Raw genomic sequence first — 115,343 nt, 5'->3', positions numbered from 1 at the left:
GTAATTGAACCGGATGACGGGATTCTCGCAATAGGGTCGGGAGGGAATTATGCACTGGCTGCCGGAAGGGCATTAATGCGGTTTTCCAGTGACCATTTATCGGCAAAGGAAATCGCTCAATCATCTTTACAAATTGCAGCGGAAATTTGTGTATTTACGAATACGAATATAATCGTGGAAGAGTTGTAAGGAGGAGCGCAAATGTCAAAAAAAGCTAATTTAACACCGAGGCAAATTGTTGAAAAACTGGATCAGTATATCGTAGGGCAGCGTGAGGCAAAACGGGCAGTGGCAGTGGCTCTTCGGAATCGCTACCGACGTTCCCTTCTCTCGGATCAACTTCGTGACGAAGTCGTTCCGAAAAATATATTAATGATTGGACCGACAGGCGTTGGGAAAACAGAAATAGCTCGGAGAATGGCTAAATTGGTAGGTGCTCCTTTTGTAAAAGTTGAAGCAACGAAATTTACGGAAGTCGGGTATGTCGGCCGGGATGTAGAGTCCATGGTTCGTGATTTGGTGGAGACTTCCGTCCGCCTCGTGAAGGAAGAAAAGATGGCTAGTGTAAAGGAACGGGCAGAAGAAAATGCAAATCGCCGTTTAATAGAGCTATTAGTGCCATCAACTAAAAAACAGAGTAATTTCAAGAATCCTCTTGAAGTCTTTTTTGGAGGCAATAACAATCAAGACGAACAGGACCCGGAAGAAAATTCCGAAGATTTAAGTTTGCAGGAAAAAAGAAAAATCGTCGCTGAAAAGCTGGCTAATGGTGAGTTAGAAAGCGAAATGATAACGGTCGAAGTGGAAGAACAAGCTGCTTCGATGTTTGATATGCTCCAAGGTTCGGGAATGGAACAAATGGGGATGAACATGCAGGACGCTTTAGGAAGCTTGATGCCGAAAAAAAGCAAGAAGCGCAAATTGAAAGTAAGTGAAGCGAGAACCGTTTTAACAAATGAAGAAGCGGCTAAATTGATTGATATGGATGAAGTCACTTCCGATGCAGTATACGGGGCTGAGCAAAATGGGATTATCTTCATCGATGAAATAGACAAAATTGCCAGTAAGCAATCTGGAAGTTCATCAGCGGATGTATCAAGAGAGGGTGTCCAAAGGGATATCCTGCCAATTGTTGAAGGTTCGACAGTAGTGACTAAATATGGTTCATTTAAAACGGATCATGTCTTATTCATTGCGGCAGGGGCCTTTCATATGGCTAAGCCATCCGACCTTATCCCTGAATTACAAGGTAGATTCCCAATTCGTGTAGAATTGAACAAACTGACTGTAGATGACTTTGTACGGATTCTTCATGAACCGGATAATGCCTTGTTAAAACAATATGTTGCTTTATTAGAAACTGAAGGTATAGAAATTGAATTTTCTGACGATGCTGTTCGTAAGATAGCTGAAGTGGCCTTCGAAGTAAATCAAAACACAGACAATATTGGTGCAAGAAGACTTCATACCATTTTGGAACGGTTGCTTGAAGACTTATCGTTTGAAGCTCCGGAAATAACGATGGAGAAGATTACAATTACCCCCCAATATGTCGAAGGTAAGCTTGGTTCTATCGCCCGGAACAAAGATTTAAGCCAGTTTATCCTTTAATTAAGAAACAATTTGGCAATGATTTGCCTACGAATGAACATAAAATTACGGAAATACAACTTCATAGTTATTGTGAACCATGGTATTTTTAGGAGGAACAAATCAAATGAACTTATTAGCAAAAACAAGAAAAATCAATGCAATGCTCCAAAAAGCAGCAGGTAAAGCAGTTAACTTCAAGGAAATGGCTGAAAGTTTAAGTGAAGTTATCGAAGCGAATGTTTTCGTCGTCAGCCGCCGCGGGAAATTACTGGGCATAGCGGTAAGTCAGCAAATTGAAAACGAACGCATGTACAAAATGTTGGAAGATAAACAATTCCCTGAAGAGTACACAAAAAACCTGTTCAATATTCCTGAAACCTCTTCGAATCTTGATATCGAAAGCGAATATACTGCTTTCCCAGTCGAAAACAAAGAGCTTTTCGCAACTGGATTAACAACGATCGTACCGATTATGGGTGGGGGAGAACGTTTAGGAACATTGGTACTTGCCCGATTACAAGAAAAGTTTCACGATGATGATTTAATTTTGGCTGAATATGGTGCGACTGTAGTCGGTATGGAAATCCTACGTGAAAAATCAGAAGAGATAGAAGAAGAAGCTCGTAGTAAAGCTGTCGTTCAAATGGCAATTTCCTCGTTATCTTACAGCGAATTGGAAGCAATTGAGCATATCTTTGAGGAGCTTAAAGGTAATGAAGGTCTGCTTGTAGCATCCAAAATTGCAGACCGTGTCGGTATCACCCGTTCCGTTATCGTAAATGCACTAAGGAAACTGGAAAGTGCAGGAGTCATTGAATCACGCTCTCTTGGAATGAAAGGTACTTATATCAAAGTATTGAATGATAAATTCCTTCTTGAATTAGAGAAGCTTAAAAATAACTAACATATAGAAAGGCAGTCCTTGAAAAAGGGCTGCCTTTTTTTTGTGATATTTGGATGTGTTGCTGTCTGGGACTAACAAGCAAATGAGGGTAAAATGGCGGGGATAGAAAGGAAAAAGGGTAATTCGGATTAAATGGAAATGTGAATATAGGCATGTTTTCTATTAGAAGTAGAAAAAATACTGAATATTTCATAAAAAGGGTAATTATATTATTATAACTGTCGAAATGATGAAAATGAACGATGTTGTAACTATTTAATTTTTAAAACCCAATGGATAATGGGTTTCAGCCGTTAGGGAATTTTGTCGAATGGATCAGCGCTTTGAAAAAAAACTTTCATTTTCATATGAATCCTTTATTTTAAAGGGTTAAATCAACTAAAATGAAAAAAGAAAATGAAAATAAATGTGAAAATTAGGATTAAAGTAACGGGTATATGGATTTGTTTTTCGATTTGCTTTAAAAGCAAACCAAAGTAAATTTGGTTAAAATGTAGAATATCACTATAAAATGTAATATAACGTAATATTAATCCTATAATCATACTAATAAAAACGACGAATTTGAGCAAATTGTGACGTTTTTCGACGATAATAGGTCTAAAGTCCTTGTGTTGTTCATGGACATAGTAATAATGTTTCTTTAAAATTAAAACGTAAATGAACTGGGTTAATTTATTGATAAAGTAATTATCTGTTAATTATAGAAAGAGGTGATCGATGTGGAATTATTTTCGAATACTTTTCAATCACTAGAAAAGGCCCTTAATTATTCTAATGCAAAACAAAAAGTCATTTCACAGAACATAGCTAATTCGGATACGCCTAATCATAAAGCTAAAGAGGTCGACAAAACACAATCCTTTAAGGCAGAACTGGAGTCTTCCCTGGAGTCATATCGTACCGATGAACGACATTTTACCTTCAAATCAGAGGGGAGCCTTGTTTCTCACATCGTGACGCAGAAAAATGTCCGATATAACAATAATGGAAATAGCGTGGACGTTGATAAGGAAATGACGGATCTTGCTGCCAATCAGATTTATTATAATGCAGTAACCGACAGGCTTTCAGGTAAGTTTCAATCATTGCAGAATGTAATTAGAGGAGGTAAGTGATGGGAATCTTCCAAAGTATAAACATGACCGGATCTAGCCTGACGAGTCAAAGGGTAAGGATGGATGTAATCTCTGCTAATATGGCTAATGCCGATACGACCAGGGCTGAATATGACGCCGAATCGAAAACATGGAAGCCATACACAAGAAAATCGGTTGTGCTGCAAAGTAAGGAAAACGGTTTTTCGAGTTTCTTAAACGCAGCATCCGGAATAACGGACGAGGTAGGGAATGGAGTGAAGGTGACTGGAATAGTGAAAGATAAAACACCTTTTGAACTGGATTACAATCCCGAACATCCTGATGCCAATGAAGATGGTTATGTTGAAATGCCAAATGTCGATCCGCTTCGGGAAATGGTTGATTTAATGAGTGTCACACGTTCATACGAAGCAAATGTGACAGTTTTAAATGCATCAAAGGGAATGATGATGAAAGCTTTGGAAATCGGAAAATAAAAGTTTGAAAGGAGATTGTTGATATGGAGGGGATTTCTCTTTCTGCTGTGAACAATGCAAGTAATGTACTGAAAAAAAGTCAAAAAAATACTAATACACCATACGAAGTACAGCGAAGTTTTGCGTCGGTATTAAAAGAATCTATGAATAAAGTCAACGAAACACAAGTGGCATCTGATAATCTTACAACCAAATTGGTTAATGGAGAGGATGTTGAGCTTCATTCGGTGATGATCGCTTCACAAAAAGCCAGTGTTACCATGCAGGCTACATTAGAGGTTCGGAATAAGGTTGTGGAAGCCTACCAGGAAATGATGAGAATGAGTATATAGCATTCATTTTTTGACCTCATTATATAGAGAAAAATGACCGGGGGAAAAGAAATCCCTCAATCATAAATTCATAGACTGACCGGGGGATTTAAATGAATGAAGTACTAGTGAATTTTAAAAACAAAATAGCTGCTTATTGGACGAGCCGCAGTAAAAACCAAAAATTCATGATGATTGCTTCAGCGGCATTAATTATCATCATCATTACGGTAGTTTCAATTTTAACCACGCGTACGACGCTGGTGCCCTTATATTCGAACTTAACTCCATCGGAAACGGGGAGCATTAAAGAAAATTTAGACAGTCAAGGGATTATGAATGAAGTTTCTGAAAATGGTAAGACCATAAAAGTTCCTGAAGAAAGACTGGATTCACTTAAAGTGGAACTGGCAGCTGAAGGAATTCCGGAATCAGGCAGTATCGACTATTCCTTTTTTAGTCAAAGTGCTGGTATCGGAATGACTGAAAATGAATTCAATGTCATTAAACTGGACTCGATGCAAACGGAATTGGCCAGTTTAATAAAAAAGATTGATGGAGTAGAAGATGCCAGTGTAATGATCACTCTTCCTGATAAAGGAGTTTTTGTCAGTGATTTAGCTGGGGAAGCGTCAGCATCCATTGTATTGAATACGAAACCCGGTTATAAATTTGAAGAAAGTCAAATCAATTCCCTTTATCATCTGGTCTCAAAAAGTGTTCCGAATCTTCCTACTGATAATATCGTCATTATGAACCAAGAGTTTGAGTACTTCGATCTTGAAAAAGAAAATTCTTCTTTCGCGTCCGCATTTGCTACCCAAAACGAAATAAAAAAAGAAATAGAACGCGATATTCAAAGACAGGTACAAAATATGCTTGGAACGATAATGGGGAGAGACAAAGTGGCTGTTTCAGTCACGACAGACATTGACTTCACTCAAGAAAATCGGGAAGAGAATTTAGTTGAACCGGTCGATGAAGAAAATATGGCTGGAATTGAGATATCAGCGCAAAGGATCAATGAATCATATAGTGGGGACGCAACAGGTGCAGGAGGCGTTCCGCAAAGTGAGGATTCCTCAGATTCATTGGGATCCAGTTACGTTGGAGGTACAAACGGATCCGGTGATTATGAAAAAGCCGATGAAACGATAAATAGTGAAGTGAACCGAATCAAGAAAGAAATAGTCGAAAGCCCTTATAAAGTTAAAGATCTAGGTATTCAAGTCATGGTCGAACCTCCCACAGCTGACGATCCGAATTCTTTATCTCAACAGAGTGTGGATGATATTACTCAAATCCTTGGTACGATAATACGCACGACAATCGAGAAAAAAGCTGAAGGGGAAGAGCTGACGGACGAGGAGCTTAATAATAAAATTGCAATTTCCATTCAGCCGTTTAACGGAAAAATGAAGTTGCAAAAAGATGAAACGAATCCTTCGTTACCAATATGGGCATATATCGTAGGCGGAGTGCTAATACTTGCCATTATCATTCTCTTAATCTTATTCCTCCGTTCCCGAAAGCAAGCTGAAATGGAAGAGGAGTACGTGGTTGAAGAGGAAGAAGTCGTATTCAATGTTCCGGATTTGAACAAAGAAAAGGAAACGGAAGCATCTTTAAAAAGAAAACAACTGGAGAAGCTTGCAAAAGAAAAGCCGGATGAATTTGCAAAATTATTAAGAAGCTGGATAGCAGAAGACTAGGAGGCTGGGAAAGTGACAGATAGAAAAAAAAGGGCCGGATTGACTGGCAAACAGAAAGCTGCCATCCTCCTTATTTCCTTAGGCCCGGATGTTTCTGCATCCGTATATAAACATCTTACTGAAGAGGAAATTGAGAGATTGACCCTTGAAATTTCGGGAGTAAGGAAAGTGGACTCCCAAGATAAAGAAGAAATTCTGGAAGAATTCCATAATATTGCTTTAGCACAGGATTACATCTCCCAGGGCGGGATAGGATATGCGAAGCAGGTACTTGAAAAGGCATTAGGTACTGATCAGGCAACCGCCATCATAAACCGTTTAACATCATCCTTACAGGTACGTCCATTCGACTTTGCACGAAAGGCAGATCCTGCACAGATCTTGAATTTCATCCAGAACGAGCATCCCCAGACCATTGCATTAATCTTGTCTTATCTTGATCCCACACAGGCTGGACAAATATTGTCTGAACTTCCGCAAGAGGTGCAGGCCGATATTGCAAGAAGGATTGCTTTAATGGATAGCACTTCTCCGGAAATCATCAATGAAGTGGAGCAAATACTCGAAAGGAAACTTTCTGCGACTGTAACCCAAGATTATACACAGACTGGTGGAGTGGAAGCTGTTGTAGATGTGTTGAATGGTGTTGACCGCTCAACGGAAAGAACGATTTTGGATGCACTTGAAATCCAAGATCCGGAGCTTGCTGAGGAAATCAAGAAACGAATGTTTGTTTTTGAAGATATCGTGACCCTTGATGGCAGAGCGATTCAGCACGTAGTCAGGGAAGCTGATAACGAAGACCTTAAACTTTCTCTTAAAGTGGCTAGTGATGAAGTGAAGGAAATCGTTTTCCGAAACATGTCAAAACGTATGGTTGAAACGTTCCAGGAAGAAATGGAATATATGGGACCGGTACGTTTGCGTGATGTAGAAGAAGCACAATCAAGAATTGTTGCCGTCATTCGTCACCTGGAAGAAACTGGAGGTATCGTGATTGCCCGCGGGGGAGGGGATGATATCATTGTCTAGGATTATCAAATCCCAGCAGGCTAACCAGGAGAAAAGTAAAAAGATAGCGATAAAAGTTCGCCCTTTTGACTTTCTTCAAAATGATGATGCAGATGAGCGGAAAAACCTTCATTATATTCAATCTGATGAATTTCTCAAAGATGCTAAAGAAGAAGCGGAAACGTTATTGCTCGAAGCTAAACAAAAAGCCCGATCGATTGCTGCTGAAATCCAGCAAAACCGAGAACAATGGGAGAATCAAGAAAAAGCAATGTTTATCGAACAAGCTCAAAAAGAAGGGTATCAACAGGGAGTCGAAGATGGGATCCAAAAGGGTTATAACGAGATTGGAGCGGAAATAGCCTTAGCAAAAGAAGTGGTAGAGTCCTCTAAAAAAGATTATCGGCACCATATCGAATCATCTGAAACCGTTATTTTGAATCTTGCCCTGAAAGTGGCTGAGAAAATTATCGGGCAACAGCTTGAAAAAGATGAAAGGTCTTTTTTATACATAGTCAAAAGAGCCATCAAAGAGGTGAGGGATTACCGTGAAGTGCAATTGCATATCCATCCGATCCAATATCAATCGATTCTTTCTCATAAAGATGAGTTGATGGCAATCTTTCCGAAAGATACTGAGTTGTATATCTTTCCGGATGATGAGCTTGAAGTAAGCAGTTGTATCATTGAATCCGAAAACGGAAGGATGGATGCCAGTGTCGACAGTCAACTGCAGGAAATAAAAGTGAAATTAACTGAATTGCTGGAAGGGGAGTAAAGATGAAAACTAGTGACCTATTGCCCTTAGTTGATGAAGTTGATCCATTCAAACATTATGGTCGGGTCAAACGTGTCGTGGGGTTAATGATAGAATCTCAAGGCCCTGAAAGCTCTGTAGGTGATGTTTGTTATATCTATACAGGTATACAAAAAAAGAAAAATCGAATCTTAGCTGAAGTTGTCGGTTTCCGTGATGAAATGGTTATTTTAATGCCATTTACAGCAGTTAGTGATATTGCACCGGGGTGTATCGTGGAAGGGAGCGGGCGGAGCCTTGAGATAAAGGTGGGAAGGGGGCTAATTGGCATTGTAGTCGATCCATTGGGACATCCCATTGATGACTCACTGCTTCCAAAAGGTCTCGCGACGATTTCTGTGGATCAAGATCCGCCGAATCCGATGAAACGACCTCCCATTAATGAACCGATAGATGTAGGAGTTCGGGTGATTGATAGTTTATTAACAGTTGGAAAAGGACAACGTGTTGGTATCTTTGCAGGGAGCGGTGTCGGGAAAAGCACGTTGCTTGGTATGGTAGCAAGGAATACGACGGCGGAATTAAACGTAATCGGTCTTATTGGAGAACGTGGCCGTGAAGTTCGAGAATTCATTGAGAAAGATCTTGGAGCAGAGGGGCTGGCACGATCAATCGTTGTAGTGGCGACATCTGACCAGCCAGCGTTGATGAGGATAAAGGGTGCTTTGACGGCAACTGCCATCGCGGAATATTTTCGTGATAAGGGATTGAATGTGATGCTGATGATGGATTCGGTCACGAGGGTTGCGATGGCCCAGAGGGAAATTGGGCTAGCTATTGGAGAACCGCCTACGACCAAAGGGTATACGCCATCCGTTTTTGCCATCCTTCCAAGGTTACTCGAAAGAACGGGAACAAATCAGCTGGGTACCATTACAGCTTTTTATACGGTACTCGTCGACGGTGATGATATGAATGAACCGATTGCTGATGCTGTCAGGGGAATTTTGGATGGCCACTTCATACTAGACCGTAACTTGGCCAATAAAGGGCAATTTCCAGCGCTCAATGTATTAAAGAGCATGAGTCGTGTCATGAACAATATTGTTGGTGACAAGCATAAAAACGCCGCAGAAAAATTGCGGGCAAGTTTATCAACCTATATGGAGTCGGAAGATTTAATTAATATAGGAGCTTATAAGAAGGGTTCTTCCAAACAAATTGATGACTCGATTACACGCTATCCGGAAATCATTTCACTTTTGAAGCAAGGAACCCATGAAAAAGCTTCCAAAGATAATAGTATCAACGCCCTTGTCGAATTGATGGAGAAAGGTGATAAATAATGATTTATCAATATAAATTCGAGAAGATCCTGACCATCAAAGAAAAAGAAAAAACTGATGCACTAGCTAAATATAATGCTGCTTTAAAAAAGTTTGAAGAAGTGGCAGAAAAGTTATATAAGCTTTTAAAGAAAAAAGAAGAATTGCTTGAGTTTCAACAGGAAAAGCTGCGAAATGGATTATCCGTTCAGGAAATTCGTCATCATCAGTTATTTATGGACAACTTGGAAAAACTCTTAAGCCACTGTCAACAGGAAGTCATTGAAGCGCGATACAAGATGAATATTCAACGGGATATATTAATGGAAAGAAATATCGAGGTTAAAAAGTACGAGAAAATGAAAGAAAACGATTTCCTTAAATTCCTCGATGTCATTAAGGAAGCTGAGAACAAACAAATGGATGAAATATCTATCCGGCAATTCTTAAGCAAAGGCGTAAGGTGATGGAATGCGTAAAAAAAGTGAATCTAATGGATTGGAAGAATTGGAAGAAAACAAGATAAATAAGTTTCAATGGTTTCTTGTCATCTTCATTCCATTAAACTTTGCGGTAATTGTAGCGTTGATCGTTTTTACAGTTGCAGGGGTGAATGTAGTGGAAAAGGCAAAGGAAATGTCTGCGAAAATACCCTTCATTGAATCGGATCAAAAGGATGAAGAGAAAGGTAAACCAGCCAAGAATGAAGAGAAAGCTTCCATGAAGCTCGAGAAATTAGAAAACGAGATTGAAAACAAGGAAAAAGAGATAGAAAAGCTTGAGGGTATCATTGATACACGTGACAAGGCCATTGCAAAGGCAGTAGCGGAAAAACAGCAGCTTCAAACAGAAATGAATCAACTTAAGGATAGCCAGAAAAGTAGTAAACAAGCGTTCAAAGATATAATCCGTACTTATGAAACGATGGCTCCCAAGAAGGCTGCACCTATCATTATAGAAATGAATGATGAAGATGCAGTGGAGATTCTCTCAAGCATGAAAGCAGCCACTTTAGCTAAGGTTTTGGAGCAAATGACAACGGCTGATGCTGCAAGGTTAACGAAGAAACTAACGGAACAAAGTTCTTAAGTGGAAAGAGTGAGGAAGTGAATATATGAATTCAGCCATTAATTCTTTACTTCCCTTTACATCATTAGGTTTAAAGGTACCAATTATGCCAAATCAGCAAACTAATTCAGGGTTTGGTTCAGTCCTTCAATCAGCCATAGGGGCAGAACCTCCCATTCCATCGGATATGGGTGGCATCACTGAAGGACGAATGTCTGTAATAAAGGATTTGCTTGGTTTTTTGAAACTTGAAAGGTTAAGTGATACAGGGGAAGGGAGTGTTGCCGAAGCCCCTTCAGTAAACCAACAGGACAACGACCTTATTTTACAGATCCTAAAAAATGCATCCGGAAATGATGAGGGTGCCCTTGCTGATTTCTTTGCGAGCATTGAGGATCTGGATTTAGAACAAGAAGTGGATGACTTCAGCCTGAATCCACAAAGTTTGTTATCAGCCAATGTCATGGATCTGTATACCATCCTGAAAAAAATTACTGTATTGAGCGAAGAAAAATGGCATGATCCCCTATTATCTGGTGTGGTGAATCTTTTGAAACTGGTGAAAATTCAAAATCTTCTCTCGGAGAATAAGGATATGACACAAGATGAAGCGGCCATCCAGAAACAAATGAAACACCTGCTTGATGGGATAACGGGGAAGCTGGAGAAATGGCTGTCCAATCAGTCAAGATCAAAATCAGAATCAGAACCTGATCAATCCAACACTTTGGATAAAGGGCAAACTAAACCAATAGAAACATTGAAAAGCGTATTCTCGCAATTATCTGGGAGTGACAAGGTAAATAAAGTGGGGACAGTCAACAGCGGTGTGATTTTGCAAAGTCAAGATAGCGGTAAACATCAAGGGTCTGGTATGCCTTTTCTCATGACAAAGCTGGAGCAATTCGTCTTGGCAGTTACCAAAGGTGAGCAAACTGTCAGTCAAGAAGAGTTTGTTAAACAATTTGAAAATATTTTGAGTAAGGCGAACTTTAGCGGAACGAACGGTATAAATAAACTGTTGATCAGATTGAATCCTGAACATTTAGGGTCCCTAAGAATCGAGTTGATTCAAAAGGATGGTAGGGTGTCAGCCAAGATTATGGCTACTACTGCTCAGGCCAAAGATATGCTGGAGAATCAGATTCATGGGTTAAAACAAGCCTTTAGCGGACAAAACATTCAAATTGAAAGAATTGAAATATCACAAGCCTTCAATGCGTTTAACTCTGAGAAATTCAGCCATAAAGATGCGGATGAACATAATGAACAACAGGAGAGTAAGGAAGAAAGCAATGATGAGACGGAAAGCGAGTTTACGGGATCCCTTGCCGATGCTCTGTTAAATTTGGAAGTGTAGGTGAAAAAATGACGACCATCGATACGTCACTATTATTATCAAAATCTCAAACTGAAAACAGAAAAACCGGGGATGCATTGGGAAAAGATGATTTCTTGAAATTGTTGCTTACCCAGCTTCAAAATCAAGATCCGTCAAGTCCGATGGACAATACGGAATTCATCGCCCAGATGGCCACTTTTTCTTCTCTGGAACAGATGATGAATATGGGAGCCCAAATGGAAGAAATAATCGGGATCAATCAACAAAATAGTTTAATGAACTATAACTCTTTTGTCGGTAAGGAAGTCACTTGGCACAAATTGGATGAAGGCGATGAGGTCCTTGCGATAGAAGAAGGGACGGGTATCGTTAAATCAATCCAATATAAGGGTGATGGTGTTTATTTTCTTTTAGAAGATGGCACAAAGCTTGAACCCGCAAATATTTCTGCAATGAAACAAACGAGTTCTACCTCGAATAGCTTGACGGCGGCAAGTGAATTAATAGGCAAGCGTGTTACCTGGGTGGACGCAAAAAATGGAGAGTCGTCTGCTGTCGTGATCTCGGTATCCATGAGTAATGGCAAGCTGCAAATTGAAGTGGATGATGAAAACAACACCAAGTTTTCATCAGAGCAATTGATAAAAATCGCTGAAGCTTAAGGGGCGGGAATATGAATAAACTTGGTTTTCAAGCAAATACCGCTCTGCTAATGTCACAAACAAATTACCCTTGCGGCAAAGGCAGATGATCCACCAAGGCTTTCAACAGCATTTTAAAGCTGCTGTCACCACAAATGAAAAATAGACCATTAGTAAACATGCTCAATTGCGGATGAGTCAAAGGAATATAGAAATAACACCACAAACCTGGGACAAAATAGCTGATAAAGCCAATGAGGCCAAAAGGATGGGTGTAATAGAATCTCTTATCATTACAGATAATGCGGCACTCATAGTAAGCACGAAAAACAACAAGGTCATCACGGTCATGGACCGGGATGAAGCAACATCACAAATTTTCATGAACATCAATGGAACCATTATTTTAGATAAATAGGCTGGACCTGGAATAGGAAGCCTAGACTGTGGAATGACGGAAGCAGTCGTAATATGAAAGGGGAGCTTTTACATGCTTCGTTCAATGTATTCGGGAATAAGCGGATTAAAAAACTTACAAACAAAATTGGATGTTATCGGTAATAACGTCGCCAATGTCAATACATATGGTTTCAAAAAAAGCCGTGTGACATTCAGCGATGCGATGAACCAAACGGTATCTGGTGCAAGTGCAGCAACAGCCAATAAAGGCGGAACCAATTCTAAACAAATTGGATTGGGCTCCACGATTGCCACAATCGATACGATCCATACACAGTCAAGCCTGCAAACCACCGGCCGCGATCTTGATTTAGGAATATCTGGTGATGGCTATTTCGTCGTCAAGCAAGGCGATTCTCTTTCATATACACGTTCAGGGAATTTTTACCTGGATGATAATGGTACGCTTGTCAACGCGAATGGTTTGAAAGTACAGGCTTACAAGGTTGATGAAAACGGTAAACGGTCAAAAACGATTGGCGACGTTGCAGTTAACGTCAATGCGATTTTACCTGCCATTACCACTACTAAAATATCAGTAAGTGGAAATCTAGCTGCTGACGCAATTGATGGTACCGTATTTAGCCAGCAAATGAAAGTTGTGGATGAAAAGGGTAAAGAACAAACGGCAACTATCTATTTCCAAAAAAACGGTGATGATAAATGGGAGCTTTTTGATGAAGAACCTGCTGCTTTGGGGGATACATCAATAACTCAACCAAAACCGTTCACTTCAGTGAATTTCGATGCTAATGGTCAGATAGTGGCGGCTGATAAAACCCAGACAGGTCAAACCATTAACATTTCAAGCGGCAAAGAGGATGACTTGGATACAGCAGTTGATGAAAGTGTTCAAAAAGTTAATTTGGATTTTGATTTCTCGAACCTTACTCAAGTTAAAGGTTCCACTACTGCTCTTGTCAATCCGAATGGTAATAAAGAAGGAAAACTGGAAAGCTTTAATATTGGTTCATCAGGGGAAATAAATGGCGTATATTCCAACGGTCTTATCACAACCTTAGGCCAACTGGTAGTTGCCAAGTTTTCCAATGCATCAGGCTTGACGAAAACAGGTGGTAACACTTTTCAGGAATCAATCAATTCAGGTACTGCAAACATCAATATCGCAGGTGAGGGACGCGGTGTGATTGCATCAGGTTCATTGGAAATGTCCAATGTGGATTTATCCGAAGAGTTTACTGAAATGATCGTTGCGCAACGTGGTTTCCAATCGAATTCCAGGATCATCACGACATCGGATGAAATTTTACAAGAATTGGTTAACTTGAAACGATAGGTTAAGGGAGGGAGGAGCCAGGTGCTTTTGCTCTGGCTCCAAAATATCATTATCAAAGTTACAAGGCTCAATGGAAAGTGCTTTCATATCAATGCATTGTACATAGACACAGTCGAGTCATTGCCAGATACGACCATTACTTTTACAAATGGTAATAAAATCGTTGTGCTAGAGAAGGAAGAGGAACTGGTTGAAGCTATTATACAATTTTATCGTACCGTTAATATTCTCGGTTTTCGTAAGGATGTGGAGGAAAGTTCATGAAAAAAAATCTATTGACTATCATGTTGATTATACTCGTGGCTATAACGCTTGTAGGTGTCATAGCGGTCGTGGTTGTGACAAATTTATCTGATCCCACATCTGCCGAAGATAAACCTAGCATTGACGAAATTGTCAAATCATCAGTTGAGATTCCTGAAATTACTACGAATCTTGCCAGCAATGATTATATCAAAATCTCATTTATGGTCCAAACAGAAAATAAAAAAGCAAAAGAAGAGTTGGAAAAAAGAAATTTTCAAGTGAAAAATATCATCATTACCGAACTATCCGAAATGAAAGCGGAAGAGTTAACCGGTAAAAAAGGCAAGGAAAAGCTTCAAGAAGCGTTAAAGACTAGAATGAATGAATTAATGGAAGAAGGAAAAGTTGAAAAGGTTTATATAACCTCCTCGATTCTGCAATAAGAACATCCTTGCTTCATTAAATAAGAAGGGGAGCTTTGGAGGTGAGTGTTAATGACCGGGGAAATATTATCGCAAAATGAAATCGATGCTTTGTTATCGGCCATTTCCACAGGTGAAATGGATGCAGATGATTTGAAAAAAGAAGAAGTGGAAAAAAGAGTGAAAGTTTACGACTTTAAAAGAGCGCTTCGGTTTTCAAAGGATCAAATCCGGAGTTTGACTAGGATACACGAGAACTTTGCAAGGTTGCTGACCACATACTTTTCTGCTCAGCTTAGAACATATGTCCAAATATCCGTTGCTTCGGCAGATCAAATACCATACGAAGAGTTTATCAGATCGATTCCGAAAATGACCATCATCAATGTTTTTGAGGTACCGCCCTTGGATGGCCGAATCATTCTTGAGGTCAACCCGAATATCGCCTATTCCATGATGGATCGTGTTTTGGGCGGGCGGGGCATAAGCGTGAATAAGGTAAAGAGTTTAACGGAAATAGAAACGAAAATCATGTCGAATTTATTCGAGAAGGCTTTTGAAAATTTACAGGAGGCTTGGGGAACGATTGTTGAAATCGAACCGGTGATGACAGAGTTCGAGGTGAATCCACAATTTCTACAACTGGTTTCGCCCAACGATACCGTTGTGGTCATTTCCTTGAATACACAAATCGGCGAAACGAGCGGAATGATTAATGTTTGCATTCCTCACGTCGTATTGGAACCGATCATACCAAAGTTATCTGCACATTATTGGATGGAAAATTCCCAAAAGGAAAAAATCCCAGAGGAAATCAAGATTTTGGAAAAATGTATCCGAAACGCAGATCTTCCCATTATTTCCGAACTTGGTTCTACGGATATCACCATCCAGGATTTTTTGCTGCTTGATGTTGGCGATGTCATCGATTTAAATAAGGCAATCGATGAACCTTTGACGATTACAATTGGAGGAATCCCAAAATACAGTGGGCAGCCAGGAAAAGTAGGAAAAAAACATGCTATCCAGATTCTTGATATTTTGAAAGGGGGAGACGAAGATGGTAAGTGATGAAATGCTTTCACAAGACGAGATAGATGCCCTTTTAAAAGGTACAAGTGATATAGAAGATGAGGTGATCCCTCTCTCGATTGACGATTATTTATCTATGATGGAACTGGACGCCCTCGGTGAAATTGGTAATATCTCCTTCGGAAGTTCGGCCACTGCCCTATCCACTTTGTTGAATCAGAAAGTGGATATCACCACCCCTACGGTTACTTTAATTGAAAGGGGACAGATCGCGGAAGAATTCCCGCATCCGTATGTAGCGATTCAAGTGCAATATACAGAAGGTTTTTCAGGTATAAATATGCTGGTAATCAAGCAGAGCGATGCTGCTATCATTGCAGATTTGATGCTTGGCGGAGATGGGGAGAATCCTTCTGGCCTGCTTGGAGAAATTCAATTGAGTGCTGTCCAAGAAGCCATGAACCAAATGATGGGTTCTGCTGCGACATCCATGTCGACCATTTTCAGAAAAAAAGTGGATATTTCTCCACCTAGCATAGATTTACTTAACTTTTTAAATGGTGAAGGTGAAAATGCGATACCGGACGAGGATTTATTTGCAAAAATCTCGTTCCGCCTCCGTGTTGGCAATTTAATTGATTCCAGTATTATGCAATTGTTGCCATTAGAGTTTGCTAAAGGGTTAGTTTCTGGATTATTAAATGGGACGAGCGAAAGCGAACCTACCGATATGAAAACGCAAAAAGTACTAAGTGATCCAGTAACAAACATTCCAACTCAGGAGCCAGCACCATTCCAGGACCGGTCTGATCGATCGGCAAATGAAACGTATGGACAAGGCGAACACCAAACCCAACCTACGAACCAAATACCGAATGTACCACAACATTTTGGAGTTTCATCCGTACCAACAGGACAGCCGGTAAATGTTCAGCCTGCCAGTTTCACTAGTTTTCAGCCTTATCAGCTTCAGGAGTCTGAAACGAAAAATCTCAGCATGCTGATGGATATCCCTTTGCAAGTAACTGTGGAGCTTGGAAGAACGAAACGCTCCGTCAAGGATATTTTGGAGCTGTCCTCCGGATCGATCATCGAATTGGATAAATTAGCAGGAGAGCCAGTGGATATCCTGGTAAACAGCCGCTTGATAGCAAAAGGTGAGGTAGTGGTGATTGATGAAAACTTTGGAGTGCGTGTTACGGATATCATGAGTCAAAGTGACCGATTAAATAAAATAAGATAATTTGGGGGACGAAAATAATGGCTAATAGAATATTAATTGTGGACGATGCAGCATTTATGAGAATGATGATAAAGGATATCCTTTCTAAAAATGGTTTTGAAATAGTCGGGGAAGCTGCAGATGGCGCCCAAGCAGTGGATAAATATAAAGAAAACCTTCCGGATCTTGTAACGATGGATATTACCATGCCCGAAATGGATGGAATTACAGCATTAAAGGAAATTAAAAAGGTGAATCCTCAAGCTAAGGTCATTATGTGTTCAGCGATGGGGCAGCAAGCCATGGTCATTGATGCAATCCAGGCGGGTGCAAAAGACTTTATCGTGAAGCCATTCCAGGCTGACCGGGTATTGGAAGCCATAAATAAAGCATTAAGTTAAGAGGGTGTCTTCATATTGTTTTTAATTAAAAAATGGCTACAGGTCTCACTGATGATAGCAGTATTCTTCTCTGGGGCCATACAGGCCCATGCGGAAGATCTTGAAAAAACAGTGAAGGATATTTATCAACAGCCAGATGATTTAATGGTGGATAAAGATGAATCAAAAGACTCGATATCTACCAAACAGGCTTCGAACCCTGACAAAGTGGGGATAACCTTTTGGGAGTTTCTGAGGATGATATTTGCTACTATTTTTGTAGTGGCACTTCTATATATCCTATTGAAGTTCATCAATAAAAAAAGTAAATCGTATCAAAAGGCGAATTCAGTGGAGAATTTAGGCGGTACGGGCCTTGGTGCAAATCGTTCTGTCCAGCTTGTTAAAGTAGGCGGGCGAATATTGGTGATCGGGGTTGGCGAAAATATTCAGCTCTTGAAAGAAATAGATGATCCCGAGGAGTATGAACAGCTTTTGAAAGATTACAACGATAAGATCGATCAAATGATCCAGCCTGGGGAACTTGCAATGAAGTTGAAAAATAAGTGGTTGAAGAAAAACGGATCCGAAACGGCTAGTTTCTCTGCAGAGTTCAAAAATCAACTTGATCAAATGTCTGATAGCAGGAAAAAGCTGTTTAAGGAGCTTGGTAGGAAAGGAAGAGACAATGAATGAGTTCATGGAGTTTTTTAATAACAGTGATCCCACTAATGTCTCTACTTCCGTCAAACTTGTTCTTCTAATGACTGTCTTATCGCTGGCTCCAAGCATATTGATCTTGATGACCTGTTTTACAAGAATCATCATTGTCCTGAGCTTTGTGAGAACATCGCTAGCTACCCAGCAGATGCCGCCTAATCAGGTGTTGGTCGGCCTGGCACTTTTCATGACATTCTTCATAATGGCACCGACTTTTCAGGAAGTGAATGAAAAGGCATTAACCCCGTTATTTAATGAAGAGATAGATTTAGAAGAGGCATATGTACAGGCCTCGATACCATTTAAGGAATTCATGAGTGGCCATACAAGGCAAAAGGATCTGGCGTTATTCTTGGAGTATGCCAAGGTGGATAAGCCGGAAACGATACAGGACATACCCTTGACTGCCTTTGTACCAGCTTTTGCTATCAGTGAAATCAAAACGGCTTTTCAAATAGGTTTTATGATTTTCATTCCATTTTTGGTTATTGATATGGTCGTTGCAAGTGTCCTGATGTCGATGGGGATGATGATGTTGCCGCCAGTCATGATTTCCCTGCCATTTAAAATCCTCCTTTTCATTCTTGTTGACGGATGGTATTTAGTAGTGAAGTCTTTATTACAGAGTTTTTAGGCAGGTGAGCAAAAAAAATGAGTGCGGAGTTTGTTATTGATATAGCAGAAAAAGGAATTTATATGGTATTGATTATCGCTGGCCCATTGATGGTAATCGCTCTTATTGTAGGACTGTTAGTAAGCATCTTTCAGGCGACTACACAGATTCAGGAACAAACCTTGGCATTTGTTCCAAAAATCGTCGCAGTCTTACTGGGACTCATTTTATTGGCTCCATGGATGCTGAGCCACCTATTATCCTATGCAAATGAAATATTCGGTAACCTGAATCGATTTGTAGGGTAGGGCATGGAGGAATTATTTCCGCACTTTCCCGCCTTTTTATTAATGGTGGTCCGGGTCACTACGTTTTTCGTGGCCATGCCGATTTTTTCGTACCGATCAATACCGGTACAACATCGGGTAGGGCTTGGGATCTTCCTTGCCTGGATTATGTACTACACCATCAATGCTCCGGTTCTGGAATTGGATGTCACATTTTATTTATTGATCATGAAGGAAGCGCTGGTTGGGCTTTTTATCGGGTTTGCAGCTTATATGATTTTATCGGCCGTACAAATCGCTGGCGGATTGATTGATTTTCAAATGGGTTTTTCAATTGCCAATGTCATCGATCCCCAAACGGGGGCACAAAGCCCGTTGATGGGACAATACCTTTATACAATCGCTTTATTATTCCTATTGAGTACTAACGGCCATCATTTGCTTTTGGATGGAATTTTTTATAGTTATCAGTTCATCCCGATTGACCAATTATTTGTACCATTCGGAGATCATACACTGATAGAATATTTGGCCAAAGCTTTCAGTAAAGCTTTCATGATTGCTTTTCAAATGTCCATACCTGTAGTGGGAAGTATATTTTTAGTGGATGTCACGCTAGGGATCCTTGCCAGGACAGTCCCTCAATTAAATGTGTTCGTTGTCGGAATTCCAGTGAAAATCATTGCCGGCTTAGCGGTTATCATACTGATAATGGGGATGATGATGACGGTTGTAACCCAACTCTTCAATTTTTTGCTTTTGACTATGCGTCAACTAATGCAGTTGATTGGAGGCGTTTGATATGGAGAGTTTTCAGCTGGATTTACAATTTTTCGCTGGTGAGAAGACCGAAAAAGCGACTCCAAAAAAACGTCAGGATTCGAAGAAAAAAGGTCAGGTGGCAAAGAGTCAGGATGTAAATACCTCTGTGAATTTAATTGCAGTGTTTTCAGTGCTATTGCTTATGGGACCATACATGTATAATCATCTGCTCGGTCTCATGAAAGAATACCTGCAACATTTTACCTTGACTGGATTCAGCGAGGAGAATATGCAAATTATCATGATTGAGGTTTTAAAGGAGATGGGCCTTATCCTAGGACCCGTTTTCGCAGCAGCGATAGTGGCTGGGATATTGGCTAATGTCATGCAAATCGGGTTTTTGTTTTCGACTGAATCCATTCAGTTCAAACTTGATAAATTGGATCCCATTAAAGGATTCAAACGAATTTTTTCAATGAGGGCCATTGTTGAATTATTGAAATCCATTCTTAAAATATCATTTGTTGGTTTTGTTGCCTTTTATGTACTATGGCAGCGCATGGACGAGATTATGATTTTATCTCAGGTTTCTGTGGAAGAAGCCATGGCAACATTGGCGGATATTACGATTAAAGTAGGGTTTTATGCTGCCTTGGCTTTATTGTTCATTGCTCTATTAGACTATTTGTACCAAAAATATGACTTTGAAAAAAATATCCGGATGTCCAAACAGGATATTAAGGATGAGTATAAAAATTCCGAAGGGGACCCGCTCATCAAAACCAAGATAAAGCAAAAGCAAAGGCAGATGGCCGCTCAAAGAATGATGCAGGAAATTCCCAATGCGGATGTCGTCATCACTAACCCGACGCATTTTGCTATTGCTTTAAAATATGATGAAGAAAAAGCTGAGGCTCCGTATGTAGTGGCAAAGGGCGTTGATTTTGTCGCTCAGAAAATTAAATTCATCGCTAAAGAAAACGATGTGATCATGGTGGAAAATCGGCCTTTGTCCAGATCTTTATATGATCAAGCTGAATTAGGCCAGGCGATACCTGAAGAGTTCTTTAAGGCGGTCGCTGAAATACTGGCCTTTGTATATAAAACCAAAGGTAAACTGTAAAGAAGCAATAGGGTAACCCGCTAGTTAGGAGAGAAAAAACATGCGAGCAAGAGATTTAGTTGTTATATCAAGCGTCATCATGATCGTTGCCATGTTGGTCATTCCATTGCCAACATGGTTGTTAAGTATTTTACTCCTTTTAAATATCTCTCTTGCGCTGCTGGTTCTATTGACTACGATGAATATGAAAGAACCTCTCGAATTTTCAATCTTTCCTTCCTTGCTCCTTTTACTGACATTGTTCAGGCTGGGGTTGAATGTTTCGACGACTCGTGCCATTTTGACATATGGTGATGCTGGAGGAGTTGTAGAAACCTTTGGGTCGTTTGTAGTCGGCGGTAACGTGCTTGTAGGATTGGTTGTATTCATCATTTTGGTCATCATCAATTTCATCGTCATCACGAAAGGTTCCGAACGGGTCTCGGAGGTAGCGGCAAGGTTTACGCTGGACGCGATGCCAGGGAAACAGATGGCCATTGATGCAGATTTAAATGCTGGGATGATCTCCGAAAACGAAGCACGTGCCAGAAGGGAAAAAATTAGTAACGAAGCAGACTTTTATGGATCCATGGATGGAGCGAGTAAGTTTGTTAAAGGGGACGCCATAGCGGGCATCATCATTGTCATCATTAACTTGATTTTCGGTATGATTATTGGCGTCATGCAATTGGACATGAGCTTTGGAGAAGCGGCCGTCCATTTTTCCATGCTATCGGTTGGTGACGGTATCGTGAGTCAGGTACCTGCTTTATTGATTTCTACAGCTACGGGAATAGTCGTAACCCGGGCAGCCTCGAATGGAAACCTCGGAGCGGATATTGTTGAACAGTTATTTCAATTCCCCAAAATGCTTTACCTAACAGCAGCAACCATTTTCCTTTTAGGGTTATTCACTCCCATTTCCGACTTATTCACCATTCCGATCGCTGCCTTATTAGTCGTTGGAGGGTATACAATTTCAAGGATACCAAAGCAGGATGAAAGTGAAATACAAGAAATGGAAGAAGTGCTGGAAAACGATGAAATGAAAAGTCCAGAAAGCGTCGTTAACCTTTTAAGTGTCGACCCGATCGAATTTGAGTTTGGATATGGATTGATTCCGCTTGCGGATGCCAATCAAGGGGGAGACCTACTGGACCGGGTCGTCATGATCCGCAGGCAGCTTGCAATTGAATTGGGGCTCGTGATCCCTGTTGTCAGAATACGCGATAACATTCAGTTGAATCCCAATGAGTATCGGCTGAAGATTAAAGGAAGTGTCATGGCAAAGGGAGAATTGCTCCTTAATCATTTCTTGGCCATGAGTCCGGGGATGGAGGATGATTCAATAGAAGGAATCGATACGATGGAACCGTCTTTCGGTTTACCGGCCAAGTGGATCACGGATGATATGAAAGAACATGCCGAAATGTTGGGTTATACAGTTGTGGACCCGCCAAGTGTTGTATCCACTCACTTGACGGAAGTCATAAAGGCCAATGCGCAGGAATTATTGGGCAGGCAGGAAACGAAACAATTGATCGATCATCTCCACGAAACGGCACCTATACTAGTGGAGGAAGTCACTCCAAATCCCTTGTCTATAGGAGATGTACAAAAGGTATTGGCAAAATTATTGAAGGAAAAAGTTTCAATAAGGAACTTACCGATCATTTTCGAAACACTTGCTGATTATGGCAAGTTATCGACTGACACAGATTTACTTACTGAATATGTAAGGCAGAATTTAGCCAGACAAATAACGAATTCTTTTATTTCGGATGAGAATAGAATAAAAGTCATAACATTATCGGGGAGAGTGGAAAAGACCATCACGGATGGTGTACAGCAAACCGAACATGGTAATTTTTTATCATTGGATCCAACCATATCGCAATCCATATTGGAGGCAATTGCAGCCAAATTGGAAGAGCTGACCCTAATGGATCACCAACCGATCTTACTCTGTTCTCCAGCAGTAAGGATGTATGCCCGGCAATTAACTGAACGGTATTTTCCTAATGTACCGATTCTTTCATACAATGAACTCGAATCTAATGTAGAAGTACAAAGTGTAGGGGTGGTGAATATCGATTGAAGGTAAAGAAATATTTGGCACCATCAATGAACGAGGCAATGAAGCGAATAAGGGAGGAACTAGGCTGCGATGCTGTAATCTTAAGTTCTAAGGCTGTATATACTGGTGGTTTCTTAGGATTATTCAAAAAGAGGAATATTGAAGTCATTGCAGCCATAGACCCCTTGTCCCAGCCTATCCGAACCGTAACCAAACAAAAACCGAAGAAGTTGCCATCAAAGCTGGAAATGGAAAGTCATGCCCCTGAACCTAATGAAGGCAAGAGGGAAAGTGCGGACTTATTAAAAGAAATCGAAGGTTTGAAAGATATGATAAAGAGTTTGCAAATCTATTCACCAGATAGAAAATATCCGGGGAAACTGCAGAAAATCCACGATTACCTAACCGAGCAGGATGTGGATATTTCACTTCGGTCCCAAATCATGGATGAACTACTTGAAAAATGGTTCGTTTTTAAACAACGATCCACTGATGAAGAGGTTCAAGTTTGGTTGGAAGAAGCCATGTTCGGGATTTTGGAAAAGGTCGAAAACGGAAAACCCGGGCTGGGAAAAAAGTATATTAATATTGTTGGCCCAACAGGTGTGGGAAAGACAACGACCTTGGCAAAAGTAGCTGCGGAAACCATGTTGAAGCATGATAAAAAGGTGGCTTTCATTACGACGGATACGTACAGGATTGCTGCAATAGATCAACTTAAGACATATGCCAAGATTTTAAACGTTCCCATTGAAGTCGCTTATAATTTGGAAGACTTCAAAAGGGCGGCTGAACGTTTTTCCCATTATGATTTTGTTTTTATTGATACGGCCGGAAGGAATTTCCGCAACCCGCAATATGTTAAGGATCTTAATGAAATCATCCATTTTACAGATGAGATGGAAACCTATTTAGTGTTGTCATTGACTTCTAAGCAAAAGGATATGGAAGATATTTATCGACAGTTTGCTACCATGCCGATTAAACAGGTCATTTTTACAAAAGCGGACGAGACTTCCACTTTCGGCCCGATATTCAATTTTATGCACACTCATAAATTAGGAGCCGCCTATATAACAGATGGACAGAATGTGCCGGACGATATTGAAATAGCTACATCATCACAGCTATTGAATATGGCTTTTGGGGCTAAAAAATATGAAAGATCAAGCTGAGAATTTACGAAGAAGATTGGAAGCCCGCCAAAATCAATCAATGGCCAAAACGATTGCCGTTTTAAGCGGTAAAGGTGGAGTGGGAAAATCAAACTTTTCTTTGAATTTTTCCATTGCCTTATCCCAAAGAGGCAAAAAAGTACTGTTGTTCGACATGGATATCGGTATGGGGAATATTGATATTTTGATCGGGAAACACTCTCCCTGCAGTATTATTGATTTTTTTGAAAAAGATTGTAGTTTGAAGGATATCATCATGGCAGGACCGGGAAAAATTTCAATCATTACTGGTGGAACAGGGTTGACGAATCTCTTTTCACTTGATGAAGGTAAGTATACCCGGTTTAATGAAGAATTCAGTTTATTGTTGGCGAATTACGATTATATCTTATTTGATATGGGTGCAGGCATCACTCCGGATTCCATGAAATTCCTGTTATGTGTGGATGAATTAGTCGTTATCACGACGCCTGAACCTACTTCTATCATGGATGCATATTCCGCAATGAAATATATCCATTCTGTAAATAAAGAGATTCCATTGTTCCTAGTTGGCAATCGGGTTTTCACGAGTAAGGACGGCAAAGAAACGATTAAGCGGCTCCAAAATGCACTAGTGAAATTTTTGGGAATGGAAACTGTAGCTCTAGGGTACTTGCCAGATGATAGAACCGTACCCAAATCTGTTACCAAACAAATGCCCTTTCTCCTTTTCGATTCTGAAGCCGATGTATCCAAAGCCATTATGGACATTGCTTCGAGATATGCAAATCATTCATTTGGGGAAGAATTGACTTTGCAAAAAAGCCATTTCCTCCAAAATATGAAGAGATATTTTTTTGGAAAGTAGGTCTCCTTATATGGGTAAAGTAAAAGTGCTGATAGTGGACGATTCTGCGTTTATGAGAAAGTTAATTTCAGAGTTTTTAGCAGAAGATAGCAGGGTGGAAGTCATCGGGACTGCCAGGAATGGAAGGGATGCCATATACAAAATAAAGGCTTTAAAACCCGATGTCGTGACTTTGGATGTGGAAATGCCGATTATGGACGGATTGGAAGCATTAAAATGGATCATAAATGAATGTCCAACTGCTGTAGTCATGTTATCAAGCACAACGAAAAAAGGAACGGAAAATACATTTGCCGCCATGAACAGTGGAGCCTTTGACTTTGTGGCTAAACCTTCGGGTGCCATTTCATTGGATTTACATAAAATCAAGAAAGAACTCCATGAAAAAGTTATGGCTGCCAGCAAGACAAATGTTCACAAACTAGAAAAAAATGCGAAATATATTGAAAGAAGCCCATCCGTTTGGGGAAAATATAGTAAAATAGATTCAAAGGAATCGTCAGAAACGGAAAAAAATCAAAAAAAATGGTCCTTTGGGTACAAAAAGATAATAGTCATCGGTACATCAACAGGGGGCCCGAGAGCTTTGCAGACCGTCTTGACAGGACTACCTAAAGAAATTGATGCTCCCATACTCATTGTCCAGCATATGCCCCCCGGTTTCACAAAATCCTTGGCAATACGCCTGAATTCATTATGCAAGATTAAAGTGAAGGAAGCTGAAGAGGGAGAACTGATTCAAAAAGGTGTCGCCTACATCGCACCTGGAGGTTTTCACTTGAAAGTAAGGAAAGTCGGAATGAGCTGGGCAATCCTTTTGGATCAATCCGAAGTTCGTAATGGACATCGCCCGTCGGTTGATGTGCTATTTGAATCGGTAAGTGAAATGAATGATTTTGCGAAAATAGCCGTTATCATGACTGGGATGGGGATGGACGGGTCGATGGGGCTTACCAAGCTTAAAAAAAAGGGGCCTTTAAAAGCGATAGCCGAATCACAGGAGACATCCATCGTTTTTGGTATGCCTAAGGCGGCAATCAATACCAAGTCAATAGATAGCATAGAGGATGTTGAAAAAATAGCTAAAGCGATAATAGGCTATTGTTAACACGTGGAGGTGTGAGATTGTATGGATATGAATCAATATTTAGAGATATTTATAGAAGAAAGTAAAGAACATCTTCAAACGTGCAGCGAACAGTTGCTGGTACTCGAAAAGAACCCGGAAGACCTCTCGATCGTAAACGAAATCTTTCGTTCCGCCCATACCTTAAAAGGGATGTCGGCAACTATGGGCTATGAGGATCTAGCCAATTTAACTCATAAAATGGAGAATGTGTTGGATGCGATCCGAAACAGTCAAATCGTTCTTTCGCCTGAATTGTTTGACGTGATATTTTTAGCGGTTGATGATTTAGAAGCGATGGTCACGTCCATTGCTGAAGGTGGAGATGGAAGAAGAAATGTGAAGGGGGTTGTCGATCTGCTGGAAATGATTGAAAAAGGGGAGTCTCCCGTTTCTTCCACCATTGCAGAGATTTCAGCAGCTTCTGCCGTCCTTGTAAAGGAGGAAATGACTGTTGGAGAATACGATGAATTTGAATGGACAGTACTTCAGCAGTCCAAAGATCAAGGCTTCAACAGCTTCGAAATTTCGATAGGTTTGCGTGAGGACTGTCTTTTAAAAGCTGCCCGGGTGTTTATGGTTTTCGAGGTGCTTGAAAATTCAGGTGAAGTAATTAAGTCACACCCACCCGTCGAACTTTTGGAAGAAGAGCAATTCGATCAGCGATTTACAATCACGATGGTAACAACAGAATCGAGTGATGAGATAAAGAAAAAAATCATGAAGGTTTCCGAAGTGGATCAAGTTGTAGTAAATGCACTTGATCTTGAAGGCATGCGGCATGCAGCCAAGTCTAAAGAGGCTAAAGTCATGGAAATTCCAAAACAAGAGACAAATAATGCCGTGCTTCCAACCGATAATGGTGATAAGAAAAAACAGGCACCCGTTAAGCCGGCATCAAGCAAGACCATTCGGGTGAACATTGAGCGGCTTGATATATTAATGAACTTATTCGAGGAACTAGTAATCGATAGAGGCAGACTTGACCAAATTTCCAGTGATTTGGATAATCAAGAATTGCATGAAACAGTAGAAAGAATGTCCCGTATAACAAGTGATTTACAAACAATTGTATTGAATATGCGGATGGTGCCTGTGGAAACTGTATTCAATCGTTTTCCAAAAATGGTTCGTCAATTGGCAAGGGATTTAAACAAGAAAGTCAATTTGGAAATCAACGGTGCCGAAACGGAACTTGATCGTACAGTCATTGATGAAATCGGTGATCCTCTCGTCCATTTAATAAGAAACGCCATGGATCATGGAATTGAAACACCTGAAGAACGTTTGGAGAAAGGAAAGAATGAAGAAGGTAAAATCCTGTTAAAAGCATATCACAGCGGTAATCATGTTTTCATTGAAATCGAGGATGACGGCACAGGCATCAATAAAGATCGAGTCTTGAACAAGGCGCTATCCAATGGGATATTAACTAAGGAAACTGCCGCCACCCTAACAGATAAGCAAATCTATGAATTGATATTCGCTTCTGGTTTCTCAACAGCGGAAACCATTTCAGATGTATCGGGACGCGGTGTGGGGCTGGATGTGGTTAAAAATACCATTGAGTCCCTCGGTGGATCTGTCACGATCGATTCCAAAGAGAATGAAGGTTCCATCTTCCTTATTCAGCTTCCGCTTACATTGTCCATTATTTCTGTCATGCTGGTTGCAATCCAAAACGAAAAATATGCCATACCGCTTTCTTCCATTATAGAAACAGCAATCATAAAAAAAGCAGATATCATGAATGCCCATAATCAACAAGTTATTGACTTCAGGGGGAAGGTTCTACCGCTTCTGTTCTTGAAAGATATATTTGAAGTGCCTATCAGTCAGGAAGAAGAAGAGTCCCTCTCTGTGGTCATTGTAAGAAAAGGTGACAAATTAGCAGGATTAGTCGTTGATTCATTTATCGGGCAGCTGGAAATCGTTCTGAAATCACTAGGTAATTATTTAACTAGTGCATTTGCAATATCGGGGGCAACGATACTTGGTGATGGTCAAGTTGCTTTAATCATAGATTGCAACACATTGATTCTTGAATGATAGATAAATGGGGCAGGGTAATGGGACGTTGGTTCGACCGTGTCGATTCAGGTTTCATCAAGACTTCACAATCATCATGTGTTTTTTTAAAGGAGGGGAATAGATGTCGGAGGATATGAAAGTAATCGTATTTCAAATTAAGGATAAAGAATATGCAATTCCAGTGGATAAGGTAAATGGTATCGAAAAGCTTCTGCATATTACCAGAGTTCCAAAGGCTGTGAAATTTGTTAAGGGAGTCATAAATTTAAGGGGGGTAATCACTCCGATTATTGATTTACGGGTTCGTTTTGGTTTCGAAGAGGTGGATTACGATGAATCAACAAGGATTATCATCGTCATTCTGGATGATATGGAAGTTGGGTTAATAGTGGACTCTGCCAATGATGTTTTGGATATTCCAGTGGAGAGTATCGAACCTCAGCCTGAAGTTGTGGGACATTTGGCTTCAGAATACATTAGCGGAGTGGCTAAAATTGAAAAGCGACTGTTCGTCCTGATTAATTTGGAGAAGGCCATAAGTCTAGAAATGACTGAAAATATGTTAAGAGAAGGATAATCATATGTCTTTCATTGAGAAAATCAACCCTTTTCAACTCGATATTTTGAAGGAAATCGGTAATATAGGTGCGGGTAACGCTGCAACTGCCCTTTCTGCCATCCTTAATAGGAAAATCGATATGAATGTTCCTAATGTCCGAATCGTTTCCTTTGATGAAATGATGGAAATGGCTGGCGGGGCCGAGCACGTCGTTGCCAGCGTTTTCCTTAGAATGGAAGGTGATGCTTCAGGGAGTATGTTTTTTATCCTTTCGCTACCTGTAGCTGAATACTTGATTCGTAAGATGACTGGTGATGAGACCTTTTTGATAGATTCAGCACCCTATACTGAATGGGCACTTTCTTGCCTTCAGGAATTTGGGAATATTTTATCGGGATCCTATCTCTCTTCCCTCTCTGATTTCACCCGATTGAATATCTATCCATCCGTTCCATCCTTGAGCATCGATATGGTAGGGGCAACGATCAGTTATGGATTATTGGAATTATCTCAAGTAAGTGACACAGCCATCGTCATTGATACTGTACTTGAAAAAGACCAGCTTTTTGCTGACTCCATTAATGGACATTTCTTTCTATTACCTGATCCCGAATTTTTTGATATCATTTTTTCCGCTTTAGGAGTGTCACCTAATGACTGAATTGTTAAAGGTCCAGGTTGTTAAAGTAGGAATAGCGGATATGAATATCATAAAACCTCCCTATACGATTCGTACTTCCGGGTTGGGGTCGTGTGTTGGTGTTGTGATTTATGATGAAAAAAAAGAAATTGCAGGTTTGGCCCATATCATGCTGCCTGACTCTTCACTCGCTAAATCGGGACAGATCAACGTTGCCAAATTTGCAGATACGGCAATAAAGGAATTAGTGCAGATCTTAGTAAAAGAAGGCGCAAGAATGCCATTTCTAAAAGCGAAGCTGGCTGGCGGCGCACAAATGTTTCAATTTGCTTCCGAAGGGGATTTAATGAGAATAGGCCCCCGGAATGTGGATGCTGTCCGTAAAGAGTTATCCGACTTGCGGATTAGAGTCGTTGCCGAAGATGTTGGCGGGAATAGCGGAAGAACGATTGAATTCAATTTAAATGATTGTTTGCTGAATATACGGACCGTTACAAAAGGGACTAAAAACATATAGGACCGGAATTGGCTTTTGAAAAGCCAAAAAGATGACAGGTACACTTGCAACCGAATTATTATTGCATCTATGGCTTTAGGGGCCGTTTTGGTACAAATCATAACAATGTTAGGAGGGTGTCCAATGTCTCATCTGACCATCGAAAATGAGCAGTTATGTTGGAAAAATTGGGTGAATTGCAGAGACCCGCTAGCCGGGGACATTTTGGTAAAGAAATACATACCTCTCGTATCGTATCATGTTCAACGTATTTCAGTAAGTCTTCCTAAAAATGTGAGCCGGGATGATATAAGGAGTTTAGGGATGATGGGGTTATTCGATGCCCTGGAACGTTTTGATACAAAGCGTGACCTGAAGTTTGACACGTATGCTTCATTTAGAATTCGTGGTGCTATTTTAGATGGATTAAGAAAAGAGGATTGGCTTCCACGGAGTGCTAGAGATAAAGCAAAGAAAATTGAATCTGCAATAGAAAAGCTGGAGCAGCAATACTTGAGGAACCTTTCGCCAAATGAGATTGCCGCTGAATTGAATATCCCGGAAGATGAAGTATATGCTGCATTAAATGAGAATTTCTTTGCCAACGTACTATCAATGGACGAAAATCCCCAAGAGGACGATAAAGAAAGCGCGAATTTTCATATTAAAGATGAAAAGGCGGATTTACCTGAGGAACATGTGTTAAGGGAAGAACAGTATGTGGAATTAGCCAAAGTCATAGAAACCCTTAATGAAAAAGAACAGTTGGTTTTACAGCTTTTTTATAAAGAAGAACTAACATTAACCGAAATCGGACAAGTGATGAGCCTATCTACGTCCCGGATATCCCAAATTCACTCGAAAACGATATTTAAATTAAGAAACACGATGCAAGATCAAAAGATTTAATCATGATATTTTGATTGAAGAAGGTTATGAAGTCTTGGAAGCATAAAGATCCCAATTGAACGAAGAAAGCCCCTATTTGTCAACTTGAAAGAATTCGTACGGGTATCCGCATCAATAAATGTCTCGAAATCACAGAATGTTCGAACTATATTTTGGCAAGAAAAGCATAGAGATAGTATTCAAGAAAAAAACAACAGTGAAAAAAGATCCCAATCCGTATTAAGGTAACAGGATTGGCTATTCCGGTTAGTTAGGAGGCAACATGTCAGTATTTTTTATATTTCTGTTGTTTGTATTAAACATATTCACCATTTTTGCCATCATCGTTTTATATCTTCGTCAAAATCGTTTAAGTAGGTTGGAAAAAGACCAAAAAGCCATCATTGGGGAAATGGAACAACTTTTGTCTGGTTATTTAATGGAGATGAAAGAGGACAACGAGACATTGGTAAAGGCATTCACCAATTCGGTGGCAATGAATCCCGAGCATGGACAAAAAGGACAAGAACATGGTTCAATCAAAGAAACAAAGGAAGATAAAGAAGAAAAACAAGAACAAAACATGCTGCTAGAGTATAAAGAGGGAAGCCGTGCCGCCGCTAAAATGCAGGCGATTAAAGCCTATAAAATAATGCCTGAAGAAAATGAGGCCAATGCTTTACCCGTAAAAGTCGAGGACAAATTGGAGCTTTCATCGGCTGCCACTTCCCCTCAAAACGAGGGGAAGCAGGCTGGCATGGAATTTCCGGACATGCTGCAGGCTTCGTTAAATGAACGGTCATTAAATGAAAAAGTGGATATGTTAGCGGATCAAGGGAACTCAGTAGAGGAAATCGCTAAAAAGTTAGGTCGCGGTCAAACGGAGATAGAGCTATTACTAAAGTTTCGCATGAATAGATAAAGTTATCTCTTGATTGTACAGAGCCATTATGATATATTATGAAATGGTGTTAATACACACGCCCCGTGATTCTTGCAGATGGTGCTGTTACGACAGTTTCTGTATGAAAATGATCGGTGCGGAGGAAAAACAAAACCATTTAGGAGGAACTAAAATGTCAGTCATTTCTATGAAACAATTGCTTGAAGCTGGTGTGCATTTCGGACACCAAACACGTCGCTGGAACCCGAAAATGAAGAAATATATCTTCACTGAGCGTAACGGCATCTACATCATCGACCTTCAAAAAACAGTTAAAAAGGTTGAAGAAGCTTATAACTTCGTGAAAGAACTAGCTGCTAACGGTGGTACTGTTCTTTTCGTCGGAACTAAAAAACAAGCTCAAGAATCTGTTAAAGAAGAAGCTATCCGTTCTGGTATGTACTATGTAAACCAACGTTGGTTAGGTGGAACTTTAACAAACTTTGAAACAATCCAAAAACGTATCACTCGTCTTAAAGATATCGAAAAAATGGAAGAAAACGGAACTTTCGAAGTCCTTCCTAAAAAAGAAGTTATCCAACTTAAAAAAGAATGGGATCGCTTAGAGAAATTCTTAGGCGGTATTAAAGATATGAAGACTCTTCCAGATGCGATCTTCGTTATCGACCCTCGCAAAGAGCGTATTGCTGTTGCGGAAGCACACAAATTACACATTCCACTTGTTGGTATCGTTGATACAAACTGTGATCCGGATGAAATCGATGTAGTTATTCCTGCGAATGACGATGCAATCCGTGCTGTTAAATTATTAACAGGTAAAATGGCAGATGCTATCTTAGAAGCTAAACAAGGCGAAGAAACAGCAACTGAAACAACTACTGCTTAATAAGTAAAAAAGGTTGCTTATTGTAAGAAAAAAAGGTGATAAGAGGATAATGCCTTTTATCCCTTTTTTTTGCACTAAATAAGCATACATAAAATCACTGTACGGAATGTCTTTTTTAAAAGGTATGGGCGATTTTTAAGGGATGGGAAATCATCAGCTAGTTTAGTTCCGTCATAATTGACTGAAAAAGTGAATGTTTTTTCAGAAATATTGTCAAGGCTTATTTTCTTTGATGTTAATAAGTATTTTTTGGCAATAATGGGTAAAGATTGAATAAACTGCATTTAATTTGAGGAGGATATATATTATGGCAATCACTGCACAATTAGTTAAAGAATTGCGTGAAAAAACTGGTGCCGGTATGATGGACTGTAAAAAGGCACTTGTACAAACAGAAGGCGATATGGAAAAGGCAATCGATTTCCTACGTGAAAAAGGAATTGCAAAAGCTGCTAATAAAGGCGACCGTATTGCAGCTGAAGGTTTAACTTCAATCGTTGTGGAAGGAAACCAAGCGGTTATTCTTGAAGTGAACTCAGAAACTGATTTCGTTGCTAAAAATGAAGGCTTCCAAACTCTTGTTAAAGAATTGGCTACATTCCTTCTTGCTAACAAACCTGAAAGCGTTGAAGCAGCTCTTGAGCAAACAATGGAAAATGGAGCAAAAGTTGCAGATCATATCAATGCTGCTGTTGCTAAAATCGGGGAAAAATTAACTCTTCGCCGTTTCCAAGTCGTTTCTAAAACAGATAACGACGCATTTGGTGCATACCTTCACATGGGTGGACGCATCAGCGTACTATCAGTTCTTGAAGGTACAACTGACGAAGAGGCAGCTAAAAGCGTTTCAATGCATATCGCTGCAATTAACCCTAAATATATCTCTCGCGACCAAGTGGATGCTAGCGAATTAGAACGCGAACGCGAAGTTCTTACGCAACAAGCGCTTAATGAAGGCAAACCTGAAAAAATCGTTGCGAAAATGGTTGAAGGACGTATCAATAAATTCTACGAAGAAATCTGTGTTAACGAACAAGCTTTCGTTAAAAACCCTGATCAAAAAGTGGGACAATTCGTTGAATCAAAAGGCGGAAAAATCCAATCATTCGTTCGTTATGAAGTAGGGGAAGGTCTTGAAAAACGTCAAGAAAACTTTGCTGAAGAAGTAATGAACCAAGTTAAAAAAGACTAATTGTCCGATAATAATAGGGAACACTCTGGTGTTCCCTATTTTTTGAAATGTCATGAATTTTTGGTAGTATTGCAAGAAAGCATGATGAACGAATGAAAAGATTACATATTTTGGAGGTTCTCATGAGTAACGCTAAATATAAACGTGTGGTTCTAAAACTAAGTGGCGAAGCATTAGCCGGTGAAGAAGGATTTGGAATTAACCCTGCAGTAATTAAATCGATTGCTGAACAAGTCAAGGAAGTGGCTGAGCTTGATGTGGAAGTGGCTGTTGTTGTCGGCGGCGGAAACATTTGGCGCGGGAAAATAGGCAGTGAAATGGGTATGGATCGTGCTAATGCCGATTATATGGGTATGCTGGCGACAGTCATGAACTCATTGGCATTACAAGACAGCCTTGATCAGCTTGGAATTGAAACGCGCGTGCAAACTTCCATTGAGATGAGACAAGTCGCAGAGCCATACATTAGACGCCGTGCAATCAGGCATCTAGAGAAAAAGAGAGTGGTGATTTTTGCAGCTGGTACAGGTAATCCATACTTCTCAACGGATACCACTGCGGCCTTGCGTGCTGCTGAAATTGAAGCTGATGTCATCTTGATGGCAAAGAATAATGTGGATGGCGTATACAATGCAGATCCAGTTAAGGACAAAAATGCAGTGAAGTATGATAAACTTTCCTATCTTGATGTGATTAAAGAAGGGTTAGAAGTAATGGATTCAACTGCGTCCTCACTATGCATGGACAATGATATTCCATTGATCGTCTTCTCGATCATGGAAAAAGGTAATATTAAACGGGCCGTTTTAGGCGAAACGCTTGGAACTATTGTAAGGGGGAAATAAAAGATGCCGAAACAAGTTATTTCGAATGCGAAAACGAAGATGGAAAAAGCCATTGGAGCGTACACACGTGAATTAGCAAGCATCCGTGCCGGAAGGGCAAATGCCTCATTGCTTGATAGAATCTCGATTGATTATTATGGTTCGCCGACACCGGTTAATCAGGTGGCTGGTATTTCTGTCCCGGAAGCTAGACTATTAGTCATTCAACCATATGATAAAACGGTATTGGGTGAAATCGAAAAGGCAATTTTGAAATCAGACTTAGGCTTAAATCCTTCTAATGATGGATCGGTCATCAGGATAGCCATCCCGGCGTTAACTGAAGAGCGCAGAAAAGAGCTTGTGAAAGTTGTGAAAAAAGAAGCGGAAGAAGCGAAAATAGCTGTCCGTAATGTGCGTCGCGATGCTAATGATGATTTGAAAAAGCTTGAAAAAAGTGGTGAAATCACTGAAGATGATTTACGTGGCTATGCTGATGACATCCAAAAGATGACAGATGGCAATATCACGAAAATCGATGAAATTACAAAAGATAAAGAAAAAGAAATTTTGGAAGTATAATTTCCACTGAAGAATTGATTAAATAAAGAGGGCCGAATCCATACTGGGTCATGTCTTGGTTCTAACATATAGGTGTGCTTAAAGGAGAAAACTGTTATAATAAGGTTTCTCCGATAATGATTACTCCTTGAGTTAGTATGTAGCATGCAAACGTTGGAGGTGGTCCTTTTTTTGCATTTTTCAAGGTAATCAAAACCGGTTTTAGAAAAAAAGAAGTAATGATTTCTCCCTTTCTAGCTTCTAATGAAGAAATAATTTTCATAATAATAATATGAGAACCAGTTTTTTTTTGATATTATAATATAGATTCTTTTTAAGCGGCAGAAAGCTTGATATACATAGTGCACGAAAACTTTGCCTTTGTAGAGAGATAAGTACAACCTGATGGGGGACTAACATATGTATTCACTTTGGAAGCGTTTCGTTAAAAAAGATGCTTCTTCCGATGTAACAAATAGGATTCAGCATATTAAACAGTTTGATGTTCCTCAGCATATCGCCATCATTATGGATGGGAACGGCCGTTGGGCCAAAAAACGTGCATTGCCACGTGTGGCGGGTCATCATGAAGGAATGAAAACCGTTCGTAGAATTACGAAAGTTGCCAATAAATTAGGGGTCAAAACTTTGACAGTCTACGCGTTTTCCACTGAAAATTGGAAACGTCCGAAAAGTGAAGTCGACTTTTTGATGAAGCTTCCCCAGGAATTTCTTGGGACATTTTTACCCGAGCTCATTTCCGAAAATGTAAGAGTTGAAACGATTGGGGACTTGTCACTCATTCCGTCACATACTCAAAGTGCCGTTAAACGGGCAATGGAAGACACGAAAGACAATGATGGGATGATTCTGAATTTTGCCCTGAACTATGGAAGCCGTGGGGAGATTGTATCTGCAGTGAATAGCATCATTCAAGATGCAAAGAATGGTATAATGAAGGAAAATGTAACTGAGGAAATGCTATCAAGTTACCTGATGACCAAACATTTGTCGGATCCCGATTTACTGATCCGTACAAGCGGTGAAATCCGTTTAAGTAATTTCATGCTTTGGCAGGCGGCTTATACTGAGCTGTGGTTTACTGAGGTGCTATGGCCGGATTTTAGTGAAGAGCATTTATTGCAGGCAGTTGAGGAGTATCAAAAGCGTTCACGAAGATTCGGTGGCGTTTAATGTAGAAGGCGAGGAAAATGGAATAATGAAACAACGAATTATTACGGCGGTCGTAGTTGCCGCTATCTTCATTCCACTAGTCATTTTAGGGGGCACTCCCTTTTTACTGACGGTTTATCTGTTAGGGTCAATTGGTTTGTATGAACTGATGAAAATGAAAAAGTTACGTGTACTATCTTTTGAAGCAATTCTTTCTCACATATTATTATGGGTGCTTTTATTGCCTAATGAGCATACCGCTTTTTTAGCAGAAATAAATTACGATAAAGTTCAAATCTTCTTAATCGGGGTTTTGCTGCTGTTACTTTATACAGTCGTTTCAAAAAACCGTTTTACTTTTGATGACGCAGGCTTTCTAGTGATTTCAATCCTATACTTGGGGATAGGTTTCTACTACCTATTTGAAACACGTGACTCTTTGGGGTTGGGGCTGATCTATATCCTGCTTACCCTATTTACGATCTGGGCAACCGATTCCGGAGCCTACTTCATTGGTAAATCACTTGGTAAAAGAAAGCTATGGCCAGAAATAAGTCCAAACAAGACGGTGGAAGGATTTATCGGCGGGTTATTTTCCGCTATGGTAGTGGGTGTTCTATTTTACGCCTTCTCCAACCTTGACTACACCTTATTACAATTTTTATTGATTTCATTAATCATTGGGGTATTCGGCCAATTGGGTGATCTCGTCCAATCGGCGTATAAACGTCATTATGGCGTTAAGGATTCAGGGAAGCTGCTCCCGGGACATGGTGGAATTTTGGACAGGCTTGATAGCGTGATATTCATTTTACCGATTTTGCATTTATTGCATGTTTTATAATATAAATATAGGCAAGCGTTATATGAATTAGGAGATGGACAATTTGAAAAATATCAGCCTTTTGGGCGCGACAGGATCGATTGGTCAACAAACAGCGGATGTAGTTAGGTCCCATCCAGATCAATTCAAGATCGTGGCGCTTTCTGCTGGAAAGAATATAGAATTGGTCAGGACTTATATACAAGAGTTTGAACCGAAACTGGTTTCAGTCCAGACGGAAGAAGATTATCATGTTTTGAAAAGTGATTTCTCCAGCCGCAAAGATATCGAGTTCATGTATGGAGATGAGGGATTGACTGCTGTTGCTGTTTATGGTCAGGCGACGATATTGGTCAATGCTGTCATCGGAAGCGTGGGTCTTTATCCGACACTTCAAGCAATAAAGGCTAAAAAAGATATTGCTATCGCCAACAAGGAGACTTTGGTGACGGCAGGTCATTTGGTCATAAGTGAAGCAAAAAAAGCGGGGGTCAGATTGCTGCCGGTTGACAGTGAGCATTCCGCTATTTTTCAGGCATTGCAAGGTGAAAAGGAAAAAAATATAGAACGTCTTGTCATTACTGCTTCAGGAGGCAGTTTTCGAGATCGGACCAGGGAAGAATTGAAGGATGTAACGGTGGAAGAGGCACTGAACCATCCGAACTGGTCAATGGGAGCTAAAATCACGATCGATTCAGCATCAATGATGAATAAAGGATTGGAAGTAATTGAGGCCCACTGGCTATTCGATCTTCCCTACGATAAAATTGATGTATTGCTACATAAGGAGAGCATCATCCATTCCATGGTTGAGTTTCATGACTCCAGCGTGATAGCACAACTGGGGACACCGGATATGCGGGTGCCGATACAATATGCACTTACTTATCCAGACCGTATTCCGCTAGCAGGTCGCAAACGACTTAACCTTGCTGAAGCAGGCAAACTGCATTTTAGCGATATGGATTTCACCAGATATCCTTGTTTGCAATTCGCTTATAAAGCAGGTAAAATGGGCGGAACGATGACTACTGTGTTGAATGCCGCCAATGAAGCTGCAGTCTCTGCATTCTTATCTGGAAAGGTAACCTTCCTTGAAATTGAAACGTTAATTGAAAAAGCACTGAATCAGCATTCCGTCATAGCCCTTCCAGATTTAGAAACGATTCAGGAAGTCGATAATATGACAAGGCAGTATATAGAATCTTTAGTGAAAGATAGGTGACCGGAACATGCAGACTTTAGAAACGATTATAGCGTTCATCATCATTTTTGGAGCTCTAGTATTTTTCCATGAGCTTGGGCACTTAGTGTTTGCAAAGCGAGCAGGAATTTTATGCCGTGAGTTCGCAATAGGTTTCGGACCAAAAGTATTCACATATAAAAAGAAGGAAACCGTTTATACCATTCGATTGCTTCCTCTTGGCGGGTACGTGCGTATGGCTGGTGAAGACGCAGAGAATATAGAGTTGAAGCCCGGCTATCGGGTGGGATTAATGTTTGATAATGAAGAGAATGTTACAAAAATCATTTTGAACAATAAAGATAAATATCCTGATATTCGTATTGTTGAAGTTGAAGTGATCGACCTTGATCATAAACTGATCCTTACTGGTTATGAAGAGGGCGAGGAAGATACACTAAAAACGTTTGCCATTCATAAAGAAGCGGTGATTGTTGAAAATGGTGTAGAGAACCAGATTGCTCCTTTTGACCGGCAATTTGCCTCAAAGTCGCTTGGGCATCGTTTTCTAACGATTGTTGCTGGACCGGCAATGAATTTCGTTTTGGCTTTTGTCATTTTTGTGTTGATCGGCCTGTTTCAAGGAGTCGTGGTGGATGAAGCGAAACTTGGTGAGTTGACTCCAGATGGTTCGGCTGTAAATGCCGGTTTAAAATCGGGGGATGTCATTCAATCCATAGAAGGGACGGAAGTCTCTACTTGGGGAGATGTTCAGGAAAGCATTCAAAAGAACCCTGGGCAAGAGATCGAGTTCGTCGTTGACAGGGACGGGAAAACATTAGAAGTTCCGGTTGTTCCACAAGAAGTGGAGAGGGAAGGGAAGAAAATCGGTATTATCGGTGTTTACCCTCCGGTTGAAAAAGCACCGATTAAAGCTATACAATATGGTTTTACAGAAACGTATTTTTGGACAAAACAAATCTTCATCATCCTTGGTGACCTCGTAACGGGTGGATTTACGATTGACAGTTTATCTGGTCCTGTAGGAATATATAAATCAACTGAGGAAGTAGCGAAACAAGGTTTATTCACGTTAATGAAATGGGCAGGGCTGCTCAGCATTAACCTGGGTATCATGAACCTGCTTCCGCTACCGGCATTGGATGGAGGAAGACTGTTATTCTTTGTAGTCGAATTCTTAAGAGGGAAACCAATTGATCGTCAAAAAGAAGGAATGGTCCACTTCATCGGCTTTGCTTTGCTGATGCTATTGATGATTGTCGTTACATGGAATGACATCCAGCGATTCTTCCTGTAAGTTATGTGTATAATGAAAAACAGGCCAGCAGATTTATCTGTTGGCCGTTTTCTTATCTGAAGGGATTTCCTAGTTTTTTAACCGATTTGGGGAAATTGTTTGTTTTCTAGGGAAATCGTAAGTATAATCGAGAATGAGTATATTAATTTAGCTTTTCTGAATAAGCGGAAAGTCTTTTTTGTATGAAATGACCGTATTAATGTTGCGGTATGATTTTTACATTAACTGCAAGTAATTTAAAGGAAATATTGAAGAGGTGCAGATATGAAACAAAGTATGACGTTGATCCCTACATTGAGGGAAGTGCCTGCAGATGCTGAAATCAAGAGTCATCAGCTGCTTTTACGTGCAGGATTTATGAGACAAAACTCCAGCGGGGTTTATAGTTTTATGCCGCTTGGAAAAAAGGTGCTTCAAAAGGTTGAGGCGATCGTTCGGGAAGAGATGGAAAATGCTGGTGCGGTAGAACTGTTGATGCCGGCTTTACAACAAGCCGAATTCTGGCAGGAATCTGGACGCTGGTATACCTATGGTCCAGAGTTGATGCGGCTTAAGGATCGCAACAACCGTGAATTTGCGCTTGGTGCCACACATGAAGAAGTGATAACCAGCTTAGTTCGTGATGAGGTAAAATCCTATAAGCGTCTTCCACTAACGGTTTACCAAATCCAAACTAAATTCCGTGATGAAAAAAGACCGCGTTTCGGATTGTTGCGTGGACGTGAGTTCATCATGAAGGATGCTTATTCTTTCCATGCTAATCAAGAAAGCTTGGATGCTGTTTATAAAAATTTATATGCGGCATATTCGAATATATTTAGCCGTTGTGGGTTGAACTTCCGTGCCGTCATTGCTGATTCCGGGGCAATGGGTGGTAAGGATACACATGAATTCATGGTCCTGTCTGAAATAGGGGAAGATACCATCGCATATTCGGATACTTCCGATTATGCAGCAAATATTGAAATGGCACCTGTGAGTGTAAAATATGAAAAAAGCACCGAAGAACAAATTGCACTTGAAAAAATTCATACACCAGGTCAAAAATCGATTGAAGAAGTTGCTTCATTCCTGAATACTGATGCAGAGAAACTAATAAAATCGTTATTGTTTAAAGTGGATGAAAAGTATGTGCTTGTTTTGGTACGAGGAGATCATGAAGTCAATGATATCAAGCTGAAGAATTTCTATAACGCTTCAATCGTTGATTTGGTCGATCCAAATGAGACGAAAGAAGTCTTAGGATGTACAATTGGATCTCTTGGACCAATCAATGTCACTTCTGAAGTGGAAGTGATTGCGGATGTTGCCGTCGAAGCAATGGTTAATGGAATTTGTGGTGCAAATGAGGAAGATCACCATTATGTGAACGTAAATCCCGCTCGTGATTTTAACGTGGCCAATTATATAGATCTTCGTTTCATCAAAGAGGGTGACCCATCACCGGACGGAAGCGGAAAAATCAAATTTGCCAAAGGGATTGAGGTAGGCCACGTATTCAAACTGGGAACTAAATATTCTGAAGCTATGAATGCGACATTCCTGGATGAGAATGGACGGTCGCAGCCTATGATCATGGGATGTTATGGTATTGGGGTTTCCCGTACACTTGCAGCTGTTGCTGAACAATTCAACGATGAAAAAGGATTGGTCTGGCCAGCGAATTTAGCGCCATACCAAGTCCATTTGATTCCAATCAATATGAAGGATGAGGCTCAGGCTGCCCTTGCAGAAGATTTATATAATGATTTAAAGGCACAAGGCATGGAAGTTCTTATGGATGATCGTCAAGAACGTGCGGGTGTGAAATTCGCAGACTCTGACTTGATCGGTCTTCCTGTCAGGGTGACTGTAGGTAAAAAGGCATCCGACGGAATTGTCGAAGTGAAAATCCGTGAAACAGGTGAGGTTCTTGAAATCGAAAGAGCTGAACTAACTCAAAAGCTTCACGAAATACTGGGATAATTTAAGAATAGGGGAATTAGGCATCATTCAATTGGATGATGCCTTTCCTTTTCATGGATTTGGATACTAGTGAAACATTCATGATATGTTATAATAGCCTCTGATATCAAAACGAAAATGATAGTGAATAAAAAAGAGATAGTAGATAGGGGAGAGAGGGAATGGATCAAAATCCAAATAGCGGTAGAGAGAGATTTCAACTCTTGCTCCAGCAAATGGACTTGACTGAGGATGCCTTTGTGAATTATTTCATAGGTGCCGAAATTGATAAACTCTCAATCGAGAGGGAGTCCAAAACATGGCATTTTGCCTTTAATATACCTGCGTTAATTCCTTGCAGTGTCCATACAAGACTTGCTACTCATCTAGCAAGTACGTTTTCCCATATTGCAAAGGTCACATTCAACTTGAATGTGGCCAATCCGCAAGTGACCGAACAATTGGTGAAGGAGTATTGGAAAAATTGCATTGGCGAGCTTGAAGGCATGTCTCCAGCACTGTTATCACTTCTGAATGAACAAGTGCCAACGGTGAATGGATATAAGCTTATCGTAAGCGCCCGAAATGATACGGAGGCTGGTCAGTTGAAACGAAAATACTCCGGCATCATTTCGAATATCTACCAAACATTCGGTTTTCCTCCGTTGACACTTGAAGCGGAAGTGAAGGAAACGGTTTCGAATCCTGATTACCAGAAGTTCTTAGAAGAGAAACAAAAGGAAGACGCAGAAAAGGGACTTGCTGCCCTAGTGGAAATGCAGAAAAAAGAATCGGAAAAAGGCGGCGACGATGGCGTCTACGAAGGACCGGTTAAAATTGGCTATACGATTAAAGAAGATGCGGATTTCCGCAGAATCGAACAGATTATCGATGAAGAGCGCAGGATTGCTATCGAAGGCTTCGTATTTGATGCAGAAGTGCGTGAGTTACGCAGCGGAAGAAGCCTGTTGACCTTTAAAGTCACTGATTATACGAGCTCGATATTGGTCAAAATGTTTTCGCGTGATAAAGAAGATGCTGCCATACTTGCCCGAGTGAAAAAAGGGATGTGGGTACGTGCCCAAGGCAGCATCCAAAATGATACATTCGTACGTGACCTTGTAATGATCGCAAATGATATAAATGAAATTTCTAAACAAGGACGGCAAGATAAGGCTCCAGAAGGGGAAAAGCGTGTAGAACTGCATATGCATACCCCAATGAGCCAGATGGATGCAGTGACACCTACTTCTGCACTTGTTGCCCAGGCTGCAAAGTGGGGGCATAAGGCTGTGGCCATTACAGATCATGCGGGAGCACAATCATTCCCTGAAGCTTATAGTGCCGGGAAAAAGAATGGTATCAAAATCCTTTATGGCGTCGAAGTGAATCTTGTAAATGATGGTGTACCCATTGTTTATAATGAGGCGCATATCGCTTTGGCGGATGCCACCTATGTTGTGTTTGACGTAGAGACGACTGGCCTGTCAGCCGTTTATGATACGATCATTGAATTTGCTGCAGTGAAAATTCGTGACGGTGACATCATTGATCGATTCGAGTCATTTGCGAATCCGCATCACCCACTATCCAATACGACGATAGAATTGACTGGAATCACTGATGATCTTGTGGAAAATGCTCCAGAAGTCTCGGAAGTACTAGAAAAGTTCAAGGATTGGGCGGGCGATGCGATTCTGGTTGCCCACAACGCAGCCTTCGATATGGGCTTTTTGAATATAGGTTATAAAAACTTGGGTTATCCTAAAGCTTCCAATCCTGTTCTTGATACATTGGAACTTGCCCGTTTCTTATATCCGGAGTTTAAAAATCACCGGTTAAATACTTTATGTAAAAAGTTCGATATTGATTTGACCCAGCATCATAGGGCCATTTATGACGCCGAAGCTACAGGTTACCTTATGCTGAAGATGCTGAAGGATGCAATGGAAAAGGAGATTACCCATCATGATCAACTTAATGACAATATGGGTAAAGGAAATGCTTATCAGCGTTCCCGGCCATCCCATTGTACGTTGATCGCGCAAACACAGGCTGGCTTAAAAAACCTTTTCAAATTAATTTCAATATCACACATCGATTATTTCTATCGTGTGCCCCGATTACCGCGCTCACAACTTAAAAAGTATCGTGAAGGAATCTTGGTCGGATCGGGATGCGATAAAGGGGAAGTTTTTGAAGGGATGATGCAGAAGGGTTTTGAGGAAGTCGTCGATATCGCCGAATTCTACGATTATCTTGAAATCCATCCGAAGGAAGTGTATCAGCATTTGATTGAGCTTGAATATGTACGGGATGATAAATCATTAGAAACGATCATCTCCAATATCGTCAAGCTTGGTGAAAAATTGGATAAGCCAGTCGTAGCAACGGGAAATGTGCATTATTTGGATCCGAATGATAAAATTTACCGTAAAATCCTTGTGAATTCACAAGGTGGCGCAAATCCGCTGAATCGTCATAAGCTTCCTGACGTGCATTTTCGGACAACAGATGACATGCTACGGGAATTCTCCTTCCTCGGTTCTGAGAAAGCCAAAGAGGTCGTGGTAACCAACACGAATAAAATCGCTGATATGATTGAAGAAATCAAGCCAATCAAGGATGAGTTATACACTCCTAAAATTGAAGGTGCAGAAGAAGAGATGCGTGAAATGAGTTATGGCATGGCAAGGAAGATTTATGGAGAGAACCTGCCGGAAATCGTGGAAGCCCGTCTTGAGAAAGAATTGAAAAGCATCATCGGCCACGGTTTTGCCGTTATTTATTTAATTTCTCACAAGCTTGTTAAAAAGTCATTGAATGATGGTTATCTAGTTGGCTCAAGGGGATCGGTTGGATCATCTTTCGTTGCCACCATGACTGAAATTACAGAGGTAAATCCGCTTCCGCCGCATTATGTATGTCCGGAGTGCAAGAAATCCGAATTCTTCAATGACGGTTCTGTAGGTTCCGGGTTTGACCTGCCCGATAAAGACTGTCCCGATTGCGGCATTGCTTATACAAAAGACGGGCATGATATCCCGTTTGAAACTTTCCTTGGATTTAAAGGGGATAAGGTTCCCGATATCGACTTGAACTTCTCCGGTGAATATCAGCCGAAGGCCCATAACTATACGAAAGTCTTATTCGGTGAAGAATATGTATATCGTGCCGGAACAATTGGTACGGTCGCTGAAAAAACCGCTTATGGATATGTAAAAGGGTATTCCACTGATAATAACATCCATATGCGTGGAGCCGAGACTGATCGCCTTGTTGCCGGTTGTACGGGTGTGAAACGGACGACAGGACAGCATCCGGGCGGAATCATCGTTGTTCCGGATTATATGGATATCTATGATTTCACACCTATTCAGTTCCCTGCGGATGACAGGAATTCTGAGTGGAAAACAACTCACTTTGATTTCCATTCCATTCACGATAATATTTTGAAACTTGATATACTTGGACACGATGATCCGACTGTAATCCGGATGCTTCAAGATTTAAGTGGCATCGATCCAAAGACCGTACCTACCGATGATCCAGAAGTGATGAAAATATTCAGCAGTACTGAATCTTTAGGAGTTACCGAAGAACAGATCATGTGTAAAACGGGTACGCTTGGCATCCCGGAATTTGGTACGCGTTTTGTTCGACAGATGCTTGAAGATACGAAACCTACGACGTTTTCCGAGCTTGTTCAGATCTCAGGACTTTCACACGGTACGGATGTATGGCTGAGCAATGCACAGGAACTGATCCACAACCGGATATGTACACTAAGTGAGGTTATAGGCTGCCGGGATGATATTATGGTCTATCTGATTTATCAAGGTCTCGATCCTTCCCTAGCGTTTAAAATCATGGAATCTGTACGTAAAGGGAAAGGGCTCTCGGAGGAATTCGAAGAGGAAATGAGGAAAAATGAGGTGCCGGAATGGTATATCGATTCATGTAAGAAGATTAAATACATGTTCCCGAAAGCCCATGCTGCAGCTTACGTCTTAATGGCTGTCCGGATTGCCTATTTTAAAGTGCATTTGCCTTTATTGTATTATGCAGCCTATTTCACAGTACGTGCCGATGATTTTGAAATCGACGCCATGACACGGGGATCGCAAGCGATCAAATCAAAAATGGAAGAAATCATGGTAAAGGGATTGGATGCATCCACAAAGGAAAAGAACACTTTGACGGTTCTTGAACTAGCTTTGGAAATGTGTGAACGCGGATATGCATTCGCTAAAGTGGACTTATACAAATCCAGTGCAGATCAATTCTTAATTGAAGGAAATACTTTGATACCGCCTTTCAATTCGATACCTGGTCTTGGAACGAATGCGGCGATCAATATCGTCAACGCGCGGAAAAATGGTGAATTCCTCTCCAAAGAAGATCTTCAACAACGGGGCAAGGTTTCGAAGACCATCCTTGAATACCTTGATAAACAAGGATGTCTGGAGTCATTGCCTGAACAAAATCAGTTATCTTTATTTTAAAGAGGAAACTGATTTCAAAAAGGAAGAAACAGACATGATATTTGCATAAAAATCTTGATTATGGTATATTTTTATTGGAAATACTAAGAGGAACCAATGGCAAGAGTGGGGAAACCCACTCTTTCGTGTTGTATTGACCATTTAATTTTGAATCCGAAACCAAGCGCATACAACGCACGTATGGAGGAAACAAATGAGTAAAAAGGTAACGGAAGTCGTAGAGGAATTAGCATTACCAATTCTTGAAGAATTGCAGCTTGAATTAGTCGAAGTGGAGTATGTGAAGGAAGGTAAAAGCTGGTTCCTTCGAGTGTACATTGATAAAGAAACAGGCGTAGATATTGATGATTGCGGAAATGTGAGTGAAAAACTCAGTGAAAAGCTTGATGAGGTTGATCCGATTCCACAAAATTATTTTCTCGAAGTTTCATCACCCGGAGCTGAAAGGCCTCTGAAAAAAGAGAAGGATTTCCTTAATGCTATCGGTAAAAATGTTTACATAAAAACATACGAGCCCATTTTAGATGAAAAAGAATTCGAAGGAATCTTAACCAGTTTCGATGGTGAAGAAGTGACACTCGAAGTCAGAATCAAGACAAGAAAGAAAACGATCGTCATACCATTCGAAAAGGTAGCCAAAGCGAGATTGGCGATTACCTTCTCTTAAGTCAAGCAAATCATTAATTTAAATATCCGTAAGGGGGATCACCATGGGCAATGAGTTATTGGATGCTCTCTATATTTTAGAAAACGAAAAAGGAATTTCCAGGGAGGTTTTGATCGACGCGATTGAATCTGCCCTTATATCGGCATATCGCCGTAACTTTAACCAAGCACAAAATGTACGTATCGACTTGAATCTTGGTAAAGGAACTATGCGTGTATTTGCCAGAAAAGACGTTGTTGAAGAAGTGTTCGATTCACGTCTGGAAATTTCTGTTGAAGAAGCAAGAGCAATTGATCCCAACTATCAGTTAGAGGATATTGTCGAAATGGAAGTAACACCTAAGGATTTCGGCCGTATTGCTGCACAAACAGCAAAACAAGTCGTCACTCAAAGGGTGCGTGAAGCTGAACGGGGCATCATTTATGCCGAATTCATCGATCGTGAAGAGGATATCATGACTGGCATCGTTCAACGCCAGGATTCCCGATTCATTTATGTGAGCCTAGGTAAAATCGAAGCTTTGCTCCCGGTGAATGAGCAAATGCCGAATGAACAGTATAAACCTCATGACCGCATTAAAGTTTTCATCACTAAAGTTGAAAAGACTTCCAAGGGCCCGCAAATTTTTGTATCCCGTTCACATCCTGGCCTTTTAAAACGTTTATTCGAAATCGAAGTGCCTGAAATTTTTGATGGAACAGTAGAAATTAAATCAGTTGCCCGCGAAGCAGGCGACCGTTCAAAAATCTCCGTGCACTCCGATAACGAAGAAGTCGATCCTGTCGGTTCCTGTGTAGGCCAAAAAGGACAGCGTGTTCAGGCCATCGTCAATGAATTGAAAGGTGAAAAGATCGATATCGTTAAATGGTCGGAGAATCCGGTCATTTTCGTTGCGAATGCTTTAAGCCCTTCAAAAGTACTTGAAGTTATTGTTAAAGAAGAGGAAAAGGCGACGACTGTAATCGTTCCGGATTATCAACTTTCCCTGGCAATCGGTAAGCGTGGACAAAATGCCCGTTTAGCTGCCAAGCTTACAGGCTGGAAAATTGATATCAAGAGTGAAACGGAAGCCCGCGAAGCTGGTATTTATCCTGTGGAAGAACAGGAATTCCTTTTGAGCAGAGATAGTTATGTTACTGAAGAGGAAACAGATTTCGAAGAGGATAACGAGTAATTCGAGGTGAAAAAAGATGAATAGCCGAAAAAAAATCCCGATGCGCAAATGTGTGGCAACAGGCGAAATGAAGCCGAAGAAAGAACTCATTCGCATCGTTCGATCTAAAGAAGGGGAAGTCAGCCTTGATCCGACCGGAAAGAAATCGGGAAGGGGAGCTTATTTGACTCTTGATCGGGATGTTATCGAGCTGGCCAAAAAGAAAAATGTGCTGGCTAATCACCTTAGTACCCAAATCGATTCTTCCCTTTATGAACAATTGCTTGAATTAGTGAATAAGGAGAAAAACTAACAACATGACCCAACAACAACAATGGATGTCTCTATTAGGTTTGGCCAATCGAGCACGCAAGCTAATTTCGGGTGAAGAATTAGTGGTTAAAGAGATTAGAAGCGGTAATGCCAAAGTTGTTATTTTATCCGCGGACGCTTCAAAAAACACTGAAAAAAAAATATCTGATAAGTGCGCATTTTATCAGGTTCCTTTAAAAAGAGTCGAAAGCAGGTCAATGCTCGGCCATGCGATAGGTAAGGATGCTAGAGTTGCCGTCGCAGTTCTGGATGAAGGTTTTGCACAAAAACTCCGAACGCTGCTCGATTAAATTTTACGGGGGTGAACGTATGACAAAATTGCGTGTATATGAATATGCAAAACAAAAGAACGTTTCAAGCAAGGATGTAATAAATAAACTTAAAGAAATGAATATAGAGGTAACAAACCATATGACAGCATTAGACGATTCAACTGTAAATAAATTAAACGATTCAATCAAACCTAAAAACGAAGATAAAAGCCAAGCTGCTGAACCAAAAGCTAACGCTACGGTCGCGAAGTACGAAGCTGAAGCGGATGAAAAGAGCACAGTCAATAAAGAAAAACTGAAGAAAAAACCACCAGTTAAACCTGTAGGGACAAAAAAACCAACAGGTCAGTTCAACAAGGGTCGCAATAACAAGAATAAAAATAATAAACAAAGACAACAAGCGCCTCAGGCACCTGTTACAAAACGTAAAGAAAGAGAACTTCCAGAGAAAATTACGTTTTATGAGTCTTTGACGGTTATGGAACTTGGAAAAAAACTTCACCGTGAACCTTCTGAAATCATTAAAAAGCTCTTTATGCTTGGAGTTATGGCAACAATCAACCAAACATTGGATAAAGATGCAATTGAATTGATTTGTGCGGAATACGGTGTAGTGGCCGAAGAAGAGATTCGTGTCGACCTAACAGACCTTGAATCACTTGTCACTGAAGACGCTTCTGAAGATTTGATTGAACGTCCGGCTGTCGTGACGATCATGGGGCACGTTGACCATGGTAAAACGACATTGCTTGATTCTATACGCCATACAAAAGTAACTGAAGGCGAAGCGGGCGGAATCACTCAGCATATCGGTGCTTATCAAGTTAAAGTTAACGATAAGAAAATAACATTCCTGGATACACCAGGCCATGCTGCGTTTACAACAATGCGTGCCCGCGGTGCACAAGTTACCGATATCACGATTCTTGTCGTCGCTGCGGATGATGGCGTTATGCCTCAAACGATTGAAGCGATCAACCATGCTAAAGCGGCAGATGTTCCAATTATCGTCGCTGTAAATAAGATGGATAAAGAAGCTGCCAATCCGGACCGTGTCATGCAAGAATTGACAGAACATGGTTTAGTTTCTGAAGCATGGGGCGGAGACACGATTTTCGTACCAATTTCAGCTAAAAACGGTGAGGGTATCGATAGCTTGCTTGAAATGATTCTTCTTGTCAGTGAAGTGGAGGAGTATAAAGCGAATCCATCTCGTAAAGCAAATGGAACGGTTATTGAAGCACGTTTGGATAAAGGGCGCGGATCGGTTGCCACTTTGCTTGTTCAAAACGGAACGTTGAAAATCGGTGATCCGATTGTTATCGGTAATACATTCGGACGTGTTCGTGCTATGGTTAACGATCTTGGACGCCGTGTTAAGGATGCAGGTCCTTCAACACCGGTTGAAATCACTGGATTGAACGAAGTGCCACAGGCCGGCGATCGTTTCATCGTCTTTGAAGATGAGAAAACAGCCCGTCAAGTTGGGGAAGTGCGTGCACAGAGACAACTTGCTTCACAACGTAATGAAAAATCCCGTGTAACCCTTGATACATTGTTCGAGCAAATGAAAGAAGGGGAAATTAAAGAATTGAACATCATTCTAAAAGCAGATGTTCAAGGTTCTGCGGAAGCAGTAGCCGCTTCCCTGAATAAAATAGAAGTGGAAGGCGCTAAAGTCAAGATCATACACATTGGCGTCGGTGCCATTACAGAGTCTGACATCATCCTTGCTACAGCTTCGAATGCAATCGTCATCGGATTTAACGTCCGTCCTGACGTGAATGCGAAACGTGCAGCTGAATCAGAAAATGTTGATGTCCGCCTTCACCGCATCATCTATAAAGCGATCGAAGAGATCGAGTCAGCTATGAAAGGGATGCTTGACCCTGAATTTGAAGAAAAAATTATCGGTCAGGCTGAAGTTCGTACGACTTTCAAAGTATCCAAGGTGGGTACGATTGCCGGTTCTTACGTTACAGAAGGAAAAATTACACGTGATAGCGGAATTCGCTTAATTCGTGAAGGTGTCGTCATTTACGAAGGTGAAATTGATGCATTGAAACGTTTTAAAGATGATGTAAAAGAAGTGGCAACGAACTATGAGTGCGGTATTACGATTAAAAATTACAACGACCTTAAAGAAGGCGATGTAATTGAAGCGTATGTAATGGAAGAGATCGAACGTAAATGATCGTTGGCTCTGTCCAATGTGAATGCATCATCCATGACACCCATTCTTTGAAAGAAAAAAGGGCCGTGCTTCAGCGTGTCATGACACGGCTGAAGCAGAAGTTCAATATTTCTGTGGCAGAGACCGATTTTCAGGATTTATGGCAGCGGACAAAGATTACTATCGTAACCGTAACCTCCTCAAGGAAGGCTACAGAACGGGAACTTCAAAATGCCCTTAAATTTCTAGATTCTTTTCCGGAACTAGAGCGAACAATAACAGATATAGACTGGCTTTAGGCTATCGAGGTGATATTATGAGCCTTCGTTCAAATCGTGTTGGCGAACAAATGAAAAAAGAGCTGAGTGAAATTATCGGCCGAAAAATTAAAGATCCAAGAATCGGATTTGTTACAGTGACGGATGTCGCGGTTACAGGCGATTTACAACAGGCAACAGTTTATATTTCCGTTTTGGGTGACCAGGAACAAAGGGAGAAAACCCTGCAAGGTCTAGCTAAGGCGAAAGGATTTATGCGTTCAGAAATTGGGCAGCGAATCCGCCTGCGCAAAACCCCTGAGCTGTTTTTTGAATTTGATGAATCGGTCGATTATGGTAATCGTATCGAGTCGTTGATTTCCCAAATCAATTCAGAGGATAAACCGGCTGAAAAAGACGAGGAATAAGCAAGCAGTAAAAGGAGGCCGACTCAATAAGTGCTTTGCACTTCTTGAAGTCGGTCTCTTTTTTTTGAAAACTGAATATGTAAAAAAGGAAAAACACCTTTCGGAATTGGAATTCATTTTACTTTTGATAGTAGTTTAGGGTGTTTTATAAATGATGAGGTGAAAGCGTGAACGGTATTCTTCCATTATGGAAACCCAAGGGATTGACATCCCATGATTGTGTTTTTAAATTAAGAAAGATATTAAAGACAAAAAAGGTTGGGCACACAGGTACTTTAGATCCTGATGTAACAGGGGTTTTACCTATTTGCATTGGCAGGGCAACTAAGATAGCTGAATATTTGACAGAAGCCGGTAAAGCGTATGAAGGAGAAGTGACCCTTGGTTTTTCAACGACAACTGAAGACGCAAGCGGTGAAAAAGTGGAAGAGAAAAAGATTGATCAAGTGATTCAGCGTAAACGGATTCTGGAAGTACTGGAATCATTGACTGGGAAAATTGAACAGACGCCGCCGATGTTTTCAGCGGTAAAGGTAAACGGGAAGAAGTTATATGAATATGCCCGTGCAGGGATAGAAGTGGAGAGGCCGACAAGGGAGGTCACCATCTATGATATTACCCTTCTCGATGAACGTTCTGAATTTAAAGGGGAAACCATCTCTTTTCGTTTTCGCGTCAAATGTAGCAAAGGAACGTATATTCGGACGCTTGCAGTCATGATGGGTGAAGAACTGGGTTTTCCTGCCCATATGTCAGACTTGACACGTATTGAATCAGCAGGTTTTAAGCAGGAGGACTGTTTCACATTTGCTGAAGTGGAAGAGTTCATGGAAAGTGGACAAACAGATGAATTTCTGTTGCCATTGGAGCGGGGATTATTTCATTTGCCCAAATTTCAGATTAGTGATAAAGTAGCAAAGAAAGTACTTAACGGTGCGGTATTGGAACAAACAAAGGATGTTGTTGTTGAAAAAGGGAAGCCTTTTGTGATGGTCGACCCAGCAGATAAGGCCATTGCCATTTATCAAATACATCCGACAAAAGAGGGATTAATTAAACCTGTAAAAGTATTGGCACAAGAATTATAGACCGTTTTACCGCCGGAAAGAGGAGATTGAAAGGTGAAAGTGATCGCAATAGAGCATCCTCATCAATTTAATTCGGATGATTTTCCCGAGCTTGTAATGGCGCTTGGATTTTTTGATGGTATACATAAAGGTCATCAGATTGTTATTCAAACCGCCAAGCAAAAAGCCGATGAAATGAATCTTAAGTCAGCAGTCATGACATTTGACCCGCATCCTTCTGCAGTATTGGGTAGGAAAACGGAAAATATCCGCTATATCACTCCACTTGAAGATAAGGTGGATATCATAGAGTCAATGGAAATAGATTATTTATTCATAGTCCATTTCAGCAAGGAATTTGCTTCGGTACTGCCGGAACGGTTCGTAAACGAATATATTGCCGGGCTGAATGTCCGTCACGTAGTTGCAGGCTTTGATTATTCATACGGTCGCTATGGTCAAGGGTCGATGAAAGATTTGCCTGTTTACGCACAGGGCAGATTTTCGCAGACAGTAGTTGAAAAACAGACACTTGAAGATGAAAAGGTTAGCTCGACGAGAATCAGGGAAACTCTCGGTAATGGCAACTTTTCCGACTTTTATCATTTGGCTGGCCGACGCTATTTAACGAAAGGACATGTCGTTCACGGTGAAAAGCGGGGCAGGAAGTTGGGATTCCCCACCGCTAATATTGATGTAAGTGACGATTATATCTTCCCTGCTGCAGGCGTATATGCCGTCAGGATCAAAATAAGCGGTAAATGGTATAATGGAGTTTGCAATGTCGGCTACAAACCTACGTTCCACGAAGAAAAACCTAAATATCCCACTGTAGAGGTTCATGCCTTGGAGTTCTCGGGAGATATTTATGGCAGCCAGGTTTCGGTTGAATGGCATACAAGACTTCGGAGTGAGCAGAAATTTTCCGGACTTGAAGCATTGGTCGCTCAGATCGAAACGGATAAGCAAAATGCCATAGCCTATTTTGCAAAGCTTGAAGCATAAAAGACAAGACTTGCAATTTTAACGAAAAACATGTATTCTATTGTATGTATGAAAATAACCATTGCTTGGCTAGTCGAGACTCCGACGCTGGCTCGGTAATAGGTGATTTTACAGAATTTTAGGAGGAATAATAACATGGCAATTACACAAGTACGCAAAAACGAACTTATCGCTGAGTTCAGAACTCACGATACTGACACTGGATCTCCAGAAGTTCAAATCGCAGTATTAACAGAAGAAATCAACAACTTGAACGGTCACTTACGCACACACAAAAAAGACCACCATTCACGTCGCGGTCTTCTAAAAATGGTAGGTAAACGTCGTAATCTTTTAACTTACCTACGTAACAAAGACGTTACTCGTTACCGTACACTAATTAACAAATTAGGTCTACGTAGATAATTTTTTCAGGAAGGCGGGAAATTTCCCGCTTTTTTGATGTTAATCAAATGATTTGGACGTTTTCTACTTAAGGCTGGGCCTTCGTCCTTGGGACTCGGCAGGAGCCGGGTCCTTTTCCATTTATAAATGATCAGGATATACATAATCAAATGAATGAAATTTTTATTCATTTTACTGTTAATGCTTGTTTTTTTCGTGCATAATAGGAATAGTTTGGTTTTAACTCGAGTTCAGTTACTTTCACATATAAATGATTTAATCCAATACAGGTTTAGGTAAACTAAGCCTCTAAGTGAAGATTCAGAGAGGGGTTTAATAAATGGGACAGGAAAAACATACGTATTCATTTGACTGGGCCGGCCGTAATGTTACGGTAGAGATAGGGCAATTGGCTAAACAAGCGAACGGGGCAGTTTTAGTCCGTTATGGAGAGACTGCTGTATTAAGTACAGCAACCGCTTCGAAGGAACCTAGAAATGTCGACTTCTTTCCTTTGACAGTCAACTACGAAGAAAGACTTTATGCAGTCGGTAAAATTCCGGGAGGCTTCATCAAACGTGAAGGCCGACCGAGTGAAAGGGCAATTCTTGCAAGCCGTTTAATCGATCGTCCAATCCGTCCGCTTTTCGCCGATGGCTTCAGGAACGATGTTCAGATCATCAGCATGGTCATGAGTGTCGATCAAGATTGCTCTACGGAAATGGCAGCTATGCTAGGTTCTTCCCTTGCACTTTCAGTTTCCGATATTCCTTTCGAGGGTCCAATTGCTGGAGTTGTAGTAGGGAGGATCAATAATGAATTCATTATTAACCCTACTGTTGACCAACTAGCTAAAAGTGACATCAATCTGACGGTTGCCGGCACTAAAGATGCTATCAACATGGTTGAAGCCGGAGCAAATGAGGTACCAGAGGAAACGATGCTTGAGGCAATCATGTTCGGACATGATGAAATCAAGAAGATCATTGCATTCCAAGAGAAAATCGTTGCTGAAATCGGCAAGGAAAAAATGAAGATCACTTTATATCAAGTGGATGCAGAGCTGGAAGCAGAAGTGAAAGGCCTATGTGAAGCAGACTTGAACAAAGCTGTACAAGTTCAGGAAAAACATGCTCGTGAAGACGCGATCAAAGAAGTGAAAGATCGTGTGTTGGCTCAATATGAAGAAGAAACTGATGAAGAAAAATTAAAGCAAATCAAAGAAATCCTGAATAAATTGGTCAAATCCGAAGTACGCCGTTTAATCACGGAAGAAAAAGTGCGTCCAGATGGCCGTAATCCTGACGAAATCAGACCATTATCATCAGAAGTTACCATTCTGCCACGTACACATGGTTCAGGATTGTTCACTCGCGGACAAACCCAAGCTCTATCGATTTGTACATTAGGTGCACTTGGTGATGTACAGATTCTGGACGGACTTGGAACCGAAGAGTCAAAACGTTTTATGCACCACTATAACTTCCCGCATTTCAGTGTTGGTGAAACTGGCCCTATCCGTGGGGCAGGACGCCGTGAAATCGGTCATGGTGCACTTGGTGAAAGGGCATTGGAGCCTGTCATTCCAAACGATAAAGACTTCCCTTATACAATCAGACTTGTTTCTGAAGTGCTTGAATCAAACGGTTCAACATCACAAGCAAGTATCTGTGCAAGCACTTTGGCAATGATGGATGCCGGTGTTCCATTGAAAGCTCCAGTTGCCGGAATTGCTATGGGTCTTGTCAAAACAGGTGAGCACTATACAATCTTAACGGATATTCAAGGTATGGAAGATCATCTGGGAGACATGGACTTTAAAGTCGCAGGGACTTCAAAAGGTGTTACTGCCCTACAAATGGATATTAAGATTGAGGGACTTTCAAGAGAGATTCTTGAAGAAGCTTTACTACAAGCCAAACATGGCCGGATTCACATTTTGGAATCAATGATGTCAACAATCAATCAACCGCGTGAGCAGTTATCCAAATATGCTCCAAAAATCGTTACTATGTCCATAAATCCGGATAAAATCCGTGATGTGATTGGACCGAGCGGAAAACATATCAACAAAATCATTGAAGAAACTGGCGTGAAAATCGACATCGAACAAGATGGAACGGTATTCATCTCTTCTACTGATGAACCAATGATTCAAAAAGCGAAGAAAATAATTGAGGATATCGTACGTGAAGTCGTAGTGGGCGAACTATACCTAGGTAAAGTTAAACGTATCGAAAAGTTCGGTGCCTTCGTTGAAATCTTCAATGGTAAAGACGGTTTGGTACATATTTCTGAACTGGCTGAAGAAAGAGTCGGAAAAGTGGAAGATGTCGTTTCACTTGGCGATGAATTATTGGTTAAAGTTACTGAGATCGATAAGCAAGGAAGGGTAAACCTTTCCCGTAAAGCGGTCTTGAAAGAGCAAAAAGAGGCAGCAAACCCTTCTCAATCGTAATGGAAAATGAAAATCCGGCATGCGGTTCCTTGTGAATCTGCATGCTTTTTTTGTTTAAAAGTATTGGAATATCCATAGTGCGAATGGCGTTAAAAGGATGTCATGTTCTACCTTGTCCGTTTTCTTCATACATTTTGGTATGAAGGGGGCGTAAAAAATGAATAATAAATGGAAGCAGATAGTTGCGATAAGTGCCATTGCAGGTATATCATGGTTATTAGTGCAAAATCCATATACACAAATTTATTTGACCCAATTAACCGATGATTCAGTTGCTTCAATGAAGCAAGAAGACGAGCTTCTTTTACAAATAAAAGAATCAACAAAAAAATATGAGATTGCACCACAGGATGCACGAATAGATTCTGTTTGGAAAACCGTTCCTGCATATAACGGCCTGAAGGTAAACATTGATGATTCGTATAAAGCGATGAAGAAGGAGGGCGTGTTCGATAAGGATAAGCTGGTATTTCAGCAGGTCCCTGCAAAGATACATATGGAGGATCTGGATCCGGCTCCGATTTACCGGGCCCATCCCGAAAAGCCAGTCGTTTCATTTTTAATAAATGTGGCCTGGGGGAATGAATACTTACAAGATATGTTGGCCGTGTTAAAAAAGAATAATGCAAAGGCCACTTTTTTCCTTGAAGGTAATTGGACCAAGAAAAATCCTGATTTGGCCAAGATGATTAAGGGTGGCGGGCATGAAATTGGAAATCATTCTTATTCACATCCCGATATGAAAAACATCTCCGCACAAGCTACACGTGAGGAAATTCGAAAAACGAACGAAGTCATTGAAGCGGTGACAGGTTTGAAAATGAAATGGTTCGCACCACCTAGTGGAAGCTACCGGGACGAAACGGTGAAAATCGCGGATTCTTTCGGTATGGAGACCGTCATGTGGAGTGTGGATACGATCGACTGGCAAAAGCCAAGCCCAGAAGTCCTTCAACAAAGAGTGCTTTCTAAGGTACACCCAGGAGCATTTATATTGATGCATCCGACAGAATCTACTGCAAAATCATTGGAAACGTTAATAATTGAAATAAAAAAGAAAGATTTGGATGTTGTTACCGTTTCGGAAGCAGTAGATGAAGAGCGATCGAATCCATGATGTATTGGTTACGATAGCAGCATAGAATGATTGGGAGGAATGTTAGTTGATTAAGAAATACACGTGTCAAAATGGAGTTAGAATTGTATTGGAAAATATTCCAACTGTACGCTCTGCAGCAATTGGAGTATGGATCAAAACAGGTTCAAGAAATGAAACACCTGAATTGAATGGGGTTTCACATTTCTTGGAGCATATGTTCTTCAAAGGGACAGCTACGAGAAATGCGCGTGAAATTGCCGAGTCATTCGATAGTATTGGCGGACAGGTGAATGCATTCACTTCAAAAGAGTATACATGCTATTATGCTAAAGTAATGGATAACCATGCGAGCTATGCGCTTGAAATCCTTGCTGATATGTTCTTCAACTCAACATTTGATGGGGAAGAATTGAAAAAAGAAAAAAATGTCGTCTACGAAGAAATCAAAATGTACGAAGACACACCAGATGACATTGTACATGACCTCTTAAGCAAGGCGGTATATGAAAACCATCCCCTTGGCTATCCTATACTTGGGACGGAAAATACGCTTGAAACGTTCAATAGTGATACATTAAAAAAATACGTCCATGACATGTACACACCCGATAAAGTGGTTGTATCCATTGCTGGCAATGTAGATGAAAAAATGATTAAGGAAGTCGAAAGCTACTTTGGCTCGTATCAAGGAGGGGAAGACCGTCTTGAATTGGTCAAGCCTTCATTCCATGAAAATAGGATCACACGTAAAAAAGATACGGAACAAGCCCACTTATGCCTTGGTTACAAAGGGTTGGAAATCGGCAATGACAAAACTTACAGCCTGATTACCTTGAATAATATTCTCGGAGGAAGCATGAGTAGCCGCCTATTTCAGGACGTCAGGGAGCAACGCGGCCTTGCCTATTCTGTTTATTCCTATCATTCCAGCTATCAAGATAGCGGTATGGTGACAGTATATGGGGGGACAGGCACAAATCAGCTTGACAGCCTGTATGATACCATTCAGGAAACACTGGATACTTTAAAAAGGGATGGCATTACGGAAAAGGAATTACGGAATAGTAAAGAGCAACTTAAAGGAAGCTTGATGCTCAGCCTTGAAAGCACGAATAGCCGCATGAGCCGGAACGGAAAAAATGAGCTTATGTTGGGTGAGCACCGTTCTCTTGATGATATCATCATCAAGATTGACGAAGTGACGGAGGATACCGTCAATGAATTGGCAAATCAGATCTTTACGGAACATTCCTTGTCATTAGTGAGCCCGCTGGAAAACTGGGACAAATAATAACGAACAAGTCTGGTCCTTCCTTTTATTAATGGGAGGTCAGGCTTTTTTTCTTTGAATGTGGGAGGGTCCAGTGTTTTGGACAATATTTGGATAAATGCCTTCTAAGTTTACCTTTTTCGGATATAGATTGAATAGAAGGCGAAAAAGGGGGAACCAAATTTTGAGGTTAAGCGAACTGAGCGGTAAGGAAATAGTCGATGTGAATAGGGCGGAAAGATTAGGCATCCTTGGTCAGACGGATTTGGAAATAGATGAAACTGGACAAATTACCTCGTTGATCATCCCATCTGTCAAATGGTTTGGCCTTTTAAGGAATGGCAGTGAAATAAGAGTGCCATGGGAACATATAAAAAAAATCGGTGCGGATATGGTCATCATTGATTTTCAGGAAGGACTTTCACTTAAAGACGGAGAGCATATGGACGGATAATGACGCTCGCGCCATACTCCTTGGAACTTCTCGACATGCACTCTCGAAAACGCCTTAGCTGGCAATAGCTAAGGCGTTTTTTCTTTTCTTATCACCGTTTTTTAAGTGAAAACATAAGATGGCAGGGTAACTAGAGAATGTAGCAAAAACCGAATTGCTTCCTGAAGGAATTGTATCATGAGGCAAGGAATGTTTAGGATCTTTTATATAAAGAAGGTGACGGTTTTAATGCTTACAGGCATGCAAATCGCTGTAATTGGTGGAGATGCGCGTCAGCTTGAAGTTGTCCGTAAACTGACGGAGCTTGATGCAAAGCTATTATTGGTAGGTTTTGAACAGCTTGACCATGCTTTTACCGGAGCGGTTAAGGAAAAAATGGAAGATATAAACTTCAAGGAATTAGATTCAGTTATTTTACCTGTCCGGGGTACGGATTCAGATGGGAAAGTAGAAACGATCTTTTCCAGTGAAGAGGTTGTTTTGACTGAAGAAATGATAAAAAATACCCCGGCACATTGCATTTTTTATGCAGGAATCAGTAACGATTACCTCAATGAGATATTCAAGAAAGTGGATCGCAAACTTGTTCTATTGTTCGAACGTGATGATGTGGCTATTTATAATTCGATTCCCACTGTTGAGGGTGCGATCATGATGGCCATTCAACATACGGACTTTACTATCCATGGATCGAATGTAGCCGTTCTCGGACTGGGAAGGGTCGGTATGAGTGTAGCACGGTCATTCCAGGCACTTGGGGCAAAAGTAAAGGTGGGGGCAAGAAAAAGCGAAGATATTGCGAGGATCAGTGAAATGGCATTAACCCCTTTTCATTTAAATGACCTTGCTGCAGAAATGAAAAATGTTGATATATGTATCAATACGATTCCTTTTCCGATAATTACCGCAAAAGTTATAGCCAATATGCCCGTTCATACATTAATCATCGACCTTGCTTCAAAACCGGGGGGGACCGATTTTCGTTACGCTGAAAAAAGGGGAATTAAGGCGCTGTTGGCACCGAGCCTGCCGGGTATAGTTGCCCCGAAAACAGCAGGTCAGATATTAGCGAATGCACTGGGACAATTGATTCAAGGTGAGTTCTTGAAAAGGAAGGGGAAAATAATATGAGTCTCAAAGGTAAACGGATTGGTTTCGGATTAACGGGATCACATTGCACATATGATGAAGTGTTTCCTGAAATAGAAAAACTGGTAAATGAAGGTGCGGAAGTCATTCCAATCGTAACATCGACTGTTCAAAACACGGAAACCCGTTTTGGAAAGGGCGAGGATTGGGTCGAAAGAATAGAAAAATTGACGGGGAATCATGTCGTTGATACAATCGTCAAAGCAGAGCCTTTAGGACCTAAATTGCCACTTGATTGCATGGTGATCGCTCCTTTAACGGGTAACTCAATGAGTAAAATGGCAAATGCTCTTACCGATTCGCCAGTACTTATGGCTGCAAAAGCGACGATGCGAAATCACCGTCCAGTCGTGATCGCGATATCAACAAATGATGCACTTGGGTTAAATGGTGTCAATCTAATGAGGCTGATGGCAGCAAAAGATATTTATTTCGTTCCATATGGCCAGGATAATCCCACAGGCAAACCAAGTTCCATGGTTGCAAGGATGAGCATGATAAGGGATACGATCATATCGGCACTGGAAAGGGAACAGATTCAACCGGTCATCGTCGAAAGGTTCAAGGATGATTTAGCCTGAACAAGTTTCTGCCACGGATTCCGCTTTCTAGCGACTGACATATATGCATAAATTTGTAGGTTGAAGTTATAAAAAACCACTCCACTAGCAGAATATTTTGTTAAAGTGCGACCCTTTGGAATGTTAATGTGTTAAAATAAATGATATTCTGAACAAGAAGTAATAAATCCAACAAATAACTAATCAAGAGATAGAAAAGGAGTATGTATAAATGACTGAGACACAGGGATTGCGTATTGCAGTTGTGGGAGCAACTGGAGCAGTAGGACAACAAATGATTTCAACACTCGAACAAAGGGACTTACCGATTAAGAAAATCATCTTTTTATCATCGGCTCGTTCCGCAGGAATCAAACTTACGTTTAAGGGCGAAGAAATCGAAGTGCAGGAAGCAAAACCTGAAAGCTTTGAAGGCATCGATATCGCTTTATTCAGTGCTGGAGGAAGCGTGTCTAAGGAATTGGCTCCAGAAGCAGTGAAACGCGGTGCGATAGTAGTGGATAATACGAGCGCTTTCCGCATGGATGAAAATGTGCCGCTAGTCGTTCCTGAAGTAAATGAAGAAGACTTGAAACAGCATAATGGGATCATTGCAAACCCGAATTGTTCAACTATCCAAATGGTTGTGGCATTAGAACCTATCCGCCAGTCATACGGCTTATCAAAAATTGTTGTTTCTACCTACCAGGCTGTTTCTGGTGCTGGTGCTGCAGCGATAAATGAATTAAAGGAACAGGCTCGCGACTTGCTTGATGAAAAAGAAATAGAACCGAAAATTTTACCGGTAAAAGGGGACGAAAAGCATTATCAAATCGCATTTAACGTCATTCCCCAAATCGATAAATTCCAAGATAACGGGTACACATTCGAAGAGATGAAAATGATTAATGAAACAAAGAAAATCATGCATATGCAAGACCTTCCAGTGGCTGCAACTTGCGTGAGGCTTCCTGTTGTAACAGGTCATTCGGAATCTGTATACATTGAAGTTGAAAAAGAAGGCATAGCGGCTTCTCAAATCAAAGATTTAATGAGAACGGCACCTGGAATAGTGTTAGAAGATGAACCGGAACAACAAGTTTACCCTACGCCAGCTTCATCCGTCGGCAAGAATGATGTATTCGTCGGTCGGATACGCAAAGATTTGGATGAAGATAAAGGCTTCCATTTATGGGTGGTTTCCGATAATCTATTAAAGGGTGCAGCTTGGAATTCCGTTCAAATTGCTGAAAGCCTTTTGAAATTAGGTTTGGTTACCGTTAAGTAATAATTTATTCTTTATGAACTCGACAGAAAATTAAATTCCAATAGGATAGAGAGTTTTTGTCAGCTTCCCGGATCGGGAAGCTGGCTTATATTTGGGGTGCATATTATGAAAATTATCGTCCAGAAATACGGTGGGACTTCCGTTCGTGATGAGGAAAGCCGTTCATTTGCCAAGGGGCATATTGAAAATGCGATTAAAGAAGGCTATAAAGTGGTGGTTGTGGTTTCAGCAATGGGAAGAAAAGGCGATCCTTATGCAACGGATACCTTACTTTCCCTAGTAAATGGAGCGAAAGCCAGCCTGTCAAAACGAGAACAGGATTTACTTATGTCAGTAGGAGAAACGATATCATCTGTCGTATTTACGAACATGCTCTTGGAACATGGTATTGATGCGGTCGCTTATACTGGAGCTCAAGCGGGATTCTTGACGAATACCGACTATTCAAGTGCGAAAATAATCGAAATGAAATGCGATCGTCTCATGAAAGAACTTGAGGTGAAGGATGTTGTCGTTGTAGCAGGTTTCCAGGGAGCTGCTAAAAACGGGGACATCACGACCATCGGCCGTGGTGGAAGTGATACTTCAGCAGCTGCATTAGGCGCCGCATTGCAAGCTGAGCGGGTCGATATCTTTACGGATGTGGAAGGAATCATGACGGCAGATCCGCGTATCGCCGATCAAGCTCGTCCATTATCAATCGTTTCATATACGGAAGTTTGCAACATGGCATATCAAGGGGCGAAGGTCATTCATCCGAGAGCTGTTGAAATTGCGATGCAGGCGAAAGTCCCGATTCGGATAAGGTCAACATATAGCGAAGGTTTGGGAACACTTGTTACAAGCTTGAACAAGGGAAGCCAGGGTAGTGACATACGTGAAAGGCTCGTGACCGGGATTGCCCATGTACCAAAGATCACTCAAATCAAGGTCCGTGCGAAAAAAGATCAATATAATCTGCAGGCAGAAGTTTTTAAAGCAATGGCCAATGCCTCCATTTCAGTGGACTTTATAAATATATATCCAAGTGGCGTAGTTTATACCGTTTCGGAAGAGATGACAGAACTTGCCCTCTCGATTTTGGCCGAGCTTGGTCATGAACCGGTCATTGAAAGGAATTGTGCCAAGGTATCAGTAGTCGGTGCAGGCATCAATGGAGTACCAGGCGTTGCAGCGAAGATTGTCACAGCGCTTTCCGAAAAGGAAATTGCCATTCTCCAGTCAGCGGACAGCCATACGACAATTTGGGTACTCGTAAAAGAAGAAGATTTAATAGAAGCCGTTAATTCCCTGCACTATGCATTTCAATTGCATGAAGGGGAAGTCCAATAATCAGGTTTTTTAATAAATAAAGGTTTTAAAAATTAAAGAGGTGTTAGATGATGATATTTGGTAGAGTATCAACCGCAATGGTCACCCCTTTCGATAGCAAGGGAAATGTCGATTTTCAAAAGACGACTTCATTGGTTAATTACTTATTAACGAATGGAACCGACTCACTTGTGCTTTCGGGAACGACAGGGGAATCTCCAACTTTATCTTCGGAGGAGAAAATTGCGTTATTGCGTCATGTTTCTAAGGTTGTTGAAAAACGTGTGCCCATCATCATGGGTACAGGAAGCAACAATACGTATGCTTCCATCGAGTTGACAAAAAAAGCGGAACAAAATGGCGCCGATGCGATAATGCTGGTGGCACCGTATTATAGTAAAACGAATCAAGAAGGTCTGTACCAGCATTTTAAGGCTATTGCAGCTAGTACGACGCTTCCTGTTATGGTATATAATATCCCTGGGCGCGCTTCGGTTAACATTGAACCGGAAACGATCATCCGCCTTTCAAAAATTCCTAATATCGTAGCCGTTAAGGAAGCGAGCGGGGATTTAAACGCTATGACCCAAATCATAGCCGGCACGGATGAAGATTTTGCATTATATAGTGGGGACGACGCTTTAACACTCCCAGTATTGGCAATTGGTGGTGTGGGTGTAGTATCGGTTGCTTCACATATTGCTGGTAATGAGTTGCAGAAAATAGTGGAGGCCTTCATCAGTGGGAACTTGAAACAGGCAGCCAAGCTGCATCAGGAACTGTTACCGCTTATAAAAGGTTTGTTTGCAGCGCCAAGCCCTGCACCTGTCAAAACAGCGCTTCAGTTATATGGAATTGACGTTGGATCGGTGAGACTTCCAATCGTGCCATTGACGGAGCAGGAGCGCCTTGCATTAACCAAGGTATTAAAAAAATAAAAAGACACGGAACAAGCTGATCGTTGAAGATTGGCTTGTTTTTACATAATGATGTATATGAATGGGATATACTTTCCGATTTCGGGATGAAAATATTTGAATTTTTTTATGATCAATCGAAACTGGATTAAAAGTACAAAGGATCTCTTACATAATAAGTTGTTTTTTTGAATTAAATGAAAAAGTCCCTCTGAAAATGGTAAGTGTTGTCATGTTTTTTGAACATCGGTTATAATGAAATCATTGGGAAATTATGAACGGGATTTTTTAAGGAGGATATTCGATTGGGTAAAGATAAAAATAATGGAATAAAAGTGATTTCTCTTGGAGGACAAGGGGAACTTGGTAAAAATATGTACGTCGTAGAGGTGAACGAGGACATCTATCTTCTTGATGCAGGATTAATGCTGCCAGAAGACGAAATGCTCGGAATCGATGCGGTTATCCCTGATATTTCTTATTTGATGGATAATAAGGAACGGGTGCAGGGGATATTCATTACCCATGGTCATGAAGACCATATGGGAGCGCTCGCATATGTCTTGAAATATTTACCGGTTCCTGTTTATGGAACAAAGCTTACACTTGCTTTAATCAAAACGAAATTAAAGGAAGATGGCTTTAACGGCAGGGCAACATTCACTGAAATCGATTCGGATTCCCTTTTAAGTTTCCCTCAAGCAGCCGTGTCTTTTTTCCGGACTAACCATAGTATTCCCGATTCCGTCGGAGTCGTGATCCACACTCGTGAAGGTGCAATCGTTTATACTGGGGATTTCAAATTCGACCAAGCAGCAACAGATTTATATAAACCGGAAATCGGTAAAATGGCTAGTATCGGTGAAGAGGGTGTCCTATGCTTGCTTTCGGATAGTACCGGTGCCGAGAGGCCAGGTTATACGACATCAGAAGCAGTTGTGGCCAGAGATATTACAGAGGTGTTTCATGCTGCCTCCGGAAGGATCATCGTAGCGTGTTTCGCTTCGAACATCAACCGTATTCAGCATGTTTTCAATGCAGCGGCAGCAAGTCGCAGAAAAGTGGCAGTTGTAGGAAAAAGCCTGCAAAGCGTTTATGAAACAGCCTTGAACCTTGGCTACTTAAAGGTCGAAGAAGAGCTGATAATTCCAATTAATGAAATTAGCCAGTATGACGACCGTGAAATCGTCGTGTTATCGACAGGTCATCAGGGGGAGCCCATTGCGGCACTTCAAAAAATGGCTAAACAGACCCACAAGCAGGTAACGATCAAAAAGGGAGATACAGTTTTGATCAGTGCATCACCCCTACAGGGCGGCGAACTTATTTTATCCAAAACCGTCGATTTGCTATACAGGGTAGGAGCTGAAGTGGTATCTGCAAATAAATATAAAGTCCACGTAACAGGGCATGGCAGCCAGGAAGAACTTAAAATGATGATCAATTTGATGAATCCTAAATTCTTGATCCCTGTACATGGGGAATATCGTCATTTATATGCCCATCAAAAAGTTGGGATTGCTGCGGGGATTAAACGTGAAAACATCATAGTAGCCGAAAAAGGTGATGTCATCGAACTAAAGAGCAATAAAATGGGTCTTTCCGGTAAAGTCTCTGCAGGAAATATCTTGATAGATGGCAGCGGTGTTGGAGATGTGGGTAATATCGTTCTTCGTGATCGGCGCTTGTTATCCCAGGATGGCATTTTGATTGTAGTGGTCACGTTGAACCGTCAGGATAAAAGCATTGCAGCTGGCCCTGAAATCATTTCAAGGGGCTTCGTATATGTTCGCGAATCAGAAAAAATGATTGGGGAAGCAACTGAAATAGTAAGTGAAATCGTAAAGAAAAATGGGTCGCGCCAACCTTTTGATTGGTCCACGCTAAAGCAGGAAATGCGTGATGCGTTAAACCAATTCTTCTATGAAAAGACGAAACGCCGCCCAATGATTTTACCAATCATCATGGAATATTAAGTAAGGAACCCCTGATTTGAACAGTCAGGGGTTCTTTTTTTGTGTCAAACCTCTTATATCTTGAAGAATGAAGTCAGAGACTCGAGACATAATAAAGCTATAGGCTTAAGAGAAAGGGGTTGGCATAGTGGATAATGCACCATTACCAAATGAAAATGAAGGCAAGCAGGAAGGTAAGAATTCAACTTTAATCGAAAAGATCCAGCAGCTGGGGGCTACTAATGTTCCGCAACTATCTCAGGACTCAAAAATCCATTGTTTGACGATCATTGGACAAATTGAAGGACATATGCAGCTGCCGCCTCAAAATAAAACGACCAAATATGAACATGTAATTCCACAAATTGTGGCAATTGAACAAAATCCCAATATAGAGGGGCTGCTTGTCATTTTAAATACAGTGGGAGGAGATGTCGAAGCGGGACTAGCCATCGCAGAAATGCTGGCTTCCCTTTCAAAGCCATCCGTCTCGATTGTACTTGGGGGAGGTCACTCGATCGGTGTGCCGATTGCGGTTTCGTGTGACCATAGCTATATAGCAGAAACAGCAACGATGACGATTCATCCCATTCGTTTGACAGGGCTAGTCATTGGAGTGCCTCAAACCTTTGAATACTTGGATAAAATGCAGGAAAGAGTCATTAAATTTGTTACGCGGCATTCCAACGTTACGGAAGAAAGTTTTAAGGAATTAATGTTTGCTAAAGGAAATTTAACCCGTGATATCGGTACGAATGTAATCGGGGCCGAGGCAGTTGAAATCGGTATGATCGATGATGTAGGAGGAGTAGGCCAGGCCATGAGAAAACTAAATAGCTTCATGGAAGAAAGAAGGCCAAAAATTGCCGGGGAAGAGGAGGGGCTTCTGCAATGACGCTTTATACGATCGTTCCTGAAGAAATAATTTTCCCTCATCACCATGAGAAGACGGCAAATTTAATAGAAATGATCTATAATGGTGTACATGTGATGGTTGAACATGACGGTGGCCGCACGTTTCGCATTGATCGAATTGTGAGCACTGATCCTGAAGATTATATGAATGTACACATTCAGCCGGGGGCTGTCATAAATGTGTTCGAACAGATGAATCCTTAGTAAAAACGACTAACTGAGGTAAATTATGATATACTGGAATGAAAATCAGCAGCCGCTTGGCTGCTTTATTCATTATATGGGCAAAATGTTCGCTTTAAGAATAAATGGTATATATATCAAGGACAGGGGCATTTTTATTTGGTATAATCAATGAACGAACGTTTGTTTCGTGAAGGGAAATCATGTAGTGATGTTGAATAGGAAAGTTAGAATAGTTTCATGAAGAATCAGGTGATATTATGGCAAAGAAGAAACGCAGAAAAAAGAATAGTACAGAGAAGTTAAAACTAACGCTTAAATATGAATTGATTGGCCTCACTTTAATAGGTTTGGCCATCATTGCCATTGCCAAGCTTGGAGCAGTGGGAAACGGGACGGTCTTTTTAATCCGCTTCTTCATGGGGGAATGGTATATCCTCTTTTTGTTGGGAGCGATTGCAGCTGGGTTCTATTTGATGATAAAAAGGGAGGTCCCTTACCTGTTAAAACGGCAATTTGTCGGGATGTACTTCCTTGTCGCGAGCATGCTCCTACTAAGTCATGTGACACTGTTTAACATGCTTGCAGATGGAGGACCGTTTACGAAGCCCAGTGTCATTTCGAATACATGGGAACTATTCTGGATGGAAGTGACCGGCAAGGCCAGCACAAAGGACCTTGGGGGCGGTATGATTGGAGCGATATTATTTGCAGCCTCATACTTTTTATTCGACGAAGCTGGATCGAAAATCGTTTCATTCCTTTTTATCATTGTAGGTGCCGTCCTATTGACCGGGAAAACGTTAGGTGAAACCCTCGGGAAGTTTTTCAGGGGTCTTGGCGGATTTTTCAAAAAGCAATGGTCCGCATTCAGGGATGATATGAAAACGTGGAATGAAGACAAAAAAGAAAAGAAAAAGAATCCCGTGAAAAAGAAGAAACGGGAAAACGATCCGGTGGAAGAAACGGTTCAGCCCCTTCATCAAGAAGAGGAAACACAGCAAATGGCGACGGAACGGATCATTTCCAGCTTTGCTGATAAAGCCTATAACGACGAAAACGAAATAATTCCCGTTGTTACGGAACCTGCAGCTGAAAGTGCAGAGGAGCAGGATGATGCCGTTCCGCCTATGAATTTTACGGAAGTGGAGAATAAAGAATATCTTTTACCGCCTCTTTCTTTGTTATTGCAGCCCAAAAAAACGGATCAAAGCGGGGAGTACCAATTGATCCATGAAAATGCGGCAAAACTTGAGCGCACCTTTCATAGCTTTGGAGTGAAAGCGAGAGTCACTCAAGTTCATTTAGGCCCAGCCGTAACCAAATACGAAGTCCATCCGGATGTAGGGGTGAAGGTAAGTAAAATTGTCAGCCTCTCCGATGACTTGGCCCTGGCACTTGCCGCAAAGGATATTAGGATCGAAGCTCCGATTCCCGGAAAATCGGCTATCGGAATAGAAGTGCCTAACTCCGAGGTGGCGATGGTGTCATTAAGGGAAGTTTTAGAGGCCAAAGAAGTTGATAAGCCTGATGCAAAACTGCAAATAGGCTTAGGGCGGAATATTTCTGGTGAAGCGGTTAAGGCGGAGCTCAATAAAATGCCGCATTTATTAGTGGCCGGTGCTACTGGCAGCGGGAAATCCGTTTGTATCAACGGGATTATCACGAGTATTCTGATGCGGGCAAAACCGCATGAAGTGAAAATGATGATGATCGATCCAAAAATGGTGGAGTTGAATGTCTATAATGGAATTCCCCACTTACTCGCACCTGTAGTGACAAATCCAAAGAAAGCTGCACAGGCTTTACAAAAAGTGGTCAGTGAAATGGAAAGGCGCTACGAGCTATTTTCTCATTCCGGTACGCGTAATATTGAAGGCTACAATGATTATATTAACCGGTATAACATTGAAGAAGATGCCAAACAACCGCTCTTGCCTTATATCGTAGTCATTGTCGATGAGCTGGCAGATTTAATGATGGTCGCCTCAAATGATGTAGAGGATGCCATCACACGGCTTGCACAAATGGCACGTGCCGCTGGCATCCATTTGATAATTGCCACTCAGCGGCCATCCGTGGATGTAATTACAGGGGTCATTAAAGCGAACATCCCATCTCGGATTGCTTTTAGTGTCTCATCAATGACCGATTCGAGAACGATCCTCGACATGGGCGGAGCCGAAAAGCTGTTAGGCCGGGGTGACATGCTCTTCCTGCCTGCAGGAGCTTCAAAACCGGTTCGCGTCCAAGGGGCCTTTTTATCCGACAATGAAGTCGAGGAAGTTGTCACATATGTCATTTCACAGCAAAAAGCACAATATAACGAAGAGATGATACCGGATGAAATTGCAGAAACTTCAAATGGTGAAGTCGAAGATAATTTATACGGGGATGCGGTGTCCTTGATCGTAGAAATGCAGACTGCATCTGTTTCCATGCTGCAACGCCGTTTCCGGATTGGCTATACCCGGGCAGCAAGATTGATTGATGAAATGGAAGCGAGGGGAATTGTCGGTCCATATGAAGGCAGTAAACCACGAAATGTATTGGTTACTAAAGATGAACAGGATGAAGCGCATTCATCATAAGTAAGAAAAAAACCGGGCTGCAGCCCGGTTTTCTAATTATTCATCGCCTCGTCTAAATGTTTAAGGCAGAAGTCGGTAATCATCGCTTCTTCATCTTCTTCTAAATCGAATTCGAGTGCGACTTCGTTCCCTTTTTCAAAAATATCATATTTAATCAATTTGCCTATTTGTTCTTCCACAGCAAAAAGCACCCGGATATATAAACCATTTTCTGAAAAGAGCTCATCCTCTTCAGGCACTTCAATATCCAAGAACAACTCGAAACGTTCCCCGGACAAAATACCAAATGGATCATTCAATTTTTCGATCGTGTATTCTGTAATCTTTAACATCTTGTGTACATCCCTTCAAAGAAGATAAATCCTATTATACAGGAAAACAGCATCTTGAACAGAGCCGCATTCATTTTGCATTTTTTTAAAAAAATTTATCTGATTTAGGAGAATAATCGTATAAATTCCGCGGCCTTTTCTAGATTGAAAGACACAGGGAAGGGTAATTTCTCCTAAATTCTTTTAAAGTAAATAGTAAAACACTATTTATTTATATCAAAAAAAATGTTATATTATTTTCGATTAGTAGGAATGATTCAACATCAGAGGTCTGATGTCTTAAGAAATTAGCTGGGGGAAACCGTATGTCAATAAAATCAGATAGTCGACATTTATATTTGCAGGTCATTGATTACCTGAAGCAGGATATTGAAGCAGGAGTCTATCAGGAAAATGAAAAATTCCCTTCAGAATTCGATCTTGCAAAAAAATTGGGAGTGAGTAGGGCGACACTTCGTGAAGCGCTGCGAATTTTAGAAGAAGAAAACATCATCATTCGCCGCCATGGAGTTGGGACTTTCGTCAATCCGAAACCTCGGTTCAGTTCAGGTATCGAGCAATTAAAAAGTGTCACGAACATGATTGAAGAGGCAGGAATGAAGCCGGGTACGATTTTCTTAAGCTCGACGGCCCAAGAACCTACAGAAGAGGATATACGCAGGTTTTCTTGTTCAACAGATGAACGCATCGTCATTATCGAGCGAGTAAGGACAGCGAATGGGGAGCCAGTTGTCTACTGTATTGACAAAATTCCTGAATCTATACTATCAGAAAATTTTGACCGTAATGATGAGTCTCTTTTTGATATTTTGGAAAGGGATGCGCATCGAAAAATTACGCATGCCGTAGCAGAGATCGAGCCCATTGGATATCATGAGAAAGTTTCTCCTATCCTTAAATGTTCGCCGGAAGCCGCACTACTCGTTCTAAAGCAGATGCATCTGGATGATTGGGACCAGCCTATCCTGTATTCTGTTAACTACTTTAAAGCCAATATGTTCAGCTTTCATGTTCTTCGTAAACGTGTGTAGGCCTTGAGTTTGCATACGGGTGAATGCAAGCGTTTGTTTCGATTCCTTAAAAGTCGATCAAACGTATGCAAAAAAAATTAACGAGAAGTGAAAACGCAAACATAAAAGACTTTTCAGAACATTCCTGCTCAAAAAACTATGTAAATTAGGGGGATAAAAATTGAAAAAGCGCAAATTAGGTCTAGCTCTTTCACTTGTTCTTGCAGCCGGTACGCTACTAGGAGCATGTGGTAATTCAGAGAATGATGATAAAGAATCTTCAAATGGGAAAGACAAAAAAGATAACTTCACGGTTGCCATGGTAACTGATACTGGCGGCGTGGATGACGAGTCGTTCAACCAATCCGCTTGGAAAGGACTTCAGGAATTCGGTAAGGACAATGGTTTGGAAAAAGGTAAAGATGGCTATAACTACCTGCAATCTAAATCAAATGCTGACTACGCTAAAAACCTGAATACGCTAGTACGTGAAGATTACAAACTTATCTATGGTATCGGTTATCTTTTAGCCGAATCTGTCGGTGAAGTGGCTGACCAACGTCCAGATTCAAACTTTGCTATCGTGGATACAGTTGTTGATAAAAAGAATGTTGCCAGCATTACTTTTAAAGAGCAGCAAGGATCATTCCTTGTAGGTGTAATTGCCGGATTGCAAACCAAAACAAACAAGGTCGGTTTTATCGGCGGAGTTGAATCTGAATTAATCAAGAAATTCGAAGTTGGCTTTAAGGCTGGGGTTTTATCTGTAAATCCGGATGCGAAAGTTGAAGTTAAATATGCCGGCGATTTCAATAAAGCTGACATCGGTAAATCCACTGCAGGCTCCATGTATTCTTCAGGTATCGATATCATTTATCATGCTGCTGGCGGAACTGGAAAAGGTGTATTCACTGAAGCTGTCGAGCAAAAGCAAAAAGATCCTAAGAGAGAAATCTATGTTATCGGTGTAGATAGCGACCAAGCTAAACTAGGGGCAGTTCCAGGAACTGACGACAACATCACACTGACTTCCATGCTAAAACGTGTAGACGTAGCAGTTAAAGACCTTTCCGAGAAAGCGAAAGAAGGAAGCTTCCCAGGCGGAAAAGTAATTGAGTACGGTATCGAAGAAAATGGTGTAGGCATTTCCGATACAAAAGATAACGTAACAGAAGAATCTTTAAAAGCGGTCGAAGAGTGGACAGAAAAAATTAAATCAGGTGAATTCGTAGTTCCAGGTACGGATAAAGAGTTCGAAAAACTTGGTTTATAAGCTGTAATAGAAGAGAGAATAGGGAGGCAGTATTGCCCTCTATTCTTTCTTTTCCCCAATGGCTCTTGGCAACTGTAAAATATCGAATGAAAAACTATGATAGTATCGTAGTTTTTCATTTGGTTTTTTTAAAAAAATCAATAAAGTTGGATCAGCAATTTAATAATAAAGAATATTTACACTCACTTTAGGAGTTGATAATACGTGGAATATGTAATTGAGATGCTCAATATCCGTAAGGAATTCCCCGGCATCGTCGCAAATGATAACGTCACCCTTCAGGTTAAAAAAGGGGAGATTCACGCATTATTAGGTGAAAATGGCGCGGGTAAATCCACTTTGATGAATGTTTTATTCGGCTTATACCAGCCTGAACAGGGAGAAATCCGTGTGAATGGTAAGCCAGTCAATATAACCAGTCCTAATATTGCCAATGATTTAGGGATTGGAATGGTCCATCAGCATTTTATGCTCGTTGACCCTTTTACAGTAACAGAAAATATCATTTTAGGAAGAGAACCGTCAAAAGCGGGGAAAATCGATTTAAAAGAAGCGAGTGAAGAAGTTAGGAAACTATCAGAACAATATCAGCTTCGTGTTGACCCCTATGCAAAAATCGCCGATATTTCAATAGGGATGCAGCAGCGTGTCGAAATTCTTAAAACGCTTTACCGTGGTGCGGAGATATTGATTTTCGATGAACCGACAGCTGTACTGACTCCTCAAGAAATCAAGGAATTGATTTATATAATGAAGGCCCTTATCAAAGAGGGTAAATCGATCATTTTAATTACACACAAACTTAAGGAAATCATGGAGGTTTGTGACCGGGTAACGGTAATACGCAAAGGGCAAGGAATTGGTACAGTGAATGTCAACGAAACGAATCCTAACGAATTGGCCAGTTTAATGGTCGGTAGGGAAGTTCTTTTTAAAACGGAAAAAACGGCAGCTTCCCCTTCTGATGTCGTTCTCGAGGTTCGGGAACTGGAAGTCAAGGATTCCCGGGGCGTTTCAGCTGTTCGGAACTTGGATTTAGCTGTCCGTGCAGGAGAAATTGTCGGAATCGCTGGAGTAGATGGAAATGGTCAATCCGAATTAATTGAAGCATTGGCTGGCCTAAGGAAGACAACTGCAGGTTCGATAAAGCTAAATGGAAAAGAGATCAGGAATCTTAAGCCGCGTAAAATCACTGAAGCAGGTGTCGGGCATATTCCAGAAGACAGACATAAGCATGGTTTGGTTCTCGATTACAGCATTGGGGAAAATATTGTCTTGCAAACCTACTATCAAAAGCCTTTTTCAAAAGCCGGTATCTTGAACTCAAAGAAAATATTTGAAAAAGCCCGTTCATTGATCAAAAGTTACGATGTTCGTACTCCGAGTGAATATACCCCGGCAAGGGCACTTTCTGGCGGGAATCAGCAAAAAGCGATCATCGGCCGGGAAGTTGATAGGAACCCGGATTTATTGATTGCCGCACAGCCAACACGCGGGCTTGATGTTGGAGCAATCGAGTTTATCCATAAACGTCTAATTGAACAGCGTGATGCAGGAAAAGCGGTTCTCCTCATATCATTTGAATTGGAAGAAATCATGAATGTGAGCGATAGAATTGCCGTTATATACGAAGGGGAAATCGTGGCAATTGTCGATCCGAAAGAAACGACTGAACAGGAGCTTGGTCTCCTTATGGCTGGCAGTAAACGGACGGAAGCAGGTGGAAAACAAAATGTCTAAGTATTTATCTAAATTAACGAGTCCGTTAATAGCAGTTATCCTCGGCTTAGTCGTTGGGGCAATAATCATGTTGGTAAGCGGCTATGACCCAGTTGCCGGCTATGGCTCCATGATAAATGGAATTATTGGGGATTCTTATTATGTAGGGGAATCCGTCCGGACAATCATTCCTTATATCCTTGCTGGTTTGGCAGTGGCTTTTGCTTTTCGTACGGGCCTATTCAATATCGGTGTAGAAGGGCAATTAATTGTAGGCTGGCTGGCCGCAGTTTGGGTCGGAATCGCTTTTGAGCTTCCGAGGATCATCCATTTGCCGTTGGCGATCATAGCTGGGGCAGCTGCTGGCGCCTTGTGGGCATTCATCCCTGGTTATTTAAAAGCTAAGTTCCGTGTACATGAAGTAATCGTTTCAATCATGTTGAATTATACAGCTTTATATGTGACGAATTATTTAATTCGGAATGTAATGACTGACAAGCTGGATAAAACAGAAAGAATTGCCGATACAGCATCACTGCGGTCTCCTTTTTTTGAAAGCATTACGGATTTTTCCCGGATGCATTGGGGAATAGTGGTAGCGATTATTTGCGTAATCATCATGTGGTTCCTTCTTGAAAGGACAAAAACGGGCTTTGAACTGAAAGCGGTAGGTTTCAATCAGCACGCGTCCGAATATGCAGGGATGAGTGTAAATAAGAACATCATACTTTCCATGGTTATTTCTGGTGCGTTTGCAGGGCTTGCAGGTGCGATGGAAGGCCTTGGAACTTTCGGTTATGCAGCGGTCAATGGTGGATTCACGGGTATGGGCTTTGACGGGATTGCAGTAGCCTTACTGGGAGCGAATACGGCTATTGGTGTTGTTCTTGCAGCCTTATTATTTGGCGGACTGAAAGCAGGGGCCTTAAATATGCCGCTAGAAACCGGCATACCAAGTGAAATTGTAGATATTGTCATAGCATTGATCATTTTCTTCGTAGCATCCAGTTATTTTATTCGTTGGATTGCCGCTCGATTTAAGAAAGGGGTGAAATAAGTGGATTTTTTCCAAGTATTACAAATTATTATTCCATCTATGATTGCTCTAGCCGCTCCACTTATTTTTACTTCACTCGGAGGAGTGTTTTCTGAACGGGCAGGTGTCATAAACATCGGTTTAGAAGGATTGATGGTCATTGGTGCCTTTACTGGGATTGTTTTTAACTTAATGTTTGCTGATGTATTTGGGGAATGGACACCTTGGCTCGCAGTCTTAGCGGCAATGATTGCCGGCTTGCTGTTTTCCATTCTGCACGCTGTGGCATGCATTACGTTCAGGGCGGACCAAACGGTTAGTGGGGTCGCCATCAACTTGTTGGCAGTAGGTCTGACCATGTTTTTGGTGAAGCTGATTTTTGACAAAGGTCAAACTGATAGAATTACGGAAACATTTCCAAGGATTGATGTTCCATTATTAAGTGATATTCCATTTATAGGACCCATCTTTTTTGCAAATGGTTATTATATCGTATATATAGCGATTCTAATATCTTTTGTCGTTTGGTATGTACTATATAAAACACCATTCGGGTTAAGGATCCGTGCAGTAGGAGAACATCCCATGGCTGCTGACACGATGGGTGTCAATGTTACGAAAATCCGATATGCCGCCGTTTTATTATCAGGTGCTTTTGGAGGTATCGGCGGAGCGATTTATGCTACCATCTTTTCGAATGAATTCAATCATGCGACAATTAATGGTCAAGGTTTCATGGCCATTGCCGCCATGATTTTTGGTAAGTGGCACCCGATCGGGGCAATGGGTGCTGCGTTATTCTTTGGTTTGGCTCAAAGTTTAAGTATCGTTGGCTCGAGCCTTCCCTTCTTCAAGGATATTCCATCGGTTTACCTCTTGATCGCTCCTTATGTTCTGACGATCATTGCACTAACTGGTTTCATTGGACGTGCAGATGCTCCAAAAGCATCCGGACAGCCATACATCAAAGGGAAAAGATAAGTATTTAACCGGTCAGCAAACTTTGCTGGCCGGTTTTTTCTTTTGAGATTGAGCCATAAGTGATGGTGAGCTGGTGAAATACCAAAAAAAGTAGCTGTAACTTGCATGATTTTTCCTTTCACATGTATATTTTAAGTAGATGTTTAAAAGAGTTCCAATCTACAAACAATAAGCGAATAAAGGTGATTTATATAATGAGGAGGATTATTCATGTCTATTGCTTCCGATACAATTACGGAAAAAAGCGGCTACAAGCTTCATGTGGTCCGGACGGATAAATATAAAACGAATACTCTCGTGCTGAAGATGAAAGCCCCGTTGACAAAAGAGGACGTTACATATCGTGCATTGCTGCCATATGTGTTACAGAGCAATACAAGTAAATATCCTACAACACCCGAGCTTCGATCTTATCTTGATGATTTATATGGAGCAGGGTTTTATGTCGATGTAGCTAAAAAAGGAGAATATCAAATCATAAGTTTTACGATCGATATCGTCAATGAAAAATTCCTTAGTGATTCAACCCCGCTTCTCGAAAAGGCTTTTGGGTTATTATCAGAGGTGATCTTTAATCCGAAGAAGAACGGCGAAGCCTTTGACTCTAAAACCGTTTCCAATGAAATCCGTTCTTTAAAACAGCGGATTCAATCCATTTCCGATGACAAAATGCGATATTCAGCTACACGCCTTGTAGAGGAAATGTGTAAAAACGAACCATATGCTTTAGAAGCGAGCGGTAATCTTCAAGACTTGGAAACGATAACTCCAGAATCCCTTTTCGCCTATTATAAAAAAATGCTGACGGAGGATGAAATCGATTTATATGTAATCGGTGACATCGATGAATCGGAAGTGGTGGCTCTAGCTGACAAGTATGTGTCGTTGCAAGAACGAGTGCCTGTGAGACTGCCAAGGGAGACGGGCAAGGTAGTGGAGAAGGAAAAAGAAATCATTGAGAATTCGGATGTGAAACAAGGGAAATTGAATATCGGTTACCGAACCCAAGTTGCATACGGTGATCCGGATTATTATGCTCTTCAGCTATTCAATGGGATTTTTGGCGGCTTTTCACATTCAAAACTTTTCATTAATGTCAGGGAGAAAGCCAGCCTTGCTTATTATGCAGCTTCAAGGCTCGAAAGTCATAAAGGACTTTTAATGGTCATGGCCGGCATTGAAAATGCCAACTACAAGCAGGCATTGGATATCATTCATGCACAAATGAAGGAAATGAAGCTAGGGAACTTTTCCGAAGAAGAACTGGCACAGACAAAGGCGGTCGTTAAGAACCAACTCCTTGAAACCATTGACGTTTCAAGAGGACTTGTGGAAATTTTATATCATAATGTGGTTTCCGGGCAGGATATATCACTTGACGAGTGGTTTGCAAAAACAGAGCGGACGACAAAGGAAGAAATCATTGCAGTTGGTCAAAAGATTCAGCTTGATACGATTTATTTCCTAACGGAAGCGGAGGTGCAAGGGTAATGGATAAAATAGCATTCACTCAATTGAAAGAAGAACTTTTCCATGAAAAAATGGATAATGGTCTCGAAGTATATATTCTTCCGAAAAGTGGGTTCAATAAGTCATTTGCGACTTTCACTACGAATTATGGTTCAATCGACAACCATTTCAAACCATTGAATGAAACGGAATTCTCTAAAGTACCTGATGGGATTGCCCATTTTCTTGAACATAAGCTATTTGAAAAGGAAGATGGTGATGTTTTTCAGCAATTTTCAAAACAGGGAGCATCTGCAAATGCCTTTACTTCTTTCACCCGCACAGCTTATTTATTTTCAAGCACGTCCGATTTCGATAGGAATCTAACTACCTTAATTGACTTTGTCCAGGATCCTTACTTTTCGGAAAAGACGGTAGAGAAGGAAAAAGGAATCATTGGGCAGGAAATCAATATGTATGATGATAATTCAGACTGGCGATTATATTTCGGGACGATAGCCAATATGTATCATCAACATCCAGTGAAAATCGATATTGCCGGTACTGTGGAATCCATTGCAGATATTACGAAGGATATGCTTTACGAATGTTATAATACGTTTTACCATCCTAGCAACATGCTCCTGTTCGTTGTAGGACCGGTAGATGTCGAAAGTGCCATGAAACTGATTCGGGATAATCAAAATAATAAAGGGTATAACGAACAACCAGCAGTGGAACGTAAATTTGACGAGGAGCCGGAAGCCGTTGCCAAGGATAAGGAAGTCTTAAGGATGAATGTCCAGACACCAAAAGTGATGCTGGGCATCAAGGCCATCAATGTGCACCAATCCGGTTTACAGCTTTTGAAAAGGGAATTGGCGACCAATATTTATTTGGAAATGCTGTTTGGCAAGAGTTCACCTTTGCATGAGGAGTTATATGAGGAAGGGTTAATCGATCAAAGCTTCTCTTATGATTATACACAGGAACAAGGTTTTGGGTTTGCGTTAATTGGCGGGGACAGTGCCAAACCTGATGAGTTGACAGAGTCTTTATTTGGTATCCTGCAAAAATCAAAAGCCGGAACCGGCCTGAATGAAGAAAGCCTGCAAAGGACAATCAAGAAAAAAATCGGTTCTTTCCTTCGTTCCCTGAATTCGCCGGAGTATATAGCGAATCAATTCACCAGATATGCATTCAATGATATGAACCTGTTCGATGTTGTATCGGTATTGGAAAAACTAACGATCGAAGATATCAGGGAGGTCGCCAAGGACTTAATATCCGATCAACGGATGACTGTCTGCCAGGTACTTCCTAAATAATATAAAGGGGGCGGGAATGTGGGGAAACGTTTTGCCCTCATTACTGGAGCCAGTGGGGGAATCGGCAGGGAAATCGCTATAAAGCTCGCCGAGGAGAATTACTCACTTTATTTACATTATAACAGCAATGAAAAAGCGATACTTGAACTGATTGAAGAACTGAAGCCGCATCAAGTCGAACTTATTCCGGTTCAAGCGGATTTGGCTGCACCTAACGGCTACAAGAAATTGGCGGAAAGTATTTTTGCCCTCCATGCAATCGTCCTTAATAGCGGCAATAGCTATTATGGGCTTATATCTGACATGGATGAGACAATCGTGAATGAAATGGTCCAGCTGCATGTAACGAGCCCTTTCCAATTAACAAAGGAACTGCTTCCAAAGCTTATGTACCAAGAACAGGCTGCCATCGTTGCGGTCACATCGATTTGGGGGCAGACAGGTGCATCTTGTGAAGTATTATATTCTATGGTCAAGGGCAGTCAAAATGCTTTTATCAAGGCGCTTAGCAAAGAAGTAGCGCTTAATGGAATCCGGGTGAATGCCGTTGCCCCCGGTGCGATTTCCACTTCCATGCTCGAATCATTCAGTGCAGAAGATCTGGAGATCATCAAAGGCGATATCCCGATGGGCAGGATGGGGCATTCCAAAGAAGTCGCCGAGGCCGTATACTATTTGCTTTCCGACAAGTCGTCTTATATAACCGGGCAAATCTTAGGCGTAAATGGCGGATGGTACACATGATTTTTTTTAGACATGTATAATTTTCTCGGTTCCTTCACAAAATATCTATGTACTATTTTGAAGGAAAGGGTGACCATTCATGTCTGTACTGGACAATTGGGATCAATGGAAAAATTTCTTAGGCGACAGATTAAATCAAGGTGAACAACAAGGTTTGTCAGAAAGTGCTGTTAACAACTTGGCTTTCGAAATCGGTGATTACCTGGCTAATCAGGTTGAGCCTCAGAATGATCAAGAAAAAGTGCTTGCTGATCTTTGGTCGGTCGCAAGTGATCAAGAAAAGCATGCCATGGCAAGTGTTATGGTCAAGTTAGTCGAGAACAATGGAACGAAGTAAAATATCAATCCAAAAGGCCCTGTTATTAATTAACAGGGCCTTTTGGATTGAAGTGGGTGAGTATTTAACCTCTTATATAAAAATGAATATTTTTCTAGGGTTTTTCCTTTTAACTTATCACGAAATGCTATATTATAGAAGCTAGACAATTAATATTAAAGTGTTCAGACCTTGAAATTTACGATGGATAAGTTTTTTGCCCCTGAGTAGGGTAAAAGCTTTTAGGCTTAAGGAGTGTTATCGTGGATAATAAAGAATGGTATTTTGAATATGAAATTCAAGTCAACCGTCCTGGTTTATTAGGGGATATTTCATCCCTTCTGGGTATGCTTTCCATTAATATCATCACCATTAACGGGGTCGATGAAGGCAGGCGTGGTTTACTTTTGTTGGCGAAAGACAGCCGTAATATAGAAAGATTCGAGTCAATCCTCCGTACGATGGATACGATAAAGGTCATTAAGCTTAGGGAACCTAAATTGCGTGATCGCCTCGCTGTCAGGCATGGACGTTATATTCAGCGCGATGCCGATGAGAAAAACACCTTTAGGTTTGTTCGTGATGAACTAGGCTTGCTTGTCGATTTCCTGGCCGAGCTATTTAAACAGGAAGGTCATAAATTAATTGGGATACGAGGGATGCCCCGTGTCGGAAAAACTGAATCCATCGTAGCCTCGAGTGTATGTGCTAATAAGAGATGGTTGTTTGTGTCATCGACCCTTTTAAAGCAGACTATCCGCAGTCAGCTTATTGAGGATGAATATAATAATGATAATTTGTTTATTTTAGATGGAATTGTTTCCACTCGCCGTGCAAATGAGCGTCATTGGCAGTTGATTCGCGAAATAATGAGGCTTGATGCTGTCAAAGTAATTGAACATCCTGATGTTTTTGTCCAAAATACGGAGTATACCCTCGAAGACTTTGACTATATTATTGAATTGCGAAACAGTCCTGAAGAAGAAATAACATATGAAGTTGTCGACCAAAAAGACCAGTTTTCAGGGTCCGATTTTGGTTCCTTTGACTTTTAAAATGGCAGGTGTTTTATTTGACTGAGTTAGGTAATCGATTAAAGGAAGCTAGGGAAGCCAAAGGTCTTAGCTTAGAAGATTTGCAGGAATTAACAAAGATTCAAAAGCGTTACCTCATTGGCATTGAAGAGGGAAATTACAGTATGATGCCTGGAAAGTTCTATGTACGGGCATTCATCAAGCAATACTGTGAAGCGGTCGGATTGGATTCAGAAGAGATTTTCGAACAATATAAGAGTGAAGTACCATCGGTATACAGCGAGGAATTGCCAGAACAGCTTTCAAGGGTCCAATCCCGGAAAACTATACCGGCAGGAGATTCAAAGGTTGTAGAAATGTTACCGAAGATCTTGGCTGCCGTTCTAGTCATTGGTGCTGCCGTATTGATTTGGGTGCTGGTATTGAACTATATGAGTAACCCGGATAACGATGATAAAAAGGATGCTAAACAGAGCGATGCCGTGGGTTACAATAAAAGTGAAGATTTTAACAAAGAAGAAGAGAATGCAGATCAAAAACAGAATGAAGAAAAATCAGATTCATCTGATGAGAAGAATGAAGATGATGCAGTTGTCAAAAATGAAAAGAAAGAGCAAAAACTTGCCGTCACCAGTTCCAGCGGTAAAAATAGTACGTATGAATTAAAAAATACCGATACCTTTAAATTAAAGGTGACCTCCAAAGGCTCAACATGGGTCGGCATAAAAAATGGTGAAGGTAAATTACTTTTCCAGGGCACTATCGACAAGGACAAAAGCCAGGAAATTGATTTCACCAATGAAAAAGAAGCTGTCATCAATATAGGCAGAGCTTATGAAACTGAGATTTATGTGAATGATGAGAAGCTGGAGTATTCCATTTCACCGACTGAAGTGAATACGCAATTGGTTACGATACAATTTACGAAAGCCGAATAGTCATCTTATAGATGACTATTTTTGCTCTATATAATAGTAAGGCCGGCGGGAAATGGTTTACCCGGCATATAAGATTGGATTTTGAGTTAAATTATACATATAAGCATTAATTTAGATCTAAGACGCATTGCCCAAATGGCAGGCGTAAATTTTGGAGGTAAAAGTTTTGAATCTGCCTAATAAGATTACAGTAGCAAGAATCTGTTTAATACCAGTATTTTTAATCATCATGCTCGTTCCTTTTTCATGGGGGACGCTGACTTGGGGAGAATACAGTTTGCCAGTGGCGCACCTAGCTGGAGCCATCCTCTTTATTATCGCTTCCACTACGGATTGGATCGATGGCCATTTTGCCAGAAAATATAATATGATTACTGATTTAGGGAAATTTTTAGATCCATTGGCTGATAAACTTCTGGTTTCGGCTGCCTTAATCGTTTTGGTTGATCTAGATTTAATGTACGGTCAATCTTGGATTGCCATCGTGATCATAAGTCGCGAGTTTGCCGTCACCGGATTGCGTTTGGTGTTAGCGGGTACAGGGGAAGTGGTTGCAGCGAACCAGCTTGGTAAAATTAAAACCTGGGCACAAATTGTTTCCATTTCGGCTTTATTGCTGCATAACCTCCCATTTGCCCTCATTTCACTTCCATTTGCTAATATCGCATTATGGATTGCATTAATCTTTACAATCTGGTCAGGTTTGGATTATTTTATAAAAAACAAAGAAGTATTTGTTAATTCAAAGTAAAACGAATGGTGGTTTTGAAAAGATGGATGCAGAAATCATTGCAGTGGGCTCAGAGCTTCTTTTAGGACAAATCAATAACACTAATGGAAGATTCTTATCGCAGCAGTTTGCGGAAATGGGGATCAACGTTTTTTACCATACTGTGGTCGGGGATAACGACCGCCGTTTACAACAAGCTATAGAAATCGCTGAATCGAGGGCGAACTTGATTGTCTTTACCGGTGGACTTGGTCCCACCAAAGATGATTTAACGAAAGAAACGATTGCTCGCCATATTGGGAAAAAGCTCGTTATTAATGATGAAGCTTTGCAATCCATTGAAGCTTACTTCCAAAAACGGGAACGGCCGATGACGGAAAACAACAAAAAGCAGGCCCTTGTCTTAGAAGGCAGTGAAGTGTTGGCAAACGATCAAGGGATGGCACCGGGAATGGTATTGTCCAAATCTGGGATTACATATATGCTTCTTCCTGGTCCACCAAGTGAAATGGAGCCGATGTTTTTAAGTTATGGTTATGAAAAGATCATGAATAAATTGGAAAAGCATGAACGGATCGATTCCAAGGTTCTTCGGTTCTACGGTATAGGTGAAGCTGAGCTGGAAACGGTGATTGAAGATCTCCTTGTCAATCAAACGAATCCGACAATTGCTCCGCTGGCAGCCGAAGGGGAAGTGACGTTAAGGATCACCGCTAAAGACTCTTCTAAAGAAAAATGCGAAGAGCTTATTTTAAAAGCGGAAAAAGAAATTCTTAGCAGGGTCGGTAAGTTCCATTATGGAAGTGATAATACTTCGCTAATAAAGGAACTTGTAAAAGAACTAACAGTCCGCAAGCTTTCAATTGCGGCAGCTGAAAGCTTGACCGGAGGGATGTTCCAAGAACAGCTGACAACCATCCCGGGCGCCGGTAAAGTCTTCAAAGGCGGAATTGTCTGCTATACGAATGATGCGAAGTCTAATGTCCTCGGCGTCAGTGATGATACCATATCTGAGTATGGGGTGGTCAGCGGTGAGTGTGCAATGGAAATGGCCTCTAATGTCCGGAGCATGCTCGATGCGGATGTAGGCATAAGCTTTACGGGTGTTGCAGGGCCGGATGAACAAGAAGGCAAGCCTGTGGGGACAGTGTTTATTGGCATTTCCTATCGGGATGGAAACACTCATTTTAAGGAGTTGAACCTTTCCGGAAGCAGGGCGCAAAACCGTATTCGGAGTGTGAAGTACGGCTGTCATTACCTATTAAGGGATTTATAAACGCTATAAGCAGAGCTTTTTTACAGCTCTGCTTTTTATTTGGTTTTAGAAGTTTGTTTCTTGAAAAATAGGGGAAAAGGAAAAAAGTTAATTCAATGAAAATGTTTTTTTTAGGGAGTAAGTGAAAGGAAATGGAGTTTTCCTTAAAGATAAAGCGCTTATTTACAAAGAGTATCCCGAAAGAAAAAAACGAATGAATGTTCGACTTTTTGCTTGGCAAAATAGTAAAAAGAGTATATAGTAAAGATAGGTTTTGAGACAGGATACAAACCTTGATCTCAAATAATTGCTAACGTAAGTACACCTTTAATCGGACAGCCGATTATTTGAATATAGAGGAGGAAATTGAGTGAGTGATCGTCAAGCGGCTTTAGATATGGCGTTAAAACAAATTGAAAAACAATTTGGTAAAGGTTCCATTATGAAACTTGGGGAACAGTCTGATCGTAGGATTTCAACGATTTCAAGCGGTTCTTTAGCATTGGACGTAGCATTGGGAGTAGGCGGATATCCAAGAGGCCGGGTCATTGAGATATATGGACCTGAAAGCTCCGGTAAAACGACTGTTGCATTACATGCTATTGCAGAAGTGCAAAAGACTGGCGGCACGGCTGCATTCATTGATGCCGAGCATGCCTTAGATCCGGCATATTCAGAAAAGCTTGGTGTGAATATCGATGAGTTACTGCTTTCACAGCCTGATACGGGTGAACAAGCCTTGGAGATCGCTGAAGCGTTAGTTCGAAGTGGAGCGGTGGATATTATTGTCATTGACTCGGTGGCAGCACTTGTTCCTAAAGCTGAAATCGAAGGCGAAATGGGAGATTCCCATATGGGTCTTCAAGCCCGGATGATGTCTCAGGCACTAAGAAAACTGTCTGGTGCCATTAATAAATCAAATACCATTGCCATTTTCATTAACCAAGTCCGTGAAAAAATCGGTGTTATGTTTGGGAATCCTGAAACGACTCCGGGAGGCCGGGCATTGAAGTTCTATTCAACTGTTCGTCTGGAAGTGCGCCGTGCGGAACAATTAAAACAAGGTAATGAAATCGTCGGTAATAAAACGAAAATCAAAGTTGTAAAAAACAAGGTTGCTCCACCATTCCGTCAAGCGGAAGTTGACATCATGTATGGTCAAGGGATTTCCCAGGAAGGTGAAATCATCGATATGGGTGCAGATCTTGATATCGTCCTTAAAAGCGGCTCGTGGTATTCATACAATGAAGAGCGTGTCGGACAAGGCCGCGAAAATGCGAAGCTGTTCTTGAAAGAAAATAAGGATATCGCTCAGGAAATTTCCCAGAAAATCAGAGATCACTATAATCTCGATGGAGAGCATGAATTACCACCAGAAGAAAATGAAACAGAAGAGCATTTTGAATTGCTTGATTAATGATATTTGGAAAAGGCCTAAGCGAAGCTTAGGCCTTTTCTATATATTTTGAGAAAAGTGCGGAATTTTCAGCGGATTAAATGGCATTGAAATCAGATTTACAGACTTCTTCCATAATGAATGCTGTACATTATGATGGTTGATATTAAGAAAACTTGAATAATCATTGATACATAAGGGACAAACGCTTGACAATAAAAATTCTCAACTATACAATTAATATGTATATTTTACAATTTTTCAAACTAAAATTTTGAAAATTAAGTGCTGTATATTGAATTTATGTGCAATGTACTTGCCGACAGTTCAACATTTTATGTAAAAAGTTCATAGCAAGGGGAGGTGAAACGATGGAACCCATGACAATCATCTTCACTTTGCTTGGCCTAATCGTCGGTGCAGTTGTTGGTTATTTTATTCACAAATCAAAATTTGAGAGTAAAATAGCAGGGGCAAAGGGCTCTGCAGAACACATCCTTGAGGATGCAAAACGTGAAGCGGAAGCACTTAAGAAAGAAGCCTTGTTGGAAGCAAAAGATGAAATTCATAAAGTTCGTGCCGATTCGGATCGGGAAGCCCGTGAAAGAAGGAACGAATTACAAAAACAAGAAAATCGGTTATTGCAAAGAGAAGAGAATCTGGACCGCAAGGATGAAACGTTAGACAAACGTGAAAGCCTTTTGGAGAAAAAAGAAGATTCTCTAAACCAAAGACAACAGCATATTGAAGAGATGGAAAGCAAAGTGGACGAGACGGTTCGTAAGCAGCAAACAGAGCTTGAACGTGTTTCCGGTTTAACTCGTGAAGAAGCTAAAGCAATCATTATAGACCGAATGGAAAACGAGCTGGCTCACGATGTAGCGCTTATGATTAAAGAAAGTGATACCCGTGCCAAAGAAGAAGCTGATAAAAAAGCAAAAGAAGTCCTTTCTCTTGCCATTCAGCGTTGTGCGGCTGATCATGTTGCAGAAACCACCGTTTCTGTAGTAAATCTTCCAAACGATGAAATGAAAGGACGGATAATCGGACGTGAAGGACGAAACATCCGGACGTTAGAAACGCTAACAGGTATTGACCTTATTATTGATGATACTCCTGAAGCTGTCATTTTATCTGGATTCGATCCAATTAGACGGGAAACGGCACGCTTGGCTCTTGAGAAACTAGTTCAGGACGGACGGATTCATCCGGCTCGTATTGAAGAAATGGTTGACAAAGCAAGACGTGAGGTAGATGAACATATTCGTGAAATTGGTGAACAAACAACTTTTGAAGTTGGAGTTCACGGTCTCCATCCAGATCTCATCAAAATACTAGGACGTTTGAAGTTCCGTACCAGTTATGGGCAAAACGTACTTAAACATTCAATTGAAGTGGCCCAGCTTTCAGGTTTACTGGCCGCTGAGCTTGGAGAGGATGAAGTTCTTGCCCGTCGTGCAGGTTTATTGCATGATATTGGGAAAGCGATTGATCATGAAGTGGAAGGCAGTCACGTTGAAATTGGCGTTGAATTAGCAACCAAATATAAAGAGCATCCAACTGTCATTAACAGCATCGCTTCACATCATGGCGATACGGAACCAACTTCCATCATTTCAGTGCTTGTGGCTGCCGCTGATGCATTATCAGCTGCAAGACCGGGAGCTAGAAGTGAAACGCTTGAAAATTACATTAGAAGACTTGAAAAACTTGAGGAAATTTCCGAATCCTATGATGGAGTGGAAAAATCATTTGCGATTCAAGCCGGGCGAGAAGTGCGGATTCTAGTGAAACCAGAACAGATTGATGATCTTTCGGCCCATCGACTCGCACGTGATATCCGGAAAAGGATTGAAGAAGAGCTCGATTACCCAGGTCATATAAAAGTCACGGTCATCCGTGAAACAAGAGCAGTCGAATACGCCAAATAATTGTTAATGAAAGACGAAGTGGTGCAAACCGCTTCGTTTTTTCTTTTTCCGATATGAATCGTTAAGCGTAATTCCTATAATTACCCCAAATTATGTTACAATACATACTTGAATAATTCATATAATTAGGTGAATCTAGAAAGGGTTTTACAATGAAATTGCTATTTATTGGAGATGTAGTGGGGTCTCCTGGTCGTGACATGATCCAAGAATACCTTCCTAAGTTAAAAGAAAAGTATCGTCCGCATATCACGGTCATCAATGGCGAGAATGCAGCAAGTGGCCGGGGAATTACAGAAAAGATTTACCGCAGTTTTTTAGAGTGGGGAGCGCAGGCAGTGACCATGGGAAACCATACATGGGATAATCGTGATATTTTCAATTTTATTGATGAAGCGAAGTATCTCGTCCGTCCAGCAAACTTTCCAGATGGGGCACCTGGAGAAGGAATGAAATTTTTAAAATTGAACCAGTATGAAATAGCGATCATCAATTTACAAGCGAGAACGTTCATGCCGGATTTGGATTGTCCGTTCAAAAAGGCGGAAGAACTCGTGGCGGAGGCTCAAAAAAAGACACCAATTATCTTTGTCGATTTTCATGGTGAAGCTACAAGTGAAAAGCAAGCTATGGGGTGGTTCCTGGATGGGAAGGTTACAGCCGTTGTCGGTACACACACACACGTCCAGACAGCCGATAACCGTATATTACCTGCAGGCACCGCTTACATATCAGATGTAGGCATGACAGGACCATATGATGGCATCCTTGGTATGGAAAGAGAGGCAGTCATCCATCGGTTCCTAACTAGCCTTCCTGTTCGTTTCGAAGTGCCAAAAGAGGGGCGGACACTATTAAGTGGGGTTCTCCTTGAAATTGATGATAAAACCGGCAAGGCAAAAAAAATAGAAAGGATACTGATCAACGAAGATCATCCCTTTTATCATTGATTCGAACGGATGGACAGCAAACTGGCCATCCGTTTTTCCATTCATCAATAAATGGTGTACAATCCCGGTTTTCTTTGTCATACAAGTTTTACTTGATGAATATAGTAGCAGTGGAAAGTGTTATAACTATTGAGCCAAGTTAGAATCGGCAGGGAAAACAAGGAGGACTAGGAATGGAAATATTAAAAGTTTCAGCAAAATCTAATCCTAATTCTGTAGCAGGCGCACTAGCGGGAGTGCTCAGGGAAAGAGGGGCAGCCGAAATTCAAGCAATCGGTGCAGGTGCGTTAAATCAAGCCGTCAAGGCAGTAGCAATCGCAAGAGGGTTTGTCGCACCTAGTGGAGTTGACTTGATTTGTATTCCTGCCTTTACAGATATACTTATTGATGGCGAAGAGAGAACGGCAATAAAACTAATTATTGAACCAAGATAATTCCATGTTTGGGTGTCCTGTTTGTCAGATGGCGAGCAGGCTCTTTTTTGTCGTGAAATCCAAATGACGAAAGACCCGTGTCCCTTTATAATGGAATATATAATCATAAAAAAGGTACAGGAAAGGGGGATTACATTGGAGATTTTTGATGCACATTGTGATGTGCTGATGAAGATGTTCATCGATCCGGATATTTCTTTTACGAATAGTGATAAATTACATATAACAAAGCGGGGTTTATTGGATGAAGGGGGAAAAGTCCAATGTTTTGCCATATATATTCCTGAAAAAGTCCACCCTGATATGAGGTTTCAAGCGGCATTGGCGATGGTGGATATTTTTCATGAAAAGATTTTATCAGAGCCGGAAATGAAATTTATAAAGACCAAGGCAGACATCGAATATTTAAAAGAAAAGGAAATAGGTGCAATGCTAACTTTGGAGGGGTGCGATTGCATTGGGAATGATTTGTTGAAACTGAAAACCCTTATTCAGCTTGGAGTGTCATCCGTAGGTCTAACTTGGAATTATGCTAACTTGGTAGCGGATGGGGCATTAGAAACAAGAGGGGGCGGCTTGACAGGATTTGGAACGGAGGTGGTCGCGCTATTGAATGAGAAGGCAATTTGGTGTGATTTATCCCATTTATCTGAAGCTGGATTTTGGGACACCCTAAATTTGGCGAAATTCCCAATAGCCTCCCATTCGAATGCTTATCATCTTTGTCCGCATCCGCGAAATTTAAAGGACGGGCAGATAAAAGCCCTTTTGCAGAAAAATGGGGTGATCGGCGTAACCTTTGTCCCGCAATTTCTAGCAAATGGTGATTCGGCTACGATAAAGGATATCTTGAAACATATAGAGCATATATGCAGTTTGGGCGGGGAAAGACAAATTGGATTAGGGTCTGACTTCGATGGAATCGATTATATGGTAGAAAATTTAATGTCATATAAGGATTATCATAACTTAATCAATGAACTGAACAGGCTTTATTCCAGTGAGTTTGTAAAAGGTCTCCTTTTTGGTAATTTCACTCGTAATTTTCCGCTTGATAAGGTAATATCTTAAGTGATTTTCAATTCTTACTATATAGATATGAATGAATATTCTGAAAATATAAAAAATAAAAGCAAAAAGGTTGCAATTTAATGCTTAAACCGATAGAATTGAAAGCGTTTAGTACACCTTTTCTAAATTAGAACGATTAATTATACATATGAATGTTCTGAAGAGAGGTGCGGTTAAATGCATTTATATACGAACGTCCTAAAGGAGTGTAAGACATGATCAATCAACTTTCATGGAAAGTTGGCGGACAACAAGGTGAAGGTATTGAAAGTACAGGAGAAATATTCTGTATTGCCCTCAATCGCTTAGGTTATTACTTGTATGGCTACCGTCATTTCTCATCCCGAATCAAGGGTGGACACACGAATAACAAAATTCGTGTAAGTACTACGGAAACTCGTGCTATCTCTGATGATTTAGACATCTTAGTTGCTTTTGACCAAGAAACAATTGACGTCAATTATAAAGAATTACATGAGGGTGGCATCATAATCGCAGATGCAAAATTCAAACCTGTCTGCCCAGAAGATACAAAGGCAGAATTATATATTGTTCCATTTACGGAAATAGCAGCCGAATTAGGAACATCATTAATGAAAAATATGGTCGCCATCGGTGCGACATGTGCTGTTCTAGGAATGGAAATTTCCGTATTCAACGATGTGGTTGATGAAATATTCGGCCGTAAAGGTGAAGAAATCGTTAAGAAGAATATGGATGCCATTACTGCTGGCTATAAGGCAATGGAAGTGTTGCTTGGAGAAAAACTGGGCGCAATGGAGCTGGAAAAGGCAGACGGCCAAAAAAGAATGTTCATGATCGGTAACGATGCCATCGCTTTAGGTGCAGTTGCAGGCGGTTGCCGCTTCATGGCAGCTTACCCGATTACTCCGGCCTCGGAAATTATGGAATACTTAATTAAAAAACTTCCTCAATTTGGTGGGACGGTCATACAGACTGAAGATGAAATCGCGGCGGCTACAATGGCAATCGGTGCAAACTATGGCGGTGTGCGTGCCATCACAGCTTCAGCTGGACCTGGGCTTTCCTTGAAAATGGAAGCGATTGGTTTAGCGGGCATTACCGAAACGCCAATTGTCATCGTCGATACTCAACGTGGCGGTCCATCTACAGGGCTTCCTACAAAACAGGAGCAATCCGATTTAATGGCGATGATTTATGGTACACATGGTGAAATACCTAAAATCGTCATGGCTCCGAGTACTGTTGAGGAAGCTTTTTATGATACGGCAGAAGCATTCAACCTTGCAGAGGAATATCAATGTCCAGTTATCGTTTTATCCGACTTACAGCTATCATTAGGTAAACAAACGGTTCAGCCGCTTGATTACGGCAAAGTGGAGATAAGACGCGGAAAGTTGGTTGACTTTGAAATTGAAGAGGCTGAAAACAAATCTTACTTCAAGCGTTATGAAGTAACGGAAGACGGAGTCTCACCACGTGTAGTGCCTGGTATGAAAAATGGAATACACCATGTTACAGGTGTTGAACACGATGAAACGGGCAGACCTTCTGAAACGGCTTTGAATCGCAAATTGCAAATGGATAAACGGATGCGTAAGCTGAATAATTTAACTAACACATTCCAAATACCAGTATACAAAAACACACCGCATGAAGAAGCGGATTTATTAATTCTTGGCTTTAACTCAACACGCGGGACGATTGATGAAGCGATCGGCCGGTTAGAAACGGATGGAATGAAAGTGAATCATGCACATATCCGTTTGATTCATCCTTTCCCAGCTGATGAAGTCCTATCATTGGTGCAAAGTGCTAAGAAAGTAGTAGTTATTGAAAATAATGCGACTGGACAATTGGCTAATATCATCAAGATGAATGTCGGACATGTTAATAAAATTAAAAGCATCCTAAAATATGATGGCAACCCATTCCTCCCGCATGAAATTCACACACAATGCAAGGAGATGTTCGAATATGGCAACGTTTAAAGAGTTTCGGAATGATGTAAAACCTAACTGGTGTCCTGGCTGCGGAGATTTCTCCGTTCAGGCTGCCATGCAGCGTGCGGCAGCCAATGTAGGATTGGAGCCGGAGAATCTGGCTGTTGTTTCCGGTATCGGCTGTTCAGGGCGTATATCCGGTTACATCAAGTCATATGGTTTCCACGGCATCCATGGCCGCTCACTGCCAATCGCCCAAGGAGTTAAAATGGCCAACCGTGAATTGACCGTTATAGCTTCAGGCGGTGACGGAGATGGTTTTGCAATCGGGATGGGACACACCATCCATGCGATCCGCCGTAATATCGACATTACGTATATTGTCATGGATAACCAAATTTATGGATTGACAAAAGGCCAGACTTCTCCTAGATCCGCTGCTGGATTTAAAACGAAATCCACTCCAGAAGGATCAATAGAACAGGCTGTTTCACCTATGGAATTAGCATTGTCAGCTGGCGCTACGTTTGTCGCCCAAAGCTTTTCCACTGACTTGAAAGACCTGACGGCGATCATTGAAGCAGGGATAAACCATAAAGGGTTCTCCTTTATCAATGTTTTCTCTCCTTGCGTAACATACAATAAGATCAATACGTATGATTGGTTTAAACAAAACTTAACTAAATTGAACACGATTGAAGGCTATGATTCATCAAATAAAGAACAGGCCATGCAGACTTTGATGCAACATGACAGTCTTGTGACAGGGATTATTTATCAAGACTCTTCACGCCCTTCGTACCAGGAATTAGTGCCAGGGTATGCTGAAAAAGGGTTAAATAAATCAGATCTGACACTAGATCAAGCGCACTTTGATAAGCTTGTTGCTGAATTTATGTAAAAAGTTAAAAGGTTCACCCCTAAAGATGGGGTGAACCTTTTTTTTGTAATTAATTGGAAAGCTCAAGTAGAGAGAATCACTATACTCTCTAAATTAGAATCCGAAGAAATTGCAACGATTCCTTCTGCAACAATGGTGGTCGCGGTCACGATCACGATCACGGTCCCGATCGCGCCTATTACAGCCCCTCACAGCACGACAAAAATTGTCTGCGATTCTATCGTTATCTCTGTCCCGATCTCTGTCCCGATCGCGGTCCCGATCCCGATCCCGATCGTTGTCGCGCCTATTACAGCCCCTCACAGCACGACAAAAATCGTCTGCGATTCTATCGTTATCTCTGTCCCGATCGCGGTCCCGATCATGATTATTGCATCCACATGACATATAAGTCACTCCTTCATAATTTTGTTTTACAAGATATCTTATTCGAGAGCGGACAAGATGCTATAGAAACATGACCCATTTAACAAAAATGTACGAATGCCCAAAAATCATCATTATTAATGTAAAAAGGCCGGTACAAAAGCGATTATGGTATTTTTGTGATTGATTTTTCATATCTTTACATATTAAGGTAGATGAAAAAGAACAGCCCTATTTCAGGGGGAATGTACATGTTGAGAGGTAAAATGAAAGCCGTCGTCAAACACCACCGAGGTTATGGGGCACAATTACAAGTTGTCGATATACCGGATATTCGTGATGACGAGGTCTTGATTCGTGTGAAAATGACCTCGATCTGCGGAACGGATATTCATATTTTCACCTGGGATGAATGGTCACAGGGAAGGGTGAGTCCACCATATGTATTTGGGCACGAATTTGCTGGGGAAGTAATCGAGATAGGAGAAAGAGTCAGCAATGTTTCGGTTGGTGATTGTGTATCTGCCGAAACACATATAGTTTGCGGTATATGCAGGCAATGCTTAACCGGGCAATTCCATATTTGTAAAAAAACAAACATTATCGGTGTTGATGAACAAGGGTGCTTTGCAGAGTATATAGCTCTGCCAGCCAAAAATTTATGGAAAAATCCAAGTGATATGCCACTCGATATGGCTACCATCCAAGAACCGATGGGTAATGCAGTCCATTCAGTGCTAGCTGGCGAGGTGCTGGGTAAAACGGTGGCAATAATCGGCTGTGGTCCAATTGGGCTTATGGCGATTGCTGTAGCAAAGGCCGCGGGTGCTGATAAAGTAATCGCTCTTGATATTAATGATTATCGACTTCAGCTTGCCAAAAAGATGGGTGCTACAGACCTCATTCATTCAATTAAACAGGATCCTTTGGAAATCACGAAAAGCCTTACAAGTGCGGATGGGGTGGATGTTGTTTGCGAAATGAGCGGTAATCCTGCAGCTATCCAACAAGGGTTTAAGATGGCGACGAATGGTGGAAGAATATCAATTCTAAGTCTGCCTTCTAAGCCCGTCACGCTAAATATAACAGAGGATATTGTATTCAAGGGTCTTACTGTCCAAGGGATAACCGGAAGGAAGATGTTTTCAACCTGGCAACAGGTTTCAAGTCTGCTTGAAAGTGGCAAGGTTGATGTAAAACCAATGATTACCCACCGGTTTTCACTTAGCGATTTTGAAAAGGGATTTGAACTGATGATCAAAGGTCAGTGTGGTAAGGTTCTCCTTATACCTTAAACATCTGAAAAGGTGGAAATTGCATGGTCTGCATTTGAAAAATCTTGAAAGGGGAAGGCGTCATCCAAAAATGATAAGAAGAGGCTAATTTCGTCATAGCCTCTTTTTATGTTCTTATTTTCCGTATTTGTGAAAAATTCCTTACAATTGAAGAAGCCACGACAGAATGATTGTTTCTTGCTGTTAAAAGCTTTATACTATGATAATGTGGATATATCACACTTAATAGCTAATATTTACTGGTAATTCTTAAAAAGGAATCCGTATAAATCCAATTGAAGATAGGTCTTGAAATAGTTGGTGAAAGAAATAAACTAACTATTTTGAAAGGAGATTAACTATGAACGAGAAACAACGATTAGAATCACAACAAGTACAGGCTGAGAATCCAGCGGACAAAAAATCCGATAAGGACTTCAGTAAGTACTTTCAAGCCGTTTATATTCCGCCTTCCTTAAAAGATGCAAAAAAGCGAGGAAAAGAAGAAGTAGAATATCATGATGACTTTGCAATTCCTGAAGGTTTCCGTGGAATGGGAGAAGGTAAAAAGTTTTACATTCGTACTTACGGCTGTCAAATGAACGAACATGATACAGAAGTCATGGCGGGCATCTTTATGGCACTTGGTTATCAGCCGACAGATACGGTGGATGATGCTAACGTCATTTTACTAAACACTTGTGCGATTCGGGAAAACGCAGAGAATAAAGTGTTCGGTGAATTGGGGCATTTAAAATCATTGAAATTGGAAAAGCCGGATCTATTGCTTGGGGTATGCGGTTGTATGTCACAAGAGGAGTCAGTTGTAAAGCGGATTCTAGAGAAGCACCATTTTGTAGATATGATTTTCGGAACGCATAATATCCACAGGCTGCCGCAAATTCTTAATGAAGCTTATCTTTCCAAGGAAATGGTCATTGAGGTTTGGTCTAAAGAAGGTGATGTAATCGAGAACCTTCCGAAAGTGCGTAAAGGAAAAACGAAGGCATGGGTCAATATCATGTATGGCTGCGATAAGTTTTGTACATACTGCATCGTACCTTACACAAGAGGGAAAGAAAGAAGCCGCAGGCCTGAAGATATCATCCAAGAAGTCCGTCATTTAGCGGCACAGGGTTACAAGGAAATAACCTTGCTTGGACAGAATGTGAATGCTTACGGTAAAGATTTTACGGATATCGAATATCGTTTCGGCGATTTGATGGATGAAATCCGCAAAATCGACATTCCGCGTATTCGTTTTACGACAAGCCATCCCCGTGATTTTGATGATCACTTGATTGAAGTACTGGCTAAAGGCGGAAATCTCGTTGACCATATCCATCTTCCAGTTCAATCGGGAAGTACAGACACACTTAAAATCATGGCCCGTAAATATACACGCGAACAATATTTAGAGCTAGTAAAAAAGATCAAGGAAGCTATCCCAAGTGCATCGCTAACCACTGACATCATTGTAGGCTATCCGAATGAAACGGAAGAGCACTTTGAAGAAACGATGTCTTTATACCGCGAAGTTGGTTTCGATGCAGCATATACTTACATTTATTCACCACGTGAGGGAACACCGGCTGCGAAAATGCAGGATAATGTACCGATGGAAGTGAAAAAGGAACGTCTGCAACGCTTGAATGCCCTTGTCAATGAAACGTGCGCATTGAAAATGAAGGAGTATGATGGACAGATTGTTGAAGTGCTCGTTGAAGGCGAAAGCAAGAAGAATGCGGAAGTATTAGCAGGTTATACAACGAAAAATAAGCTCGTGAACTTCAAAGGACCAAAATCCGCTATTGGCCAAATCGTAAAAGTGAAAATCACCGGAACGAAAACATGGTCATTAAATGGGGATATGGTTGAAGAAGCAACGGCGATTGAGGTGGAGTAATATGACTAAATATACTAAAGATGACATTCTGAACAAAGCGGCCGAGCTTGCTGAAATGATCGCCAGCACGGAAGAAGTCGATTTCTTTAAACGGGCAGAAGCTCACATCAATGAAAACCAAAAAATCCGTGAAATGATTGCCAGCATCAAGAGCTTGCAAAAACAGGCTGTAAACTTCCAGCATTACGGCAAAGAGAAAGCATACAGTCAAGTTCAGGCCAAAATTGATGCACTGGAAAAACAATTGGATGAACTTCCGATCGTGCAAGAATTCAAACAATCCCAAGTGGATGTAAATGATCTGTTACAAATGGTCTCATCACAGGTATCGAATAAGGTGACGGACCTGATTATTGAATCGACCGAAGGGGATGTCCTTCGCGGTGAGACAGGTTCACAGGTACAAGCAGGCGGCGGAAGCTGTTCATGAATATTAAAAAGCCCTTCTGATTTCAGAAGGGCTTTTTAATATGCGGAAATCCTTATACAGTGCCCATTCGTGACACATATCCCAAAACCTGCGCATAAAATAACCTAGGTTTAAAACATTACAGCAGTTTTCAAACAATTAAAATTCTACGCACACTAGACTTTTACCACGCATAGGATGAATGGAAACTGTATGAGGAGGGTTCGCTAGCATGTCACAATATAGAGAGATAATTACTAAAGCGGTGGTGGCAAAAGGACGTAAATTCACAAAGTCCTCTCACACCATTTGCCCGGCTCATCATCCTTCTAGCATTCTAGGTTGTTGGATCATCAACCATAAATACGATGCAAAGAAAGTCGGCAAAAAGGTAGAAATTCACGGCAGCTACGAAATCAACGTCTGGTATTCTTATAACCATAATTCGAAGACGGAAGTTGTAACTGAAAAAGTGCAATATACCGACGTTATTTCGCTGAAATACCGTGATCCCGATTGTCTTGATGACCATGAAATCGTTGCAAAAGCTGTCCAACAGCCGAATTGTTTAGAAGCTTGCATCTCCCCATGTGGACAAAAAATCATTGTCCATGTGGAAAGGGAATTCTTTGTGGAAGTCGTCGGCGAAACGAAAATTTGTGTCGCTGTAAGTCCAGATGGCCGCTGTGAGGATGACTGGGGCTCTGATTTCGATGATGAGGATTTCGAAGATTTAGATCCGGATTTCCTTGATGAATTCGAAGACGAATAGAATATAGAAATTAATACCGGATGACAATCCCTTCATCCGGTTTTATTTAATTTGAAGCGGGACAAGTCCCTTGCAGGACTGGCAATGAGAAAAAAAATAGGGATGTAATGTTATCCTATCCGTGCGTAGGGCTTTGCAGATACAGCTAGCTCACAATTTAAAGGATAATTGATTTACCATGCAATTTCGAATACAGGCAATGTTGCTTTCCTGTATGTTATAATGAAGGACATAAATGTGTAATAGATTTTAGTTTGGAAAGGTTTTGAAGGAATGGCTGGATATACTCCGATGATACAGCAATATTTAAAAATTAAGGCAGAGTATCAGGATGCCTTTTTATTTTTTCGTTTAGGCGATTTTTATGAAATGTTTTTTGACGATGCACTTAATGCATCCCAAGAGCTCGAAATCACATTAACGAGCCGAGAAGGCGGTAGTGAAGAGCGAATTCCGATGTGCGGCATTCCGTATCACTCGGCTGCTAATTATATTGATATATTGATAGAAAAAGGTTTTAAAGTAGCTATCTGTGAACAAACCGAAGATCCGAAGCAAGCCAAAGGTGTGGTACGCAGGGAAGTTGTCCAGCTGATTACTCCGGGAACGAAAATGGATAGTAAGGGTCTTCGTGAAAAGGAAAATAATTATATTGCCACCATCACTCATTTCACGGATGGTCAGTTTGGCTTTGGATACAATGATTTATCGACAGGGGAAAATAAAGTCACTTTGATTGAGAGTTTCGAGGAAGTTCTGAATGAATTTGCCATCCTTGGTGCGAGTGAAGTGGTCATTGCCGAGGATTTCAATGAAGAGTGGAAAAAAAAGCTCCAAGAACGGGGCGCTGCCGCCCTATCCCTAGAGAGTAATTTGGTTCAAAGCGAGTCATTCGTTGCATTGCTTCATCCGTTAAAAGACCAGAAACTGGCGACAACGACCTCACGTTTATTGAATTATCTATACCGTACCCAAAAACGCAGCCTGGATCATTTACAGCCAGTACTTGCATATGAAACATCACAATATATGAAAATTGATTATTATAGCAAGCGCAATTTGGAATTAACTGAAACCATTCGTTCCAAAGGTAAAAAAGGCTCATTATTATGGCTGCTTGATGAAACAAAAACAGCCATGGGCGGAAGGATGCTGAAACAATGGATTGATAGACCGCTCATTAATAAAAAACAGATCGAGCGGAGACAAAGCCTTGTTGAAACCCTGAAAAATCAATACTTCGAACGGCAGGACTTACGTGAACGCCTGAAGGAAGTGTACGACTTGGAGCGGCTTGCCGGAAGGGTGGCCTTCGGGAATGTAAACGCTCGGGACTTGATTCAACTGAAACGTTCATTGCAACAGGTGCCGATCATTCGTGAAATCGTGAAGTCAATGGCTTCCAATCAGGATATTTCAATTCTGGCCGATAAATTGGATCCTTGCGAAGAAGTGACGGATTTGCTTGAAACGGCGCTAGTAGAAAACCCGCCATTGTCCGTGAAGGAAGGGAATATCATTCAGGACGGTTTCCATAAGGAGCTGGATACATACAGGGATGCCAGCAGAAACGGGAAAACTTGGATTGCACAGCTTGAACGCGAAGAGCGGGAACGCACCGGGATCAAATCATTGAAAATCGGATATAATCGTGTATTTGGCTATTACATTGAAGTCACACGAGCCAATTTGCATTTGCTTGAAGAAGGCCGTTATGAACGGAAGCAAACTTTAACGAATGCCGAACGTTATATCACGCCTGAATTGAAAGAAAAGGAAGCTTTGATTTTACAAGCAGAAGAAAAAAGCATCAGTTTGGAGTATGACCTATTCCTCAATCTTCGTGAAGAGGTCAAAAGCTATATCCCGCGCTTACAGGATTTAGCGAAAGGCGTCAGTGAACTGGATGTGCTGCAGTGCTTTGCTACGATTAGCGAAGAACGCCATTATGTGAAGCCAGTCTTTTCTGATGATCGAAGAATCGTACTGAAGGAAGGCCGGCATCCAGTGGTCGAGAAAGTCCTTCAATCACAGGAGTATGTCCCCAATGATTGCTTTATGGATGGAGACCGGGAGTTACTCTTGATTACAGGGCCCAATATGTCTGGTAAAAGTACGTATATGCGTCAAATTGCGCTAACATCGATTCTAGCGCAAATTGGATGCTTCGTATCCGCAAGTATAGCTGAATTGCCTATTTTCGATAAGGTTTTTACTAGGATTGGCGCGGCAGATGATTTGATTTCCGGTCAAAGTACATTCATGGTCGAGATGCTTGAAGCAAGAAATGCCATCACGAATGCGACAGAAAACAGTTTGATATTATTTGATGAAATAGGGCGGGGAACATCAACTTATGATGGGATGGCGCTTGCTCAGGCCATCATTGAATATATTCATGAGGAAATTGGGGCAAAGACTCTCTTTTCGACTCATTATCACGAATTGACTGTATTGGCAGCGGAACTGCCAAAATTGAAAAATATCCATGTCAGTGCCATTGAGCAAAATGGAAATGTCGTTTTCCTTCATAAAATTAAAGAAGGGCCAGCAGATAAAAGCTATGGAATTCATGTGGCTAAGCTAGCTGACTTACCGGAGCAGTTAATAGATCGGGCGGCCGCTATTTTAGCGCAGCTAGAGAATGAAAATGGACAGGCAAAGGCGATGTCTGAACAGCCTGTTGCTGTAAAAGAGCCTATTGCCGAAGCTGCCCCGGTAACATCCGTCAATGAGGCACAGCTTTCTTTCTTTGGGGAAGAGGCTCCTATAGGAAGAGTGATTTCTTCACCTAAGGAAAAAAAGGTGCTGGATGATATAAAATCACTGGATATCCTTGAAATGACGCCGCTTGAGGCAATGAATACCCTTTATAAATTACAAAAGAAACTTAAATGAGAATTAAAGCGAGGCGATAAAAATGGGAAAAATCATACAGCTTGATGAGGCTTTATCTAATAAAATCGCAGCTGGTGAAGTTGTTGAACGCCCAGCCTCAGTCGTTAAGGAACTAGTGGAAAACGCAATAGATGCAAACAGTACCATTATAGAGATTGAATTGGTGGAGGCTGGACTTGGTTCCATTCGGATCGTGGATAATGGCGATGGGATTTTGGCTGATGACATAGAAGCGGCATTTAAACGCCACGCCACAAGTAAAATAAAAGATGAAAATGACCTTTTCCGAATTCGAACACTTGGCTTTCGCGGTGAAGCAATGCCCAGTATTGCTTCAGTTTCCCGTTTTGAAATGAAAAGCAGCACTGGCGAAGGTGTAGGAACGCGCATACTTCTTGAAGGAGGCATGGTTAAGGAACTTGAGGCTTCATCCAGCCGGAAAGGAACGGATATCCTGGTTTCCGACTTGTTTTACAATACTCCTGCAAGGTTGAAATATATGAAAACCATTCATACCGAGCTAGGAAATATTACGGATGTCGCTAACAGGCTCGCACTTTCACATCCGGATGTTTCTATACGGTTATCACACAACGAGAAGCGAATCCTGCATACGAATGGTAACGGTGATGTCAGGCAGGTGCTAGCCGCAATCTATGGTACGAATATTGCCAAAAAGATGATTCCGATTCAGGCAAGCTCCCTGGACTTCAAATTATCCGGGTATATCGTTATGCCAGAGGTCACCCGGGCTTCAAGGAATTATATTTCAACCATGATAAACGGCCGCTTCATCAAAAACTATGCGCTCGTGAAAGCAATCCTGGATGGGTACCATACACTTCTTCCAATTGGGCGTTTTCCAATTGCTTTGTTGAATATTGAAATGGATCCGATTCTTGTCGATGTCAATGTACACCCATCCAAAATGGAGGTAAGGCTCAGCAAGGAACAGGAATTGTACAGTCTTGTATCGGAAACGATCAAATCTTCGTTTAAAAAGATGACTCTAATACCAAGCGGATATACACCAACATCAAAGCCGGAACAGGTGAAAAGTGAGCAAACTGCGCTGGAATTGGACCATGTTGTGGAAAGCGGCAAGCGTGTCCTTGAAGAAGCCAAGAAAGAAGCTTCACTCTTGAAGGATACCTTGATTCGGGAAAAGCAGGAACAAAAGAGCTATGAGGATCATAATGAAGATTTCAATCTTGAACCAATAAAGGAAATAATCTATAGCAATGAACAGCAGCAAATGGAAGATATCTATGTACCGGTCTTACAAGATGATGAAAGTAAACCATATTTCGAGTCGGCTGAAAAGTATACAACCTACACTGTCGAACAAGAGGAAGAAATCGAGGAGAATGAACCGGACAGCCGCATCCCTCCCATGTACCCGATTGGGCAAATGCATGGAACATATATTTTCGCCCAAAACGAAAAAGGTTTATATATCATAGACCAGCATGCTGCCCAGGAACGGATCAAATACGAATATTTTAAAGAAAAGGTCGGACGTGTTGAAAACGAGCTACAGGATATGCTGGTTCCCATCACACTTGAATTTTCAACAGACCAATGTATCCGGATAAATGAATATCGTCATGAGTTGGAAAAAGTCGGCGTCTATTTAGAGGAGTTTGGCTATAACGCCTATATTGTCCGATCGCACCCACAATGGTTCCCTAAAGGAATTGAACAGGAAATCCTTGAAGAAATGATAGAACAATTGCTATCGATGAAAAAGGTCGACATCAAAAAATTGCGCGAAGAAGCAGCCATCATGATGAGCTGTAAAGCCTCCATAAAGGCAAACCGGCATCTGCGCAATGATGAAATCCAAGCACTATTGGATGAACTAAGGCGGACAACAGACCCCTTCACATGCCCTCATGGAAGACCTATCATCATCTCTTATTCCATTTATGAAATGGAGAAAATGTTCAAGCGGATCATGTAATTAAAAGCAATGGAGAACTCTTATGTAATAGGGTTCTCCATTGCTTTTTTCGATTCCGATTTATTAGATGCCATCCATGAAGTTGTATAGGCCCTCGAACAGGGGTGATCGAGTTCCCTGCACTTATCTTCAATAATAATAATATGGGGGAGTGGGCTGGAATTGATAGTTGTATGCGGGGGCAGTACACATTTGGTTATCATAGTGATTATGATATTGAGGATATTGCTGCATGTCTTCTTCGGCCGCTCGATGGCAGTTGGCTGGCGGACCGATGAATGTTGAGGGGTGAATCGGTGTAATTGCTTTTTTCCATTGGTTTTCATCCATGCAATACGTATGTGCCATAATATTTGCAGGTGTTAATTTCAAGATATCCGAACCCAGGATCACCTCAGGTGTTGATGCATTAAAAATGGCCAGCAGATGAGTATTATCCGTATTAGCCACTTCATAATGCCACCAACCTTGTGGAACGTTGGCTACTTGGCCAGGTTTAATGGGATAATTTTGTATTTGCTTAGTAAAAGGATTCAGTAATGAAACGGTTGCCGCTCCAGAAATGCAATACACTAGCTCTGCAGCATTTTGGTGATAATGCGGTTCTACGACATTGTTTGCACTAAGGTAAATATCTAATAAAGAAACATTTTCGAGTGTGTTCAATTGTTTGATACCTAATACATTTATATAGTTTTGATTGTCTTTTTTCATGAAATTGCTTTTATTAACATCAAAAAAGTGTTGTGTGGATGGTGAAGTATAGTCCATATAGGAGACCATGAATTTATCATTCCTTTTTTCAGACTTGATTTTTCAGGATATGTTAGATCTCATTTTAAAGTGCAATAACCCAGTGGGTTAATTGCTTATGGAGCTCTAATAAGGAGTGCTGATGGTCCCGTCATTGAATGAATGAGATGCAGTGATTTCGTGTAACGAATAAGCCCAAAAACAATGGTTATTAGCTGAATATTATTTTTATATATTTTAAAATCGAAACTGCTAATCTGATTATTAGATATAATCAGACATTTGGTGAGCGGAATTTTACCATTGCGTCAATTTAAATTACAGTGATATAATGTTCTCTGTGATTTTAAAGTTTAACATAGGAAGTGGCTAAATTGTCGAACAATTCAAAAGAGAGTAAATTTGTCCCGTACGTCTCTGCATCTAAATCTCTACCGGAATTAACTGCAACTGCAATCATTCTAGGGATCATTCTTGCAATCGTATTCGGGGCGGCAAATGCATACTTAGGCCTACTTATTGGTTTAACTGTCTCTGCTTCAATACCCGCAGCGGTAATTTCAATGGCTATTTTAAGAGGGGTTTTTCGCAGGGATTCAATATTAGAAAACAATATTGTGCAAACGATGACCACGGCAGGTGAGGCTATTGGTGCCGGTGCTGTATTTACCATTCCAGCATTATTCATGTGGGACATGGACGTGAGTCAAGCATTCATCATTTTCGTTGTATTAACTGGGGGATTTTTAGGGGTCTTCATGATGGTTCCCCTTCGCCAGCTTTTGATTGTAAGGGAACATGAAACATTACCTTATCCTGAAGGTACGGCATGTGCCGAGGTTCTGAAGTCAGGAGAAAAGGGTGGTACAAGCGCGAAACTAATCGGAGCCGGTTTGGTAATCGGCGGTGTCGTTAAAGGGCTTGGTGATGGGTTTAAGCTTTTCAAGACAGAAGTTGAAACAGGAATCACGAATTTTAAAAATGCAGTGGTTGGTCTTGATGCCTTTCCTTCCCTTTTGGGTGTAGGTTATATTATTGGACCGCGTGTTGCAGGACAAATGCTAGGTGGGGGTTTATTAGCCTGGGTCGTTCTAATACCGGCCATCAGCTTTTTTGGCGGAAGCAATGGAACTGCCATTTTCCCTTCCGATGTACCGATCGGTGAATTGGATGCATGGGGAATTTGGGATAATTATATACGATATATTGGTGCTGGTGCCGTTGCAACTGGCGGATTGATTACATTGATCAAAACATTACCAATACTTTTCAGTTCAGTTTTTGATACTCTTAAAGGCGTAAAAGCCAATAAAGGACAACTAAAATCAGGTTCGATCCGTACAGAACAAGACATACCCGCTAAATACGTTTGGTTGGGAACGATCATCGTGATTTTAATCATTGCTTTCACACCTATAACAGATGTAGGAATCATCGGTGCGATTGCAATTGCGATTTTTGGATTTTTATTCGTAACAGTGGCTTCAAGGGTTGTTGGGATCGTCGGAAGTTCTTCTTCCCCTGTTTCTGGAATGACGATAGCTACACTATTGATTGTAGCGATTGTCTATAAAGCTACTGGTTTTACTGGTACGACTGGAATGGTAGCCGCTTTAACCGTCGCTGCGATCATTTGTACAGCACTTGCGGTTTCAGGTGATGTTTCCCAAGATCTAAAAACAGGATATATCGTCGGCGGAACACCATGGAAACAACAAGTTGCCATGATGATCGGTGTTGTTGCGTCCGCTTCTGTCATTGGTTTTATCCTGGTTCTGATGGATAACGCCTATACGATGGGATCTGCAGAACTACCTGCACCTAAAGCGGCACTAATGAAAATACTTGCTGAAGGTGTTCTAGGGGGAGATTTACCTTGGACCCTCATCTTTATCGGTGCGGCTATTTCCATCACATTAGAATTTTTCGGTCTGAATTCACTTGTTGTTGCAGTCGGCATTTACTTGCCGGTTCATACTAGTGCCCCAATCATGATCGGTGGATTGATTCGATTCTTCGTTGAGTTCTTCTCGAAAACAAAAGAAGCGCTTAAATCACGGGTTGATAGAGGTGTATTATTTGCCTCAGGTTTAATAGCGGGTGAATCATTGATTGGTGTTCTTATTGCCATATTGATCGCAGCCGGTATCCAAGTTCCGGCTGCGGCTAAATTAGCCAGCAATTTGCTACCATTTTTACTATTCCTTGCTCTGGCTGGATTGCTTTGGTTCGTATCCAGCAAAGGGAAAAAAGAAGATGCTTCGTAAACGCCAATCAAAAAAGAGGAACCTGTTAACCATGGTTCCCCTTTTGGAAAGACGCGTCACTATGGTACAAGAATCTGCGGAAGCAAATTTTTTGGTCATTCAAAGGACCAATTTTGTGGAACGAATTACAATTCGTTTCTTTAAACAACCATCAGTCCGTAAAATCAAGCTTGATAAGTTTGGGGCATATGCCATTAAACAGATGGACTTCCAAAGGAATGTAAATCAGATTTCTGAAGCGATGAGTGAACATTTTGGAGAGGAAGCAGAACCAGCCTTACCGCGGCTGATGAAATTTCTGGAAATTCTTGAGGTTCATGATTGGATCATATGGGATGATGAAGAAGAAAAATGAAAAAAGCTGAAGCTCTTTTTGATGCTTCAGCTTTTTTCTGTTTTGGATTTGGCAAACGGTTAGTCATGATTAGTAAAGCAGTAATATTCAATTTTTGAAGAGCAGGTGGGGTATTATTGGGAGAGTACAAGATAAAGTAGCATTAGTGACAGGTGGAGCTTCAGCTATAGGGTTATTCATATCCACACTAAAGGCTATAGAAGGGGCAAAAGTCGTGATTGCGATTATAACGAAGCAGGGAGCAAAAGAAGCAGCCGAAAACATTAAAAAACAAGGTGGGGAAGTGGCTGGAGTATTCTTGGATGCTGGACAAGCAGATTCCATCCAGGCAGCAGTCGACTACCATTGAACAATATGGAACGGTTACGGTACTTGTTAATAATGTGGGTTTAACTAACCAACATAAAGATCTGGATGTCGTGAATTTAGATTTGGAAGAATGGGACTGGCTTACGGATGTGAATTTAAAAAGTATCCTATTGGGAAGCAGGTTTGCAATTCCTCACATGGTTAAAGCGGGAGGAGGATCGTTTATCAATACGGCCTCAATGGCTGGATTTACAGGTGACTCCGTACGATCCGCATATGGTGCGTCCAAAGCGGGGGGAGTGAATTTGACTCGTTATATCGCTGCACAGTATGGTAAAGATCATATTCGTTGTAATGGAGTGGCACCAGGACTTATTTTATCTCCTGCAGCAAAAAATAATATGCCTCAGGTCGTACTCGATATCTTTGCAAAATTTAATGCATTGCCATATCATGGGGAAGCGGATGATATCGGTTATACCGTACCATTCCTTGCATCTGACGAGTCCAAATTCATTACCGGTCAGACGATCCAAGTGGAAGGCGGTCATTTATCAGCCAACCCAAGCATCTCTGATTTTAATGTTTATGTAAATAAAGCAAAATCCAATTAATTGTATGGACATTCATATAACAAAAACTTATCCGGGGGAAGCACAATATTTAAAAACAATGAAGGAGGTGCATAAAACAATGGAAGAGACGGATTATGATGAAATGCTGAACATCAGGACGGAAGGTGAACAAATAAATTTCAATGATTCTTTGCATTATCACCGATACGAACCTACGCCATACAGCGCATTGGAACATTTATTCAAAAAATATGCACTGAAAAGAAATGATCGCATTGTGGATTTTGGATGCGGTAAAGGACGCTTGAATTTTTTTATCCATCACTTATATCAATCATCTGTGGTTGGCGTGGAGATGAATGAAAATTTCTATAAAGAAGCGATCGAGAATCTGAATGGCTACATGAAGAAAAGAAAAAACAACGATGGCAATATAGAATTCCACTGTTGTTTGGCAGAAGAATATGATATTGATACGAAAGACAATCGTTTTTATTTCTTTAATCCTTTCTCGGTACAGATTTTCATGAAAATCATCAATAACATTTTGCTTTCCTTTGAAAAAGAACCGCGCCAAATCGAACTTATATTATTTTATGCTTCACAGGATTATATTTTTTTCCTCGAAAATCAAACCGCCTTCGAGCTGAAAAACGAAGTGATGTTACCTGGCTTGACTGAATCTAATCCTTTTGAGAAATTCGTCATATACCAATTGGTAAATTGAATGGATACTCATATTTGGGTGATAATCAAGTAAATATTAAAAGCACCCAAGCAATCATTCATTGATGCTTAGGTGCAATGAGTGAAGCCATTAAAGGTGCTCAATTGACAGCATATTGTAAAATCTTTTGGGGCTCATATTGTTTTTCTATATAAATTTGATGCCAAATCATAAAAGTTAAAATGGTCCAGAGCTTCCGGCTGTTGTCCGCTTTATTATTTACATGGTTTTCAAGTAATTTCATAATTTGCGCTTTGTTAAAAAGATAGTCAGTCGGGCTTTCCTGGATTAACCTTACTGCCCAATCGTATAATTCCTCCTTTAACCAATGGCGTATCGGAACAGGAAAACCTAGCTTCTTTCTGCTCCATACATGTTCCGGCACTATCCCGCGGGCAGCTTTTCGGAGCATGTATTTGGTCGTTCCATTTCTTACCTTTTGATCCATACTAAGTTTTGAAGCTGTATTGAAAACGCATTTATCCAAAAAGGGAACCCTCACTTCTAAAGAATTCGCCATGGACATTTTATCTGCCTTCAATAAAATATCGCCTTTTAGCCAAGTTTGAATATCAATGTTTTGCATTTGGGTAATAGGATCATACCCTAAAGAACTTGAATAGATGGGATTTGTCACTTTCTCATTTTCTAAACCGTTGAGATAATTCACCAGTAAAAGTTTTTTCTCTTTCTCGTCGAATATGTTTGCGTTTCCGATATATCGGTTTTCTAAAGGTATCACTCCGCGCTCTATAAAACTCTTTCCTCTAACACCTTCTGGCAAAACAGAGGAAAGCGCCTTCAACACTTTGTTCAACGGTGCTGGTAAATAGGAAAACATGCGCAGGGAATGGGGCTCCCGGTAAATATTATATCCACCGAATAACTCATCTGCCCCCTCACCGGACAAGGCGACCTTGACGTGCTTTTTAGCTTCCCGTGCGACAAAATATAGTGGAACGGCAGCGGGGTCTGCTAAAGGATCATCCATATGCCAGATGATCTTCGGAAGTTCTGCCAAGAATTCTTCAGGACTTATGATATAACTTATATTTTCTACATGTAGAGCGGCTGCTGTTTCCTGTGCAACGTTTATTTCACTATATCCATCTCTTTCGAACCCAACAGAAAAAGTTTTGATTTTAGGGTTAATCTCTTTTGCGATGGAGCAGATAAATGATGAATCAATCCCGCCTGATAGAAAAGATCCAACCGGAACATCACTTCTCATATGGACGTTCACGGAATCCAGCAGAGTTTCTTGTATTTCTTTCATGACCTTTGAATCTTCTATATTGGAAGGGTGAAAACTAGGTTTCCAGAACCTTTTTATATCCATTTTCTTTCCGGGCTCTTTAGTGAAGTAATGCCCAGGTAATAACTTTTCAATGTTTTTGGATAGGGTGGATGGTTCGGGAACATATTGAAAACTGAGAAAATGCTGTAATGAATTCACATCCAGCTCTTCATTCATTGCTGTCAAAATACTCTTTTTTTCTGATGCAAAGTAAGTAACATCATCTTGCTCACAATAGAAAAAAGGCTTGATTCCAAAGTGGTCCCTTGCACCAAAAAGCTTTAGTTCGCTTTTATCCCAAATGACAAAAGCGAACATGCCGCGCAATTTCTGGACGGTTTCCTCTTTTTTGCTGCTATAGAGAGCCAATATTACTTCCGTATCAGAATCTGTCGTAAACTCATATCCTTCATCAATGAGTTCTTTCCTTAGTTCAATGTAATTATAGATTTCGCCATTAAAAATGATCCAATATCTTTCATTTTCATATGAAAGCGGTTGGTTACCATTATCTATATCGATTATGCTTAATCTCCTAAATCCAAAATTCACAAAATCATCAAAAAAATATCCTTCATCATCCGGACCCCTATGGGTAATGATCGTGTTCATCTTCTTGATCGTTTCTTTCATATTTGAATTTATGGCTTTCGGATATTCTTGAATACATCCAACAAAACCGCACATAAAATCCACCTGCCTAATAATTTAATAGTAAGAGATTTCCTAGTAACTTTTATCGAGATATAACATAGGTATAAAGTTGAATATCGATCTAAGTAATAGTATATCCCTAGTCTACTAGGTTAGGTTATTATGCTATATTTGTCAATTTTACTCATATAATGAATGTATTTGTAATTATGTGAAATTGTATCCAGAAACGCAACAAAAAGAGGCAATCGTTATGATTGCCTCTTAGACTGTAGTCAAATTCGGAGAAAAGCCAGTTTGCCTAGAGTTTTTTCTGAAAAAACATTCCAGTTGATTTCAGAAATCCGCTCCCTTTCCGGCGACTGTCCACCAAGCCGCATCAAAGCAAGCGTCTGTGGGGTCTCGTCCAGCCAGTTATTCGGCAGGAGTGTCGGCAAATTTCTTCAATCTAGTGATGGTTTCATCCATATAAAAAAGTGAAAAACATAAAGGATAACTAAGTCTTCTTTTTTTATAATTATGATTCGGGGTGAGAGCATTCCGAAACTCCTTTTGTCGACAAATTGATGAAACCGCCAGACTGTAGTCAAATTCGGAGAAAAGCCAGTTTGCCTAGAGTTTTTTTTGAAAAAACATTCCAGTTGATTTCAGAAATCCGCTCCCTATCCGCCGACTGTCCGCCAAGCCGCATCAAAGCAAGCGTCTGTGGGGTCTCGTCCAGCCAGTTATTCGGCAGGAGTGTCGGCAAATTTCTTCAATCCAATGAGGATTCCATCCATAAAAAAGTAAACCATGAAGGATAACCAAGTTTTCAAATCATGGTTCGATGTGAGAGCCTTCCGAACTAGAATGCCGTATAAAAGTACACACAAAAAGGGGATACCTTAATTAATAAGGCATCCCATTTTTTTATCTATCAAAAATCAATAGTTCCGCTCGATGACAAAGTGTGCACGATCGCCTCTAAAGAGAGTTTTAGAGAATTCAATGACCGATCCATCATTCTCATATGTGTAAGTTTCCAAGGAAAAACAAGGTGAACCGTTCGGTACATCCAATTTATCAGAAATGGAATCGTCGGCAAGTGAAAACTCCAAGTGTTCGACCGTTTTTTTTACTTTTAAATTGAATTGTGTTTCAAGTACTTTAAAGAGTGATTTTTCACAGGCTTCGATATTAAGCCCGGGTGTTTTATACCAAGGGAGAAAGGCAATTTCATATTGAAGGGGGATGTCGTTTACGTAACGTATCCGTTCCAGTTTGTTTACGGGGTCTCCAATATTTTGTTTGAAAAGCTTGGCAAGTGTAGCATTTGCTTCAATCACTTTTAAGCTAATGACCTTTGTAGAAGGGTTTTTTCCTTGCATCGTGACTTGCTCAGAGAACTTTTCAACCGTGCTTGTAAGAAATTGCTTCACTTTATTCTCTGAAACGAAAGTACCTTTGCCTTGAACACGGTAGATATAGCCTTCGACGTTCAATTGCTGCAAGGCCGTGCGAACTGTTGTCCTGCTTACTCCGTAGATTTTACAAAATTCGGCCTCAGTCGGTAATTTTGTATTTGTTTGATATTCGCCATTTTTTATGAGATCGATAATCGATTCCTTAACTATGGAATGCAATGCCGCTTCTTTATTCATGGTCTCCACAGTGATTCCTCCTATGTTCATTCCCAATATATACATATAGATTATCTCGGATAAGTTCAATAATCAACTTTAATTCACAAATTTGTAGTAACAAATTAAAAATTGTGTTGATATTTTTTTGATTTGTAACTACAATGTATGTATGGAGGTAATAATACCCATTTCATATAGCCTTTCAAGGGAAGTGATAAAACAAAGTAACATCGACTATTATAAAAATGCGTTTAAGTCTTACTTGAGAATACTGAATAATCAATCATTAAAAGGGGGGTAATTTCAATGAATATCTTATTATGTTGTTCTGCAGGGATGTCTACTAGTTTATTAGTTACAAAGATGGAGGAAAGCGCTAAAAAACAAGGGATAGAATGTCATATATGGGCTGTGGGTTCTACAGAAGTGAACAATGAAATAGACAAGGCTGATGTGATTTTATTAGGTCCGCAGGTTAGATATCTTCTTTCCAAGTTACAGGAAGCGGGGGCAGAAAAGGGAATTCCAGTCGCAACCATCAATCCAATGTTCTATGGACTATGTAATGGTGAAGAAGTGCTAAAACAAGCCACTACTTTAATAAAAGGAGAATAAGGATATGATGACTTTTATTGATAAGTATATTATGCCTGGGGCGGTAAAGGTAGGGAATAACCGGCATTTGCTTGCGATTCGTGACGCATTGATTGGAATGATAGCGATTACAATGATTGGGTCATTCGCCGTCCTGTTTAATAATCTCGGGCAAGTCATCAAGCCTTATGGAAGAATGATGGAGGCTATCTTCGGTCCTGCATGGAATACGCTGGGCGGTGATATTTGGTTTGGAACCTTTGCATTCATGACGGTTTTCGCTGTATTCGGCATCTCGTATAAATTGGCACGATCATACGGTGACGATGGTTTTGAAGCGATGCTTGTTTCAGCAGCCTGTTTCTTTTTATTATTGCCTCAAATCGGAAATGTCACTTTAACAATCGATGATAAGGATGTAACAGGCGGGGCATGGGGGTTTGTAAGCGTGAACTATTTTAATGCTACAGCCCTATTTACAGGAATTGTCGTTGCCTTAATTGCCACTGAAATCTTTGTGAGACTTTCCCGAGTGAAATATTTAGTCATCAAGCTTCCTGATGGAGTACCTCCAGCGGTAGCCCGTTCATTTGCAAAATTAGTGCCGGGTATGGCGACGATCTTTATCGCTGGTGTATTCGGACTGCTCTTCCGTAAAGCTACGGATGGGCAGGTACTGAATGACTGGTTGAGTAAAGTGATTGTATCTCCATTACAAAGTGCAGTAGATTCATTGCCATTCGCAATTTTACTAGTATTTCTTGTTCATTTATTATGGATGATCGGTTTACATGGACCCAATATCCTTGGCGGGATAACGACACCGCTTTTTGAAAGTTCGGGAGTGAAAAATATCGATTTATATGCAAAAGGCGTCAAAGACATGGACCAATACGGGGTATTGGCAGGTTCTTTCCTGGATGCATTTGTTTATTTAGGCGGATCTGGTGCAACACTGGGCCTTATCATTGCAATGATCATTGCCGGTCGGAAACGGTATAAACAGATGATTGCACTTGGAGGGGCACCAGGAGTGTTCCAGATTAACGAACCCATTCTTTTCGGATTGCCTATCGTTCTGAATCCAATGTGGTTCATCCCATTTGTTCTCGGCCCGGTAATTACAACGGTGATATCTTATATTGCGGTAAGCAGCGGAATGGTTTTCCCGATCGTTGCTAAGATTCCATGGGTTACCCCTCCGATTGTGGGTGGATTCCTGGCCACAGGCGGGCATGTGTCTGGAGCGGTCTTGGCTGCAATCAACTTAGTCATTTCAACAGCGATTTATTTACCATTCGTTTATGCCCAAGTGAAGATAGACACCAAAAATAAAGCAGAGCTTACAAAAGATTCAGAAACGCTAAGCGTTTAAGAAAGTAGTGATGAAAATGGAAAAAGAAGAATTATACCAACTATCCTTTCAATTGATTTTATATAGCGGGAATGCGAGAAGCTTTGCAATGGAAGCGATGCAGGAAGCAAAGAAAAGGAATTTTGATTCTGCTCGCGTGAAAATAGCCGAGGCCGAAACGGAATTATTGCAAGCCCATAAATACCAAACCCAATTAATCCATGCTGAGGCGGGCGGGGACCATTTTAATCTACCCATTATCCTGGTGCATGCCCAAGATCATTTAATGACAGCGATGACTTTAAAGGATCTTGCAATTGAAATGATTGATCTACGCGAAGAATTCTTACATGCAGATGCTGTGAAGGAGAGGACTGCTGAATGAGCAAGGGGCTGAAGATTGTCACGATTGGCGGAGGTTCGAGTTATACGCCTGAACTGATCGAAGGCTTCATTAAATATCATGAAGAACTTCCCGTGAGTGAAATTTGGCTTGTGGACATCGAAGCGGGAAAGGAAAAGCTTGAAATTGTCGGGAATTTGGCAAGAAGGATGATTGAAAAGGCTGGTGTGAATATTGATGTCCATCTCACGCTAGATAGAAAGAAAGCGCTTAAAGGCGCTGATTATGTAACAACCCAGCTGCGGGTTGGCCAGCTCGCAGCAAGGGCGCTTGATGAAAAGATTCCATTGAAATACGGAGTGATCGGACAGGAGACGAATGGACCAGGCGGGCTTTTCAAGGCTTTTAGAACGATTCCCGTCATTCTGGATATTGCTCATGAAATGGAGGAATTATGTCCGGAAGCTTGGCTGATTAACTTCACGAATCCGGCAGGAATGGTAACGGAAGCAGTTCTGCGTCATAGTACTATTTCCAAAATCATCGGCCTTTGCAATGTACCGATTGGTATGGAAAGAGGAGTTGCGGATTTGATGGATGTAGACCCTTCAAGAGTCCGGATCGACTTTGCTGGCTTGAATCATATGGTTTACGGCTTGGATGTATTCGTTGATGGCGAGAGTGTCAAAGATCAAATCATCCATTTGATTACAGATCCAGCTAAAGCTGTCACGATGAAGAATATCCATGCAATGGGCTGGGAGCCGGAATTCCTTAGAGCGTTAAACCTGTTTCCGTGTCCATACCACAACTACTATTATAAAACAGGAGATGTGCTGGCCCAAGAATTGAAGGATGCGGAAAAAGGGGAAACTCGTGCAGAGGTCGTTCAAAGACTTGAAGCAGGTTTATTCGAGCTATATAAAGACCAGGATCTGGCTATCAAGCCCCCTCAGCTTGAAGAGCGCGGAGGTGCGTACTACAGTGATGCGGCTGTGCGGTTGATTTGCTCGATGCATACGGATAAGCGGGATATTCAAGCGGTGAATACCGTCAACCATGGTGCGATTGAAGGCATCCCTTACGGCTCGGCGATTGAAACCAGTTGTGTGATAACCAAGGATGGTCCTAAGCCAATCAATGTAGGGGAGCTTCCTGTCGCTGTCCGCGGATTAATTCAGCAAATCAAATCCTTTGAAAGGGTAGCCATCGAAGCTGCAATTTCAGGGGACTATGATACTGCTTTGCTTGCCATGACGATCAATCCACTCGTTCCAAGTGACCGGGTTGCAAAACTTATCTTAGACGAAATGCTGGAGGCACATAAAGATTATCTGCCGCAGTTTTTTGAAAAAAAGGAGTTGCAGGATAATTTATCATGATTGAAGTCCTTGTAAATGCAGATGATTTCGGGTTAACTAAAGCGGTGAATTATGGGATTTTGGATAGCCATAAATATGGAATTGTCAATTCGGCAACAGTCATGATGAATGCGAAAGCAACGGAGCATGCGATTGAAATCGCAAAGAAGACACCGTCGTTGAAGGTAGGTATACACTTAGTGCTGACATGGGGAAAGCCTTTGTTGAGTGATGTTCCGAGTTTAGTTGACGAATCTGGTTTCTTTAAGAAGCAAGGGTTAGTATATGGGGATCCTGCCGGTATTTCCTTGAGCGAATTGGAGAGGGAGTGGTCAGCACAAATCGAAAGATTCTTGGAATTTGGTTTATTTCCGACTCATTTCGACAGCCATCATCATGTACACGGGATCACAGCATTTCTACCTGTTATAAAAAAGCTGTCTGATATTTACGGATTGCCAGTGCGTAATACCGGAAGGCACCTCGCTGGGATTCAAACCGTTACAGATGTATTCCTGGATGATTTTTATGGAGAAATGGTGGTTGAAGATTACTTTCAAGGCTTGAAGGGGAGGGTAATGGATGGGGCGAGCGTGGAGATCATGACCCATCCTGCTTATATGGATGAAGAATTGATGGAAGTCTCCTCTTATAATGATAAACGATTAAAAGAAACCCGGATTTTGACAAATGCAAAATTACCTGAGGGATTTTTCCTTAGATTCAGCATCAACCAAGTTAAGATTTGATTTCTTTAAATATAGCCCTTTAATACAAAAGAGGACCATTCATCAAATGATGAATGGTCCTTTTAAATTTAATGAGTGCTTTATCCTAAAATTAATAAGCCAAGCTGAATAGGGCTTTGATGTGTGATAGATAGCGAACATTACTTGCTTCTTTCATCAATGTAGCCGGCAGACCTTTAAGGGAAGTGTTATTGGCCCCGACGGTTGCCACTGCAT

The 115,343-nt window shown here is 41.0% G+C and carries 109 protein-coding genes and 2 pseudogenes (1 of these 111 running past the window's edge); 106 read left to right on the top strand and 5 right to left on the bottom strand.

Annotated features, from left to right (window positions below; translation table 11 throughout):
- From hslV to Q8G36_RS05485, 69 genes are all read left to right on the top strand, one after another.
- Positions 1 to 189: the 3' end of an HslVU peptidase proteolytic subunit gene (gene hslV, locus Q8G36_RS05825; RefSeq protein WP_048684874.1), read on the top strand. 339 nt of this gene lie to the left of the window's left edge; 189 of the gene's 528 nt are visible here — the last part of the coding sequence; its start codon lies beyond the left edge, outside the window; its stop codon occupies positions 187 to 189.
- Between the two features lie 12 nt (positions 190 to 201).
- On the top strand, positions 202 to 1,611 hold the full coding sequence (gene hslU / locus Q8G36_RS05820) for an HslU--HslV peptidase ATPase subunit (protein WP_305159393.1): 1,410 nt from the start codon (positions 202 to 204) through the stop codon (positions 1,609 to 1,611).
- 106 nt (positions 1,612 to 1,717) lie between these two features.
- Positions 1,718 to 2,497, top strand: a complete 780-nt coding sequence (codY, locus tag Q8G36_RS05815) for a GTP-sensing pleiotropic transcriptional regulator CodY (RefSeq protein WP_057278408.1) — start codon at positions 1,718 to 1,720, stop codon at positions 2,495 to 2,497.
- Between the two features lie 722 nt (positions 2,498 to 3,219).
- Positions 3,220 to 3,615 (top strand): flagellar basal body rod protein FlgB, encoded by a 396-nt coding sequence (gene flgB / locus Q8G36_RS05810; protein WP_305159394.1) that lies wholly within the window; start codon positions 3,220 to 3,222, stop codon positions 3,613 to 3,615.
- On the top strand, positions 3,615 to 4,073 hold the full coding sequence (gene flgC / locus Q8G36_RS05805; RefSeq protein ID WP_305159395.1) for a flagellar basal body rod protein FlgC: 459 nt from the start codon (positions 3,615 to 3,617) through the stop codon (positions 4,071 to 4,073). The genes flgB and flgC overlap by 1 nt, the downstream gene beginning before the upstream one ends.
- 23 nt (positions 4,074 to 4,096) lie before the next feature.
- Positions 4,097 to 4,405, top strand: coding sequence for a flagellar hook-basal body complex protein FliE (gene fliE, locus Q8G36_RS05800; protein ID WP_305159396.1), 309 nt, complete (start codon positions 4,097 to 4,099; stop codon positions 4,403 to 4,405).
- A gap of 92 nt (positions 4,406 to 4,497) precedes the next feature.
- Positions 4,498 to 6,096 (top strand): flagellar basal-body MS-ring/collar protein FliF, encoded by a 1,599-nt coding sequence (fliF, locus tag Q8G36_RS05795; protein ID WP_305159397.1) that lies wholly within the window; start codon positions 4,498 to 4,500, stop codon positions 6,094 to 6,096.
- Between the two features lie 12 nt (positions 6,097 to 6,108).
- On the top strand, positions 6,109 to 7,128 hold the full coding sequence (fliG, locus tag Q8G36_RS05790) for a flagellar motor switch protein FliG (RefSeq protein WP_305159398.1): 1,020 nt from the start codon (positions 6,109 to 6,111) through the stop codon (positions 7,126 to 7,128).
- Positions 7,112 to 7,885: a flagellar assembly protein FliH gene (fliH, locus tag Q8G36_RS05785; RefSeq protein WP_305159399.1), complete on the top strand. Its 774-nt coding sequence runs from the start codon at positions 7,112 to 7,114 to the stop codon at positions 7,883 to 7,885. Before fliG ends, fliH begins: the two co-directional genes overlap by 17 nt.
- A 2-nt stretch (positions 7,886 to 7,887) precedes the next feature.
- On the top strand, positions 7,888 to 9,210 hold the full coding sequence (gene fliI, locus Q8G36_RS05780; RefSeq protein WP_305159400.1) for a flagellar protein export ATPase FliI: 1,323 nt from the start codon (positions 7,888 to 7,890) through the stop codon (positions 9,208 to 9,210).
- On the top strand, positions 9,210 to 9,656 hold the full coding sequence (gene fliJ / locus Q8G36_RS05775) for a flagellar export protein FliJ (RefSeq protein WP_305159401.1): 447 nt from the start codon (positions 9,210 to 9,212) through the stop codon (positions 9,654 to 9,656). The genes fliI and fliJ overlap by 1 nt, the downstream gene beginning before the upstream one ends.
- 4 nt (positions 9,657 to 9,660) lie before the next feature.
- A complete protein-coding gene (locus Q8G36_RS05770; RefSeq protein ID WP_305159402.1) occupies positions 9,661 to 10,278 on the top strand; it encodes a MotE family protein in 618 nt (205 codons plus the stop codon).
- Between the two features lie 25 nt (positions 10,279 to 10,303).
- Entirely contained in the window at positions 10,304 to 11,617 is a 1,314-nt protein-coding gene (locus Q8G36_RS05765) for a flagellar hook-length control protein FliK (RefSeq protein ID WP_305159403.1), read from the top strand.
- 8 nt (positions 11,618 to 11,625) lie between these two features.
- Entirely contained in the window at positions 11,626 to 12,261 is a 636-nt protein-coding gene (gene flgD / locus Q8G36_RS05760) for a flagellar hook assembly protein FlgD (RefSeq protein ID WP_305159404.1), read from the top strand.
- Positions 12,262 to 12,409: 148 nt separating this feature from the next.
- On the top strand, positions 12,410 to 12,658 hold the full coding sequence (locus Q8G36_RS05755; protein WP_305159479.1) for a TIGR02530 family flagellar biosynthesis protein: 249 nt from the start codon (positions 12,410 to 12,412) through the stop codon (positions 12,656 to 12,658).
- A gap of 72 nt (positions 12,659 to 12,730) precedes the next feature.
- Positions 12,731 to 13,996 (top strand): flagellar hook protein FlgE, encoded by a 1,266-nt coding sequence (locus tag Q8G36_RS05750; protein WP_305159405.1) that lies wholly within the window; start codon positions 12,731 to 12,733, stop codon positions 13,994 to 13,996.
- A 21-nt stretch (positions 13,997 to 14,017) separates the two neighbouring features.
- Positions 14,018 to 14,260, top strand: coding sequence for a flagellar FlbD family protein (locus Q8G36_RS05745; protein WP_370694018.1), 243 nt, complete (start codon positions 14,018 to 14,020; stop codon positions 14,258 to 14,260).
- Entirely contained in the window at positions 14,257 to 14,685 is a 429-nt protein-coding gene (fliL, locus tag Q8G36_RS05740; RefSeq protein WP_305159406.1) for a flagellar basal body-associated protein FliL, read from the top strand. The genes Q8G36_RS05745 and fliL overlap by 4 nt, the downstream gene beginning before the upstream one ends.
- A gap of 51 nt (positions 14,686 to 14,736) precedes the next feature.
- Positions 14,737 to 15,735 (top strand): flagellar motor switch protein FliM, encoded by a 999-nt coding sequence (gene fliM / locus Q8G36_RS05735; protein ID WP_305159407.1) that lies wholly within the window; start codon positions 14,737 to 14,739, stop codon positions 15,733 to 15,735.
- Positions 15,725 to 16,939, top strand: coding sequence for a flagellar motor switch phosphatase FliY (gene fliY / locus Q8G36_RS05730; protein WP_305159408.1), 1,215 nt, complete (start codon positions 15,725 to 15,727; stop codon positions 16,937 to 16,939). Before fliM ends, fliY begins: the two co-directional genes overlap by 11 nt.
- Before the next feature lie 17 nt (positions 16,940 to 16,956).
- A complete protein-coding gene (locus Q8G36_RS05725) occupies positions 16,957 to 17,319 on the top strand; it encodes a response regulator (protein WP_305159409.1) in 363 nt (120 codons plus the stop codon).
- 15 nt (positions 17,320 to 17,334) lie between these two features.
- A complete protein-coding gene (locus tag Q8G36_RS05720; RefSeq protein WP_305159410.1) occupies positions 17,335 to 17,994 on the top strand; it encodes a flagellar biosynthetic protein FliO in 660 nt (219 codons plus the stop codon).
- Positions 17,987 to 18,652: a flagellar type III secretion system pore protein FliP gene (gene fliP, locus Q8G36_RS05715; protein ID WP_305159411.1), complete on the top strand. Its 666-nt coding sequence runs from the start codon at positions 17,987 to 17,989 to the stop codon at positions 18,650 to 18,652. The genes Q8G36_RS05720 and fliP overlap by 8 nt, the downstream gene beginning before the upstream one ends.
- Before the next feature lie 17 nt (positions 18,653 to 18,669).
- The gene (gene fliQ / locus Q8G36_RS05710; RefSeq protein ID WP_076366504.1) at positions 18,670 to 18,939 is read left to right on the top strand and encodes a flagellar biosynthesis protein FliQ; all 270 of its coding nucleotides are present in this window, start codon (positions 18,670 to 18,672) and stop codon (positions 18,937 to 18,939) included.
- 3 nt (positions 18,940 to 18,942) lie between these two features.
- Entirely contained in the window at positions 18,943 to 19,719 is a 777-nt protein-coding gene (gene fliR, locus Q8G36_RS05705) for a flagellar biosynthetic protein FliR (protein ID WP_305159412.1), read from the top strand.
- A 1-nt stretch (position 19,720) separates the two neighbouring features.
- On the top strand, positions 19,721 to 20,803 hold the full coding sequence (gene flhB, locus Q8G36_RS05700) for a flagellar biosynthesis protein FlhB (protein ID WP_305159413.1): 1,083 nt from the start codon (positions 19,721 to 19,723) through the stop codon (positions 20,801 to 20,803).
- Between the two features lie 40 nt (positions 20,804 to 20,843).
- The gene (gene flhA / locus Q8G36_RS05695) at positions 20,844 to 22,880 is read left to right on the top strand and encodes a flagellar biosynthesis protein FlhA (RefSeq protein WP_305159414.1); all 2,037 of its coding nucleotides are present in this window, start codon (positions 20,844 to 20,846) and stop codon (positions 22,878 to 22,880) included.
- Positions 22,877 to 24,034 carry a flagellar biosynthesis protein FlhF gene (gene flhF / locus Q8G36_RS05690; protein ID WP_305159415.1) on the top strand — a complete coding sequence of 386 codons (1,158 nt, stop codon included), beginning with the start codon at positions 22,877 to 22,879 and terminating at the stop codon, positions 24,032 to 24,034. The genes flhA and flhF overlap by 4 nt, the downstream gene beginning before the upstream one ends.
- On the top strand, positions 24,018 to 24,884 hold the full coding sequence (locus tag Q8G36_RS05685; RefSeq protein WP_305159416.1) for a MinD/ParA family protein: 867 nt from the start codon (positions 24,018 to 24,020) through the stop codon (positions 24,882 to 24,884). The genes flhF and Q8G36_RS05685 overlap by 17 nt, the downstream gene beginning before the upstream one ends.
- A 10-nt stretch (positions 24,885 to 24,894) precedes the next feature.
- Positions 24,895 to 25,992 carry a protein-glutamate methylesterase/protein-glutamine glutaminase gene (locus Q8G36_RS05680; RefSeq protein ID WP_305159417.1) on the top strand — a complete coding sequence of 366 codons (1,098 nt, stop codon included), beginning with the start codon at positions 24,895 to 24,897 and terminating at the stop codon, positions 25,990 to 25,992.
- Positions 25,993 to 26,013: 21 nt separating this feature from the next.
- A complete protein-coding gene (locus tag Q8G36_RS05675) occupies positions 26,014 to 28,059 on the top strand; it encodes a chemotaxis protein CheA (protein WP_305159418.1) in 2,046 nt (681 codons plus the stop codon).
- Positions 28,060 to 28,162: 103 nt separating this feature from the next.
- On the top strand, positions 28,163 to 28,618 hold the full coding sequence (locus Q8G36_RS05670; RefSeq protein WP_305159419.1) for a chemotaxis protein CheW: 456 nt from the start codon (positions 28,163 to 28,165) through the stop codon (positions 28,616 to 28,618).
- A gap of 4 nt (positions 28,619 to 28,622) precedes the next feature.
- Positions 28,623 to 29,261 (top strand): chemotaxis protein CheC, encoded by a 639-nt coding sequence (locus Q8G36_RS05665; RefSeq protein ID WP_305159420.1) that lies wholly within the window; start codon positions 28,623 to 28,625, stop codon positions 29,259 to 29,261.
- Positions 29,254 to 29,757, top strand: coding sequence for a chemotaxis protein CheD (locus Q8G36_RS05660; protein WP_305159421.1), 504 nt, complete (start codon positions 29,254 to 29,256; stop codon positions 29,755 to 29,757). Before Q8G36_RS05665 ends, Q8G36_RS05660 begins: the two co-directional genes overlap by 8 nt.
- A gap of 123 nt (positions 29,758 to 29,880) precedes the next feature.
- A complete protein-coding gene (locus Q8G36_RS05655; RefSeq protein ID WP_305159422.1) occupies positions 29,881 to 30,645 on the top strand; it encodes a FliA/WhiG family RNA polymerase sigma factor in 765 nt (254 codons plus the stop codon).
- 262 nt (positions 30,646 to 30,907) lie between these two features.
- On the top strand, positions 30,908 to 31,546 hold the full coding sequence (locus tag Q8G36_RS05650) for a DUF6115 domain-containing protein (protein ID WP_305159423.1): 639 nt from the start codon (positions 30,908 to 30,910) through the stop codon (positions 31,544 to 31,546).
- A 154-nt stretch (positions 31,547 to 31,700) separates the two neighbouring features.
- Positions 31,701 to 32,414: a 30S ribosomal protein S2 gene (rpsB, locus tag Q8G36_RS05645; protein WP_053345349.1), complete on the top strand. Its 714-nt coding sequence runs from the start codon at positions 31,701 to 31,703 to the stop codon at positions 32,412 to 32,414.
- Between the two features lie 307 nt (positions 32,415 to 32,721).
- The gene (gene tsf, locus Q8G36_RS05640; RefSeq protein ID WP_305159424.1) at positions 32,722 to 33,606 is read left to right on the top strand and encodes a translation elongation factor Ts; all 885 of its coding nucleotides are present in this window, start codon (positions 32,722 to 32,724) and stop codon (positions 33,604 to 33,606) included.
- A 122-nt stretch (positions 33,607 to 33,728) separates the two neighbouring features.
- The gene (pyrH, locus tag Q8G36_RS05635; RefSeq protein WP_034313639.1) at positions 33,729 to 34,451 is read left to right on the top strand and encodes a UMP kinase; all 723 of its coding nucleotides are present in this window, start codon (positions 33,729 to 33,731) and stop codon (positions 34,449 to 34,451) included.
- A gap of 3 nt (positions 34,452 to 34,454) precedes the next feature.
- Positions 34,455 to 35,012 (top strand): ribosome recycling factor, encoded by a 558-nt coding sequence (gene frr / locus Q8G36_RS05630; RefSeq protein WP_053534379.1) that lies wholly within the window; start codon positions 34,455 to 34,457, stop codon positions 35,010 to 35,012.
- Between the two features lie 399 nt (positions 35,013 to 35,411).
- Positions 35,412 to 36,185 carry an isoprenyl transferase gene (locus tag Q8G36_RS05625; protein ID WP_305159425.1) on the top strand — a complete coding sequence of 258 codons (774 nt, stop codon included), beginning with the start codon at positions 35,412 to 35,414 and terminating at the stop codon, positions 36,183 to 36,185.
- Between the two features lie 25 nt (positions 36,186 to 36,210).
- Positions 36,211 to 37,008 carry a phosphatidate cytidylyltransferase gene (locus tag Q8G36_RS05620; RefSeq protein ID WP_305159426.1) on the top strand — a complete coding sequence of 266 codons (798 nt, stop codon included), beginning with the start codon at positions 36,211 to 36,213 and terminating at the stop codon, positions 37,006 to 37,008.
- Positions 37,009 to 37,051: 43 nt separating this feature from the next.
- Positions 37,052 to 38,212 carry a 1-deoxy-D-xylulose-5-phosphate reductoisomerase gene (gene dxr / locus Q8G36_RS05615; RefSeq protein WP_305159427.1) on the top strand — a complete coding sequence of 387 codons (1,161 nt, stop codon included), beginning with the start codon at positions 37,052 to 37,054 and terminating at the stop codon, positions 38,210 to 38,212.
- Positions 38,213 to 38,219: 7 nt separating this feature from the next.
- Positions 38,220 to 39,488, top strand: a complete 1,269-nt coding sequence (rseP, locus tag Q8G36_RS05610) for an RIP metalloprotease RseP (protein WP_305159428.1) — start codon at positions 38,220 to 38,222, stop codon at positions 39,486 to 39,488.
- A 264-nt stretch (positions 39,489 to 39,752) separates the two neighbouring features.
- Complete coding sequence (locus Q8G36_RS05605; RefSeq protein WP_305159429.1) at positions 39,753 to 41,453, top strand: proline--tRNA ligase; 1,701 nt, start codon at positions 39,753 to 39,755, stop codon at positions 41,451 to 41,453.
- A gap of 161 nt (positions 41,454 to 41,614) precedes the next feature.
- Positions 41,615 to 45,937 (top strand): PolC-type DNA polymerase III, encoded by a 4,323-nt coding sequence (locus tag Q8G36_RS05600; protein ID WP_305159430.1) that lies wholly within the window; start codon positions 41,615 to 41,617, stop codon positions 45,935 to 45,937.
- A gap of 193 nt (positions 45,938 to 46,130) precedes the next feature.
- Positions 46,131 to 46,604: a ribosome maturation factor RimP gene (rimP, locus tag Q8G36_RS05595; protein WP_063231836.1), complete on the top strand. Its 474-nt coding sequence runs from the start codon at positions 46,131 to 46,133 to the stop codon at positions 46,602 to 46,604.
- Positions 46,605 to 46,647: 43 nt separating this feature from the next.
- The gene (gene nusA, locus Q8G36_RS05590; RefSeq protein WP_305159431.1) at positions 46,648 to 47,778 is read left to right on the top strand and encodes a transcription termination factor NusA; all 1,131 of its coding nucleotides are present in this window, start codon (positions 46,648 to 46,650) and stop codon (positions 47,776 to 47,778) included.
- 16 nt (positions 47,779 to 47,794) lie between these two features.
- The gene (rnpM, locus tag Q8G36_RS05585; RefSeq protein WP_061462443.1) at positions 47,795 to 48,070 is read left to right on the top strand and encodes an RNase P modulator RnpM; all 276 of its coding nucleotides are present in this window, start codon (positions 47,795 to 47,797) and stop codon (positions 48,068 to 48,070) included.
- Between the two features lie 4 nt (positions 48,071 to 48,074).
- Entirely contained in the window at positions 48,075 to 48,380 is a 306-nt protein-coding gene (locus tag Q8G36_RS05580) for a YlxQ family RNA-binding protein (RefSeq protein ID WP_061144653.1), read from the top strand.
- 19 nt (positions 48,381 to 48,399) lie between these two features.
- Complete coding sequence (gene infB / locus Q8G36_RS05575; RefSeq protein WP_305159432.1) at positions 48,400 to 50,556, top strand: translation initiation factor IF-2; 2,157 nt, start codon at positions 48,400 to 48,402, stop codon at positions 50,554 to 50,556.
- Positions 50,553 to 50,834, top strand: coding sequence for a DUF503 domain-containing protein (locus tag Q8G36_RS05570; protein WP_057913375.1), 282 nt, complete (start codon positions 50,553 to 50,555; stop codon positions 50,832 to 50,834). The genes infB and Q8G36_RS05570 overlap by 4 nt, the downstream gene beginning before the upstream one ends.
- A 17-nt stretch (positions 50,835 to 50,851) precedes the next feature.
- Positions 50,852 to 51,220 (top strand): 30S ribosome-binding factor RbfA, encoded by a 369-nt coding sequence (rbfA, locus tag Q8G36_RS05565; protein ID WP_034313607.1) that lies wholly within the window; start codon positions 50,852 to 50,854, stop codon positions 51,218 to 51,220.
- A 167-nt stretch (positions 51,221 to 51,387) separates the two neighbouring features.
- Positions 51,388 to 52,308: a tRNA pseudouridine(55) synthase TruB gene (gene truB / locus Q8G36_RS05560; RefSeq protein WP_305159433.1), complete on the top strand. Its 921-nt coding sequence runs from the start codon at positions 51,388 to 51,390 to the stop codon at positions 52,306 to 52,308.
- A gap of 33 nt (positions 52,309 to 52,341) precedes the next feature.
- Positions 52,342 to 53,292, top strand: coding sequence for a bifunctional riboflavin kinase/FAD synthetase (ribF, locus tag Q8G36_RS05555; RefSeq protein ID WP_305159434.1), 951 nt, complete (start codon positions 52,342 to 52,344; stop codon positions 53,290 to 53,292).
- Between the two features lie 135 nt (positions 53,293 to 53,427).
- Complete coding sequence (gene rpsO, locus Q8G36_RS05550) at positions 53,428 to 53,697, top strand: 30S ribosomal protein S15 (RefSeq protein ID WP_053345367.1); 270 nt, start codon at positions 53,428 to 53,430, stop codon at positions 53,695 to 53,697.
- Between the two features lie 319 nt (positions 53,698 to 54,016).
- Positions 54,017 to 56,134 (top strand): polyribonucleotide nucleotidyltransferase, encoded by a 2,118-nt coding sequence (gene pnp / locus Q8G36_RS05545; protein WP_305159436.1) that lies wholly within the window; start codon positions 54,017 to 54,019, stop codon positions 56,132 to 56,134.
- A 157-nt stretch (positions 56,135 to 56,291) separates the two neighbouring features.
- Positions 56,292 to 57,251 (top strand): polysaccharide deacetylase family protein, encoded by a 960-nt coding sequence (locus Q8G36_RS05540; protein ID WP_305159437.1) that lies wholly within the window; start codon positions 56,292 to 56,294, stop codon positions 57,249 to 57,251.
- A gap of 46 nt (positions 57,252 to 57,297) precedes the next feature.
- Positions 57,298 to 58,524, top strand: a complete 1,227-nt coding sequence (locus tag Q8G36_RS05535) for a M16 family metallopeptidase (RefSeq protein WP_305159438.1) — start codon at positions 57,298 to 57,300, stop codon at positions 58,522 to 58,524.
- A 163-nt stretch (positions 58,525 to 58,687) separates the two neighbouring features.
- The gene (locus Q8G36_RS05530; RefSeq protein WP_048684753.1) at positions 58,688 to 58,957 is read left to right on the top strand and encodes a YlmC/YmxH family sporulation protein; all 270 of its coding nucleotides are present in this window, start codon (positions 58,688 to 58,690) and stop codon (positions 58,955 to 58,957) included.
- A gap of 228 nt (positions 58,958 to 59,185) precedes the next feature.
- Entirely contained in the window at positions 59,186 to 60,088 is a 903-nt protein-coding gene (gene dpaA / locus Q8G36_RS05525) for a dipicolinic acid synthetase subunit A (protein WP_305159481.1), read from the top strand.
- Complete coding sequence (locus tag Q8G36_RS05520; protein WP_305159439.1) at positions 60,085 to 60,687, top strand: dipicolinate synthase subunit B; 603 nt, start codon at positions 60,085 to 60,087, stop codon at positions 60,685 to 60,687. The genes dpaA and Q8G36_RS05520 overlap by 4 nt, the downstream gene beginning before the upstream one ends.
- A 211-nt stretch (positions 60,688 to 60,898) precedes the next feature.
- Positions 60,899 to 61,954 carry an aspartate-semialdehyde dehydrogenase gene (gene asd / locus Q8G36_RS05515; RefSeq protein WP_305159440.1) on the top strand — a complete coding sequence of 352 codons (1,056 nt, stop codon included), beginning with the start codon at positions 60,899 to 60,901 and terminating at the stop codon, positions 61,952 to 61,954.
- 105 nt (positions 61,955 to 62,059) lie between these two features.
- Positions 62,060 to 63,286, top strand: coding sequence for an aspartate kinase (dapG, locus tag Q8G36_RS05510; protein ID WP_305159441.1), 1,227 nt, complete (start codon positions 62,060 to 62,062; stop codon positions 63,284 to 63,286).
- 47 nt (positions 63,287 to 63,333) lie between these two features.
- Positions 63,334 to 64,203, top strand: a complete 870-nt coding sequence (gene dapA / locus Q8G36_RS05505) for a 4-hydroxy-tetrahydrodipicolinate synthase (RefSeq protein ID WP_305159442.1) — start codon at positions 63,334 to 63,336, stop codon at positions 64,201 to 64,203.
- Positions 64,204 to 64,487: 284 nt separating this feature from the next.
- Positions 64,488 to 66,158 (top strand): ribonuclease J, encoded by a 1,671-nt coding sequence (locus Q8G36_RS05500; RefSeq protein ID WP_305159443.1) that lies wholly within the window; start codon positions 64,488 to 64,490, stop codon positions 66,156 to 66,158.
- Positions 66,159 to 66,285: 127 nt separating this feature from the next.
- Positions 66,286 to 67,032 (top strand): ClpP family protease, encoded by a 747-nt coding sequence (locus Q8G36_RS05495; protein ID WP_053534392.1) that lies wholly within the window; start codon positions 66,286 to 66,288, stop codon positions 67,030 to 67,032.
- Complete coding sequence (locus tag Q8G36_RS05490) at positions 67,029 to 67,256, top strand: YlzJ-like family protein (RefSeq protein ID WP_063231821.1); 228 nt, start codon at positions 67,029 to 67,031, stop codon at positions 67,254 to 67,256. The genes Q8G36_RS05495 and Q8G36_RS05490 overlap by 4 nt, the downstream gene beginning before the upstream one ends.
- Before the next feature lie 239 nt (positions 67,257 to 67,495).
- Positions 67,496 to 69,826, top strand: coding sequence for a DNA translocase FtsK (locus Q8G36_RS05485; RefSeq protein WP_305159444.1), 2,331 nt, complete (start codon positions 67,496 to 67,498; stop codon positions 69,824 to 69,826).
- Positions 69,827 to 69,858: 32 nt separating this feature from the next.
- On the opposite strand, the gene Q8G36_RS05480 is transcribed toward Q8G36_RS05485, so the two are convergent.
- Positions 69,859 to 70,158, bottom strand: coding sequence for a DUF6509 family protein (locus Q8G36_RS05480; protein ID WP_214750723.1), 300 nt, complete (start codon positions 70,156 to 70,158; stop codon positions 69,859 to 69,861).
- Positions 70,159 to 70,463: 305 nt separating this feature from the next.
- Here Q8G36_RS05480 and Q8G36_RS05475 point away from each other — a divergent pair, with 305 nt between their 5' ends.
- From Q8G36_RS05475 to mutL, 27 genes are all read left to right on the top strand, one after another.
- Positions 70,464 to 71,189, top strand: a complete 726-nt coding sequence (locus Q8G36_RS05475; protein WP_214750722.1) for a GntR family transcriptional regulator — start codon at positions 70,464 to 70,466, stop codon at positions 71,187 to 71,189.
- Between the two features lie 160 nt (positions 71,190 to 71,349).
- On the top strand, positions 71,350 to 72,441 hold the full coding sequence (locus tag Q8G36_RS05470) for a BMP family lipoprotein (RefSeq protein ID WP_305159445.1): 1,092 nt from the start codon (positions 71,350 to 71,352) through the stop codon (positions 72,439 to 72,441).
- Positions 72,442 to 72,645: 204 nt separating this feature from the next.
- Positions 72,646 to 74,181, top strand: coding sequence for an ABC transporter ATP-binding protein (locus Q8G36_RS05465; RefSeq protein ID WP_305159446.1), 1,536 nt, complete (start codon positions 72,646 to 72,648; stop codon positions 74,179 to 74,181).
- Entirely contained in the window at positions 74,174 to 75,217 is a 1,044-nt protein-coding gene (locus tag Q8G36_RS05460; protein WP_305159447.1) for an ABC transporter permease, read from the top strand. The genes Q8G36_RS05465 and Q8G36_RS05460 overlap by 8 nt, the downstream gene beginning before the upstream one ends.
- A gap of 39 nt (positions 75,218 to 75,256) precedes the next feature.
- Positions 75,257 to 76,177, top strand: a complete 921-nt coding sequence (locus Q8G36_RS05455; protein ID WP_048684941.1) for an ABC transporter permease — start codon at positions 75,257 to 75,259, stop codon at positions 76,175 to 76,177.
- A 210-nt stretch (positions 76,178 to 76,387) separates the two neighbouring features.
- The gene (yfmF, locus tag Q8G36_RS05450) at positions 76,388 to 77,668 is read left to right on the top strand and encodes an EF-P 5-aminopentanol modification-associated protein YfmF (RefSeq protein ID WP_305159448.1); all 1,281 of its coding nucleotides are present in this window, start codon (positions 76,388 to 76,390) and stop codon (positions 77,666 to 77,668) included.
- Positions 77,668 to 78,954: an EF-P 5-aminopentanol modification-associated protein YfmH gene (yfmH, locus tag Q8G36_RS05445; RefSeq protein ID WP_305159449.1), complete on the top strand. Its 1,287-nt coding sequence runs from the start codon at positions 77,668 to 77,670 to the stop codon at positions 78,952 to 78,954. Before yfmF ends, yfmH begins: the two co-directional genes overlap by 1 nt.
- An 18-nt stretch (positions 78,955 to 78,972) precedes the next feature.
- Positions 78,973 to 79,698: an elongation factor P 5-aminopentanone reductase gene (ymfI, locus tag Q8G36_RS05440; RefSeq protein ID WP_305159450.1), complete on the top strand. Its 726-nt coding sequence runs from the start codon at positions 78,973 to 78,975 to the stop codon at positions 79,696 to 79,698.
- A gap of 79 nt (positions 79,699 to 79,777) precedes the next feature.
- On the top strand, positions 79,778 to 80,035 hold the full coding sequence (locus Q8G36_RS05435) for a DUF3243 domain-containing protein (protein WP_305159451.1): 258 nt from the start codon (positions 79,778 to 79,780) through the stop codon (positions 80,033 to 80,035).
- 242 nt (positions 80,036 to 80,277) lie between these two features.
- Entirely contained in the window at positions 80,278 to 81,069 is a 792-nt protein-coding gene (locus Q8G36_RS05430; RefSeq protein ID WP_305159452.1) for a DUF3388 domain-containing protein, read from the top strand.
- A gap of 17 nt (positions 81,070 to 81,086) precedes the next feature.
- The gene (locus tag Q8G36_RS05425) at positions 81,087 to 81,986 is read left to right on the top strand and encodes a RodZ domain-containing protein (RefSeq protein WP_305159453.1); all 900 of its coding nucleotides are present in this window, start codon (positions 81,087 to 81,089) and stop codon (positions 81,984 to 81,986) included.
- Between the two features lie 166 nt (positions 81,987 to 82,152).
- On the top strand, positions 82,153 to 82,737 hold the full coding sequence (pgsA, locus tag Q8G36_RS05420) for a CDP-diacylglycerol--glycerol-3-phosphate 3-phosphatidyltransferase (RefSeq protein ID WP_034313524.1): 585 nt from the start codon (positions 82,153 to 82,155) through the stop codon (positions 82,735 to 82,737).
- A 22-nt stretch (positions 82,738 to 82,759) separates the two neighbouring features.
- Positions 82,760 to 83,992, top strand: a complete 1,233-nt coding sequence (locus Q8G36_RS05415; protein ID WP_305159454.1) for a competence/damage-inducible protein A — start codon at positions 82,760 to 82,762, stop codon at positions 83,990 to 83,992.
- A 349-nt stretch (positions 83,993 to 84,341) separates the two neighbouring features.
- The gene (gene recA / locus Q8G36_RS05410) at positions 84,342 to 85,388 is read left to right on the top strand and encodes a recombinase RecA (protein WP_305159455.1); all 1,047 of its coding nucleotides are present in this window, start codon (positions 84,342 to 84,344) and stop codon (positions 85,386 to 85,388) included.
- Between the two features lie 350 nt (positions 85,389 to 85,738).
- Positions 85,739 to 87,298: a ribonuclease Y gene (rny, locus tag Q8G36_RS05405; protein ID WP_063231807.1), complete on the top strand. Its 1,560-nt coding sequence runs from the start codon at positions 85,739 to 85,741 to the stop codon at positions 87,296 to 87,298.
- A gap of 152 nt (positions 87,299 to 87,450) precedes the next feature.
- On the top strand, positions 87,451 to 88,248 hold the full coding sequence (locus Q8G36_RS05400) for a TIGR00282 family metallophosphoesterase (RefSeq protein WP_305159456.1): 798 nt from the start codon (positions 87,451 to 87,453) through the stop codon (positions 88,246 to 88,248).
- A 173-nt stretch (positions 88,249 to 88,421) separates the two neighbouring features.
- Complete coding sequence (gene spoVS / locus Q8G36_RS05395; protein WP_029281188.1) at positions 88,422 to 88,682, top strand: stage V sporulation protein SpoVS; 261 nt, start codon at positions 88,422 to 88,424, stop codon at positions 88,680 to 88,682.
- A 90-nt stretch (positions 88,683 to 88,772) separates the two neighbouring features.
- Positions 88,773 to 89,753: a dipeptidase gene (locus tag Q8G36_RS05390; protein WP_305159482.1), complete on the top strand. Its 981-nt coding sequence runs from the start codon at positions 88,773 to 88,775 to the stop codon at positions 89,751 to 89,753.
- A gap of 215 nt (positions 89,754 to 89,968) precedes the next feature.
- A complete protein-coding gene (locus Q8G36_RS05385; protein WP_305159457.1) occupies positions 89,969 to 91,726 on the top strand; it encodes a 2-oxoacid:acceptor oxidoreductase subunit alpha in 1,758 nt (585 codons plus the stop codon).
- Positions 91,713 to 92,579 (top strand): 2-oxoacid:ferredoxin oxidoreductase subunit beta, encoded by an 867-nt coding sequence (locus Q8G36_RS05380; RefSeq protein WP_305159458.1) that lies wholly within the window; start codon positions 91,713 to 91,715, stop codon positions 92,577 to 92,579. The genes Q8G36_RS05385 and Q8G36_RS05380 overlap by 14 nt, the downstream gene beginning before the upstream one ends.
- A gap of 30 nt (positions 92,580 to 92,609) precedes the next feature.
- A complete protein-coding gene (locus tag Q8G36_RS05375) occupies positions 92,610 to 92,963 on the top strand; it encodes a hypothetical protein (protein ID WP_305159459.1) in 354 nt (117 codons plus the stop codon).
- A 236-nt stretch (positions 92,964 to 93,199) separates the two neighbouring features.
- Positions 93,200 to 94,240, top strand: coding sequence for an L-threonine 3-dehydrogenase (gene tdh, locus Q8G36_RS05370; protein WP_305159483.1), 1,041 nt, complete (start codon positions 93,200 to 93,202; stop codon positions 94,238 to 94,240).
- 340 nt (positions 94,241 to 94,580) lie between these two features.
- Positions 94,581 to 96,125, top strand: coding sequence for a tRNA (N6-isopentenyl adenosine(37)-C2)-methylthiotransferase MiaB (gene miaB / locus Q8G36_RS05365; protein ID WP_305159460.1), 1,545 nt, complete (start codon positions 94,581 to 94,583; stop codon positions 96,123 to 96,125).
- Position 96,126: 1 nt separating this feature from the next.
- A complete protein-coding gene (locus Q8G36_RS05360; RefSeq protein ID WP_034313499.1) occupies positions 96,127 to 96,555 on the top strand; it encodes a RicAFT regulatory complex protein RicA family protein in 429 nt (142 codons plus the stop codon).
- A 211-nt stretch (positions 96,556 to 96,766) separates the two neighbouring features.
- Positions 96,767 to 97,306: an outer spore coat protein CotE gene (locus Q8G36_RS05355; protein WP_192204090.1), complete on the top strand. Its 540-nt coding sequence runs from the start codon at positions 96,767 to 96,769 to the stop codon at positions 97,304 to 97,306.
- A 273-nt stretch (positions 97,307 to 97,579) separates the two neighbouring features.
- Positions 97,580 to 100,204 (top strand): DNA mismatch repair protein MutS, encoded by a 2,625-nt coding sequence (mutS, locus tag Q8G36_RS05350; protein ID WP_305159461.1) that lies wholly within the window; start codon positions 97,580 to 97,582, stop codon positions 100,202 to 100,204.
- Positions 100,205 to 100,226: 22 nt separating this feature from the next.
- Entirely contained in the window at positions 100,227 to 102,167 is a 1,941-nt protein-coding gene (mutL, locus tag Q8G36_RS05345; protein ID WP_305159462.1) for a DNA mismatch repair endonuclease MutL, read from the top strand.
- Positions 102,168 to 102,296: 129 nt separating this feature from the next.
- Here mutL and Q8G36_RS05340 read toward each other — a convergent pair whose 3' ends face one another.
- Positions 102,297 to 102,950: a cupin domain-containing protein gene (locus Q8G36_RS05340; protein WP_305159463.1), complete on the bottom strand. Its 654-nt coding sequence runs from the start codon at positions 102,948 to 102,950 to the stop codon at positions 102,297 to 102,299.
- Positions 102,951 to 103,294: 344 nt separating this feature from the next.
- Here Q8G36_RS05340 and Q8G36_RS05335 point away from each other — a divergent pair, with 344 nt between their 5' ends.
- The 4 genes and pseudogenes from Q8G36_RS05335 (at position 103,295) to Q8G36_RS05320 (ending at position 107,153) form a co-directional block, all read left to right on the top strand.
- Complete coding sequence (locus Q8G36_RS05335; protein WP_305159464.1) at positions 103,295 to 105,187, top strand: OPT family oligopeptide transporter; 1,893 nt, start codon at positions 103,295 to 103,297, stop codon at positions 105,185 to 105,187.
- The gene (locus tag Q8G36_RS05330) at positions 105,177 to 105,542 is read left to right on the top strand and encodes a PqqD family protein (protein WP_305159465.1); all 366 of its coding nucleotides are present in this window, start codon (positions 105,177 to 105,179) and stop codon (positions 105,540 to 105,542) included. The genes Q8G36_RS05335 and Q8G36_RS05330 overlap by 11 nt, the downstream gene beginning before the upstream one ends.
- A 115-nt stretch (positions 105,543 to 105,657) precedes the next feature.
- Positions 105,658 to 106,465, top strand: a pseudogene (locus tag Q8G36_RS05325) (SDR family NAD(P)-dependent oxidoreductase).
- Between the two features lie 79 nt (positions 106,466 to 106,544).
- Positions 106,545 to 107,153, top strand: coding sequence for a methyltransferase (locus tag Q8G36_RS05320; protein WP_305159466.1), 609 nt, complete (start codon positions 106,545 to 106,547; stop codon positions 107,151 to 107,153).
- A 100-nt stretch (positions 107,154 to 107,253) separates the two neighbouring features.
- Here Q8G36_RS05320 and asnB read toward each other — a convergent pair whose 3' ends face one another.
- The gene (asnB, locus tag Q8G36_RS05315) at positions 107,254 to 109,137 is read right to left on the bottom strand and encodes an asparagine synthase (glutamine-hydrolyzing) (RefSeq protein WP_305159467.1); all 1,884 of its coding nucleotides are present in this window, start codon (positions 109,135 to 109,137) and stop codon (positions 107,254 to 107,256) included.
- 575 nt (positions 109,138 to 109,712) lie between these two features.
- Between asnB and Q8G36_RS05310 the strand changes: the two genes are divergently transcribed.
- Positions 109,713 to 109,907, top strand: a complete 195-nt coding sequence (locus Q8G36_RS05310; protein WP_305159468.1) for a hypothetical protein — start codon at positions 109,713 to 109,715, stop codon at positions 109,905 to 109,907.
- Positions 109,908 to 110,027: 120 nt separating this feature from the next.
- Here Q8G36_RS05310 and Q8G36_RS05305 read toward each other — a convergent pair whose 3' ends face one another.
- A complete protein-coding gene (locus tag Q8G36_RS05305; RefSeq protein ID WP_057278475.1) occupies positions 110,028 to 110,744 on the bottom strand; it encodes a GntR family transcriptional regulator in 717 nt (238 codons plus the stop codon).
- Between the two features lie 288 nt (positions 110,745 to 111,032).
- Here Q8G36_RS05305 and Q8G36_RS05300 point away from each other — a divergent pair, with 288 nt between their 5' ends.
- The 5 genes from Q8G36_RS05300 to chbG are packed head-to-tail and all read left to right on the top strand — an operon-like array spanning position 111,033 to position 115,127.
- Positions 111,033 to 111,341: a PTS sugar transporter subunit IIB gene (locus Q8G36_RS05300; RefSeq protein WP_305159469.1), complete on the top strand. Its 309-nt coding sequence runs from the start codon at positions 111,033 to 111,035 to the stop codon at positions 111,339 to 111,341.
- Positions 111,342 to 111,345: 4 nt separating this feature from the next.
- Entirely contained in the window at positions 111,346 to 112,695 is a 1,350-nt protein-coding gene (locus Q8G36_RS05295) for a PTS sugar transporter subunit IIC (protein WP_305159470.1), read from the top strand.
- 16 nt (positions 112,696 to 112,711) lie between these two features.
- Complete coding sequence (locus tag Q8G36_RS05290) at positions 112,712 to 113,059, top strand: PTS lactose/cellobiose transporter subunit IIA (RefSeq protein WP_305159471.1); 348 nt, start codon at positions 112,712 to 112,714, stop codon at positions 113,057 to 113,059.
- Positions 113,056 to 114,399, top strand: a complete 1,344-nt coding sequence (locus Q8G36_RS05285) for a 6-phospho-beta-glucosidase (protein WP_305159472.1) — start codon at positions 113,056 to 113,058, stop codon at positions 114,397 to 114,399. Before Q8G36_RS05290 ends, Q8G36_RS05285 begins: the two co-directional genes overlap by 4 nt.
- Positions 114,396 to 115,127: a chitin disaccharide deacetylase gene (chbG, locus tag Q8G36_RS05280; RefSeq protein WP_305159473.1), complete on the top strand. Its 732-nt coding sequence runs from the start codon at positions 114,396 to 114,398 to the stop codon at positions 115,125 to 115,127. The genes Q8G36_RS05285 and chbG overlap by 4 nt, the downstream gene beginning before the upstream one ends.
- A gap of 91 nt (positions 115,128 to 115,218) precedes the next feature.
- On the opposite strand, the pseudogene Q8G36_RS05275 reads toward chbG, so the two are convergent.
- Positions 115,219 to 115,343, bottom strand: a pseudogene (locus tag Q8G36_RS05275) (NAD(P)/FAD-dependent oxidoreductase); the annotation flags it as partial.

The organism is Peribacillus frigoritolerans (genome assembly GCF_030676415.1).
GTDB classification, from domain to species: Bacteria; Bacillota; Bacilli; order Bacillales; family DSM-1321; genus Peribacillus; species Peribacillus frigoritolerans_A.
This window is presented reverse-complemented; position numbering and strand designations above follow the sequence as displayed.

What these genes read in the sequence shown, in the direction of transcription:
- hslU (WP_305159393.1), top strand. Translation starts at nt 202, where the DNA reads ATGTCAAAAAAAGCTAATTTAACACCGAGGCAAATTGTTGAAAAACTG.
- codY (WP_057278408.1), top strand. Translation starts at nt 1,718, where the DNA reads ATGAACTTATTAGCAAAAACAAGAAAAATCAATGCAATGCTCCAAAAA.
- flgC (WP_305159395.1), top strand. Translation starts at nt 3,615, where the DNA reads ATGGGAATCTTCCAAAGTATAAACATGACCGGATCTAGCCTGACGAGT.
- fliE (WP_305159396.1), top strand. Translation starts at nt 4,097, where the DNA reads ATGGAGGGGATTTCTCTTTCTGCTGTGAACAATGCAAGTAATGTACTG.
- fliF (WP_305159397.1), top strand. Translation starts at nt 4,498, where the DNA reads ATGAATGAAGTACTAGTGAATTTTAAAAACAAAATAGCTGCTTATTGG.
- fliH (WP_305159399.1), top strand. Translation starts at nt 7,112, where the DNA reads ATGATATCATTGTCTAGGATTATCAAATCCCAGCAGGCTAACCAGGAG.
- fliI (WP_305159400.1), top strand. Translation starts at nt 7,888, where the DNA reads ATGAAAACTAGTGACCTATTGCCCTTAGTTGATGAAGTTGATCCATTC.
- fliJ (WP_305159401.1), top strand. Translation starts at nt 9,210, where the DNA reads ATGATTTATCAATATAAATTCGAGAAGATCCTGACCATCAAAGAAAAA.
- Q8G36_RS05770 (WP_305159402.1), top strand. Translation starts at nt 9,661, where the DNA reads ATGCGTAAAAAAAGTGAATCTAATGGATTGGAAGAATTGGAAGAAAAC.
- Q8G36_RS05765 (WP_305159403.1), top strand. Translation starts at nt 10,304, where the DNA reads ATGAATTCAGCCATTAATTCTTTACTTCCCTTTACATCATTAGGTTTA.
- flgD (WP_305159404.1), top strand. Translation starts at nt 11,626, where the DNA reads ATGACGACCATCGATACGTCACTATTATTATCAAAATCTCAAACTGAA.
- Q8G36_RS05750 (WP_305159405.1), top strand. Translation starts at nt 12,731, where the DNA reads ATGCTTCGTTCAATGTATTCGGGAATAAGCGGATTAAAAAACTTACAA.
- fliL (WP_305159406.1), top strand. Translation starts at nt 14,257, where the DNA reads ATGAAAAAAAATCTATTGACTATCATGTTGATTATACTCGTGGCTATA.
- fliM (WP_305159407.1), top strand. Translation starts at nt 14,737, where the DNA reads ATGACCGGGGAAATATTATCGCAAAATGAAATCGATGCTTTGTTATCG.
- fliY (WP_305159408.1), top strand. Translation starts at nt 15,725, where the DNA reads ATGGTAAGTGATGAAATGCTTTCACAAGACGAGATAGATGCCCTTTTA.
- Q8G36_RS05725 (WP_305159409.1), top strand. Translation starts at nt 16,957, where the DNA reads ATGGCTAATAGAATATTAATTGTGGACGATGCAGCATTTATGAGAATG.
- fliP (WP_305159411.1), top strand. Translation starts at nt 17,987, where the DNA reads ATGAATGAGTTCATGGAGTTTTTTAATAACAGTGATCCCACTAATGTC.
- fliQ (WP_076366504.1), top strand. Translation starts at nt 18,670, where the DNA reads ATGAGTGCGGAGTTTGTTATTGATATAGCAGAAAAAGGAATTTATATG.
- fliR (WP_305159412.1), top strand. Translation starts at nt 18,943, where the DNA reads ATGGAGGAATTATTTCCGCACTTTCCCGCCTTTTTATTAATGGTGGTC.
- flhB (WP_305159413.1), top strand. Translation starts at nt 19,721, where the DNA reads ATGGAGAGTTTTCAGCTGGATTTACAATTTTTCGCTGGTGAGAAGACC.
- flhA (WP_305159414.1), top strand. Translation starts at nt 20,844, where the DNA reads ATGCGAGCAAGAGATTTAGTTGTTATATCAAGCGTCATCATGATCGTT.
- Q8G36_RS05685 (WP_305159416.1), top strand. Translation starts at nt 24,018, where the DNA reads ATGAAAGATCAAGCTGAGAATTTACGAAGAAGATTGGAAGCCCGCCAA.
- Q8G36_RS05680 (WP_305159417.1), top strand. Translation starts at nt 24,895, where the DNA reads ATGGGTAAAGTAAAAGTGCTGATAGTGGACGATTCTGCGTTTATGAGA.
- Q8G36_RS05675 (WP_305159418.1), top strand. Translation starts at nt 26,014, where the DNA reads ATGGATATGAATCAATATTTAGAGATATTTATAGAAGAAAGTAAAGAA.
- Q8G36_RS05670 (WP_305159419.1), top strand. Translation starts at nt 28,163, where the DNA reads ATGTCGGAGGATATGAAAGTAATCGTATTTCAAATTAAGGATAAAGAA.
- Q8G36_RS05665 (WP_305159420.1), top strand. Translation starts at nt 28,623, where the DNA reads ATGTCTTTCATTGAGAAAATCAACCCTTTTCAACTCGATATTTTGAAG.
- Q8G36_RS05660 (WP_305159421.1), top strand. Translation starts at nt 29,254, where the DNA reads ATGACTGAATTGTTAAAGGTCCAGGTTGTTAAAGTAGGAATAGCGGAT.
- Q8G36_RS05655 (WP_305159422.1), top strand. Translation starts at nt 29,881, where the DNA reads ATGTCTCATCTGACCATCGAAAATGAGCAGTTATGTTGGAAAAATTGG.
- Q8G36_RS05650 (WP_305159423.1), top strand. Translation starts at nt 30,908, where the DNA reads ATGTCAGTATTTTTTATATTTCTGTTGTTTGTATTAAACATATTCACC.
- rpsB (WP_053345349.1), top strand. Translation starts at nt 31,701, where the DNA reads ATGTCAGTCATTTCTATGAAACAATTGCTTGAAGCTGGTGTGCATTTC.
- tsf (WP_305159424.1), top strand. Translation starts at nt 32,722, where the DNA reads ATGGCAATCACTGCACAATTAGTTAAAGAATTGCGTGAAAAAACTGGT.
- pyrH (WP_034313639.1), top strand. Translation starts at nt 33,729, where the DNA reads ATGAGTAACGCTAAATATAAACGTGTGGTTCTAAAACTAAGTGGCGAA.
- frr (WP_053534379.1), top strand. Translation starts at nt 34,455, where the DNA reads ATGCCGAAACAAGTTATTTCGAATGCGAAAACGAAGATGGAAAAAGCC.
- Q8G36_RS05625 (WP_305159425.1), top strand. Translation starts at nt 35,412, where the DNA reads ATGTATTCACTTTGGAAGCGTTTCGTTAAAAAAGATGCTTCTTCCGAT.
- Q8G36_RS05620 (WP_305159426.1), top strand. Translation starts at nt 36,211, where the DNA reads ATGAAACAACGAATTATTACGGCGGTCGTAGTTGCCGCTATCTTCATT.
- rseP (WP_305159428.1), top strand. Translation starts at nt 38,220, where the DNA reads ATGCAGACTTTAGAAACGATTATAGCGTTCATCATCATTTTTGGAGCT.
- Q8G36_RS05605 (WP_305159429.1), top strand. Translation starts at nt 39,753, where the DNA reads ATGAAACAAAGTATGACGTTGATCCCTACATTGAGGGAAGTGCCTGCA.
- Q8G36_RS05600 (WP_305159430.1), top strand. Translation starts at nt 41,615, where the DNA reads ATGGATCAAAATCCAAATAGCGGTAGAGAGAGATTTCAACTCTTGCTC.
- rimP (WP_063231836.1), top strand. Translation starts at nt 46,131, where the DNA reads ATGAGTAAAAAGGTAACGGAAGTCGTAGAGGAATTAGCATTACCAATT.
- nusA (WP_305159431.1), top strand. Translation starts at nt 46,648, where the DNA reads ATGGGCAATGAGTTATTGGATGCTCTCTATATTTTAGAAAACGAAAAA.
- rnpM (WP_061462443.1), top strand. Translation starts at nt 47,795, where the DNA reads ATGAATAGCCGAAAAAAAATCCCGATGCGCAAATGTGTGGCAACAGGC.
- Q8G36_RS05580 (WP_061144653.1), top strand. Translation starts at nt 48,075, where the DNA reads ATGACCCAACAACAACAATGGATGTCTCTATTAGGTTTGGCCAATCGA.
- infB (WP_305159432.1), top strand. Translation starts at nt 48,400, where the DNA reads ATGACAAAATTGCGTGTATATGAATATGCAAAACAAAAGAACGTTTCA.
- Q8G36_RS05570 (WP_057913375.1), top strand. Translation starts at nt 50,553, where the DNA reads ATGATCGTTGGCTCTGTCCAATGTGAATGCATCATCCATGACACCCAT.
- rbfA (WP_034313607.1), top strand. Translation starts at nt 50,852, where the DNA reads ATGAGCCTTCGTTCAAATCGTGTTGGCGAACAAATGAAAAAAGAGCTG.
- rpsO (WP_053345367.1), top strand. Translation starts at nt 53,428, where the DNA reads ATGGCAATTACACAAGTACGCAAAAACGAACTTATCGCTGAGTTCAGA.
- pnp (WP_305159436.1), top strand. Translation starts at nt 54,017, where the DNA reads ATGGGACAGGAAAAACATACGTATTCATTTGACTGGGCCGGCCGTAAT.
- Q8G36_RS05540 (WP_305159437.1), top strand. Translation starts at nt 56,292, where the DNA reads ATGAATAATAAATGGAAGCAGATAGTTGCGATAAGTGCCATTGCAGGT.
- dpaA (WP_305159481.1), top strand. Translation starts at nt 59,186, where the DNA reads ATGCTTACAGGCATGCAAATCGCTGTAATTGGTGGAGATGCGCGTCAG.
- Q8G36_RS05520 (WP_305159439.1), top strand. Translation starts at nt 60,085, where the DNA reads ATGAGTCTCAAAGGTAAACGGATTGGTTTCGGATTAACGGGATCACAT.
- asd (WP_305159440.1), top strand. Translation starts at nt 60,899, where the DNA reads ATGACTGAGACACAGGGATTGCGTATTGCAGTTGTGGGAGCAACTGGA.
- dapG (WP_305159441.1), top strand. Translation starts at nt 62,060, where the DNA reads ATGAAAATTATCGTCCAGAAATACGGTGGGACTTCCGTTCGTGATGAG.
- dapA (WP_305159442.1), top strand. Translation starts at nt 63,334, where the DNA reads ATGATGATATTTGGTAGAGTATCAACCGCAATGGTCACCCCTTTCGAT.
- Q8G36_RS05490 (WP_063231821.1), top strand. Translation starts at nt 67,029, where the DNA reads ATGACGCTTTATACGATCGTTCCTGAAGAAATAATTTTCCCTCATCAC.
- Q8G36_RS05485 (WP_305159444.1), top strand. Translation starts at nt 67,496, where the DNA reads ATGGCAAAGAAGAAACGCAGAAAAAAGAATAGTACAGAGAAGTTAAAA.
- Q8G36_RS05480 (WP_214750723.1), bottom strand. Translation starts at nt 70,158, where the DNA reads ATGTTAAAGATTACAGAATACACGATCGAAAAATTGAATGATCCATTT.
- Q8G36_RS05475 (WP_214750722.1), top strand. Translation starts at nt 70,464, where the DNA reads ATGTCAATAAAATCAGATAGTCGACATTTATATTTGCAGGTCATTGAT.
- Q8G36_RS05460 (WP_305159447.1), top strand. Translation starts at nt 74,174, where the DNA reads ATGTCTAAGTATTTATCTAAATTAACGAGTCCGTTAATAGCAGTTATC.
- Q8G36_RS05455 (WP_048684941.1), top strand. Translation starts at nt 75,257, where the DNA reads ATGATTGCTCTAGCCGCTCCACTTATTTTTACTTCACTCGGAGGAGTG.
- yfmF (WP_305159448.1), top strand. Translation starts at nt 76,388, where the DNA reads ATGTCTATTGCTTCCGATACAATTACGGAAAAAAGCGGCTACAAGCTT.
- yfmH (WP_305159449.1), top strand. Translation starts at nt 77,668, where the DNA reads ATGGATAAAATAGCATTCACTCAATTGAAAGAAGAACTTTTCCATGAA.
- Q8G36_RS05435 (WP_305159451.1), top strand. Translation starts at nt 79,778, where the DNA reads ATGTCTGTACTGGACAATTGGGATCAATGGAAAAATTTCTTAGGCGAC.
- Q8G36_RS05415 (WP_305159454.1), top strand. Translation starts at nt 82,760, where the DNA reads ATGGATGCAGAAATCATTGCAGTGGGCTCAGAGCTTCTTTTAGGACAA.
- rny (WP_063231807.1), top strand. Translation starts at nt 85,739, where the DNA reads ATGGAACCCATGACAATCATCTTCACTTTGCTTGGCCTAATCGTCGGT.
- Q8G36_RS05400 (WP_305159456.1), top strand. Translation starts at nt 87,451, where the DNA reads ATGAAATTGCTATTTATTGGAGATGTAGTGGGGTCTCCTGGTCGTGAC.
- spoVS (WP_029281188.1), top strand. Translation starts at nt 88,422, where the DNA reads ATGGAAATATTAAAAGTTTCAGCAAAATCTAATCCTAATTCTGTAGCA.
- Q8G36_RS05390 (WP_305159482.1), top strand. Translation starts at nt 88,773, where the DNA reads ATGGAATATATAATCATAAAAAAGGTACAGGAAAGGGGGATTACATTG.
- Q8G36_RS05385 (WP_305159457.1), top strand. Translation starts at nt 89,969, where the DNA reads ATGATCAATCAACTTTCATGGAAAGTTGGCGGACAACAAGGTGAAGGT.
- Q8G36_RS05380 (WP_305159458.1), top strand. Translation starts at nt 91,713, where the DNA reads ATGGCAACGTTTAAAGAGTTTCGGAATGATGTAAAACCTAACTGGTGT.
- miaB (WP_305159460.1), top strand. Translation starts at nt 94,581, where the DNA reads ATGAACGAGAAACAACGATTAGAATCACAACAAGTACAGGCTGAGAAT.
- Q8G36_RS05360 (WP_034313499.1), top strand. Translation starts at nt 96,127, where the DNA reads ATGACTAAATATACTAAAGATGACATTCTGAACAAAGCGGCCGAGCTT.
- Q8G36_RS05355 (WP_192204090.1), top strand. Translation starts at nt 96,767, where the DNA reads ATGTCACAATATAGAGAGATAATTACTAAAGCGGTGGTGGCAAAAGGA.
- mutS (WP_305159461.1), top strand. Translation starts at nt 97,580, where the DNA reads ATGGCTGGATATACTCCGATGATACAGCAATATTTAAAAATTAAGGCA.
- mutL (WP_305159462.1), top strand. Translation starts at nt 100,227, where the DNA reads ATGGGAAAAATCATACAGCTTGATGAGGCTTTATCTAATAAAATCGCA.
- Q8G36_RS05340 (WP_305159463.1), bottom strand. Translation starts at nt 102,950, where the DNA reads ATGGTCTCCTATATGGACTATACTTCACCATCCACACAACACTTTTTT.
- Q8G36_RS05330 (WP_305159465.1), top strand. Translation starts at nt 105,177, where the DNA reads ATGCTTCGTAAACGCCAATCAAAAAAGAGGAACCTGTTAACCATGGTT.
- Q8G36_RS05320 (WP_305159466.1), top strand. Translation starts at nt 106,545, where the DNA reads ATGGAAGAGACGGATTATGATGAAATGCTGAACATCAGGACGGAAGGT.
- asnB (WP_305159467.1), bottom strand. Translation starts at nt 109,137, where the DNA reads ATGTGCGGTTTTGTTGGATGTATTCAAGAATATCCGAAAGCCATAAAT.
- Q8G36_RS05305 (WP_057278475.1), bottom strand. Translation starts at nt 110,744, where the DNA reads ATGAATAAAGAAGCGGCATTGCATTCCATAGTTAAGGAATCGATTATC.
- Q8G36_RS05300 (WP_305159469.1), top strand. Translation starts at nt 111,033, where the DNA reads ATGAATATCTTATTATGTTGTTCTGCAGGGATGTCTACTAGTTTATTA.
- Q8G36_RS05295 (WP_305159470.1), top strand. Translation starts at nt 111,346, where the DNA reads ATGATGACTTTTATTGATAAGTATATTATGCCTGGGGCGGTAAAGGTA.
- Q8G36_RS05290 (WP_305159471.1), top strand. Translation starts at nt 112,712, where the DNA reads ATGGAAAAAGAAGAATTATACCAACTATCCTTTCAATTGATTTTATAT.
- Q8G36_RS05285 (WP_305159472.1), top strand. Translation starts at nt 113,056, where the DNA reads ATGAGCAAGGGGCTGAAGATTGTCACGATTGGCGGAGGTTCGAGTTAT.
- chbG (WP_305159473.1), top strand. Translation starts at nt 114,396, where the DNA reads ATGATTGAAGTCCTTGTAAATGCAGATGATTTCGGGTTAACTAAAGCG.